Origin of the sequence: Halomicroarcula saliterrae (assembly GCF_031624395.1) — an archaeon.
Lineage (GTDB): Archaea > Halobacteriota > Halobacteria > Halobacteriales > Haloarculaceae > Haloarcula > Haloarcula saliterrae.
Genome location: NZ_JAMQON010000005.1, coordinates 57,542 through 172,884, shown reverse-complemented (window position 1 = coordinate 172,884; position 115,343 = coordinate 57,542). Strand labels below are relative to the sequence as shown.

The following is a 115,343-nucleotide window of genomic DNA, read 5'->3' as shown; positions in this document are numbered from 1 at the left end:
CGAATTCGTCGAACCGTATTTGATCGGTGTCCCTCGGTAGTCCATACAACGACTGAAACGCCCGTTCATACGAGCGATACGCGTCCTCCTCCCACGGAACGAGGTCGAGATATCCGTAGTCGATGGGCATCTTCGCGGGCCATATCTTCAGCTCGCCGTTTACGTTGGCTGTGAAGACACCGGGGTTACGGCCACTGGTTCCCTGATGAGCCTCGACGACGAGTTTGATTCTGGCGTTTTTCACGCCGGTCACGTCGACTGTGTCACCGATTTCTTTCGCGAATTCGTGAAGCTCGATGAACTGTCTGGCCGCTTCGTCAGTTATCTCGCCCGCGTCTCGCTTCCGGTCCACGTCGGCAAGCATCTCCGTTTCAGTAGTAATGTAGCCGGGTCCCTGTCTCGACATACTTGCTAGATACTTCCGGAGAGAGCACTAATAGACAGCGTATAGCTGTCCGCAGGAAATCGTCTCCGACGGACCGATTCTTCGAGCGGTTCGGGTTCGAGACGATCGGAGGCGAGCGGCCGGATACAGCCGGCTGGCGTCCGCGATGTCTCGTGCCCGGTAGCCGATGTATCGGTGCCGAACGGATTGACCGCATCGCCCTTCTAGCGCCCACCTGAACCCGACCAATCAAATCGTTGAAACTCGAACGTACCGGTATGGATTCCGGTGACGTAGACACAGTGTTTCTCGCGGGAGCAAGTGGTGACACGGGACAGAACGTGCTACGATTGCTCGCCCCCCGGGACGTGCGCGTCCGCGCGCTGACTCGCTCGCCGGCGAAGCGAGCCCGACTGCAGCGAGTTGGGGCGGACGAGGTCGTGGTCGACGACTTGCTCGACCCCGACGACCTGGACAGCGCCGTCGACGGCGCTGACGTGGTTATCAGCACTGTCGGGTCGGCACCGACGGACGTCCTCTCCGGCGGTCCGTACGTCGACGGGGTCGGCGCGCAGAACCTCCTCGATGCCGCACTCACGGCTGACGTCGACGCCTTCGCTATGGAATCGGCCATCGGCGTCGGTCCCGAGGACGCGAGCGTGCTTGCGACGGTCTTCGACATGGTTATCGGTCCGATCCAGCGAGCCAAAGCAGCCACCGAAGCAGCGCTCAGAGAGGCTCCGCTGCGACACACGATTCTCAGGCCAGGGATACTCACGAACGGCCCTCGGACCGACGACGTGACCGTCGCCGAACCCGGGGCGAAACTATGGGGAGCTGTCTCACGGGCCGATGTCGCCCGCCTCCTGATCGCCGCCCCAGTCACCGACGCTGCTGCCGACCGGACCTTCGAGGTCGTCTCGAAACCGGCCTTTCGCGACCGGAGGCTCCATATCGACTGGCAACTGCCGGGCTAACGCAGAGGCCGTGGGTACCGACCGAGAGCCGTCTGTCGTCATCCGCCACTGACGAACAGGTCGCCTCGGTCTTGTTGCGGAGGATCTCGTAGTCGTCGGGGAACGGTGGCGTGTTCATCGCTCGTCCCGAGCCGTGCAGGCCGACGTCGTGGACGAGAGCACCGATTCGAACACCTTCCGTTCGGCCTTCCGGAGATGCTGGTGGAACGTCGGCGGTGCAACGTCGAGTATCGATGCGACTCCTTCGCCCGAGGTATCGCGAGGCCACTCGAAAAATCCGGTGTGAAAGGCAGTTTCCAGCGCAGAACGCTGCCGTGGCGTGAGCTCAGTCATCAGTTCGGGAACCGTGGGTTCGTCCTGGTCGTGGATCGATCGCTGGCGGCGCTTCAGAAGGTTCACATCTGGATATACCTCGTGCATCTTCTCGATTACCTCCCGAACGTCCCCGCTCGGGGAGAGATGGACCGTCAGGTGATAGTCACCGTCTTCGATGACAGCCTCGGGAACGGAACCGCCCAGGGAGGCGATGGTGGACAGGACTGGCGGTTCGGAGACCCGAAGTTCGAACAAGGTCTCGTCACCGTGGTCACGGAAGGTGACGCTTTCGTAGAACGGAATCGCCTCGACCATCGCCTCCACGGTATCGATACCGCCCGGCGTCGTCCGCCCGAAGAAAATGTAGTCGTCGTCGGCGATCGGAACCGTCTGTTCGAGGTAGATGGGGTCCGTCTCCGAACCGTCGATGCCCAGCGACTCGAAGACGTTCTGGATCTGGAACTGCAGTTCGACGACTTCGTCGCTCAACAGGGCGCGTTTCCGTTCGAGGGCGGCGATCGCGTGACCGACGATTTCACCGAGTTGCACGACCACGTCGCGTTCGCGTCCTTCGAACGCGTTCGGGCGCTCGGCGTATACGTTCAACACCCCATAGGTAGTGCTCTCGTGGACGATCGGGATCGCGGCCGACGACCGGAAGTCACACGCTGCAGCAGCGCTGTGGCAGCGGTCGGAGCTCTCGTCGGGTGAGAGTTCCTGCGACGTCTGCACTTCGCCAGTGTAGAAGGCCCGTCCCGTCGGGTTCTTGCTCCGTGCATCGTCCGGGTCGATGGTGATAGTGATGTCGTCGAGGTACCCCTCGACGCCCGCCTCCGTCCGGAGATCGACGGTCTCCGTGGCGGCATCGATGTCGCCGATCCAGGCGAACGAGTACGAATCGGCGGCCGCGAAGCGCTCGCAGACGGTCGTTTCGATCTCATCGCGGGTCGACTGGTCGATGACCGCGTCGGCGATCCCCTGGACGACCTGGTTGACGTTGTTCAGTGCGGCGAGTTCCGCACGCTGCTGAACCAGTTCCCGTTCGTGACCGTGGCTCTCGATAGCGCTCGCGAGGATGTTGGCGACTGACTGGACGAAGTTGACGTCGTGATCGGAGAATCGCGCAGGCTCGGTGTCGTGGGTCCCCAGAATACCCCACGGGTAGTCGTAGGGGCCAATGAGCGTGCTAATCCCGCTTCGGATGTCGTGGCTCGTGAGCAGGTCCGGGCCGCTGAACCGCGGTTCCGTGTCGAGGTCCTCGACCCTGACAGGTGTCTCAGACGCCAGAGTGTACGCCGCCTGCGAGTCGCCCTCGACGACCGAGACGGTCGCCTCGCCGACGATGCCGTCGTCCCAGCCAACGCCCTGGCGGAGCAGCAGTTCCTCTGAGCCAGCGTCCAGTTCCAGAAGCTTACAGTAGTCGTTATCGAGTGTTTCCGCGACGAGTTCGGCCGCCTCGGTCATCAGCGCGTCGAGGTCTCGATTCTCCAGAGCGCGCTGCCCCAGGTCGGTTACGACTTCCTGTTGCCGGACACGGGTCTCGAGTTCCCGTTCGCGCGTTTTCAACTCCGTGATGTCCTGTGACATCGCCGTCGCGGCAAAGATATCGCCGTCGTCGTCGCGTACGGGAACGAAGTGGAACTGGTAGCTCCTGCCGTCGATTGTGGCCTCAAACTCGGAACGCTGACCCGCAAGGGCCGCCTCATACCGTGGGATGACGATATCTGCGATCTGGGGCGGCAGGACGTCACGGGCGAGCGCCCCCTCCAGATCCGCTCTCGTCACGTCTGTCCCTCCCTCTGGCGTGCCCGCGAACGTAGTGTACCGGAGTTGCTGGTCGACAAGGGCGACGGCCCCAGCAGGGAAATTATCGATAAGTGTCTGGAAGTGGCGCCTGTATTCCTCGAGTTGCCGCTCACGTTTCTTCCGTTCGGTCACGTCTCGGACGACACCGGCGGTTCCCTCGAACTCGGCACGGGACGGGAGTACTGCATAGCGGCTCTCAACGGTGAGCCGGTCACCGGCCGCCGTCTCGATTTCGAGTTCGACGCTTCCGGTGTCGTCATCGCCCTCGATGAGTGCTTTGCGGCGCTGCTCTCCGACTGCGAGCGTCTCTTCGTCGACCACGGTAGTGATGTGACTGCCGAGCAGTTCCCCGCGGTCGTAGCCGACCAGCTCCGTGTACCCCTCGTTGACTACCGTGAACCGGTAGTTCTCGTCGACCGCGTAGACGCCGTCGGTCACCGTCTCGACGATCGTCTTGTACTCTTCGAGTCGGCGTTCCCGCTCCTTGCGTCCGGTCACATCGCGGAAATAGACCGATAGACCCTCCTCGGAGGGATACACGTGATGTTCGAACCACGTCCCGATGTGTTCGTAGAACGCCTCGAACGAGGTGGACTGCTGGGTCTCGAGCGCTTCCTCGAGTGCCCTCGCCGCTTTCGGCCCCTTTTCCAGCGCGTCCCAGAGGTACGTCCCCTGAAGTTCGGCGGGCGACCGCTCCAGGAACTCGACCGCGTGATCGTTGGCGTACGTGAACCGGAGGTCGTCGTTGAGCGCGAAGAACCCGTCGTCGACGCGCTCGAAGATGGTTTCGAGTTCGCTCTCGAGGTCGTCGCGCTGGCGTTCGAGACGCTGGGCCTGTGATTTCAGCCGTGTGATGTCCTCGCCAGTGGTGATTACGCGTTCGATATCCCCGTTGGTATCGAACACTGGTGCCGCGTTCACGGACAGCCACCGATGCCCGCCGTCGGGGCGTTCGACCTTGGCTTCCCAATCGAAGACGGGGTCACCAGTCTCTAACGTCCAAGCGGCAGGGTGCTCGTCGGGTGAAACGAGGGCCCCATCCGCGTCGTATACCGTCCGATCGCCTGGTGAATAGGACTCGGTTTGACTGTCCGGGATTCCGAGGACGTCCTTCGCACGTTCGTTTATCCGGACGTGATTTCCGTCGCTGTCGAGGACCATGATGCCCACGGGACTCGTATCGACAATCCGGTCGGTGAGGTCTCGCTCGCGTCGCAGCTGTCGCTCCTGTTCGCGGCGGCCAGTCATGTCGCGGGTGACATTCACGTATCCATCGAGGGTCCCGTCATCATCTCGGATCGCCGAGGTAGTGACGTTCGCCCAGAACCGAGACCCGTCGGCGCACATACGCCATCCCTCGTCTTCGGTCCGCCCATCTTCGGCTGCTTTCGCCAAGTTGTCAGCCGGGACGCCCGCAGTGCGGTCCGCTTCGGTGTAAAACGTCGAGACGTGCTCCCCGACGATGGCCTCGGCGTCGTAGCCCTTGATATGCGCCGCGCCGGGATTCCACGTCTGAACGTGGCCGTCGGGGTCGAGCAGGAAGATGGCGTACTCCTCGACCGCGTCGACGAGGGACTCGAACTGTTTGTGGTCGGTCCGGTGGGCGCTCTCCTCCCGCTGTCGGTCGGTCACGTCGTAGTAGAGTTCGATCCGCCCGCCGGCGTACGCGCCCGATTCGATGGGCTTACTCCGGTGTTCGAGCCATCGCTCCGCGCTCCCGTCGTCAGGAGTGACATGACACTCGAATCGGTCGGTCTGCGTGTTGTCATCGTACGCCGACAGGACGACGTCGACAAACGTCGCCGAGTCTTCGACGACTGGCGCGATGCACTCGTCGACGAGTGTCCGCGTGTCCCGACCCACCATCCGCTCTCGTTCGACGCCGAAGTACCGCTCGGTGGCCTCGTTGATCCAGACCACCTCGAACTCCGGGTCGAGGACGAACACCCCGACGTCGGCGTTGTCGAGTACGTCGTCGATCAGGGACTCGGCTACTCCCTCCCATCCGGGCCCGGCGAAGTCGCGGTCCTCGGGCGGTCGCCACCACACGCGCCCGTTCCCACCTACTATCTTCGTATCGAGTCGGCCTTCGTCGACAAGACGCTCCAATCGTTCGTACGTGCTTCGTCGGCCAAGGTCGAGGCGGTCCGCTACCTCGGTCGTCGTCCGTGGGACTCCGGCTTCCTCGAAGAGGGCGAGTGTTTCCCGAAGCGCATCGGTTAACGAGCTACTGGCCATTGCCGCGTACTGGCGGCTGACCGTTATCAACCCTCCGCCGTTGGAGGGTGCATTGTTCGACAGAAGTTACCGGACTTGCAACGTGTTGTGTTTCTAAGTATTCGGAAACAAACTGAACTGGCACATATCTGGTTCAATCGACTCCCCGGCGCCGCACCTAACCACGTATAGTATGCCGTTACGGGTGACGGGCTCCGAGTAGAAGGTACACCGGCCGGCGCCGGCTGGATAGGAGAGCGCACATCATGAACCAGTCTACACAGCAAGGGACGAGAGCGTACGGAATTACCGAACCATTGAGTGACAGCGAGTACCATCAAATACTCTCGTCAGACCGCCGGAGAACGATGCTCGAGGTTCTCGCGGAACGGACTGCCCCGGTCGAGCTCAAGGTCCTGGCGGTAGCAGTCGCTACTCGGGAAAACGAGTCTGACGTATTCACCGGAGAGACCCTAAAGCGGGTCGCGTCCACGCTCCACCACGTTCACCTTCCAAAGATGGCTGATTTCGGTATGGTGGATTACGACACGAACACGAACCGTATCGAGTCCTGTCCGTGAACCCGTACTTCACCGAACACTGACAAAAAATCGAAGGTTTGTTTTGCGATTGTCGTATCAGCAAATGCGATTACTAGTAGTACGTCTCTCGATTCCGTGACGATGTCGCTCTCTTGTCCCCCGAGGTTGTCCTCGATGTACTCGCGAAACGACTCGGTGGAGCGGTCGATGTCGGACGCGGAGTCGTCGACCGGTAGCATCTATCGGTGCCTCCGGCCGACGGCGGCAACAAGAGTCGCTCTTATGCAAAGCTGCGGAAAGACCGTATAATTACACTGAGCCGGCGTTTATTTGGCGATATGGCTTCTGCTCAGCCAGCGGTCGGCGGGATGTTTCGGCAGCTGATTGAGCTGGGCGTCGTCGAAGTCACTACGGAGCCGCTCGATGTACGCGGTGCCATTGTCCTCTTCGACTCCGCAGCTACAGCTCTGCAGTATCACCGATTTCCTACGCAAGAGCGGAACATTAATTACTGACATATTTAACTGGATATAATATGGAAAAACATCCAGAGTCCACCCTCGAAAAGAGGGCCGGACTCGGCAAACGATTCGTCGCCCGCATTCTAGACTGGTTGCTTATCAGTACCCCGTTCACAATCATCTACGCTCTCGTCCAAGCTGTCTTACAGGGGTCTGACACCGCCTGGGTGGCGGTGGCGTACCTCTTCTTCGGCCTCAGCTTCCGGGTCGTCTACTGCCTCTATCACACAATCATGGAGGCGACGTACGGCTACACGCTGGGGAAACTGGCGTTAGGGATAGTCGTTGCCGGCAAGGACGGAGCCGAGATCGGCTGGGGCCAATCAATCGCTCGGAACCTGTTGCGGTTCCTCGGCGTTTGGGTCTTTCCGTTTTCAGCGATACTCGCGGTGATCCTCATCGCTGTGAGCGACGACAAACAGCGGCTCGGCGACATGGTCGGCAGCACCGTCGTCGTCAAGCAGGCCTGAAACAACGTACTCATTCGGTCAGTCAATCCAGCTGGTGAATCCGTCGAGTTACTCGTTGATTGTCTCGTTATCGGGGTTTTCCGCAATTCTACATAAGAGCGACAAGAGTTAACCAACGTGTAGACCGGAACGGGCAGAGTTGGTTACGAGCCGTCGCTCTTGTGCGCAGTTGTGGAAAGACACCTCTCGTTGAATCGCGCAATACGGACAACAGACTTGTTCTCACGGGTACAATCAGGCGTCGAATGACCGCCCTCCACACGTTCCGAAGCCGAATCCGCCCGGGAGCACTACTGATTGTGTCGCTACTTGTCGGCGCAGCCACGTACATCGAGTTCGTATACTACGGACCAGCAACGCTGTACGCGGTGATTCTCTGGATTGTCGTTGTCCCGATGCTGTTCGCTATGACAGTGCAGGGTGTTCGAGACCATCCGCTCTACCAGCCACTCGTGTATGTCGGGTTCATCGCGATCGGAGTGCTCCAGTTCCTCGCCGACAACTGGGCTGTCCTTGCGGGCGTGTTCGTTGTCGCCGGGCTCGCTGGCTTGGCCTCCCAACTTCGGTGAATCCCCACACCGTTTGAGGAGTTGATACAACGAGCGGTGTCCGGAAGCAATAACGTCGCTGTACTGCGTTGAACCGCTAAAACAGCGCGTCGATTCTGTCACCTGTCACGGATTCCACGAGACACGGGAGTTGGGTGGGAACCGAGCGCCCCGCCCATCGCGACGGCGCGTTCGTGATTGGCGTCTTCTTCCCTGTTCTCACAGTCTCCAAGGTGCTCGTCGGAGAGAGCATCGTACAGTCAATGTCGTCGTAAGTTCCCTCATCGGCTCGACCCCTACAGGAGTATGGACGTTTACACCGCTCATTCTGGCCACCTGCTCAGCGTCGACTGCTCGTGAACACGCCCGAGGCGCTCCCAGCTGGCCAGTGCGCTACAGAATCTGCTGTATCCGGATTTCGCTACAGTTGCCAGAGAACCGACTGAATACACGGGCATAGTCAGCGGTCCGGAGAGCCGATCAGAAGTGATGGCCAGTACTCAGTACAGTTTTCAGGCCTATCGAGATGTGGGCCGGAAGAGGCGCCGATCAATCTCCCACGCCACTGCGAGGCTCGATAGTACGGCTACTACGCCGATCAAGCCGAACGGTGAACGCTGTGTGAGTGAGAGCGGGATTCCGACTGCGAATAGCGCCCACCGTATCGACTCCCGGTTCTCTCCGGACCGGTAATGAGAGACGATAGATGGGACGAGGAGACTCCCGCTGATCAGACCGACTAACAAGGGCGTCTGAACGGTCAGGGTCCCGACCGACAGTGTCGGGAACTGAGTGACAACCAGCGCTCCGCCTGCGACGAGGAGGACGAGGACGACGGGGCCGAAGAGAGTTGACCGACTCAGGGACACGATTGGGTAGTAGAGCCTCCCGCGACATAGACATTTGCCCGGGCCGCCCCACGTGCTATGATGGTCGATTCCGATATTCAGCGACGCCTGTTTCATACGGCGTAGTCTCCATGCGGTTTTCCACTGTCTATCGACTCCCTGTCGAGTGGACTGCCAGTAGCTGCTGTCCGGCACCGGTATCACACCCCCCAGAAGAACGCGATGCCGCCGACTGTCACCAGTGAGAGAAGCAGTTGCAGTGGTGCACCGATGCGGAAGTAGTCGCCGAAGCGATATCCCCCTGGGCCGTAGACAAAGAGGTTCGTCTGGTAGCCGATGGGCCCGAGAAAGGCCGTACTCGCGGCGAAGGTGACTGCCAGCACGAACGCGAAGGGGTTGGCTCCGATTCGGGACGCGGAGGCTGCCGCCACCGGGATGAGCAGGACGACACTGGCGTTGTTGCTGATGACCTCCGTAACGAGTCCCGTGGCGATGTAGAACAGCCAGAGGACGACGACGACTGGCAGCGCCCCGCCGATGGCGACGACCTGATCGGCCAGGAAGGTCGCACCACCGGTGCGTTCGAGCGCCACTCCGAGCGGAATCACGCCGGCCAGCAGGAAGATGATATCCCACTCGACAGCGTCGTACAGCTCGTTCGGTTCGAGCACGCCACCCACTACCATCGCTACGACGCCGCCCAACGCCGTTATCAGGAGCGGCAGTACTTCGAGCGCGGCGAGGCCTACCACGCCGACCATGATGGCGACCGAGACGGGCGCTTTCTCCGTCCGGTAGTTCGGCTCGCTCGGTTCGCGGGCGACGATGACGTCGGGGTCGCGGCTGAGTCGGTCGATACCCTCTTCCGGCACATCGACCAGGAGCGTATCACCGACGCGGAGGCGACGGCCGACGATTCGGTTGACGACCCCTTCACTCCAGCTCCGAAGGCCGAGTACGGCCGCCCCGTAATCCGCTCGGAACTGTTCCGGGTCGAGGGGCTCGCCGATAAGTCGCGAATCCATGGAGACGACTAGTTCGACCAGTGTCCCGGTGTCGCCCGAGTCGAGCGCCGCCGTACCAGTCCCACTGACCACGTCAAATCCCGCCAGCTCTGGGCCCTGCCTGACGACTTCCCGATTGGTTCGCACGACGAGTACGTCGCCCTCGTCGAGTCGTTTCTCTTGTCTTGGCGCGACGGTCTCCTCCCGGTCACGGACCAGCTCCACGATGTCGATGTCGGGTCCCAGTGCCGCGGTCACCGATTCGACCGACTCCCCGACAAACTGCGAGTCGGGGCCGACAGCGAGCTCTGTGACGTATTCCCCGACGTCGTACTCCGCGAGATAATCGGCCTGTGGGGGAACTCGCGCCGGCAGTAACCGGTGCCCCACGAAGACCAGGTAGGCCCCGCCGACCAAGACAACTAGCAAGCCGAGTCCAGTGAACTCGAACATCGAGAAGGCGTGTAGCTCCGGATACCGACTAGACAGTCTCGCGCTGACGTTGCTGGCGAGGATATTCGTCGAAGTGCCGATGAGTGTCAACGTCCCCCCGAGCTGGGACGCATACGATAGCGGGATGAGCAGCTTCGACGGCGAGGTGTCGCCACGATTGGCCACGTCGGTAACGACCGGCACGAGCAAGGCGACCACTGGCGTGTTGTTGAGGAAGCCGGAGAACGAACTGGAGATACCGACGGTCGTGAGCAGTTGTCGACGGAGGTTCGTCCCGGCGAAGTTGGCCATCCGACGCCCCAGTCGCTGGACCAGCCCGGTCCGGCTGACACCCGAACTCAGGATGAGCATCGCGAGGACGGTGATAGTCGCCTCGTTGGCGAACCCGGAAATCGCTTCCGCTGGGGAGATGGTCGTCCACGGCTCCAGTAGCGTCAAGACGAGCAGTATGACGATGGCCGTTACGTCGACGGTCAGCGCCTCGGAGACGAACAGGACGAGAGCCAGCAGTACCACCCCGAGGACCACCAGGATGTCTGTGGAGACGCCCACTTGCAGCAACTGTCCGTGGGACCAGCCCATCGTCGACGAATTCGGTCCTCGGGGGCAAAGTTACGGTTCGATTATCGGCACATCCGACGTCTTCACTCGGCCGTCCCGGGAATCCGCCGTTCACCGAACCACCGCTGGAGCCACGCGCGGACGAACGGTCCAGAAGGGGTGGCTTGATGTGACCACTTCTCCGTCGACTCGGTCCCCGATTGTGTCGGGGACATCGCCGAAGACGGCGCGGCTCAGCAGTCCCTCCCGAGTGGTCCCATCGCTATCGTCTCGACCTCGTTCCCGGTGGCAGATCGGCCTCCGGGAAGCAGCGCTGTGGACAGATATCCCATCTGAGAACTGGCGGCACAGGCTTATACCGTTTCATCTGAGTGGGTCATATATGCGTGAGACGGCGGACGTTCGCGTGATCCACGTCGACGACGAGCCGGATTTCGCCGACACAGTAGCTGACCTCCTCGAACGCGAAGACGATGGATTCACCGTCGAGACCGCAACGAGCGCCAGCCAGGGGCTGAATCAGCTTGCCGACCACGACGTCGACTGCATCGTCTCCGACTACGACATGCCCGACCAGAACGGTATCGAATTCCTCGAAACCGTCCGTGAGACGGCCCCCGACCTACCGTTCATACTGTTCACCGGCAAAGGTTCGGAAGAAGTCGCCGGTGATGCCATCTCCGCCGGCGTCACTGACTACCTGCGAAAAGAGCGTGGCACTGACCAGTACACCGTGTTGGCAAACCGGGTGCGAAACGCCGTCGAACGATACCGTGCCGAACACGCCCGCGAGCGTCAGCGCAAAGCCAGCGAAACCACGCAGGAAGGCATCAGCATCCTCGACGAGGACGGCGATTTCATCTACGTCAATCAGGCGTACGCGGAGCTCTATGGCTATGACCCCGAAGAGCTACTCGGCGAACACTGGGAACTGATCTACCCCGACGACGAGGTAGAATTCGGACGGACCGAAATCTTGCCGACGGTCGCACAAGAGGGGGTCTGGAGCGGTGAAACAAACGGCCGCCGAGCCGACGGCACCACCTTTCCCGAAGACCACCGTGTCGTACAGACGGACTCGGGTGAGTTGATCTGCTCGGTACGGGACCTCTCTGCGGAGCAAGCGCTGCGGATCGAGCGCACCCGATTCGGGACGCTCGTGGAGACGCTCAGCGACCCCGTCTACGTTCTCGACGAGACGGGACGGTTCGAGTACGTGAACGACGCGCTCGTCGAGATGGTTGGCTACGACCGCGGGACGATTCTCGGGGAGACGCCGGCACTGATCAAATCGGACCAGGCGATCGAGCGGGCAGAGACTCACCTCGGGCGGCTCCTCTCTTCTGACGGGCCCGACACCGTGCAGTTCACGATCGAGATCCAGCCCGAGGATGGGCCGCCGATTCCCTGCGAGGACCACATGGGTATCTTGCCCTACAGAGGGGACTGCTTCGAGGGTTCGGTCGGGATTTTGCGGGACATCACCGAACGAGAAGAGCGCGAACGGGAACTGAAACAGCGGAACCAACGCCTCGACGAGTTCGCCAGCGTCGTCTCCCACGACCTCCGGAACCCGCTCAACGTGGCCGTGGGCGGCATCGATCTCGCACGGTCGGAGTGGGACAGCGAGCACTTAGAGCGCGCCGAGCGTGCTCTGGATCGAATGGAGGCCCTGATCGAAGACCTCCTGACGCTGGCCCGCGGGGACGAGACGGTAACTGAACTCGAACCGGTCGATCTCGCGGAGATAACCGAGCAGTGTTGGGCGAACGTCGAGACGATGGACGCCACGCTCGTCGCCGACAGTGACTGCAGAATCTACGCCGACGCGAATCGGCTGAAGCAGATGGGTGAAAACCTCGTCCACAATGCGATCGAACACGGCGGCGACGACGTGACCGTGACTGTCGGTGAGTTTGACGGGGGGTTCTACATCGAAGACGACGGTCCGGGAATCCCCGAGGACGAACACGACGACGTGTTCGCTGTGGGGTACTCGACGAGCGACGGGGGGACGGGATTCGGGCTGAGCATCGTCGAGCGGATTGTCGAGGCCCACAATTGGGAGCTCTGCATCACAGACGGCTCCGACGGGGGCGCACGATTCGAGGTCACCGGCGTCGAGTTCGTTTCCGAGTAGCTGCTCTGTATCGGCCATCTTGCCGGGGTCAGGCCCGAGTACCGAGACGTAGCCTGTCGGTCGTAAGCTAGTGATGGGTCGGTTCGATAGCGGGGCCGGCCGGTGGGTTCTTACGAGCGTGTCCAGATACTATCTGGATGGCGCATTCGGAGATACAGGCGTGTGATTTCTGTGGGGTCGAAGAGATGTCCAATACCGTGCTCACTGGCGCTGAAACGGTCGAATATCTGGATGGGGCGCCAAGAGCCTCCCTCCCGAGTACGGTGCTGTGCTACGATTGTGCCCGAGACGTACGTGATTATCTGGAGGCGCGGAAAGCCATCGAGAACGAAGATAGCGACGGACTCGCTCCCTTCGGCGAAGCGGATGCCGAAGCGGTGCTGGACCGGATGGTCGACAACGAGCATCTCGTGCTCGAACTCGGGCGGGAATCCGGATACGGTATCCGGTCACGCGACGGAGTATGGAAACACGCGGTCTTCCGAGCGCCGGGACCGAGCACGATAGAGAGGCTCACCCGCGCGGAAGTCCGGACGCGTATCCTGAACGCAAAGCGGCTGACACTCAAACAGTTCGACCCAGTCGCGTGGGACCGCTTCGACACACAGCGGTGAGTGGCGACTATCGCCGCGAGGAACACGAGGGCAGTGCGTGTGGCACGGACGTTCTCTCGGCGTGTTGGTTTCGCCAGCGGTCTCGGTAAACTAGCTGTACAGTCGGGTCGCATATACGCTGCGTCACGACGGAACGAAGCGTTATACCGCCGGTACGTCAATATCCTGTCTGAATGGACGTTCCCGCCACTCCGACTCGCCGCGACGCACTCCGCATCGGCGGAGCCCTCATTACGACGGCAGCTGCTGGCTGTAACTCCCTTTCAAAATCGGGTTCCACCGGACTCGTTCTCCACAACGCCCTCGATGTCGAGGTGCGGGTGATGGTGACGGTAACCAACGCCAATCGAGACGAACCGATCCTCGATTCAGAGGTCGTGACTGTGGCTCGCGGAGACCGACTGGTCGTAAGTGACGATATCCCACGAGAGAACGGCCATCTGGTCACTGTCTCTGTAGATATTGACGAGCAACCCTCCGCCGAGTTAGCGTGGAAGCAAGTCACGGAGCCGCTTCATGTCATCATTCATCGAGACGATATCGTATTCACCGTCGAACCGTCGGAGTAGCGACTACCAGTCCCAGCTCTCTTTACCCCCACAGATGGCTAACTGCGTAATCGTATGCCCTCTGTCAGCCCTATTTCGCCGATTACGTCCGGGAGGAAGCGTTGCAGCATCTCCTGTATCGCCATTTCGCCCGAGGCAGTGGGATACGCCAGTTATCCTCTCGACGATGGGGACACTCGGGAGACATATCTGTCAAACAAACGGGTCTACCGACAATCGAGACACGATTATTGAAACTGATTATTTGCCGATTAGATATAAATAATATAGTACTAAAGTCGGCGCATGGGACTATTCGACGGGGTAAAGGACAAAGTAGAGGGATTAAATCAGAAACGGAAAGAGGTCGAAGAGGAATCTGCGCTGCAGATGGAGTTGAAGCTACAGAAGTGGGTACTCAATGTCGAAGACTGTCTCGTAGCCGCCATCTACTACCCGCCGGAAGGGGGTGAACCGGGCTTCTTTCAGTATTACGTCAAATCGGACGGGAGCGCCGAACTCACTGATGAACTGCTCGATTCCGACTACGTCGAGGATATAGAACCAACGCGGAGTCTCGGGCCAGAGTACGAGGTTCTAACAGTCAATCTCACTCGGGAAGGTGACAATATCGCCGCTGACTGGGGGCAATTCGATGAACCCGTTTTCGGTCCGGACGACAGGTTCGAAGCCATGTACGTGGCCATCGAAAACGAGTTCTCGAAGTATGTCGACCAGCTCATCGAGGAGCCGGGCGTTGGATACATCAGGCCCCTTACTGAGGAGGAATCAGAAAATCCGCTACAGGTGTTTTTGCTCGAAGACAGAATGGACGTGGATAATCCTACAGAGGTTCTGTTGGCACCGTATCTAATCGACATCGAGATTACCGCTGCTGAACAGCAGGCAGTGCTCGCCATCGAGTTGCTACTCGATCCGTTAGTCGACTCCGTCGTCTCGTCGGATTTGGGAGCGTACGAACGGGAAGACCAATCTGAACGGCTGGAACTGCACAGACGATTGGATGGACTGTAAGCGAACGTTCGAATCTGTAGCTACACCGCGTGAGTTGTCAGCATCGATATGTCAGAAACTCTAGCTTCGGTAATTCCACTACACTCCACTGTTACTATTTCTGTCGGTAAGAAAAATTATATATATATATTCGTATCCACCATACCTTATTTGTAATGCTCTATCGGAACTGCATCGCACTCGATGGCACGTCTTTCTCAGAAGCATCCGTCTCGACTACCCGACTGGTCCGCCACTAGTCAACAATGGCGGTCGTTACCCCAGATGCTGACAAGTGCTATGCCAGCGTCCGAGCGGAGCCAACTGCATCGATGGGGACCGACGATCGGGACCGGCAAGCAGTACGAAATCACAGTCCCGAGCAGAACGACCACAACCTGAGTCGGGCCCGGTTTCGTCGGGTGATCGCTGTTCAGAATCATCTGACCACTCCCCGCTCGCAGGTATCGCTGGATCGAGCACCAGGTGACACAGACAACTCATGACAAAATCAACTGCACAAGACCGTGGGACGGCTGGCGACGACCCGAATCAGGCCCAATCCGCAAGGGCTGCCGTCAGGGAGTTCGGTGATAGCTGGAAGCGCCCGAACGATTTCACCGACCGGGCGACAGTTAGTGACGTAACTCCAGAGCGGTGTGAGAAACATATCGTCAAGGAAATCACGGCCGTCGAAAACCGAGAAACGATCAGAACACCTCCGAGCGAATACGACGCAGCAGTAAATAATCGAACGTCGTTCGAGGACAGATACGACCTTGCAAGGTCAGAATTTCCTGACACGACGGTCGAGTACGTCTGTAAACCGGACAGTGTCGATACGTGCCACGAATGTTCCGGTGCCGGAGAAACGCGGTGTTCGACCTGTTCAAACGGCAAAGTTAGCTGTGGGACGTGTAACGGCAACGGAATGGAGTCGTGTAGCAACTGCTCGGGGTACACGAGTACCGGACCGAAAGGGCAGATCGGCTGTCCGGACTGTGGCGCCTCTGGCACGCGTGGCCACGGGGACGAGAAGCGAACCTGTGCGACCTGTAACGGCGACCGCCACGTGATGTGTAACAGTTGCAGTGGTTCCGGTGAACATCGATGCACGAACTGTGGCGGAGGTGGGACTGTCACCTGCGGGACCTGTGGCGGGACGACGATCGTCGTCTGTGGGGTCTGTCAGGGGGAGTGTGAACTGGTTACAGCTGATGTGGGAAGCGTGGAATTTGAAACTGAAACCTCGGAGAAAGGACTGAGTGACATCGGTGTTCCGGAAAAATACATAACTCGCGAAAGGGGGACGAAATTCAAGACAGAAGAGACATGGAACGACGTCGCAGAACTGGACACCGAAACCGTCGTTCGGACGCAAACAGAGCGGCGCCACGTCGATGCTACCCGTATCGACTACAGCTACGGCGATGAAGAGTGGGAACTGTACGACGTAGAGGGGTCAGTTAGAGCCCAGTCGTATCCAAAATCCGGAGCCCGAAATCTGGTTCCGTGGGTGATAGGTGGAGCGCTATTGCTCCTTCTCGGAGTCGGTGTCTACCAGTTCCTCCTCTAGCGTCACCAGCCGTTTGACTCACACGTGAACCAACGAACCACGGACTAATACCGCCACATGAAAGCTATCAACACAGACACGTTCAACACGCAAATTCAGACCACCTTGGCCGGCAAACACCTCCTTTCGTTGCGGAGTTCAATCAGGGGGGTGGTCCAGAGATGGACCGGGGCCACCGGGAGGCAGGTATGATTTTCGGGCTCGGCGAAGCGGATAAGGACCCCGTTATTGGTGTCGATATCGGAAGCTCAGTAACGTACCTTGGAGGGCTCGAACCCGACAACTCTGGCATGATTACTATCACAGGGTCCGATGGGAAGTTACTGGTCCCAACGGAGGGGGCCATACTTGGCGAGGAGATCGCCGCTGGCACTCAGGCGGGAGAGCTCCTGGACCGGGGAGCCGACGTGGTCGATATACTGACCCCGTTTATGATCAGCAAGGAAACCCGGGACGGAAAGTTGCCACCGCTAGATCACGGGCAGCCAGGGGCCGTCCGACGGGAGTTCTTCGAGCACCTGTATACCCGCATCGAGACGGATGTCGACGGCTGGGAGGGGCGTATTGCGATCCCGTTTCGCCCGTGGATTGACGAGACAAACAGGGATTTACTGGAAGAGTTCCTCCGGGACGCTGGCTTCGATGTCGTCTGTCGTCTCAGTTCACCAGTCGCGACCGCAATCGGATACTGGGAACACCACCGAATCAAAGACCCACACTACTCGCAGAACCCGCGAGAGGGCGCAGTACTTCTTACCGTCGACATGGGTGCCACATTCATCGATGCTGCAGTAATCTCGGTCGACCACAGTCAGTATCGTCAGTTATCGCTGGAAGCTAGCGCGTTCAAACAAACGTGGGAACGCGGGTTTGTCAGCCAGTTATTGAAGACGAAAGATTTCGATGTTCCCTCACACGAACTGCAGGCTCTAGAGGTCGTTCTGGAGAGAGAACTGTCGAAGAGTATCGAGCAACTGCTCACAAAAGGGGACGAAACAGTTCAAATCAGGATTCCAGAAGTGTTTACCGGGGCAGGTGGTGAAGTGCTCACCATCTCTTCATCGACGTTCCAGCGGTACGCGTCGTTACGGATGGAGGGATACAACGATCGGATCCAGGAGGCCCTGTCATCTGCCGGGCTTGACTCGTTGGAAGATATCGATATAGTGATTACTGGCGGGTTTCCAGCCCGAACGGTTCCGGTGTTACACTGGTGGAGTACACAGGGAGCTGACTGGGGCACTATGAGTAACCCGAACGAAACTGTGGATTCAAATGCGAAAGTCAGAATCACCGGCGGATTCGGTGGAAAAACACTCCCCTCTCATGGCGCATCTGCGTTAGCGAATTCCGAGGTGGGCCATACGAAGTCAAATATCAAAATTCAGTAGCCCGTATCGGTTCAATTGCCGGTAGTTGGGTTACCGATACGTCCTGACACGAGTAGCTACGTACTGAGATACCAAAGAAGCATATTCATCGGAACGACGAAGACTGTGAGAACGGCAGGCAGCGACTGGACAATCAGATAAAACGGGGCCCAGCAAGCGGAAACCGTTCTAAAACTGCTATCGATGACAACCGAGACCGAAGTCGATGTATTCGCCGACCGCCTCCGGTTGAGGCAAAAAATCGAGCAGGCAGGTCGAAGTTTGGGTCGTCAGTCGACTGCCACGCTGAAATTTATAAGAGACCTTATATGCAAAGGGAGAAATCATCATATAGCTACTACTCACAGGCTATCTAGCCTGTTCTAAATATGATACTATGGACCGGATAGACGTCGAAGATGCCACACCGAACGCGGGAGATTACTATTCCCGGATAGCAGCCGCTCCAGATTTCAGCGCAGAGGAACTGCAAAACGCTGCAGATGCTGTCTACCGTGAGTACCAAATCCGCGCGAGAACAGGCGATGAGAGCGACATAAGTGCACAGATACAGCGAGTCAAAGATGCGAGAGAGGTACTCACAGACCCGGAGCTAAGAGAACAGTACGATATCTTCCACCGGGCAGTTCCCAGTTCCCGGGCCGATGCCTACGAAAATTGGCAAAAGAGTGAAACGACACTATCGCCGAACGCGTGGTTAAGAATCGAAGATGGGGACAGTTCAGCGTCGGAGTCGACCTCACAGACAGAGTCAGAAACGGACACGACGGACAGTTCCAGATACAAATACGACACATCGTCACCGGGGAAATCGAGTTCTTCGAACGACTCCTCGTCCGGTTCTACATCGGAGACTAACAGTGGAAAAAGTCGTGGCGGCTCGACACGCGAATCGGAGGCGTCGACAGACACGGGTTCTGAACGTTCTACTTCAGCTTCTAGTACCTCGTACTCGCAAGGTGGGACGTCCTCAACTTCTGGGACCGCGTATTCGCAGGGGGAGACATCCGGTCGAGATTCTACGGGTGGTTGGGAGAGTTCGACAACGCAGTCCGCGGGTTCGAATGAAGACAAAACGGCATCAGGATTCGACGAGAGCGAGGACAACGGGACAGATTCCGTCGAACTAACAGCTCAAACAGCGGTAACGAGTCATTTGATGGCACTCGTTTCTGATGGTGTCGGAGGAATCGGTATCGGTATCGGCGTCGTTATCGGCCAATTAGTGTGGGTTGTTTTGGCAGTTATTATGCTCATAGCTGGAGCGATCATCTCGTTCTTCTACGGAATATTGAACTGGTTCGTCGAATTACTAACACCGATATCTATCGCAGTGACCGGCGGGCTTGGAAGCGACATTTACAACGGCAGCTTGGTGCTGCTGGGTGTCGGAATTGTCTGGCTCACCGGCGCCATCGGGCTGTTCATCTACGAAGTCGGCCTGAGTGTATTTGATGGAGACGACACTGACGAGTTGGGCTCCCAGAGACATATCGCCCTCCGATGGTCCCTAGTTGCGGTACCACTCGTCCCTCTCCTCTATTTCTTTGGAGACCTCCGTACAATCGCCCCAGAAACGCTAGAGACGAGTGTGCTGGGAGGTCTGTTCGCTTTGTTCTTTTTAGCGCGTGTCGTCACAGTTTCGTTAGACCGGTTGTTCTTCACGTCAGTTGCTGTCTGGTTAGCAGCAACCACTACAGCAATCGGCAGCGCTCACGTGCTACTATTCAACATGTATTGGACCGAGATCGGTGAGGAATTTATCAGGATCTGGCAGAACACAGGCTTGCCTTCCACGCTCGAATTCACGATACAGATAATGCTGATAGCTGGAGCGGGGCTGTTCGTTCTCACAGAGGTGGTGCGAGGGGTCGATTACGTTCGAGATTGAGCCCTAATCAGAACACGTCGCGATCTTCGAGTGCCACGATGTCGTCCTCCCGAGCCGAGTGCGTTCTCGGTGCACCCATGCCTCTCGCTTACGTCTGGTACCGCAGGACCGGAGAAATAACATTTTTTATAGATGCATAGATAGGCTAGATTTTCATAGCGTTACTGCGGTGTATCTGGTAATTAGTGAGTTGCTCAGTGGGTTCAAGTAGGGGGATACCTAATAAATTAGAGAGATGTCTGATAGAAGCCGAACAGTCGGCATTGACCTCGGGACGACGAACAGTGCGATGGCAGTTCTAACGATGAACGAACCGGAGATTATTCCCAACAGCAGCGGCAACCGGACCACTCGATCTGTAGTTTCTTTTACCGACGAAGGAGCGGTAGTCGTTGGCAAAGAGGCGGTGAACAAACTCATAACAGACCCGGAGCAGACTGTCGAACAGGTCAAGCGTGAAATGGACAACGACGGCTGGGAAATCGAAGCGCACGGCGAGTCCTACGACCCACAGCAGGTATCAGCACTCATTATCGAAAAGTTAGTCGCAGATGCCGAAGATTATCTCGGTGAAGATGTCGACTCCGTCGTCATCACAGTCCCTGCATATTTTTCCGAAAAAGAGATCCAGGCAACCAAGAACGCTGGCGAAATCGCAGGAGTAACGGTCGAGGGTGTCAAAAAAGAACCCAGTGCCGCCTGCCTGGCTTACGGTGTCAAAGAGGGCCAGCAGGAAGTCGACGCAGAGGACGAAGAGCTCGCTTTCGTCTATGACCTCGGTGGGGGAACGTTCGATGCGACACTAGTGGATATCGCTAGCGACTATTCCAACCTCGAAACGAAGTCAACTGAGGGAGACCACGACCTCGGCGGTGAAGACTGGACCTCTCGAATCGTCGACTCGATTACGGACCAGATCGAAGAAGACACCGGTGTTGATGTCGCAGAAGATCGCGAGCAATATGGACGCGTCCGTGACGCTGCGGTGACTGCAAAACACTCCCTCTCGCAGTCTCAATCCACAAATATCACGATTCCTTTCGTCGTCCCGGAGCAGAGCTACAACTACGAGAACGAGTTTACCCGGGACCAGTTTGAAGAGCTGACGAGCGATCTCCTGGAAAACACGCTCGACTGCTGTGACCGACTCTTCGACCGGGTAGATTACTCACCTGATGATGTCGATACCGTCTTGCTGGTCGGCGGGAGCACTCGGATGACTCAGTGTGAAGACGCTACGCGAGAGTACTTCGGGAAGGATCCGGTCAAGAAGGTCAATCCCGACGAAGCAGTAGCCATCGGAGCAGCGATGTTCGCCGACATCAGTGAAACTGCCGGAGAGAATATCGCCGATATCCTGCCAGGAGATGCCTCGAACGTACTCATGACTGAAGTGGTGCCACAGTCCTTCGGTGTGGAGCTGGCCGACGGCTCTCTCGACGCGCTTATCGAACAGGACGAGGCTATTCCGGCCACCGCCGACGATGAATATACGAACGCTCACGACGGGCAGGAAACCATGAACGTGCGCATCCATCAGGGCGAAGTACACGATAACGCCAACGCTGAAGAGAACACCTATATCGGGAACCTTCGGCTCGAAATTCGCAACCCGAAACCGAGAGGCGGTGTCACAGCGACTGTCACCTTCGAGATCGACGTTGACGGCACTCTCGCTGTGGAAGCCAGAGACGAAGAAACCGGGGAAGAAGTTCAGGCCTCCTTCGAGAGTATCTTCCATCTCTCCGAGAAAGAACTAGAGGGGAAGCAGAAGGCGCTGCCAGACCAAGAAGGCGCAACGTGATTGGCGGGCGATGTCGACGAGCGATGGTGTGAACAACGTGCGGTGAATCTGGCAAAACTCGGCGGGAGAGAGTCGAAGTGACGACGGAACGCGTTAGACCACCACCCATCGACGCTGTCGTTCTGAGAGAACTCCCCTACGGGTAATCCCGAGGCTTCTACTGACACTCTCGATACAATCCCAGCGAGACGATACAACCGCTCATCATCCACAAACGGTTCGGCGATTCCCTTCTACTCCGGTACAGAGAGGACCAAGCGCGCCGTCCAGCGGCAGCAGTTGGGTTCCACAGCCATAATATCTTATCCGGCCGTCGGTCCCAAGCTGTGTACACGCTGGTCAGTGGCTTCGCAGTCGATCGGCAGCCCCGCGCTGGGACAAGACGCCGACGGTCTCGCTGGCCGGCTGGCCGACGGTGTGACTCTCCGACTGCCGACAACTGTCGCCTCGACTGTCTCTCTACAATCGAGTGGATCCTACTGTTGCCACTAGCAAGTACCCAGAACCCGGACCCGACGTGCTGCTCGGTTCAAATGGAACCGATACTATCGACACATCATGCCATGTTCTCGGCTTGGATGGTCTCGATGACGCTTTCTCCCTGCTCTGTCAGCCCGTACACACGCCCCTTGCGTCGGTTCTCGGAGACCAGTAACGTGACCAGCCCCTCCTCCTGGAGTTCCTGGAGCGCGCGAGAGACGTGAGCGATACTGAAGTCGGTGTCTGTGGCGATGAGTGACGGTGTGGCGGGGCCAGCTTGCAACCGTTCGAGCGTGGCAACACGGTACCGAGAGCTGATGACGAAACTCACATCGTCCCACTCATCCGTCATTCTCGACCCTCCAGTGGGGACAGCTACGTTCTGAAAGATGGGTTACAACAGTCATACGGTAGACTGAGACGGGAACGGTGGTTAAGTATAATTCACCTTCTGAGAATAACGGCTGCAATACGTGAGAAGGCGATGCTTACCGGGCAGAACGCAGGTTCTAAATCGCTCCGGACGATGCATCGTGAGCGACAATCCCGGGTGTACCACGGATACCAACACCCCACGAAGCACCGACGACACGAACCAGAGACCGAGTAGCTACTTTCGTGACATCGCTCGTCCGAGCACAGACAACGCAGTTATCCCGGTCCAGCGGCGCTCTGGAGGTGCCAGCAGCCGGAACTATTCGCGGCCCGGCGGCGGGCCGACGATATCGATTCCGTGCGCAGGAGCGGACTCGGTTACCCGGCCGATAGCGGTCTCGCTTGGCGGCTTCGTCGGAACGACCGCCGCGTCTGCCGGTTCACTGGGCGCGACGACGAACTCGTCGAATCCACCGGGCGACGTCGTCGTGAGAATCTCGGCCTGGGACTCGGCGACCAGGCTGTGTGGCTCACCACTGGGCAAGACCACCGACTGACCGGCCGTGATCGTGTGGGCATCGCTCGACGTGTGTGCCGTCACCTCCCCGTCGAGGACGTGTATCGTTTCGTCGGCGTGCTCGTGGATGTGCATCGGCGGCGCGTGTCCCGCACGCAGGTGCATTTCGACGACCGACTGCTGGCCATCAGTTGCAGCGCTCGGGACCCGCACGTACGCGAGCGTGTCCAGAAACCGATACGCCTGCCCATCCGACCCGCCGGCCGCCGGCTCTGAGAACCCAGTCACACGGCTGTTGTTAGTCGTATACATATTAGTAGTTCGTACAGCGGTGAAATTAGAGATAGAGAGAACCGGGGCTAACTGAGCCGTACTGACCGATGTGGCGGCGGTATCGCCCCGTTGGCCACCCGCCGTCACCGAACAGGAGACGTCACCGTCCACTGGTCGCCGACTGTAGTTGCTTCGAGGCCCTCGTCAATTGCCATACGGGCAGTAGAGGCGCACGTGTCGGGCCACACGTTATCAGTGGTCTCTGTGAGCCGGTCGGGGGTTCTGTCTGCATCGGCACCGACCTCCCGACGGAGTGGACCGAGTGATGGGAACCCTGTACCAGCCCCTATTCGGCCGTAAACTGGTGCTGCTGTACCCGTTCGGCGACAGCCGACTCGAAAGCAGTGAGTGATGCGACGAACTCACCGTCCGCGAAGAGCTCCGCGTACGCCTCCCGGACGACGTCTGCAACGAGCCGGTCACGAATCGCATCCACCGTCACCGAGGCGCCGTCGTCGTCCACCGCCGCACCTGTCTGTTCGATCCGCTCGACCGTTGCATACTCCGCCGCCAACTCCCCAGCGGACGGTTGCTCCGAAGGCGACGGGGCGTCGCTGGGCTGGACACGCCACGTCGCTGCACGACCGCCGGCCTTGTCACGAATCAGGACGCCGGCCGCCGGACCGTCACGCCACGCGGACGGCGGGAACCCGGCCGACTCTTCGAACCGAGCCAGATCAGTGTGTGGCGCCGGCCGCTCTTTCTCGATTGCCGGGAGCGTCGGTAGCCCCAACCGCTCGAAGACTCCGGTCGCCGCGTCCGGTGACAGAAACGACTCCGACCGCCCGGACCACACGTCGGTACCGACAAACGCCGGTACTGACTCCCAGTCGTACTCGATACCCTCGTTGCGGGTGGCGATGCCACAGAACGTGATCTCGCTCGGGGCATCCGTCGCAGCCTGTAACGCGTCCCGATCCAGCTCGTCGTCGATCAGGCGGGCCGCCCGTTGGAACGCCACCGGCACCGACGCCGCCACATCGAAGGACCCATCGGCCGTGGCGAACGTGACGAATCCCGAGGGAGCGACGGTGAATCGGAACGCCGCCCCGGTCGGGAGTTCCTGTACCCAGACGTGCCCGGAGAACGCCTCCGTGTCAGCGAGCGTCGGTGTCTCGGGACACTGCTTCACACTCCGAGCTACACGCCCAGTGGTGGTAAAGGTCGTGGGCGACACACAACGCCCCCGAGAGATGTCGTCGAACGCCGTGCCCGAAATAAAGCCAGTAGCGCCCAATCCGTCAGCGAGAGTGAGCGGTACCACGCCACGGTACCGCCTCGGCAGATATATACCGCTTACCCGAGACCCAGTAGCCATGCACGCAGCCCAGACAGAGTCCTCGAGCATCTGGCATCTCATCGGGAGCCGCGGCTGTGGCGCCGACCCGGATGGTGCCACCATCGAGGGGGCGTGGGCGACACTCCGCGATCACATCGACCGGGGCGAGGGGGACCGCTGTACCCGCTGTAACTGGCCGCCAAATCGCTAGTGCCGACGGGTCGGCACCCACTCGGCGATCGTTACCTACCTTCGCTCGGGCACGGCGACGTTCAACCCGTTGGAACAGCGGCGCGGGCGGTCGCTAGCGTCGAAACGCTCGTCGGGACCTTACTGATGGCACTCCTCATTGTCGGCCTGACTCGTCGGTTCCAGTGGTCGTCCGTACGTCTCCAGTGGGGTGTTCAGCGCTCGACGGTGTCTAAAATCTTAGGCGCTATGCACATTCACTCAGACAGGCTACAATTAGACATGCCAACTATTGTCGACGGGACGGTCCCAGCCGAGGAGTTCGCCTTGCACCATACCCTCTCGACCGTTCCGGGTCTCAGCGTGAAGTGTGAGCGGCTCGTTCAAAGCGGCGAGAGATCAGTGATGCCGCTGGTGTGGATGCGTGGGGCCGACCGAAGCGCAATCGACGACGCTCTCACTGATGACTCGACAGTGGAGTCGGTATCGTGTCTCTCGGCGTTCGACGGCACCAACCACCTGTTCCGAATAGAGTGGGTCGACCGTGTTCGCACTCTGCTGGAGATGATGACGAACAGCAAAGCGACGGTGCTCGACATCCACTGCCGGGACGACCGGTGGTATCTTACCGTGTTGTACCCGACCCGCAAGCACTTTTCCCAGACCCACAGGTTCGCCACGGAGCACGGACTCCCGTTCGACGTAACCTCGATACGGGAGACAGAGGGCAAACCTGACTGGCGGTCAGGACTGACCGAGGGACAGCGCGAGGTGCTCGTGCGGGCGGCCCAGCAGGGCTACTTCGACGTCCCGAGAAAGAGGAACCTGGAGGGGGTCGCGGACGACTGTGAGGTATCCCACCAGGCGCTGTCCGAGCGACTGCGACGAGGGATGGGCACGCTCATCGAAGAGACCCTACTCGGCGGACCTGAGCCGGAAAACCCCGATGGTCGGACCGATTGAGACAGTGCCTGCCCTATCTCCCACAAGTGTCAATACATCAATTATCCTAGTGGCGGTGATTTCGGTCAGTTACTCGAACTGTCGTACATCTCTCCGAACGCCTGCTCTCCCCCGATCAACGCATCGACGCCGTCGGTGAGTGTCACCTCGCCAAACACGGTCGCCCGATAATACGTGTATAGTCCGTCCTGACCCCGCTCCGTTCGCTGGCGTTTTTCGACGAGGCCGACGTCAACGAGTTCGTTGAGGTGATAGTGAAGCGTACTATCGTCGATTTCGAGTGCGTCCTCGAGCTCCTTCGGACTCATTGCACCGCTGTGGACGAGCCGATAGAGAATCTCGTAGCGGGTGCGGTGGCCGACAGCCGCGTGCATATCCAGATACTCGTCGAGACTGAGAACGCTCTCCTCGGGCAGCAAGTCTTCTGGGTCGTCTGGAGCGTCCCCGTTGACCGCCCCCGTTTGGTCCGTCGCCATCGTACCCCACGTTTCGAGCCGGGTACGCTTAGTCGTTGTCAAGCCAGTAATTATCAAAAACACCTCTTTTTATATAGTGGTGCTGAATACGCCCACCAATGACTGTCGAGATCACGCGCGACCGAATCGCTAGCCGGCTCGGGGATGTAACATACGACCGGTTTCTCTTCTACGTGATGGGGCCGTACAAGTCGTTCAACCTCAACTACGTACTCAGCGAAGAGGAACGTCGCAACATCACTACTAAAGATCTCCCCGGCCCCCTCCGACGACTCTTCCAGAACAAGGACGATATCAACGAGGCCCAGGCACTCTTGCGACGTATTCAGGGTGCCCTTCGAACTGACCCCGGAGTCAATGCATTTCTCGCGCTCGATGTCGACATCGATACTGAGGACGTGGATGCGGTGACTCAGAGCATCGAGTACGCACGGTGTAGCAACGCAACCGCGTTCGTGGTTCCGTTCCTCGGCCACAACTTCGGCGTTGGGGAAGAAGCAGGCAGCGTCCTCGCAAACATCGCCGATACCCACGGTGAACGGTTGATTTTCATGCACGAGGACGACGTAACGAGTGCGATGATTCGGTCGGCACCAGTGCGGTGGGATCTACGCGTCGAGACGTACGAGACTGAAGCCGAACTTGTGACCAAACTACGCCGGTTCGCCGGCGGGGTAATGCACCGCGAACGACGGGGAGATCTGGGTCATCTGGGGTGAAAGTTCGATGGTACTATTCGTCAGTCGACCCGCAAGCCATCTCTGAGGCCGCCGAACGGTCTTTCAGGAGCTTCCCTGTCGACTGACCTGTCGTGTCGGCCAGTTCTTCGGTCGATGGAATGTTTTCCAAGGGCGTTTGTCCGACAATAGTCGCCGGTCCCAATTGTCGCTTTGGTACGATGCGTGTCGGTCACGATGGTTCACCAGTGCTGTCCGTGGTGGGACTGAAAAAGGCACAGCGCTGGCGCTTGCTGGGGTCAACTCAGCGACCGCCAACGTCGTGAGGCTTTCATGCAGACAAGGAGGTATCCAGCAGTACCGTATCAACTCGTCGGGAGCCGTGCTATGCCACCGCTGTCACGGAGGGAAACGTACAGCGCGCTATCGGCCGCTGATACGCCGATCCGGTAGGATTCCGGGTCGTACTGCCACCGGCGGGTTCCGCTGGCAGGATCGTAGGCGGCGATCTTGTTTTCGCTGGCCGCAAAGAGAACGTCACCGACACGCCCAAGCGCTTCGACCGTCCCACCGATCGCGATGTCAGTCGTCGTCTGCCAGCGCCGGGTGCCACCGAGGGCGAAAGCATCCAGGCGGATGAGGATGCCACCGTCGGGGTCGTTGACCGAGCTTGCAACGAACACTGCCTGCGTGGTAGCGGTCACCGTCTCGAGTTCGGCCCCCACTCGCCGACGCCAGGCTACGGTCCCCTCGTCACGGTCGATGGCGACCAGCTCGTCCGGGCGATCGTCACGGTCGGCCCGGACGTAGACGTGCTCGCCCACCCAGATTGGCGGACCGGCGTGGCTGGTCACCTTGCCGGCGACTGAGGCCTCCCACAGGACGTGCCCATCACGGGCGTGGCGCATCCGCACGGTGGAATCGCGAACCGTCACGACCCGGTCACCGACAGCCACAATGTAGGGATAGCTGTCGCGAGGTGTCGACTCCCACAGTACTTCCCCAGTTGTCGGCGCGAGCGTCACTAATTTCCCGTCGCCGTCCGGGAGATCGACATGGAGGATGCAGGCTTCGTCACTGAGTATCGGGAAGGGGTACTCTCGGCCGGGCCGTCGAAACCGACGTGTGCCGGTTCGTGCATCGTACCCGACGACCGTCTCAGCGACCGAATCTGTGCCGACCAGCAGCGAGCCTCGGCGACCGAGCCATCCGTTCTTGGCTTGCCCCTCTACGTGCCACAGCTCCTCGCCCGAGAGCCCGACCGTGTAGAGGTCACCGTCGGTGCTGTGGGCGTGGACCGGACCCCCAGATGCCGGGACAGCCGGCCGTGCTTCGATGGGCCCACCAGTTTCGACGGTGAAGACCCGCTCTCCGTCGGCCGTGAATCCGTGGAGTCGTCTGTCCTGGCCACCGACGACGACGTGGTCATCGGTCGCAGCCGGTGGACCCGCCGCCGAGGCGGCGGTGAACTCACGCACCCAGAGGGGATCGGCGCCGGCTGTCACCGACGGTAGACTACACCCGGCCAGCCCGAGTGTCCCCACCGACCCAATTGCGGCGAGCGCCCGACGGCGCGACCAGCCGGTGCCACTCTGTTGCTCGGTCACGTTCCGTAACGGCGCCCGTTCGTCGGCGGCAGCGTCCGGTTCACGCATCGGTGATCGCCTCCGGCGCGACCCGTGTCAGCCCGAACGTCTGCCCCAGATAGACGGTTTCGTCAGCTGCCTGTGCCCATTCGACACCGCCCCCCTCGAAGTCGCCAGTGAACTTGACCTCTCGGAGACGCGTGCCGTCCTGCTCGTGGACGTAGAGGACGGTCGGGCTAAACGGGATGGCCCCGCTAGGGCCGCGGATCCGGTGTCGCCCGCCGACAAGTGTGACGAGCCGGTCGTCAATTTGCAACGGCCCGTGGGTCACGGCGTTCGCGAGGTCGTCGTGCCACAGTTGCTGCCCGGAGGCCGCGTCGAACGCCCGAAGGGCGTAGTCCGCACCACCGACGTATACCCGCTCGTCGGTCACCAGCGGGCGTGCGAACACGGTGTTATCGAGTGGGGCGCGCCAGGCGACAGTCCCAGTCGTAGTGTCCAGCGCCAGCAGTTCCTCGGTAGCGGCACCGAGGTATGCGGTCTCGTCGGTGGTTCCGACAGCGGACAGGGGGGCGCCAACCTCCCGCGTCCACCTGACCGCCCCGCTCCGGTCGAGAAAGAGCACGCGACCGTTGACCAGCGGTGCTACGACACCACTGGCGGTCGCGCCGGGAGCGCCCGACAGTGAAGCGGACAGAGCGTGAGTGAACAGCGTCGTCCCGTCCGCGCGGTCGACACCGACCAGCCGATCGGGCACGTCGTCCTCGGTGCCGGAGATCGGGACCACGATTCGATCACTCAGCGGAATGGGGGCGAACTCGACGACTCCAGGGTCGGCCTCGTCGATTGGCGCGAGCGGGCGCTGCCAGATGGTCTCACCCGAAGCCGCATCGACGGCGACCATCGTTTCAGCCTTCGAGATAGCGTAGGCCCGTCCGTCACTGACGCCGATGGGCGACTTCTCACCTTTGCCCACTGTCATAGTCCACGTGGTCTCACCGGTCTGGACATCCAGACCGGCGACAATCGGCCGGTCTCGGAACGGACTGTGTGAACCAGCAAGAAGGTGGCCAGAGCGGGTCATCGCGACGGATGACGGATCGCGAAACCCAGTATGCCACGACCGCTGAATGGGAGATGACCCATCGCCTGGAAGACCGGCACAGCCGGCGATGCTGCCAACGAGGCCGGCTACCACTCCCAGGGCAGTACGGCGTGTCAAGGAGGGCATTTAACAACTGTTACAGTGGCTTTGATATCAGTCTTGGCTTGGGGAGAACAAGAGGGCGAATCCGAGGGGAAGGCGCCGGATATGCGAATCAGGGAACCTAGTTTGGGACTTTGCTGTCCCTGCTATACTCCCGAACTGATTCATGCGTGGATTCGAACTCGGTACTAGCGGGCGAGGTTGCTGACCGTGTACGAACCATCGTACGCGAAGAACGCACTCAAACAGTACGTCCCGCAGTTGACGACGACGTACAACGCGGGCGAACTCCACGACAACCACCCTGTTCGATTCACCAACGAAGGGCGACGAATCGACCATAAGCCCGAGAACGCTATCGAGTGGTACGTCAAAATCCCGCATCACGAGGACTACCATCGCTGGATGCCAGCACAACCAAACCCCGAACAACGGGATTGGCTTGAAGCGTTGACCGCTGGTGACGCTGAGATGGGCGAGAGTCGGCTATTCGAGCGGGACGGAACGTGGTTCTCCACGTCACCGCCATCCGCGACGTAGAGGATGGTTCCGAGGTGTCCGCGAAAGAACGCACGCCCATCGGTGTCGTATTGCGGAAGCGTCACTCGTCACGGTGTGTCACCGCGACGACGGCGGTTGCCCGACCGCACCCGAACTGTGGGCCGACGAGGCGAAAGCCGTTCGGCGGCTCCACGAGACCTACTTCACCGCTAAGGCTCCAGAAGCGCGAGAGCGAGCGTATCGCAGAATCCTTTGGGGAGGACTTGTGGAACCAGATAGACGACGTGAACGGAGCAGTGAACATCGCAGACCGCTACCGCAGCGGAGAGAGTCGTTCCAGAGAACACGAGAACGACGAGGACTCGGCTGAGGATGGGGCGCGTTTGACCGCGCCACAAGACAGCCAAGCCGATGCTGACACCCAGCAAGAGGCGCTTGGAACGTATGCGTCTTGAAACCTTAGGGCCGAACTCGGTCTGAAATCCCATGGCGGGATTCCCGCGACTTCAGGCGCGGGAGGAGGTCAATCCATCTACTTGGCTAATCAGCGTGGCAACTCGGGTCATCGATTGGACACTCAGCGCTATTCGCATAAAGAGACGTTCTCTGGTCCTCTACTGTAGTTATGACACCAACACATCCGTCTCTATCTTCTGTACTGAAGCTATTCCATTCGCCATCTTCATGACGAGCCATTACTATCAATGGTGCATCTGGCCAGACACAATCGATGATAATCCAATCAGGATCTACCGTCAGCGCACGAGTCTCCGTATGAACTACTCCACCGGTATCAGTGCGTTCTATCCGTAACTCCACTGGGACCGCAGTAGATTCTGTATTTACGAAACTGAGTTCCTGCATCGTTGCATACTCCTTACTGCCAGTAGAGGAACAGCCCGCTAGTAGGCTGATTCCCCCACCCGCAGTACCACAAAGGAACTGTCGCCGCTTCACGACTGAACTCTCCGACGGCTCCAGTAAGTGCTTTGCCTGTATCGAACAATCCCATGTACTCGGCTAACAGGTGTGAGAAGCCTTTTGTAACGGACGTACAGTCGTGGTGTCCGTTCAGCGATTACGATGCCACCTTCCGGCCTCTCCAGATGCAGTGGCTCATACCCGCCGAAGTACAGCGTGTATCGCTCCGAAGCGTGCTGATACCCGCTGGACAGCGTCGAGAGAGGTCGAGAAAGCAGTCGGGCCGAGAACAGCGGGTTGTTCCAGTGGTTCGACAGCCACCCTGACTGCAGCGGGTCCCAGTCGTCGAAGCCGTAGTTCGCGGGGGGCGTGTACGTGGTCCGAGCGGTCGCGATGAGATACTCGGCGCCGTCGGCGACCTGCCCGGCACCTCGCGCTGCACTCAAGACGGATTATCCCGTTCCAGTCCACGCCGACGATGTTTGCCGGCTCCTCTCCGGTGACACGGGGTTGTGTGAGCTCCTCGATCAGCGGATACTGCTTCGGGGGACTCGCGCCCAACAGATGCACCCGCCGACCCCGCCAGTCGACGATGTTGGTGTGCTCCTCGGCGGTGATGTCCGAGTAGCCCATCGGGTAGCCCAGCACCATATCCTGGGCGATCACGTCGGTTGCCTCTCGGCACTTCGGGACGACGATGAGTTCCGTCTCGGGAAACTTCGAGCTGAGTTCCCGCGTTGTGCGGTTGTACTCCCGAGCCTCCTCGGGGTCCTACGCATCGCCCAGAACGCCGACCGACAGTTCATATCGCTCGAATCGTTCGATATACCGGTCGAGGTCGGGATTTCGAAAGTCGTTGTCCAGCATCTCGATTGGGAGATCAACGTTCCGCAGCGACGACTGGTACGTGTAGTCCTCGCGACCACCGACCGTGAATCCGAGCCGATAGGCGTCGACGACGAACGGCTCGCGAGGGAGGAATCCTACCCACTCGGCCCGCTGTGCGTCGTCGATGGCCGTTGCTGACCAAGAGTGAGTTGCCTCTGAAGACATGGAACACCGACTACGCCCACCGGCGCGCCCAGCTGGCCAGCGCGCCACAAAATCAATAAAGAGAGAACGTCACGGACAAGAGATTGCAGTCCGTAAACGACTTTGCAACTTGAACAACGATAATCAAGCCATAGTTGCATATAGAGAAGTTAGATTAAAATACTGCCCCGGTATAGTGTCCTTCATTGCATGTGGGTGGACGAATTGGAAGATGGGGCACCGGGTGAACTCGTACCGTACGGTCGCCAACCGTACTACAAACCAGATCCGTTGCCGCCGGCCCAAGAACTAGTGCTTGACAACGGGTTCTACGAAACGCTCTCAAATGCGACCTACTGGCTCGGGAAACTCAGCGGGCTGAGTCTTGAGGTTGACTTCCCGGCGGTGCTGTACACGTCGTTGCTCCGCAAGGAGGCGATCGAATCTGCTGAGATAGAAGGCGCTGACGTTGACTACAATGCGCTGTACAGTTTCGAGACGAGAGCTGAAGATTCGACCGGCGACCCGAAGTCTACAGCTCCTCGCCTGGACAGCACGAAGGATATTCAAGAGGTTCTCAACTACGAACAGGCGCTAGCGGACGGCATCGAGTCGCTCGACCAGGATGAGCCACTGTCTATCGATCTTCTCCATTCACTGCACGACCGCCTGTTGACTGGCGTTCCGGATGACCGCGTCGACACCGACACCATCGGCGCGTTCAAGACCACACCCAATTTCATCGGCGAGTTCCTCCCACCGGTACCGGATGTCGCAGCCGGCGCGATGGAGACGCTACTGACCTACTATCGGACTGGCGGGTCCTATCAGCCGCTCATCGATATCGCGCTCTTCCACTACCAATTCGAGACAATCCACCCATATGGCGATAGCAATGGTCGGCTCGGCCGACTCCTCATCACCCTGCAGCTATACGATCAGGACTATCTCGAACGACCGAATCTCTACCTGAGCGAATATTTCAATCGGAATAAGCAGACATACGTCGACCGTATGGAGCAAGTCCGGAAAGCCGGTGAGTGGGAAGCATGGCTCGAATTTTTCATCACGGGAGTCCGATACCAGGCCGAGGAGTCCGTAATCCGGACACTCGAACTCGAACAACTCCGTCGGAAGTACGACCAACAGTATGGCGGCGTCGCCTATACAGCCGACCAGCTCGCCTGCTGGCTCTTCGAGCAGCCGTACGTGACAGCACAAACTGTCGCTGAACAGTTCGATGTCGAACACTCCACCGCATACCGTGCTATCGCATCATTGCAGGACGACGGCGTGCTCGAAGAGGTCACAGGTCAGGCACGAAACCAGGAATATCGTGCCAAAGAAATCTTCGAGATTCTCGAGCGACCACCAGAGACCTATTGACATGGCGCCAGTAGCGCGACTCTTCGACCGAATCTATCAGCTTGGTTGCCGTCCGCGAAATTCGATCCGGTCCCGAACAGTCTCTGCTGCTTCTCCATCCCACGCGGCGAGATAATCCCAACGCCGGTGTGAGTACGGCCACAGCGCTCCACCTCTGTGCCGGCATCGCGAACCTCGAAGTCCTGGAGCACATGAGTCGCGATGTCCCGTGGGAAGACGAAATCCTCGACTACGAGTTCGAGGTCTCGGACGGGGCTATCGAGGTGCCGGATTCGCCCGGACTCGGCGTGGAGTTTGACCCCGAGGCGGCGCGGCAGTATCCCGGTGAACCCAAAGATAGTCACAGCCTTTTCGACGCAGAGGGGGCGTCCCTCGCTGATACTGCTCTGAGATGTGCCGTGTCGGATGCCCCAGTCTGCGGTAGGTTCGGGCGCCGCTCATAGGACTGGATACGGCCCACGCATCTACTCATGAATGAAATAGATCTTCCCTGTTCGGCTTGTGGCACAGAGCTCGCAAAAAAGACGGTCCACCCACGGAAACTTCCAGTTTCGATAAGCTGCCAGGGACATGTTCGTGTCGCCGAATGCCCAGTATGTACAGCTAGGTACTACCCCACACAGGCACTTGTCCAGTTGGCTGGCTCGACAGACTCATCACACCGTTCTGGAGATAGCTGAATCATGGATAGAGGCTCGGAACCGCACGGAAATAGAGATCTCTCGGAAAATGATCCGCTCCCTAAGAGTCTCAAGAGCGGTACCTCTGTTCTTGTAGCTAGTGCCGGTGCTCCAGCTGAATACGCGATTGGTTTACGGATTCTCTGTGACTAGGGAACTGCGAAGGATACCGGCCTCGTTGTCACGACAACGGAGAGTGCAAAGCAGACAATTGAGCGGTATAGTAGTCTAGAGACGGAGCGACCATCTCTCGGCCTCGTCGACACGACCTCCCAACAGTCTATTTCAGCCCTCTACTGCGAACCGCCCATCGTCTTCACTCCATCACCGGGCGGTCTAGAGCGACTGGTAGTGGGTCTATCAGAACTCGCCGAGAACACTGCGCCAGAGGGTGCTTGTCACTTGGTAATTCGATCGCTCACACCATTTCTCGACGCGGTGCCAGCTGGTCATGTGGCGACAGTGGTTGAGCGACTTGTTGGATTTCGTTCTGAGACAGGGCTTGGCATCTTCGGGATAGATTACACTGCTCACGATAGAGAGATAATGGCAGCGATTGCCGGTCTCTTCGATGGGATCCTCTGGGTTACCCAACTATCTGCCAACAGCCTCTCGTTCGATTACGAGACGAGAAAGGGACGCCACAACTGATTTGATTCGGTGCCGAGTGGAAGTCAGAGTTCTAGGGACCCATCAGCTTCGTCGACTCGTCTGAGTTGCGGTTCTGCATCGTCGTCCTGTCCGTCGTAAACTAATTCGTAACAGGCATTTTCATCGCCGTCTGTAATCTCGAGCCTGGTTCGTTTGACCCCATCCTCGAGTGTATGAGCGAGAGAGATAGCATCGGGGTGTCCGAACGACTGAACGATGGTATCTACCGCTTCCTGTAGTTGTGAACTGGTTCCTGACAGGTGCTGGAAATCGCTGCTCATGCGTGTAGCGCTACTCGGTATACGCCTCGATGATGTCGTCGAGTGATTTCTCCGCCTCTGCGGAACGGTCTGTCGCCCCGGAGTCGTCAGATGAGGTTTCGCTGGCCGACTTATCAGTCTCTTCGCGTATAATGCGGGATTGCATACGCGAAACCACTCTCGCGACTGATATAACGATACAGGGTCCTCGCATATCGGAGTGAGTTTCGAGTCTCAGCGGGGCGTCTCGAATCCACGAGTATTTACGTTGTGGCAGTCACCCTCTACACAACCGAAATACGCGTTGTCCCCGAGATGGTTGCGTACTCTGGCCACATTGACCAGCTGTTCCGGTTTAGACGGCTGGCGGCGCCATCTGCGTACCGGCTCTCCTTCATCAGGCGGACTTTGACGAGTTCTGGGATCACTCTGATCGGACCCAACCTATGGAAATCGAAATTGCAACTATCGGCGGGTATGAGGAAGTCGGCCGCCAGATGACAGCAGTCCGTGCCGGAGATGACATCGTCATCTTCGACATGGGGCTGAACCTCTCGAAGGTACTGATTCACGACAACCTCCAGACAGAGAGCATGCACTCGCTCGATCTCATCGACATGGGTGCGATTCCCGACGATCGGATTATGTCGGAGCTTTCGGGTGAGGTGAAAGCTATCGTCCCGACACACGGTCACCTCGACCACATCGGCGCAATCCCGAAACTCGCACACCGATACGATGCCCCGATTGTCGGGGCACCGTTCACCATCGCTCTGGTCGAGGATCAGATCCAGGACGAAAACAAATTCACCGTGAATAACGACCTCGTCACGATGGAGGCGGGGGAAACGATGTCTATCGGTGACCACACCGAACTCGAGTTCGTCAACGTCACACACTCGATCATCGACGCGATAAATCCCGTCCTCCATACGCCAGAGGGTGCAATCGTCTACGGCTTGGACAAGCGAATCGACCATACGCCGGTGATCGGCGACCCGATCGATATGGACCGCTTCCGCGAAATCGGTCGGGACGGCGTCCTCTGTTACATCGAGGACTGCACGAACGCCAATAAGAAGGGCCGGACACCATCCGAGGCTGTTGCACGAGAGCAGCTACAAGATGTGATGCACAGCCTCGAGGACTTCGACGGCGGTATCGTGGCGACGACATTTTCGAGCCACATCGCCCGAGTCTCCTCGATCGTGGAGTTCGCCCGTGATATCGGCCGTGAGCCAGTGCTGCTCGGTCGGTCGATGGAACAGTACTCCGGGACAGCAGAGCGAATGGGAGCGATTTCGATGCCCGATGTCGACATGTACGGCCATCGCCAGTCCGTCGACCGAGCCTTCGAGCGGATTATGAACGAGGGGAAAGAAAACTTCCTCCCCGTGGTCACTGGCCACCAGGGAGAGCCGCGAGCGATGCTCACCCGAATGGGCCGTGGCGAAACCTCTTATGACCTTGAGCAGGGTGACAAAGTCATCTTCTCCGCCCGAGTCATCCCGGAGCCCACCAACGTGGGCCAGCGATATCAGTCCGAGACCCTACTCGGAATGCAGGGCGCCCGAATCTACGACGACGTCCACGTCTCGGGGCACCTCAGCCAAGAGGGCCACTACGAGATGCTCGATGCTCTCCAGCCCGAGAACGTGATTCCAGCCCACCAAGACATGAAAGGGTTCTCCGGATACGTCGATCTCGCCGCCAGTCAGGGGTACAAAGTCGGCCGTGATCTGCACGTCACGACGAACGGGAACGTCATCCAGCTCGTCGAGTAACGGACCGTCCGAAGCAACAACTGTTTCACCATCGCTGGTAACCGAGATAGCATGCCCAGTGAGCAACTCGATGTCGAACTCGAATTCGGGGAAAACGGCCTGATTCCAGCTGTTGCACAGGATGCGGAAACTGGCAACGTGTTGATGCTCGCCTATGTCTCGGCCGATGCACTGGCAAAGACACGGAACACGGGCCTGGCTCATTACTACTCGCGGAGTCGGGACGAACTCTGGAAGAAAGGTGGGTCGAGTGGACACGTTCAACGAGTCGAAGAGATTCGTGTCGACTGTGACGGCGACGCACTCCTCTACCGCATCGAGCAGGAAGGTGGTGCCTGCCACACCGGCTATCATTCGTGCTTCTATCGGACACTCGGCGGTGAGACCGTAGGCGAGGAAGTTTTTGATCCGGACGACGTCTACGAGTAGTGTCGCTGCTGTCGACAACTGACGATCTGTGATGAATGGAGACGGCGAATCGACGTTCCCAGAGGCTCGCGCACTCCAGTACTCGCCGAAACGCTGGTGGGCTTATCGTCCGTGTTCGGGATGGGTACGGGAGGTACCCCACCGCTGTGGCCGTCGTTGAATTGCCACGGAACGTACCGTGATACCCACATCTACTGTGATGCCACGGATAAACCTCGCGATACAGCGCGTGTTCAGCATCACTCTCTGTCTTCCCGCCCGTGATAACGAGCCTTCGAACGACCAGTTCTAGTAGAGTTGTAGTCGAAGCGTGAAACCGTATTTATCCGCACGGACAGCGTTCCCGAAAGCTATTCCGTACTTTCCCCGATGGCATCACGATTCACCGTCGACGAGGGTATTCCACCCTCGTAGACAGTCCGAATGTTCGCTGTTGCTCGTTGACTCATCCGGGCTAAGGCTTCCTCGGTCACGCCACCGACGTGGGGGGTCAAGAGGACGTTATCTCGGGCGTACAGCGGATGGTCCTCTCCTGGCGGCTCGCTCTCGAACGTGTCTAGACCGGCACCACCCAACGTATTTGTCCGAAGTGCCTCGACTAGCGCTTCTTCGTCGACAATCGCTCCCCGGGCCGTGTTGATCAGGACGCCGCGCTCACCGAGTGCTCTCAGTTCTTCAGTCGAAATTGCGTGCCGGGTCTCCGGAGTGAGCGGTGCATGAACACTTACTGCATCCGATCGGGCGAACAGGTCCTGGAGGCTCGAAACTCGGCCCATTCGGGTTGGAATGTCGTCGTCGGAAACGTATGGGTCGTACACGATAACCTGTTGACCGATGCCGTGGGCCAGATCTGAGACTTCTCGGGCGATTGCACCGAATCCAAACAGGCCTATCGTATCTCCGGTCAGTTCTCGACCGGTATACGCCGACCGCTCCCAGCCACCGTCGCGGACGTGCTGATCGGCACTTCGATGATTTCGCCGGAGGGCGAACAGCAGTGAGAGGGCGTGTTCTGCGACCGACCGCGAGTTCGCGCCGGGCGTGTTACAGACGACGATTCCACGCTCCGAGGCCGCGTCGATGTCGACGTTGTCGAGGCCAGCGCCGTGTTTCGCGATAATCTGCAATCTATCCGCTCGCGCAAGCACATCCGCATCGAGTTCTGCGACTCTGACGACGACAGCATCGTACCGTCCGATATCTGCGAGCGCAGCCTCGACACTCCCGTACTCGTCCATACCCGTACACTCCGCAAAGTCGGCGACCGATTCCGGTCCGGACGGATCTATCTGTTCCGGAACCAGAATATCCCACGTTCTAGCCATATACTTCCCGTTCAGGCAGGAAGCGCAAAAGGGTGTAGATTGGCAGCTTGGATGTGTTCTGTCGTGCGCTACTCAGTATCTCGGCTCCCCGAGGAGAGCGCTGTTTTAGACGAGTCGTAATTGGAACCGAAACCATCGAATTGGTGGCCACTAAACGGCGATACGTGTGGATTACACCGAGCCGACGTCGGTCACTCTGGGTTATCGTTGCGGCTGCCACGCTGACGGTGATGGCGGGGGCGATTCTCGGTCCAATCGTCCCACAGATTCAGTCTGAGCTGGGCGTCTCGGGGACCGCAGCTGGACTCATCATAACGACCCACGGCGGTGTGATTGTTCTTGCAAGCCCGCTGATGGGGACGCTAATCGACCGGGTAGGGCCACGGCGACCGTTCGTGGGCGGGCTCATCATCTACGGTCTCGGTGGCGGTGCAGGCCTGTTCGTCGATACATTCACCACGTTACTACTGTCACGGGTGGTCCTCGGGATTGGGACGGCAGCGGTCTACACCTCGATAACCGTGCTCATCTACAACCTATACGAGGGGCAGGCGATGGAACGTGCACTGGGGTATCGAAGCAGCGCCAACAGCGCCGGTGCCGCTGTCTGGCCCCTGGTCGGCGGTGCAGCAGGCACCATCGCCTGGAACCTGCCGTTCGGTGTCTATCTCGTTGCGCTTCCACTCGGGCTGGTAGCAGTCCTGACGATTCCGAAACCGGCCGAGAGTTCAGATTCGCTCGACGATTCGAAACCTGGGGAGAACACACCAGCGGGTCTGGGTGACCGCGTACGAGCGACGCTGGCCGTGTTCCAGCGTCAGCCACCGCTCGCACTCGTGTACGTGCTGTACTTCGGGGCCAACGTCTTTCTCTACGCAGTCGTCGTGTTCTATCCACAGTTGCTCTCGACAGTCGGGGTGACATCGTCGTTCGCAATCAGTCTCTATCTGGCCGCCAACGGCGCAGCAGGCGGTGTCTCAGCCGCTCTCTACGACCGTCTCCTCACCCGCGCCACCCGCACGTCACTGATCACTATCGCGTTCTTGTTCTGGCTACTTGGATTCGGTCTCGCGGTCGTCATGGAAACACCCATCGGCGCACTGCTCCCCGTCATCCTGCTCGGACTGGGAATCGGACTCGTGTTCCCCTCGACGTTTGCGCTGGTCGAACGGTTCGCACCAGCCGACAGACAAGGGCAGTTTAGCTCGTACATAGCCTCCTTCGGATACACTGGCCAGTTTGTCTCTCCACTGCTTTTCGGGCCGCTCGTCCCGCTGGTCGGGATTGCCGGCGTGTTCGGCGTCGCTGGCGGGATAGCTGGCCTCGCCGCGACTGGACTACTACTCTGGAAAGTTGGACAGATTCGGTGAGCAATCCAGGGGACAGCGCTGGATTTGAGAACTTACAGAACTATTCAATTTCCTGATATAAAGTTCTCTCTCGTATATGACGATATCGCGGAACAGGAGGCCGACTTTCTGGTGAGTGCAGCCGAGACAAACCTCCAGATGAGGGGCGCTGTCGCTGAAGCCCTTCGGAGTGCGGGTGGTGAATCGCACGCATCTGCGGCCCAATCGGAGAGCCCAGTTCCGCTTGGCGAGGTAGCGGTGACCGATGCCTGCGACCTCGATGCGGAGTACGTTATCCACGCAGCGGCTACACCGAGCCTCAGTAGTCAACAAGCCTCTGCAGCAAGCATACGAGGCGCGACGCGATCGACGTTATCCGCTGCTGACGAACTCGATGGGGCGTCACTCGTCATCCCAGTCATCGGTACTGAAACCGCTGGATTCGAATTCAAGGAAGGGACACATATTGTCTGTGAGGTCGTGAGGGAACACGATACGACTACCCTCGACGATGTCCGCATTATCACTAATAGTGAAAAGGAATTCAGCGGCCTCACACGGATTGCAGCGATGTTCTACCGGACTTGTCAAGACACAGATTTTTGAAAGTGTATAGTCGAAGCTAGCGTATGGAGTTCTCGGTTATCCAAGGTGATATCGCACAACAGGAGGCTGATGCGTTGGTCAACGCGGCCGGGACAAGTCTCAGAATGGGCAGTGGTGTCGCCGGCGCACTGCGACGCGCAACGAATGGGCCGATCAACGATGAAGCGATGTCGAAAGGGCCAGTAGAATTGGGAGAGGTCGCGGCCACTGATGCGTACGACCTGGCTGCCGACTATGTCATCCACGCGGCTGCGATGCCCCACTACGGGGACGGCCGAGCAACACCAGAGAGCATTCGGACCGCTACTCGGAACACGCTAGAACGGGCCGACGAACTGGAGTGTCGCTCGCTGGTCCTCCCAATTCTTGGGACTGGCGCCGCCGGGTTCGATTTCGAAACAGGGGCACGGCTCATCTGTGAGGAACTCTGGCAGTACGAGTCGACGTCGGTGACCGATATAGACGTGATTGCGTATTCTGCTGAAGAGTACGAGATAGTCACAGAAATCGCTGACCGGTTGCATTCGTAACAAGGCTATCAAGGAGAGGGTTCTCTATTCAGGAGGCTGAAAGTGATTCACCAGGGGTCGAGCAGCACGAGCGACGCTGGCCTCGATTATGCACTCACGACGTAGGGGGCCGAACAGGTCCACGAGGGATTTCTTTTCAGTTCCTCGACTGACCTCTACGTCCGGGAAGATAATATCCCGACGTGGCTCGACATCATCGAAGAGAACGGCTTGAACGGCGGTGGAAACCGGAGTTTCGAGCAACTGACGAACACGTCTTCTATAATGCACAGACAATCAACGATGTCACGACTGTCTCAGTCCCACAGCTGATCGTCGATCTCCTCGACGAGGATGGTCCTGCAGTTGAAGCCGCGAACCGGCTCATAGAGACTCATCATGGTGTGAACCATGAGTAACGCGGATTAGAGCCAATACGCCGAAGCCGTCGCGACACTCTCGGAGACAGAGCTTCAGGATGTTATTGCAGTAGCTGAACCTCCAACGTGTCTACTCGGTGGATTGGCCGTCCATCTACACGTCACCGACGGATTCCAGGAGGCACATGGCCGTCCATACATCGGTTCGCGAGATATTGACCTCGGCGTCCATATTGACTCGGAATGGTCGGAAGCAGAACTTGCAACAGCCCCAGTCGCGAGGGTTCTGCGGTGCTGTCCGTGGCGGGACTGAAAGGGGTCCGGCGCTGGCGCACGCTGTGGTCCCTGCAGCGACCCCGCTCCGAACGCAGCGAGGAGATGTCACTGAGCGGCTGCCAGCGCCGTGGGGCGTTCAGGATATAGTGGGCCAATACTAACATCGTCGTCGCACACCCCATCATCGAAGTGTAACTACTACTCTGGTCTGTTGTACTGGCTCTCACAGCTCTCCGACTGCCGATATCACACGGGACACCTACGGCGGAATAGGTCACTGAAAGAACTACCACACGGGCGTCAGTCGCGGTAGTAGAGTACGGCACCGACGCCGGCGAGGCAGACTCCAACGATAGCTATCGGGAGAAGCGGCAGGGACCCACCTTCGGTCGACTCACTCGCGGTCGTGGTCGGTGAGGACTGCCCAGTCGCAGTCGACGGGGCACCGGTGACCGTGTCGGTGCCCTCGACGGATTCAGTCGACTGCTGTTCGGTCTGAGTGTCGATGGGGGTCTGAGTGTCGACGGGGGTGGCAGTCGGCGTGGCTGTGGATGTCGGCGTCGAGGTTGTCCCATCGTCGCCGCCATCGCCACCATCGCTATCGTCCCCGTCGCCGCCATCGTCACCGCCGCCGCCATCGCCACCGTCGCCGCCATCGCCACCGCCGCCACCATTACCTTCATCCGTGGAGTCGGATTCGACCGTCAGCGTCCGCCCTTGGGTCTCCGTGACCGAGTATGAACTGCCGTTCTCGTCGCCCAGCGCCGAAACGGTGATCGACACGGCCACAGTCCCGGCAGTTTCCGACCGTACCGTCACGGTGGCGACTTGGACCCGTCCGCTGTCCAGCGTATCCATTCCCGTGGCCGAGAGGTCGGCCGACTTACCGCCCGCAGGCTGGTTCGCGTAGCTCGGGTTACCGCGGTACGTGATATTCTCGATAGTCGCCACGCTGCTATCGTTGACAGCTACCGTCGCATCGACCGACCCCACGCCACGACTAGCGTTGGCCACGACGACTTCGTAGTCCACTGTCGTCCCCGCCGAGACTCTTTCGTCGGTCGGCCCGAGGTCGACTGCCGTCGGCCCGGCGGCCGAGACGACACCGGCGCTCACCATCACCACTGTACACACCATCACGGCACCCATCAAATCTGTAACTGACCCTGACATGTCATCACGTCCATTTTGGACAGTATTAAATATCATGAAATAATCGTAAAATATAATACTAGCTAATGCCTAAGGATTCTACGCGGCAGCTTGACGGTATCGAACTCGTTGGCGACCAGGCCAGACCACTCTTGGCCGTGATTCTGACCGTGCTGCTCGTGACGAGTCCGGTCGCCGCGGCGATCCCGGTTGGCGCGTTCGCACAGGCCGGGAACACTGGCACCGGCGCTGGGAACTCAGGCACCGAGATGGCCGCCGGGAACAAGGCTGTGACGCCTGAACCTGTTGTGGGATCGGCGACACCGACGGACCCAAACGGTGACGGTCGCTTCGAGGACGTCAACGGCGACGGTCGCTTCGATGTCGTCGACAGCCAGGCGTTGCTCTCGCATTTCAACGATTCCACGGTCACTAACTACTCCTCTCTCTACGATTTCACCGGTGACGGCCGACTCGATATCAGCGACGTCCAGTGGCTCTACGTTAACGCCGTCGAACCGTCCGGCGACGACAGCGACGGTGACGGGCTGAATAACACCCGTGAAATTGCGCTGGGAACCAATGCCTTCGACAACGACACCGACAGCGACGGGATCGGCGACTGGAACGAGACCAATGGCGGCCAGCCCATCGACACTGACGGCGATGGCGTTATCGACGCCCGGGATGCCGACAGTGACGGCGACCGCATCCCAGATATCCGCGAAGGCGACATCGACACGGACGGCGACGGCACGCCGGACTACCGTGATTCGGACGACGACGGCGACACCATCCCCACCCAGACAGAGGCTCTAGACGGCCAGAACTACTCCCACGACGTCGACTTCGACGGCACACCGAACTGGCTCGACACCGACGCCGACGGCGACGGGACGCCCGACGGCGTCGAGGGAACGAACGACAGCGACGACGACGGGATGCCCGACTACCTCGACAACGACGCCGACAACGACGGGCTCCCCGACTTCTACGAGCGCAACGTCACCGGGACCGACCCGTACGACAACGACAGCGCCTCCAACGAGACGAACGTCATCGCCGCGGACAACGGCATCATCGACGGCATGGAGGACTTCGACGGGGACACGCTCGGGAACTACCGGGAGTATGCACTCGGGACAGATCCGCTGGCCAACGACACGGACGGCGACGGACTCGATGATGGGTTCGAGGCGCGCAACGAGCAGTTCGACCCGCTGTCGGCCGACACCGACGCTGATGGCACAGCTGACGGCGCCGGGGACCTCGACGGCGACGGACTGACTAACGCCGAGGAAGCCCGACGTGGCACCCTCGCCGACCGGCCTGACACCGACCTGGATTCGCTGACCGACAGCCGCGAGCTCGAACTGGGGACGGACCCGACCCTGCCTGACACGGACGCCGACGGGCTGGATGACGACGAAGAACTCGAACTCGGGACCGACCCCCTGGACAACGATACTGACGGTGACGGCGTTCTCGACGGCAACGAGACCTTCGAGACGACGATGGACAACGAGACGACTGGGGCTACCGTGACGCTCCGAACGAACGGATCGGCCGGCAACGTCACCATGGAAGCCAAGCCCGAGTTCTTCGAGAACACCACAGCGAGTGCCGGCCCGACCATACGGCTGGAGAACCGGACGGCATTCGAGAACGCAACGGTCGAACTGCCTGTCGACGCGTCGGTCCCCGAGTCCGAGTACCAGAATCACTCTATCTACACCTGGAACGGCTCCTCAAAGGATACCTGGAGCAAAGTCGAGACCACTATCGAAAACGGCACCGCGACAGCCACTGTCGAGCACTTCTCGTATTTCACCGTGCTGGACACCGACGAGTGGGTCAGCGCGACCAGCCTCGGCATCGGTGACCCTATCGACCTCAACGCCAGCGACTCGTTCCGGTGTCGCAACGCCTGTAACCTGACTACCAACGAGACGGTCGTGCTGGGCGGGGAACCGACCACGCGGAAAATCACCATCGAACAGGGCGATGATTCCTACGAGGTCGTCCCGCTGAGCAACGGCCAGACCATCGAGGATTTCTATAATTATGGGAATAACAGAGTGAATTCGGTGCTCCCGGTTTTCGAGGAGGACAAGAGTCAGTTGTTCTTCTGGTCGGGCCCGGAGGGATTGAGTCTCGTCCTGTTGCATGACCATCCGGATACTGACTCCGTTGGCGCAGTCACCATGGCGTTCGATGGGCTGCCGATAGATCAAGGACGATGGGTGGTCCGTGACGACCCGCCGGACTACGTCAACAGCACCTACATCAACTGGCACTGGAACCCCAAGCGCACCGACGGTGGTGCCTTCCGTGGCGGCCTCACGAACGAGAGTATCACTATCGAGCCGGCGTTCAACGACGCCTCTGACGTACCAGCGGGCGGCCCCGGCACCGTCGATGCCTGGCAAGCTCTCTCCGGCCGTGCGACCGACCCGAACAACGAGTCGCTGGTGATGGATGAGAAAATCACCATCCATGTTCCAGGCGATCCCGAAGAGAACGCGACGAACGCGACAACCGGTGACTCGGGTACGGCGAACGTCACGCACGACCTAGCCGCCGGCACTGACGACCTCGTAGTCGTCTACCAGACAGAGCAGACCGACGTCAACCCACAGGCGAGTGTGGACGTGACCGGCGCCGACGGCGGGACGGTCTCGAAAGACCTCGCCATCGGCACTGTCGGCACCGTTCAGACGGTTGTCAACGTCTCGACGCTCGCCCACGGCCCGGCCAACGTCAGCTTCTCGGCCGACGGCACCAATATGCGGGCCCAGGCTATCCCGCGGGAGACGTTCGACAGCGATGGGGACGGTATCCGCGACGTCGTCGAGAATCAGACCTGGACACTGCCGACAGGGCCCGGAACGACGTTTTCGACGGACCCGTACGACGCCGACACGGACGGTGACGGCATCCCAGATGGCCGGGAGGTCGTCTACAAGACGGAGGTCGTCAACGGCTCGCTGGAGACGAGTATCGCCGTCGCCAACTCGAACCCGGATGCGGTCAACAGCGACGGTGACGAACTCACCGACCCCGAGGAGTACCGCGGGTGGAACACTTATCTCGCGCGGTCGCCCTCAAGGGCCGAACGGTTCGTCAGCGCCCGTCAGAACGGTGGGAACGCCCTCGGCGTACTCAGGAAACTGAACGTCAGTTCGGACCCGCTGTCGGCCGACACCGACGGGGACGGACTCGAGGACCACGAGGAGCGCCGACTCGGGACTAGTCCGACCGCCGCCGACTCCGACCGCGACGGGAGCGACGACTACGACGAGGTCTCGAACGACTACGACCCGACCATCCACGACCACACGGCGCCGACTATCGAGCCGCTGGAGGTCTGGTCGGATGGGCGTGGGACGGAGTACAAGGTGACACTCAGCGTCTGGGACCAGAGCGGCGTCGACGACGTCGGTATCTACAAGAACGGTAGCTCGCAGCGCAGCGTCGACGGTGAGGGAAGAGGCGCGATGACGTTCACGCGGGACTTCAGTATCGAACGGACACCGGGCGGAACACTCGGCCAGGTCTTTTCGGGCCTCATATCGCCGACGACAGTCGACGTCGAAGTCGAAGACACCCACGGCAACGAGCGTCGGCAGGAAGTCAGCGGCCCGGATTCGTTCGGGAAGATGGCCGACGTCTACTCGCAAATCGGCATCAGGACCACCAAACAGAAATATATTTCTCGGCTGGGCTTTGCCTCGGGCGCCGGGACAGTGGCAGGTGAGACGGTCACCGGTATCGTCGAGCTGGCGACCGATCCTACGGGGTACGCCAACGAGATGAAAGAGCTCGGCATCATGATTGCGAACAACCCGGTCATCCTGACGAAGCTGCCCGAGATGATGTCCCGTCAGATACGGGACCAACACGAGACCCGCAACCCCTTCGACCGAGGTGAGCAGTACTACACGTCCTTCGGTGGGGGCTGGTCGCTGGGCTACGCCGCCGGGACGGTCGGGCCCGGGGCAGTTACGGGCGGTTCATCGAGCGTGCTCCAGCAAGGGTTGAGCAAATTCCCGAAACTGAAGCGGGTGCTGAGCACGCTCGATGGGGCTGACGTGCCCTCGGGAACGAGCCTGAGTACCGTCCGCCGGGCCGGGCAAATCGAGCGACGACTTCCCGACACTAACGTCAAGACAGGCCGGGTCGCGGACAAACTCGACGACATGCCGGGCGCGCGGCGGGAGCGCGTCTCCAATCAGTTCGACCAACTCGACAGCTCGACGAAAAACCACTTCGACTCGGTTGACGGAGAGTATAATCCCGCCAGCGAAGCGACCGACCTCTTCGAGAACACCGGCCCCAGTGGCCGGAGAGCGCTGAACGACCTCACCGACAGCGACGGCGAGGCCGCCGACGTGCTGCTGCAGATGGACGACGCCGCGACCCAGTGGCGCTTTACCAGAGCGTACGACAGCGGCGAGGTCGACAGTGACGAACTGGGGACGGCACTCAACCGGTACGATGAGTTGGATGCTGACGGGAAGCAGTTCGCCGACGAGGTCATTGAGCAGACCGGCACTGACGGGCCGGAGCTGATGTCGACCGATGTATGTAACAGCCCGTGCCACGGGACGATACGAGCGGTCTACGAGTACACGGACGAGGCCGATGGATTGAGTGACTCCCAAGCGCAGGACGTCCTGAAAGCGTATGACCAAGCTGACGAGGTATCGTACGGTCCGGCAACCAAAGGCGCCGGAAGCGTTCAGGAAACAGTTGACTCACTCAACAAAAACGGTGTAACGGGGGTCAAAGATATGCTCCGCCATGCACAGGGGAACACCAAGGGATACAAAGAGATAGCTGGTGAAACAGATGTCGCAAAGAAGGTGCTTGACGACAACAACGGTATCCAAGCTGACAATATTCATATGCAAAAGTCACTCCGAGATATTGAAAACGCACCAAACAGTAATACAGATATTGACGTTAAAGTAGATGGTGAGCTAGAGGTCAATGGAAAAAATCTGGATTCACCAGCTATTGAGTCTAAACATCTCAAAGTTGGAGATAAAAGTGATTTCATTATCAATAGGCGAGAAGTAAACCCACTTAAAAAGAAACTCAAATCACAGGTCTCAGAAGGAGAAGATACGCTCGTGGTTGTGACGACTGATGAGTATCGCGACCGACTTCGCGATATGGGTAAAATAAGCGAAATAAAAGACGAAGTGAAGTCGTCAAGTTCCGACAGCGAAGTGACGGTAGATTTTACTAGCTACAATGATTTAGAGGGATAGTATGTCCGATGGAGAGGTGATTCTCGGATTATACGAGCCGGCCCCATCCGAGCATCTCGTCGATTCGACAATCAATGCGTTCGAAATAGCAGGATTCGATGTCACCGAAGTGGAGGAGACAGTATCCGAAGGGTACGTTACTTTTGAGGTACCGTATGAAAATTGGACCATTTTGGTTGATATAAAAATGGATGGGACTACCGGGCCCGACGAACCAGCGGTTCATATGGGCCTCGGAGAGAAAATTTATCCGAGTGTATGGAACGACGCTGCGGCATATCACCGCGCGATGAGTGTATTGTTCGAACTTGTCTGCAGACTTGCGACGAAGCTTGACGCGGCGTATACGCCAGTTTTCGATTCTGAGGGACGTTCTATGTCTGTCGTTCCACGCGACCGTCCAATCGGTGATGCTGTTGAGTCCCCGCCGATACTCGGCGTGTATTCAGACGACGTCCTGGCCCAGTTCGGCGGTCTCAACGCGATGTTCGACTCGCCGCCGTGGTACACGGCGGAGCTTTCCGGTGGGAAGACCGTCGTCGTCGAATCCGAGGAACCGTGGGGCGGCTGGCGACCTCCGACGGATGCCGAATTCATCGAGAGCGCGTCGTTTCACCATGGGAGGGATACGTCGGAGTCGGGGCGACACGGACTGTCCGACCCGTTCGCAGCCTTCGATGTCGGTGATATCGGGGCCGACGTGTGTGTTCCCCGCGATGACATCTCCCAGGCGTTCCCGAACGAAGATATCGAACTCATCCACGTTCGTGTCGACGAGAACCGTGACCTCCGACGGATCGGCTCAGACCGGTTCGTCCGGAACATCGTCGACGAGGACCCGGGTAACGATATGACGTTCATCAAAGCGATGCTCGCGGACATTCCGGCCGACGCGACCGAGCACGACCCGATGGTGAGTGCGCTCCTCGACGGACGGATTCCACCGTCGTTCGTCCGACTCGACGACGCGGACGCTCAAAACGTCGTGACGAGAGTTATGGACCTCGGCACGACGGTGAGCAAGTTCGAACTCCTGCTTAGTCTCGGCCGCGTGACCCAGCAGGACGACTTTACGGCCGAGGACCTCGAATCGATGGAGGGCACACTGGACACACTCAACGAACTCGACGACGAAAATGTCGATCAGTACATCGAACAGAAGCTTCTGTGACGGCATAGACTCTGCAAGCGACTCGTAGTCGGCTCTGTACAACGGAACTGCCGCACTGACGATTCCTAGACGGGTCCTCGGGTCTCCTCTAGAGTGGGCTCAGCAAGTTCCTGAAGCGCATGCTGAACGCTCGCAAGGGAGCCGACGTTCCGACCGGAACAAGTCCGAGCACCGTCCGGCGGGCTGGAAAAATCGACCGACGACTCCCTGACACCAACGTCAAGACCGGCCAGATTGCTGGCAAACTTGACGAGATGCCCGGTGCACGACGGGAGCGCGTCTCGAACCAGTTCGACCAACTCGACGGCTCGACGAAAAACCATTTCAAGAACGTCGACGGGCGCTACAATCCCGCCAGCGAAGCGACCGATCTCTTCGAGAACACTGGCCCCAGTGGCCGGAGAGCGCTGAACGAACCCACCGACAGCGACGGCGAGGCCGCCGACGTGCTGTTGCGGATGGACGACGCCGCTACCCAGTGGCGGTTCACCAAAGCGTACGAGAGTGATGCGGTCGACAGTGACGAACTGGGGACGGCGCTGCGACGATACGACGGACTGGACAGCGATGGCAAAGCGGAGTATCGTCGATTCACCGAAACAACCGGTAATGACGGCGTTGGATTTGTCACCGATCTGAATTCCGACCAGGTGAGCGATTTCTTCGGATCGGCGTGTCGTCGAGCACCGTCGGTAGCCGCCCCGCCGAGATTCCGGAGTGATCGGCTACACTCCGTGGCACAGCACGACACACTGGCGCTGACCGCCGGTGGCTGTGCGGATGACCTTTCTGCACTAGCGAAACAGCGGTACTACAACAACATCGCCGACGCAGCGAGCGAAAACAGCGACATCAGTGCGAGTGAGATATTCGATCAAGTCGAGGATGTCAGCGATGCCGACCGACGAAGAACGCTGAAGCAACTGTTCGCTGACTCTGGCGAGGACGGGATTCGACTCGCCCGGGATATGGATTCGGGTACCAAGGAGGCGTTCCTCGATCTCGGAACAGACAACCAATTCGGTACATTCAATCGATTTGACGATTGGCGGAGTAACGTCGCAAAGTCAGGTGTTGATACCGCCGAAGCACGGAGATACACTGAACGAGTCGATCGCGCAGGCGACCACGAGAATATCGACGGTGCAGAGGAACTAGTGAAAGAAGTTGCGGACAATCCGACTCAGGTGCCTGGACAGAGCGGTGAAGCGGCCAGTGCACTTCGTTACGCAGATAATACGAACCGCGTCAAGATGGAACCGGGGAACGGCGAATACGACCTCGCTGTTACTCGTGGTGGCGACACCGAGTATGTTGAAGTGAAAACACGAACGCGTGACGATGTGACCGAAAACTGGGTCAGGGGAAAAATAACTGATATCAATGAGAAGTTCGAGAGTGCACAAGAAAACGGTCTTGATATCGGTGACCGCCCCAGTGACGGTGATAGTGTATTGGAACTGCGTGTCCCGGGTGACAGTAGCGACCTTGACGATGTGCGCTCAACTGTTCAAAATGCGATAGAGGACCGTAATACAGTGCATGCCGACGAGATACGCATCGTGACCGAAAGCGGAGCTACAGAGATAATCACCAATCCGAACCAATGACTCGAGAACGAGCCGTCCGTGTCTCTTCCGACAGCTGTGCCTGCTGGGAGTTGCAGGCACCGTCTGAAGCGAACACGATATCGGATAAGACAGCGGATATCGTCGAGACATGCCAACAGTTGTTTGGTGTCTTTGGAGAGTTCGTGACACCAATCGAACTGACCTACGAGAAACGCGTATACAAAACGGATCGTCCACTGGAATCGATAGAGTACGGAAGTGAGCCATCATCGAGTCACGAATTCAACATTGGTAACGAGCAGGGGCTCACCGCCGCCGACTTCCTCGAATCGACGGAAACCGACGGATCCGGTGTAGTGCTAATTCCGCAGATACGATTTGACAACAATAGATACGTTATTCGAATTGACGAAGATGATGTGTTGGTTAAGCGGACTAACTGTGTGAGGTATCACAAGGGGAAACCACGTGGTGAACCCAAGACACTGGACCCGCTCTCGATTGTGGTTAGCCTTCGGGAAGTGCCAGATGGTTCTGATGTCGATACAGACTATGCCCGGAGCGTCGCGATCCATCTCAGAAGTGATGTTTGGGTGAAGAACACAGAGGCTGGAAAGGTTAACAGAGCCTACCTCGGCGAGTTCCTCGAACAGGTTGCATCAGCGATCTCCGCAGAGGCCGTCTCTCGTGAAAGATACGACTATTCTGATTTCTGGTACGATCTTTCGCTCGGTACACCGGATGAGATTGGTTTTGACATGGAGTCCATCTACTGATTTAGTGGGCCAATCAAGACGCCGCCGACGTGCTGTTGCAGATGGACGACGCCACAACCCAGTGGCGCTTTACCAGAGCGTACGAGAGTAATGCGGTCGACAGTGAGGAACTGGGGACGGCGCTCAATCGGTACGATGAGTTGGACGCTCAAGAGCGGGCGTTCTTCAAGCAGTCACTGGCGCGCTCGGACGACGATGCTGTCGAACTGCTCAACGTCGATGTCTGTAACAGTCCGTGTGACGATCCGGTCGATGCTGTCTTCGAGATCAGTCGCGACCGGAGCGAACTAGACAATACAGATGTGAAACGGCTCCTCCAGGCGACCAGAAACGGAGAGAGCATCGACACTGGGCCGGGAAGCGACCGCGGGGAATTTATCGAGGGACTCCGCAACCTCGACGACAAGAATGAGCTTGAGGGACTCGAAGACGCGATGACTGTGCAAGGTAATCTCAAGGGCTACAAGGCTGTGACCGGCGAAGTCCGGACGGCCGACAAACTCATCGCTCGGAGTGATGTCAGTGTAAATCAAGTCACCATGAGTAAGGACGTGCCGCGCAGCCGCGTTCCATCACGATATCAGGACGATCCCAACTTGAATCTAAAGGATGGCTCCGAGATTGACACCAAACTGGAAACGAGTATCGAGATCGACGGAGAGACTTTCGAATCGCCGGCAATCGAATCGAAAAACTACGGCGACCTCGCTGACGATAGTGGATTTGTCCAGGGACAGCGGGCCAGGGACCTCCGTCGGAAACTTGAGACCCAGGCCGCAGCCGGAGAGGACGAGATCATAGTGGCTACGAACGATCCAGACTTCGAGTTCAGCAACGAGGCCCGCGAGAAGTTCCGAGACAATGTCAACGATTACGACAAGCTCTCTGACATCGGGGATGTTGTTGAGTCGAAGTTTGACGATAGAGATATTACGGTCAAGTTCGTCTCGTACGATGAGCTGAGTGATTGACATGACCGATGGGATCATACTGGTGGATTTTTTCACCTCTGAACTTCGGGATGATATCCTCAACGAAGTTATTCGCGCCGGGGACGATGCAGGATTCGAGACGCCAGAACTGGAATCGATCGACGCCAGTGATCAGGGAAAACCTGGTGTCACTCTCAGCTGGCCATTCAAAGAAGTCGACGTGGCGATACACTACGACAACGACTGGGACGAACTGGAGCGAGCGCTCACCGTGACCTTATTCTCCGGGGCGCTCCAGTCCTCAGGGTTGGAACATCCTGACGAGTTCGTGGACAGTGTTATCGATCTCGTCTGTTCGTTAGCCGAATCAAATGACCCTGAGTACGTCGCTGCACACAACGCCGTGTCGACCGACAGTGATCCCGTCATTCCGACGACGCGCCCGATCCTCGACGACATCGACCGGCTCCCAACTCTCGGGATCTACTCGCGGGATATGGTAGATGTGTTGGGCGGCAGGGACCGGGTCTTGGAAACTCCAGCCTGGCGGGTTGAGGAGTTGGATAACGGTCAGATTTTGATCATCACCGAAGAGCCGCCATGGTATCACGGTGGAGGTACCGCGAACGCAACCAGATTCCTCCTCAGCGACGATGAATGAGAACGACAGTGGTAGTCTGGGTGAGCCTGACCTCTCGGACCCATTTGCCGCCCTCGAACCCGGCGACTACGGTACCGATGTATGTGTCCGTCGCGATGACATTGCCGCCGAGTTCCACAACGAGGATATCGAACTCGTTCGAGCTTATGTCGACGAACATCAAGATTTACGGCGTGTGTCCGACGATTCGTTCGTCCGGAACGTGGTAGTCGACGCCCCTGACGACGCTGCATTCATCAAGCGGATGCTCGTCGACATCCCTTCGGACGCTACCGAAGACACCCTTATGGCGTCGGCACTTTTCCACGGTGCGATTCCCTCGTCATTCGTGCGACTTGACGGACCCAGCGGCAAGAACGTTGTCACACGAATTATGACTCTCGATATCGAGACAAATAAGATCGATATGCTGGTGTCGCTGGGAAAAGCCGTTCAGAATCAAGAAGGGATCGACATCGCGATGATCGAGTCCGCACTCGACAATCTGGCCGGTCTCGAAGATGTCGAGGGTATCGAACAATATATCCAACAGAACCTGCTTTGACCTCAGCTAGGTTCATCGGACCGTGTAATCCCGAGCGGTGAGAGATCGAGGGTTCTAATCAGTAGCTCATTCTCAGTCAGTGTGATGGTCGAATAGCCAGCTTGCTGGGTCATATCGCTGTTCCCCTTTCACGGGCTCAGTCACCCAAATTGAGATTCAAAGCTACCGTCAACTGCACGTTGTAGTCACGCTCGCGTACATCTCGGGTTGAGTACGCTCCAGAAGGGGCTGAGTCCCTCCTCGAAGCTCAGGCGGCTGGTCGACGCGGCGGACTCGGGGGTGCCCGACCGGGTGCCAAACGGCGTCAAACCGACGGCGCTGCGCCGGGCCGGTCGTCACCGTTTGCGATGTACCGCCGGACCCAGTCCATCGCTCGCGAGACGATGGGTTCGGAAAACTTGAGCGGCGACGCAATCTCGTCCATCCGTCGTCGATGGCGACATTGACGGGCGGTGTCTCGACATTGGTATCTTCGACAGTCAACTCGTCATATACCCGTTCAGGGAGGACGAAGGTGATGTGGTTCTGGCGAGCGAATCGGCGAACGGTCTGGTAGCGACTGTTCGACGGCTGACCCATCGCGACGAACAGGCCAGTGTCGGCGATTTGAAATCGGCTCACGCGTCGTCAGCGGCGCCACTGCCGACGTCCAACTCCTCAAGCCCCGCTCCTGTGTCCTCGATATCGTAGTACTCGTGGACGACGGGGCGGAGCGCTTGGAGAATCATCTCCGCAGCCAGCGGCGAGATATCGAGGTCCTCAGCCATCAGTCGGTGGGTCACCTCGCCGCGTTCACGAGCGACGGCGTAGGTGAGCGCCGTCGCGAGCTCGGCGACGCCGTGACGGTCGATGTAGGTATCGATGTCAGCGTTTGTCTGGCGTCGGCCCACCGCGTCGATTAGCGCCGGCGTGATAGTGTACTCGCGGTCCCCGGCTGCCGTCGACACGGTCAGATCGATTTCTTGGGCGGCGTACCGTCGTGGTTGCTCATCGTGGGTAACTGTAACGACGCCGGCGTCGATGAGCCGGTTAACATAGTTGTAGGCCGTTCCCTGGGCAAGACCGAGTTCATCCATCACATGCTGAACGGTCGCCTCGTCTGCACGAGCGAGGTAGGCATACAGCTGGGCCAGCTGTGGCTCCTCGAGGAGATCCGCTATCGAGAGGAAGTCGCGGACAATGTCGCCGTCGGTATGGTTTGAGGTACGTGACACGATTCGTTCTTGATTACAGTTTACAACGAAACAGTAAAGAGTGTTTGAACTGCTCCGACGCTGCCGCGACGAGGTGCTTACCGAAGTCGTGCATCCAGCAGGTGGCTAGACGACCTGGGCAACAGTGGAAGACCAGCTGGAATCCGACAACAAAACACCGTTCTACTCGTCAGTCGAACCGCACGCCATCTCTGACGCTGCCGCACGGTCTTTCAGGAGCTGCTCAGTCGACTGGCCGGTCGTTTCGACCAGTTCTTCGACCGATGGGATGTTCTCCAGCGGCATTTTCGTACTCGGGAGTAGCTACCTGTCACAGGTATAGCTTTCGTACGATGCAATACCAGGCAAGAGGGTTATGCAGCGCATGGGGTTGTGACGCTGTGTTGGTCCGCCAACCGTCGTTACCGCCTTCCGTATCGGCGACCCTCGAAGTTCTCCCCAGATTCCTGGGCGTGCCGGTGTTTAGCATCGACATCGCGGTTGTCAGTCGGTGCTGGCACGAATCGCTCGTCGACGGGCTGTGGTTCTGCACTCATGTTCGTGTCCCCGCACCCGTCCGGGGGATCACAAAATCGCCGCTGGCGGCGACGTCAAGCTTGCTTGTCGGACTCGACTACGTCGATGTGAAGGTGGAAGCCACCGCCGGCCGTCACCAGTGTCCCGACTTCGATGAATGCCGGTGAGTTGCGTGTCACGGCGGGTTTGATGCGCTATTCAGCTGGTCGACATCATCGCCCTCGTACGCTGCTCGCCACATCGCGTGGACTGCACGAGTCACAAGTGAGACCTCCGTCACGTCGATACAGGACGGTTCGGCCGCTGTCGTGGCGGCCTCGGGCGGGGGATGAAAATGTGTCTCGGGAGAGTGTGTATTCGGGTGCCGGTCGAATCGCCAATTGACGTCGTCGCTATCGACGTAATGAAACGAATACATCCCCAGTTCGCTCCATTGTATATCGAACCGAGCGCTCTCAGCGTCTCCAAGCCCGTCGCTGAGACTGACCTGCAGTTCCGTGGGTGCGACGACATCATCGTACGAGGTTGCTTCGACGATCGGCTCAAGTTCGAGCCAGAGATCGCGAATCCGCTGGAGTGCCGGAAGATATATCGGCCCGAACTCGCCGGCACGGTCGTCCTCATTCATACCGCAAACTGGTGGCTGGCCTCGTCATAGGCGAGTGCAGCTTGAGCGACGGCGAGATTCTGCCGCGTCGTTCGCCACGCGGTGAGGTCGTCCCAACCCTCCGTCTCGTCGGCATCAAGTTGCTGGCTGAGCTCTTCGGGTGAGACGACGTCGTAGCGGTCCTCATAACGCCGTATCTCAGTCTTCATTTCCTTTATGCTGTCGAGCAGTTCTGGCCGAGTGACTTCCTCACGAAGCTCGCGGATCCGGGACATCAGAACCCGGTCGCTGTGTCGCTTGTACAGCGTTGTTTGGCCGTCCTGTTCCGTCTCGGCGAAACCCGTGTTCACGAGCGACTTGCAGTGTTGACGGGCCGTCGGCTCGCTCACGAGCGCCCGGTCGGCTATCTCGGCTGCCGACTGCCCATCGTGGGTTTGCTCAACGATTTCGTACACCCGCTCGAACGGCGTGGTATCTTCTTTCCAGTCCGTTTTGACTTGCTCGTTGACGTCGTCCCATGTCTCAGTCATAGGGGAGGGTACGCATTGGAAACAGAAATAACTTCCTCAAATAATTATTCTTTTCCGGCCTCGCACATCGATTAGAGCATTTGTTCCGCGCCAGCCTCGTGACGCTGTTACACTGTGCGGGGCCGGTAGTTCTCGTTACCGCCCTCCGTATCGGCGACCCTCGAAGTTTTCACCGGATTCCTGGACGTGCCGGTGTTCGGCGTCGATATCGCGGTTATCGGTCGGTTCTGGCACGAATCGCTCGCCGACGGGCTGTGAATCGGAGCTCATGTTCGGGATTCCCCGCACCTCTCACGGGGCACACAAAATCGCCGGTCGCAGCCAGTGGAGAGTGTCCGACTCGTCTCGGTCGGGTCAGTGCTACAATCGGAAAGTATCCCCTCGTCGTCCGTCGGGCTTTGCCTTGGCTGCACAGTCCGCACAGAACCCCATCTCGCCGTCATAGTGGAGCCGACAGACGGCTGTTCCACAGCGCCCGCAGTCACGGTGTGTCGGGCGGGACTCACACAGCTGACAGAGCGTGTCGGCCTCCATACAGACCCTACACACAGGACCGGCACAACTGTTGTGCTGGACTCGCCCGCTGCAATGCCTCCCCTCGCCCGGCCGCCTCCATCGTCCTATGCCCGACACCGACACCGCCGATAAGACGGACCGCATCGAATCGATCACCGAACAACTCGAAGCCGGTGAAGTCTCCCTGGAACGGGCGACCGAGCTGAAAGCAGAAGGGGACGAACTGCTTGAAAAGTTGGTGGCCGTACTCGGCCTCGGTGACGGTGAGGGCCACTCGCAGATAGCGTATTGATAATATTAACACCTGCGCAGAAAGTGGTAAATGACTCCCGTTACTTTTTCTATTCGTCCATAATATGGCGAAGAAATTTAAACAAATCGCAATAATTCTGACGATTCGTAACTTTAAGTCGAGGCCAGTAACCAATGAGTGACGAGGCTTCCCGATGTGGCTGCCGTCGGGTCCATGGTAGGAATCTCGATGAGGACATGCAGCGGCGTTTGCAGCGAGTGTATGCCCCTGAGGAGCTCCCGGATAGGCGACAGTTTCTCAAAGCACTGGGCGGAGTCGCGGCTGCCGGAGCGTTTGCCGGCTGTTCCGGACCGTCGGATACGAGTTCACCCACTGCGGTGTCGACCGCAACTGAACCCGGAACGGAGACGGCGTCAGTCGATCAGTCTCAAGCTGATCAACCGACGACGGTGTCAGGGACCATCGCTGTCGGTCCATCGATGGAAACTATTGAAGGCACTCTCGAAATCGTCGATGGACGAATCGAGTCGATTACCGAGGAGGGTGTCGAGTCCAACGACATCATCGTTCCGGCGTTCGTCAATCCCCACACGCACATCACCGACGCGACCGCAAAGGACGGCGAGCGCGCTCGCAACTACTCGTGGTACGAACTGTTCATCGATCCGGGGTTGAAAAGCGAGATCAACAGTTCGGCCACTCGCGAAGAGAAGCGAGCCGCGATGGCAGCAACGATGGAGTTCATGGCCGCCTCTGGAACCGGAACGTTCGTCGATTTCAAAGAGGAGGGGATTCAGGGAATCGACGATCTCAATACCGTCGATCAACAGGAGCCAGTCGATGCGGTGGGACTTCTCACCGGCCCAATCGATGAGGAGGCTGATCTCGAAGCCGAAATAGAGAACGCAGATGGTTACAACACCTACGCACCATACGGTGAACAAGCTGAACGGGCACGTGACATCTGCGCCGACCTCGGAAAGGTGTTCGCGCTCCACTCAGGCGAACCCAGCCCTGATGATATCGATGCGAGCCTCGCGTTGAATCCTGACTACACCTCTCACATGGTCCAAGCCAGAGAACAGGACTACCAGACCCTCGCGGACAATGATATCGGTGTGGCCGCGCTTCCCCGCTCGAACCTCGTCATTCTCGATGAACTGCCCCCGCTCGAACGGCTCCATGAAGCTACCACTGTCGCACTTGGGACTGACAACGTGATGCTCAACGCTGCATCTATGCTGCGCGAGATGGAGTTCACGAGCAAACTATTCGACTTTACCCCGACGGAGGTGCTGCAGATGGCGACGATCAATGGTGCTCGTCTCTCGAAACGCGGCGATGAGATCGGCTCACTCGATGAGGGAAAGCGGGCCCGGCTCACGGTCTTCCGAACCGACCGTGAATTACAGAACGTCGTCGATCCAATTGCTGGAATCGTCCGCCGGGCAACAGCGCGAGATGTCAGACGTACTATCCTACGCTGAGAGAGTGGAGTAGACCTCAATATCAACGTGACTGTCGCTGAACCTAGCGCGAACCTATGGGGGGGCTGTTGCACGTGCCCACGTTGCTTGGCTACTGATTGTGAGCCCGGCACCGACGCAGCGGCCAACCGGACGTTCGAAGTCGCCTCAAAACCTACCTTTCGTGACCAAGGCCTTGCTATCGACTTTCAATTGCCGGGCTAAGGCTCGCGACTGGTAATACTGATGCAGGCTGTGTCAGGCGGTGTGAGTCACGCGATTAACTCCTGGACGACAGCATGGCCCACGCGAACTGCGTTCTCGGTCCCCAACTCGAAAACGTCGCGCTCGATACTCTCGCTGGGATCACCACCCGATGGTTCGCGGTCGAAGTTCGCCGCCGCTCTGATGGAGACGTACTGATCGAGGAGTCCGAACCGCTCCAGTGCGGTCACCGTTCCAGCGTCTTCCATCTCTGTCGTGGCGAACTCGGTGATGCCATACCAGTCACACAGTTGCGAAACCTGTGTGGCTGCGGTTGTCCCGTGGTAGACCTCGTCCCCACAAACAGTCACTCCCGTGTCGACACTCGGTGACCGGCTGTCGTCGTAGTCGTCGCGGATCGCTTGGGCACGTTCACTATCGGCCAGGGCCACGTCTTGGGCGGCCCCAATCGCCCGGTCGACGAGGTCGGTGTCGAGGTCCCAGACGTACTCATCGACAAGCCACTGCATCCGACGCGTCGTGTCGCCGATACGGAGTTTGATATCACCGTCGATAACCCGGTCTGTGATGAAGACACTGCCCAGTGTCCCGGCAGCCGGATTACAGCCGGCAATCCCGACGGTCAGTGTCGTCGCCTCGTTGAGTGCGACCCTGTCGCTAGCTGCAAGCGCGGCGACCGTCGTGGCAGCTTCACTTTTGCCGATTCCAGTCGGGACGAGGGCGATGTCGGACTCGCTGGCATACAGTAGTTCGTGCTTGCAACCCGGAATCTCTACCTCCCGGTCGAAGTCGTATCGATCGTGCCAGTGGGCGACCTCCGATGCGTCGCCAGTGTACTCCGCATTCGTGAATGCTGGCAGAATGACCACAGCCGGAGCGAGTGTCATATCGCTACTCACAGTGGGTGGCACAAAGAATTCAGTGACGTCTCGCTGGTACGGGCTACCGAGCTGGAAGAGGAGGGAGACGAACTGCTCGAAATGCTCGAAGCCAAACTCGACCGGGGTAACTGTGAGGTTCGCCAGCAGGAACCGGTTATACTAGTTCGACAGTGTCGCCGTCGCGCTGCAAAATTCGCTTGTCGGCCAGGCGGTCGATAGCAGCGTCGACTGCAGCTGTCTGGTCGGCTGACACTGTTCGTACATCTGTAGCGACTCGGTCTCGAATCGCCTGCACGTCTCGGAGGCCATCGTCGGCAGCGGCGAGGACAGTATACTCGATTTCGAATTCTGTGCCGAACTCTTCGATTTGGGACGTGAATGATTTCGGCAGGCCCGAGAGCGATTCCACCGCAATCTCGATAGTGAACAGCGGATGAGATCGGTCACGGATCTGTCGTGCTTCAGTAGCGCCGGTGTTGAAGGGGCGCTGCTCACCGATCTCGCTCAGAATTACCTCGAAGTCGGGTCCACGCTGCGCATACGTCCGCATATCCTCAAGGTCACGTAGTCGACCGCTCGCCAGATCACCACCAGACACGGCTTTCAATAGGAATAGATCCTCATCAGCAGGAAGCAACGCTGTCGCGTGTGTCCCAGTCCAGAACACGTCGGCCCGGTTGCGCATCCGATCGGTGAACCACACTTTGCCGACGATTTGCCGCTCGAAGAGATCGATCTGGATGCCGCGCTCGGTGTGTTCTAACTCGACGGTGGTCCCGACGTCGTTGAAGGCTGTTATCGGCTCGCCCACCACGGTGAACCCCTGTACTTGGAGTGTCTCACACATGCTCGAACTCCGAGACAATACCCAGTGCCAGGTCGATATCTTCGGTCTGGTCTTTCAGCCCCTACACTGTCATCGCTGACCCGCCGATGAGGGACACCGTCAGTGGCTGGGCAAGCCAACTGTCGAACTTCTCGAGGAAGGCTTTAATCGCCTCACTCCCTGTGAACGTAGTCATGGGACCCCGTACTGCTGCTTGAGTCGCATAAATTCAATCTCGCTCGGCAGCGAGACGGCGGCGTCGGCCGTGCTGGCGGTCTCGCCATCAAGCGTCTGATACAGGACTTCGACCGTCGCTACAAGATCGTACCACGACGCAGTAGCTGTGAGTAACTCCTAGTCGATGCCGAGCTGTTCGATAAGCAACATCGCGTAGCTGACGCGACGGCTATCACTGCCGAGGACGAGTGTATGGCACACCACCTCCGCTGGCGTGAGTGTTGCCTCAGGCCCGTACCAGAAGGCAGGTTCGTCGGCGAGGAAGAACTGCAGGCCGTGATTCTGCATCCTCGCCAGACCGGTCACCTGCCAGTCCGGGTGTGACTGTTGTGGCGAAGGATCGGGATGAGTTCATTAATAGTGATACCGGTGACCCGAACAAAGTGGGTCAGCTAATTGAAGACACTCGAGGCGCAAGTTGGGACATACAGAACTGAGAGCGTGTGACTGAAGATAGTATCCAGATTGAGTTTATCTATCGGGACGCAGGTCTTGAATCGATACGCGGTGAGCTACAGGAGGCACTGAATGGGATCGCTGATATCGAGTGCAGTCTGGGTCGTCACCGGCGGCACCAGAGATTTCGATCAGCATATCACAAACCGAGTGGATGTGAAGTGCTGCCCAAAGGCGTCACTGGAAAGGCCGTATTCCTCGTAGACGGCACTAACGACGTCAGTGTTGGTCTCAGCCATCTGTGCCTGGAGTCGCCCAAACGCCGTTGCGAAGAGTCAATGGAGCGCTCCCCCTGACCTCGATCCATATCGGCTGGTTCGCAGTAGTCGTCGATGATCCCCAAGCACGGCTCGTCCTGACGCTGCAATGCGAACAACATCAGGTCTACCCAGTCGCTGAATACAGTGTGAGCACTATGTCCTCGCTGGCGAATCTGTTCAAGTAGCGATACGATATCGTCGACGTCGTGGTGAATACACAGCGCATAGTCAGCAAAGCCCGGCCACGGTTAGAGAACGGTAGTAATCTCTAGTACAAGATCCTCCCCTCGGTACAGAATACAGCCGTCACTGCAGGGTCAACTACTGGATGCTGAACTTACTCTTTTGAAGGGGTGCGTTTCGATATCCGTGACAGGTGTGGTAATTGGATATTCCGGTACCGCGTTGTCGAGACCAGACTCAGTAAGCTGACCGACACCACGATAAATTTTATTGAACGATCTACACGCCTTATGTTGGTTTACCGCCTCTAGGACTTAGTGATTCTAATGGTACAAGAAACACAGCAGGAGGCGCGGGGCCTCCAACGAACTCAGGCGGTACGAGACGGCCAGTCGTGGCAATATGGCGTGGAAGCGGGACTCATCGGCGGGCTCGTAATGGGCGTATTGTTCTCACTGCTGATGCCGCCTCTCCTCGAGAGCGCAATCCCGGCACTGGTCGGCCTATCCGGTGGGCTCGCCGGTTGGGTCGTCCACATGTCGATCAGCGCTGTGTTCGGCGTCGTCTTCGTCGCGGCGTTGACACAACCCAGGCTAGCAGCCGTCGCGGAGTCGGCGGGCGGCGTCGTCGGCCTTGGTCTCGCGTACGGCGTGATCCTCTCGGTCGTCGCCGCTGGTGTCGTCATGCCGCTGTGGCTGTCGGTCGTCGGATTCCCCAGCCCACCGCCGCTCCCGAACCTCGGCCTGATGGGCCTGCTCACGCACCTCGTGTTCGGGCTGGTCCTCGGCGCGAGCTACCACTACCTGCGCTGAGTCATCGTGGCATCCCCCATCAAGACGGGGCGAACGTGTCGTATGTGGTCTCCACTTCAAGTCGTTTCTCTAGAGCTGACTACGCGCTCCAGTCGGAATATTAAACGATAAAGAGATTCATCCCACTAAGGAAACTAATGGACTCCGGAATGCGCAAGCATTTGGTGTTAATAGAATTCCTATTGATAGTAATCTTAGCAACTGGGGTCTTTATTTACGCTCAAATTGTCCCACAGTCTGGCAGCATAGGTTTAGGGGTTCTCGGTATCGTCAGTCTGCTATTTCTGTATGTTTATGACTCTACCACGTGATTCTGGTCGCGGAATCAAAGATACATTGGCACAGACGCTAAATGCTCAACCCAAGGAGAAGTGTCTGAAAGAAATGAGACCACGTGTTGACTACACACTCTGTACTGGCGGAGCGTTTACTCTCTGTATCTTCCGACTAGGGCTACAGCAATCCCGAGAGCAATGATAGAAACAGACGGAAATACCGCTACGGAGAACGACTGAGTTGTCGCTACTGAGCCGCCAATACCTCCAACTCCGATAAGAAGGGCACCAACGGATTCCAACTTATTCATCTATTCAACCGCTTGGTTCGTCACGGTAAATAGCTACACTGTACTGACCGTTGGTCTGCTCGGTCAAGCATGAGGCGAGCAGCACGACCAGCTTCTTGGAGAGCCACGAGCTTTCTCGCTAACGACCGGTCCGAAGGACCTGGTAGTGAGGACGATCTCCCGGTTAAACGGAGTGGGACCGGCTTTCTGTATGAACGGATTTTCGTCGAGTGATATACGCAGCGCGCCCGAGATCAAAAGAGGTTCATCTACTTACACTGTTCTGGGAAGAACATCGGGAAGATTGATAATAGCGCGGACAGATGCGTATTTGACGCCAGTCGTGAGAGCCAAGCTCTGTACTGACCGTTGGGGTTGTCAATATCGATGTTCTTGTAGGCCTCCACAGGCATCCCTCTTCTTCCTCATTCTGCGAGAGGAGCGCCCGATATATCTCTAGGAGACGTGCGACAATCGTCCCGTTGTCCTCAGTCATGTCCCCAAGAGCGTCACTGAGGTCAAGTTCGATCTCGCTCACTGCACCGCCGCCGATCCGAGATGTGTAGACACCGTAGAACTCTGTGTCCAGCTCGTATTCCGTGACTTTCACGGCTACATTCCCGTCGTAGTCAACCAGTTGTGACACAAGATTTTCGGGGTCTGGATTGACGAAATCGAGAGAGAATTGCTTGTCTGCAGGGTGGTGGTAGTAGACGTGCCCCATCTTGCTATCGGACAATTCTCTGAGAGCACATTAAATGACTTCGTGGACAGATGCAGGTTGGAGGGCGTCCCCGATTGCAGCAAGAAGCACGACCAGTCAAGCAGAATCGGCTCGTTGGTTCACGCCCGAGCACTATGGGAAATCCGCACCGTACCAAGCGTCGCAACGGGCGACCGATTGTTTTTAACATCTGCCCGAGTCCGAATGCAAGTATGTCTCTCGACATCCGTAGGGCCCTCCAGGCCGGCTACGACGGCCTCACGAGTACGGCCGGGTACAACGTATTCTCGGTGCTACTGGTCTTCTACGTCGCCTACGACGCCGTGAGTCAGTCGTTTCGCCAGCAGTTACTGGCGACGGTCCCGGGCATCCAGCCCTCTCCGGGTTTCACGCCGCCGTTCGACATCGACATGCTCGCGTTCGAGTTGCCGTTGTCGGTGCTCGTCGCGCTGACTGTGGCCGCCGTCGTCTCCCACGAGGCGGTTCGGTTCTGGGCCATCCAGCAGTTCGCCGAGAGCCCGGCCCCGACACTACAAAAACGGGCGCGTGTCCTCCTGGCAGTCGGGGGCGGGGTCGCGCTGTTCGTCTACGGTGTCAGGCAGGCCCTCCTGATGTTCTGGTACGGTCCGGGGTTCGAGATGGGGATACGGTCCCCGCTGTTCGTCTCGGTCGCGGTCGCGCCGATACTCCTCGTTACCGTCTATCTTCGGCAGGAGGTCGCACTGACGGCGGCCGGACCCACCGAAACGGTCCGGAACAGCCTCGCCCGGTTCCGCAAGGCCCCCGTTCCGATTTTCGGACTCCTCCTGTTGCTTACCGTACTGGCCCTGCTTACGTCACTCCCGAGCGTACTGCTCTCCCCGCTACAGGTCGGCGCCACGCTCTGGCTGCTCAACGAACTGCTCAGCCGTGTCCTGTTTGCGGCCCTGAGCACGTTCACCATCGCGACGATTACCGAGGCGTATCTTCAGGTCTGCGACGGAGACCCGGAAGCCGACTGAGCGACCTGACCCGCGGCGTTTGACCACCGGACAGTCCACTCTCTGTACTGATCGTTAGACAACTCGATTGAGCATGCGGCGATAATCACGACCAGTTTCCTGGAGAGAGCTGCCACCGTGAATACGGGAGTCACACGAGGGCAAATCGAATACACAGAGACGGAGTCAATAGACCGTTCTCATAGAGTTGATTTCAGCACTTCTGGGACGAGACAGCTGCTCAGTAGGTGTGCGAACTTAACGCCGAAGAAGCCTTACTGCTGGTAGCCGTTTGATGGGTATGGGGAAGTGGTTCCGGCGATACACTAAGATACATACCTATCACTATGCGGTTATTGGAATCGCCGGCATTGTGGCAACAGTCATCTACGCCAGCCCGGGAGAACATTTCATTTCCATCGGTCCACTACAGTTGGACATATTTTACGCCTCGATCGTTTTGTTCGGACTGCTATTCGTCCTATCAGTAACCGATGAGTATGATCCGGAAGACTATGGGCTTACTTCGTCGGAATCTGAAAAGTAGAATCTCTGTACTGATTGTTGGATACCTCGGTCGGACATCCGGCGATAATCCCGACCAGTTTCCTGTAGAGACCTGCCACCTCTGATTATCGGTCTTCTCTGGAGGTGTCACCACTCCATTGGTGGCCGGCGCCAGGGGGCTTTGATGATGACCCGCAACGTCGAACTGGGAATGTGGCTCACAGCGTTGAGACACTCGATCAGAGACACGTAACCGACAGTCTGAACGGTAGTCTCACCGGCTGTATAGACACGCGATGACACGATAGAGGACGTTGAAGACGACCACAGTTTCGCGGACTGTCGTGATGAGGACGACAGTAGAAGAGTTGTGCTATATCTGTCACGGCGAATCAGGGAATATTTCGCTCGGATCTCGCCGGTCGAACGGACCCACACGGTGGTCTTTGGTCGCGTATTCATAGAGGGCAACGCGAGCAACCATCCCGAGAACCTGGCTCGCGACGATTCCGGCGACGACAGCGAGCAGGCCGATAGTACCCAAGAGCCACGCGGTCGGGCCGTTGGTGGTAAAATAAGCGCCGGCGAGACAGGCGACACCGACGAGCACGACTGGAAGCGTGACCAGAGAGACACTGAGAGATGCGGTGACACTCTCGCCCCACGTCTCTTTGAACGTGGCACCGCTCTCTTGAAGGATCGACCGGATGTTCGTCGTGTCTTCGACGATGATAACAGGCACGACGAAGAAGGTCAGCAGCGACCACGCGAGGTCAAAGACGAGGCGGGCCGCGCTTCCAAGGAAGCCGAATTTGTCGTCGAGGATGTACAGGACGGTACCCAGCGTCGCGGAGGTGAGCGCCCAGACAGCGATAGCACGGCGCGCCTCCCAGGCCGCTCGCAGACCCTCCTCAACTGTCGGGTCCTCACCGTCGAAGTACCGGAACGCACAGTGAGCCACGGCGGCGTTGAAGAACGTCCCGAGACTTGAGGTGAGCGCGATGCTGACGAACAGGGCGGTGTACTGCAGGAAGTCGTTTGTGAGCAGCGATGCGACCAGACCGTAATGGAAGGCAATCCCAGCGGCAACCGCGAAGCCACTCCCGACGAGCAGGAGGCTGCACAGCGGGAGGACTGCGAGGTGGGGATTCGCCCGGAACATGTCGAGGCTCCCGTCAGCAACGGCGAGTCCACGACTGAACTTCCCGGACATATTTGATTTAGCGTAGTCGCCCCGGATAATACTTGCTCTGACCGCGCTGGCCCCGTGGTCTTGCGCTGTTCTGGAACCGACGGAAAGTGTGGCGCTCGGCTATCATCAGGATTGTCTTTCGGCGAATCAAACCAGCCGCCGCCGTTTCTCTCCGATACTATTGCTAACCTATTGTTCCAGTCGTCGCCAGTCGCACACTGTGACGCTTGTCTCTCGAATCGTTCGACGAGACAGTACATGCTCCTCTCTGGAACTGCGTCACCGCTGTGTTCGTATCGCCTGTTGCCTATCTCAGCAGGCTCGAGCGTCCGTGTTATCGGGGAACTCTCCATCGACATCGACGACCCGCTTCTGTCTACTTCGACGCGGTCGGTTCGCTCTCCGGACGGAGAGAATAGCGTTGTCTTCCACGTGTCTTTGCTTGGTATCGCCAACGACACCGTCTCAGTCCCCTCGTCTGTAGAGCACCCCAGCAGTGATGCTACTGCATACGGTTTCGATCGGTTCTGTCGGTATCCGATTTATTAGATGCTGATTGAGACGAAACCGGCGCTAGATGGCTCGTGCATAGTGACCGAATCTGAGAGTATCCACCTCACAACGTGTTTCGACAGTGAATCAGCTATTTTGGATCCGGCTGTGGTCACACATTACCGGTAGAACAGCGATACACTCCCGATTCAAATCTGTGACCGTCACAGAGACTGATCGTGGTGTTTCGTTGACCACAGACTCGAATGCAACAGCCGGATACGTAATGACATCACCGTCACCTGAATAGTGGTGCTGATGGAATACGATGGGGCTACGTTTCGTCGCTCGATGGAATTCGGTCTCCGTGGACTGATCTGTGTCTGTCATGTCTATCTCCGCAAGATTGCCGACGCCTTGTCCAACAGAAATTCCCTCCCCAGTGAGTGATTCCTGTTCCAAAATCTCTGCCACACGAGAGACAGCTGCCTCAACTGGGTGGTAAGCGACACTGTGTCGTCGTCAAACAGCGTCATCGTCCGGGTGTCGTATTTCACCGTGGGCGCGGTGAAGGTGGGCTTGCTAACCTTCGTGCCGTTAGACCGGCGTTCGATACAACCGGTGATTGCTTGTGCGGCTTGGTGAGTGGCGAGAATCGCGTGCTGACTACCGAGGCCGGTTTGCTCGCGCACGTCGTCGTAGGCCAGGGGCTGTACGTCGCTCTTAACGTTGCATTTGCCCCACGCCATGTCGGTGGCGATTTGACAACCACGCTTCCACTCGGAGATCGTCTCTTCAAGCAACTTGCGTTGCTCACTGTCTACCGAGAGGCGGGTGATTGCTGTCCGACGCACGTAGTCGTCTGCTACATCTTCAATGTAGATATGTGGCTATTTATAAGATGATGGTCGCACTCTTTCCGAACGCGCTCTTCCCCTCCCTACTCGCTCCCTGCGGTCGCTCCTTGAGGAAGGGGACTCCGCGCTACCCCTTCAGTTGAATACTGACCACGATCTGTGCCGACTAGTCAATACTAACCCCACCTGACTGACTAAATACCCTATTTTCAACTCACTAATCTTCTTTAATGCTTTTCAACAGATTAAGGTGAGTCAGGCACAGTTGCTTAGTCAAATGGATCCGGAAGATTTCGAGGAGGGACCGGGATGGATCGACCCTTACGAGGACATTCCGTGCTACCAGCCTGCCGGACTCCCACCAGAGCTCACATACAGCGATGATATCCTCCGTGCCTACGGGGATGCGCGCTATGCCCTCGGACAGCTCTCGACACTCCACGACGACATCGAGAACGAGAATCTTCTTATCGCACCGTTTGTCGTTCGAGAAGCGGCGATGAGCTCGCAAATCGAAGGAACTGACGTCACTGTCTCAGATATCGTTCTTCATAATCTCGAGGACGATCCAGAGCGCTCAGCCGCCAATCTGAGGGACATCCGGGAGGCGTATAACTACGTCGAGGCGATCCGGACAGGCTTCCATGCCTTGGATGATGGCAGACAGATCGATCAAGAACTCCTCTGTGATCTCCATGCATCATTACTAGTTGATGTCCGTGGCGAGAACAAACGTCCGGGACACATTCGCGATGATATTCCGGTCATGATCGGCCCAGACAACCACATTGAAAACGCGCGATTCGTTCCGGCAAATCCAAACAGCGTCGCACTCCTCCTCGATCAGTTGGTGTCGTACATCAGAAACGGAAGCTACCCTCCGCTAATCGATATCGCGATTACACACTATCAGTTCGAGACGATTCACCCGTTCCGCGATGGGAATGGCCGACTAGGACGCCTCCTCATCATGCTACAACTGTACCAGGCGAACCTGCTCTCAGAACCGTATCTCTACTTGTCGGCGTACTTCAACCATTATCGGACAGAGTATTTCGATCGCCTTCTCGCCGTGAGCCAGCACGGCGAGTGGGAATCATGGATTACGTTCGTCCTGAACGCGATTGCCGAACAGGCTATCGATGCCTACCAGTGTGGCATCGAGCTCGTAGCGCTCCGTACGGACTACCGAGGCCGTTTCCCGAACAGTCCGGCAGTCCGCGATGTCATCGACCACCTGTTCGAGGAGCCGTATCTGCAGGCCCCACGGGCCATCGACGCGACCGGGCGCTCACGACAGGGAGTCTACGACGCGATTGAGAAGCTCAGCGACGAAGGAATCATTGTGGAATTGACTGACAAAGAGCGCAACAGAGTATACAGAGCGCCAGATATCCTTGCTCTCGTCGAATCTCCATGAATGCCGGTAGAGAAATGGACAGCCCTACTGATGTCCTGCTTACAAGATCCATTTCACGCACTGGCTGGTGTCGTATCGATACTAGCGATGAACGGGTAATCGATGTGCATCTCGATGCGGTCAAAGGGAACAACGGGCTGCATCGCTCCGCTGGGGCCGCCGTCTTCGAGCTGGAGGATCCCGAGGGCCTCCAGATGCTTGAGATCTGAGTGGACATCGGAGACATCTCGGTCGACGAGGCGGGCAGCCTCGCGCATACTTTCTGGGTTCCCTTCGGCAATTGCTTGGATGAGTTCCAAGCGCAGTGGTGTGAGACTGTCGACGAGGTCGTTGTAGCTCCCGAACTGGATCACAGGCTTCTCGTCGTGGGCACTTTGTTCACCGGCCTCAGCATCCTGCACGAACTGTACCGTCTCTGCTCGTAGCTGTTCCCGGTCGTCGACGGTGATGTGGAGTGTGGTCGTGATTGTCAGTATGGTCGTTCAGGCCCGCCGTCTACGGCTTCCCAATATTCGTCCGCGCTTGCCCAGAACTCGAAGAGGCGTTCCTCCATTCCCGGGAATTCGATCCCGTCAACATCACCAGCGGCGATGTGGTGTTCGTGGCCTTTCGTATCTTCGTGTGTGTTGGTGTATCTGACGAGCGTCAGATCTTCCAGCGTGCCCGGATGGAGCGTGTACTTCCACCCTGATGGGTAGGTCTCGATATCGTCAGTCCGTCGTACAACGACGTTCTCAACAAGTCGGGATTCAACATGGGTATACTGGAAGGGTTGCTCTGTGAGCATCCACTACCTGTTGGTCTGTTTCCCAACAGCCCAAGTCTGTTGGGCTATCTCCCAACACGGGCACTACCCTTTTTACTCCAGTGGACATGCGACTCAGTGGAGATGAAGATAGTATACAACCTTGCAACACCTGAGGTTTTTGTGGGTACTGCTAACTCATAGCCGCGACAAGTGACTTACCTGCAATTATCGCAACCACTGCGCGGCCTATAATAACTTTTAATATTTGAGCGGCCCTGTGTTGTTACATGAGTGTTGTAAGCGTCTCGATGCCGGAGGAACTGCTCAACCGCATCGACCAGTTCGCCGAGGACCACGGATACACGGGCCGCAGTGAAGTCCTTCGGGAGGCGAGCCGTAATCTGCTCGGGGAGTTCGAGGACAAAAAACTCGAAGACAGAGACCTCATGGGTGTCGTCACTGTCGTCTTCGACTACGAGACGACGAGCGTCGAAGAGAAGATGATGCATCTTCGCCACGAACACGAGGGCATCGTCGCTTCGAACTTCCACAGTCACGTCGGTGGCCACCACTGCATGGAGCTGTTCGTCCTCGAAGGCTCGCTCGAAGAGATATCCACGTTTGTCGGGAAGATCCGCGCGACCAAAGATACGCTGACTATCGACTACTCGGTGCTGCCCGTCGACGACTTCGGCCCGCTCGCCGACATGAACTGATTTTCCGGCCGCAGCTACTGACCGTTTACAGTTGCCCTTATATCTAAGCGGTAGCTTCGCTGCCAGCTACAGGTGAACGAGTCCCGTAGTGAACGGCAAAGCGGCTGTCCTCTCCGCATCGTGTGCCGTCCATATAGAGAGAAAACGAGCGAGCCATCTATGACACCCATTGTATTAAACATAGAGTTTAGAATCACAGGTATTATTAGAATGAGTGTTAGAGTTAACAACACTGATGGCACCTATCACGCGGCGACGACTACTGCAGACGGCCGGCGCTAGTACGATTGCGACGATAGTTTCCGGCTGTCTCGGGCGGGGTGCGAGCTCGCTCGATTCGCTGACTGTCGCGTACGTCCCGATTTACCCGAACATGCAACACTACGTGATGGAACGGGAGGGCTACTACGACGACGTCCCGGCGGACGTCACTGTCGAGCGATTCAGTTCCGGCCCGAGCGTCGTCACGGCATTTGCCAGTGGTGACGTCGATGTCGCGCTCTTTGGTATTACTCCAGCGATGGTACTCGCCGACAGAGGGACCCAGGCAGGTGTTCTCGCTGCGAATTCACGAAACGGGTTCAGGATCATGGGGACGGACGAAGTCGTCGACCTGTACGAACAAGAAGGCGCGGGCGTCTTCGAGGGCTTCGAGGAAGAGAACGGTCGGAAAATCCGATTCGGTACACCTCCTGACGGGAGCGTCCCCGATATCGTCCTCCGTTATTGGATTCAGGAAGCCCTCGATGCAGGGGAGATGGACACCGTCATCGACAAGTCGACGGTCCCACCGGCCAATGCGGTCCAGACGATACAATCGGGCGATATCGACGCGACGATAATTCAGGAACCGTTCGCGACGATAATCGGCCGCGAAGATGGCTACGGCGAACTCGCATGGTCGGGGAACGTTCTAGAGAACCATCCGGTGACGGTGCTCTTTGCGAACCAGCAGGTCATCGACGCGAGCGATATCGCACAAGCACTGGTCGAACAACACACCGCGGCCACCGAGTTCACAGCGAACTCGCCGGACGCGGCCGCAAGTCACGCCGCATCGGTCATCGGGTCGGGCGTGAGCGAGGACCTCGCCGAAGCCGCCATGGAGTCACAGGCCTCCGATTTCATCTCGGACCCGTATACTATCACCGACCAGACCGCGACGATGGGTGAGTTCGTTGCGAACGTCGGAAACATCGACGAACCGGTTCCGACTGAGGAGCTGTTCGCCTTCGAGCCCTACGACGCCATCAACGCATGAGCACGCCGACCGACACCGGTTTCGAGAGGCTGCTGGACGCGGGCGTCGAGGGAGACGTGCGGCGGTATCTCCGTGGTCTTGGCGGCCTCACGATTTTCCTGCTCGTCTGGTGGGTCGGAGCGCTGACGACGCAGCCGTCGTACCTGGTCCCGGGACCTGTCGACTCCGCACGCGCCTTCGTCGAGTTGTTCACGACCTCGACACGAATCGTCGCCCCGCTCGCCGGAGCAGAACTCGTCTTGCCGACGGGACTCGCACATCTCACACAGACACTGTTTCATTACATCCCGGGCCTGCTGCTGGGTGCCGTCTGTGGTAGTAGCCTCGGGCTGGCGATGGGCTGGCACGGCGTGCTGGACGACTGGCTTCGCCCACTCGTCCGGGTACTGCGGCCGATTCCGCCGCTGGCCTGGGTCGTCTTCGCTATCGTCTGGTTCGGTATCCACCACACCGGAGCAGCCTTCATCGTCTTCGTCGGCGCGTTCTGGATCAACTTCTACGCCGCCTACGGCGGTGTCGAGGGCGTCTCCGACGAACTGACCGACGCTGCCTCGACGCTGGGCGTCGAACGGGACCTCTCGATGCTGAAGCTGGTCGCGTTACCGAGCGCCGCTCCACAGTTGCTGACGGGCTTCCGGACTAGTATCGGCCGCTGCTGGATGATCGTCGTCGGGGCCGAACTGTTCGGGGCACCGGGTGTCGGCTACGAGATAATCAACGCCGCCAACAACCTCGCGATGGCGACCAGCGTCGCGTATATGTTCCTCATCAGCCTCGCCTTCCTCACGATGGACGTTGGTTTTCGGCTATTCGAACGGAGGGCTCTCGCGTGGCGCTGAGTGACCAGTCACCGAACGCCGCCGATTCCGGTCGGAAAATCGTCGTCGACGGCGTCAGTAAGGCCTACGACTCCGTCCAGGCACTCTCAGACGTCTCGCTCTCCGTTCGGGAGGGCGAGTTCTGCTGTATCGTCGGCCCGTCGGGCTGTGGCAAGACGACGCTGTTGCGGACGATAGCGGGCCTCGAAGACGCCGATAGCGGCTCGATTCTGGTCGACGGAGACCGGATCACAGAGCCGGGACTGGACCGGGGGATGGTCTTCCAAGAGTATGCGTTGTTCCCGTGGCGGACGGTCCGGGGAAACATCCGCTTTGGCCTCGACCGGCCCGCGTGTGACTGTCCCGATTGCGAACAGCGGATACAGGAGCTGGTCGACCTCGTCGGCCTGTCGGAGTCCGAGGACGCCTATCCCAAGGAGCTCTCCGGTGGGATGAAACAGCGCGTCGGTATCGCTCGCGCGCTCGCTGTCGACCCGGAGATACTGTTGCTGGACGAGCCATTCGGCAGTGTGGACGCCCGAACCCGGGACAGACTGCACGAGGAACTGCTCGATATCTGGGCTGAAACCCAACAAACGGTCGTCTTCGTCACTCACGACATCGACGAGGCGGTGAAACTAGCCGACAGAATCGTGGTGTTGGACGACGACCCTGGAACGGTCCAATCGACGCTCACCGTCGATGTGGACCGCCCCCGCGAGCGTACGTCCCACGAGTTCGTCGACCACGTCGCACGCATCCGGTCCGAACTCGGTCAGCCAACCGATACTAGCTAAGGCAGCACGAAAGACAGATATTGTTAACTTCTTGCTTTGAAACCACTATGACTATTATCCTCGAGTTATATTTTAATATATGCCCATCGTCAGCTCCTCGATGACGGAGCTCCTCCGGGATGACCTCGACAGATTCGCGGACGAACACGGCTACACGGGCCGTAGCGAGGTCATTCGTGAGGCGTGTCAGTCACTGCTCGAAGAGTACCGGGAGACAGAGGAGGCCGAACGCCGTGTGGTCGGGACTGTCACGGCGGTGTTCGGGTACGACGAACCGGCAATCGAGCGGCGGATGATGGATATCCGCCACGAGTTCGAAGGCTCGATTCGGTCGAATTCGCACAACTGTCTGGCCGACAACGAGGGCTGTGTCGAGTCGTTCGTCGTCGAGGCTTCCTACGCCGAAGTCCTGCGATTCATCGGCACAGTCCGCGGTGCAGACGAATCCGTTTCAGTCGAGTACACCGCTGTCCCGGTTGACCTGATACGCGAGGAAATCGCTGAGGCGTAACCGTATTTCCGGGGATATCGCGGCACCGAATAACAATACACCAGCTACTGTTAGCCCATATTTGTTATCTCCCACGAGCTAGCAAGGCAAGATTATTATATACGAAGTATAGATTAACAACCAGCTATGGCACACATTCACCTCGGAGAAGGCACGTTCCCGGTGTGGGCGCTGGTCCTCTGGACACTGCTGGGGACAGGGCTCATTAGCGCTGTCGTCTATCGGGTCCGAAAAGGCGGTATCGAGACACATCAGATCGCGCTCGCCGGCATCGGTGCGGCGGCGAGTTTCGCAGTCTTCCAGTTGAACATCCCCATCTGGGGCGGTATCCACATGAACCTCACCGGTCTCGTCGGTATCCTTGCCGGGCCGCTGCTTGGTGCGCTCATCGCGCTGGTGGTGAACATCTTCTCGGCGGCGCTCGGTCACGGCGCCGTCGGCCTGCTCGGCGCGAACACGATCGTCAACGCGAGCGAAGCTATCGTCGCCTACTACGCGTTCAAAGCGCTGCAAGGGATGGACTGGGACGTCTTCCCGTCCGCTTCGAGCGCCGCGACGCTCGGGCTCTCCGCAGGGGCCTTCATCATGGGCGCGATTATCGTCGTCAGCGGCGTCAACGGGAGTGCACTCCCGCGTGGTGACCTGACCATCGCCGTCGCCGGCCTCGTCGGGCTCAACCTCGGGGTCGCCGTCGTCGAAGGTCTGCTGACCGGCCTCATCGTCCAGTTCCTCGCGTCTGTCCGCCCCGACCTCGTGGGTCTCGTCGACCGCGACGGCCGCGAGGACGCCGCAGGGGTGACCGCCTGATGCAGCGCTGGAAGCAGTACGGCAGCATGGCCGGCCTGCTCGCGGTGTGTTTCGCGGCAGGACTCTGGGGTTTTCGCTCCACTGGCGGCGCACTGCCATGGGCCAAGCGGTCCGCGCAAGCGCTTCAGCGCGGTGTCCAACAGAGCGGCGGTGACCTCGTCAACTTCGGCCGCGGTATCGTCGTCGCCGGTCCCATCCGAAAGGGCGGGCTGATGCTCGAATTCGGTGGACTCGTCGCCCTGCTCGCTATCGTCGCTGTCGGGCTATACGTCTATGCCGACCGTCTCGGTGACGGGGACCAGACGGCCCGCTAACCGTGACGACGCTCTCGAATCACGTCCCAGACCCACGGCTCATCACGGCTTTCGCCGAGCGTCGTGAGGGGCCACTGCACAGGGTCAACCCGTGGACGAAAGTCGGCATCGTCGGCGCGCTCGTACTCGCCGTCACGGTGGCTGACCGACTTGTATTGCTGGCCGGCCTCTACGGCGCCGTTCTCCTCGTCTACGGGATTTCGGGACTACCCTTCGGCCGACTGGTCGGCTGGTACACCCTGCCGCTGCTGTTCATCGTCTCCGTCGCGGGGCCACTGGCCTTTCTCGAACCGGGCACACCGGTCGGCGGTGCGCTCGCGACCCCGGTCAGCGAACTCTCGGTGACGTGGGCCGGGCTCGCGCTGTTCGGGGAGCTCACCTTCCGGTCGCTCACCGTCGTCACGTTCACGCTGACGGCGTCGATGACGACGAAGTACACCGACGTGGCGTACATGCTCGGACGGCTGCTTCCCCGACCTATCGACCAGATCGCACTGCTGACCTACCGGTTCACGTTCGTCATGATCGAGACGCTCGAAGACCTGGTGAAAGCCGCCCTCTCCCGCGGGGCGAACCTCTCTGAGTTCTGGTCGAACAAACGGCTATACGGGCGCATCCTCGGCATGACGATGCTGTCAGCCATCGAGGGCTCCGAACGGCTCGTCAAGTCGATGGAATCCCGGGGATACAACGGTGACATCACGCTGTACGGCGACGTGCCGCGGCCGCCGTTGTCGGAACTCGCGGTCGTCGTCGGGGCCTACGTCGCCGTAGTCGGATACGGTGCAGTCGCCGTCTACGGGGTGACAGTGTGAGCCGAGAGGACACCCCGCTCGTGGACCTCCAGTGTGAGGCCCACACCTACCCCGACGGAACCGTCGGGATGCACGATGTCGAGTTCAGCGTCTATGCCGACGAAGTCGTTGCGCTGGTCGGCGGCAACGGCGCAGGGAAGTCCACGCTGCTCGAACATTTGAACGCGACGCTGGTCCCCGACGACGGCGAACTGGTCGTCGACGGCACGCCGATTACCGAGGACAACAAGGGACACGCCCGCAAGGAAGTCGGCTTCGTCTTTCAGGACGCCGACACCCAACTCGTCGCGCCCACCGTGCTCGACGACGTCATGTTCGGCCTGCAGAACTACGGTGTTTCCGGTGACGAAGCGAAACAGCGCGCCCGTGAGGCACTGGCCACTGTCGACGCGACACACCTCGAAGAGCGCATCCCACACTACCTGAGCGGCGGCGAGAAACGACTCATCGGCCTCGCCGGCGTGCTCGTCCTCGAACCCAGCGTCATCGTGCTGGACGAGCCACTCGCCGGACTCGACCCCGAACGGTCGCGACTGGTCGCCGACCGTGTTCGACAAATCCACCAGGACGGTATCAGCGTCGTCCTGTCGACCCACGACCTCGACTTCGCCGCCGAAGTCGCCGACCGTGTCTGTGTGATGGCCGACGGCAACGTCGTCGGGAGCGGCACACCTCAGGAGGTGTTCTACGACGACGCGCTGTTGACGAGCGCGAACCTCCACCCGCCGAGTCCAGTCCGTGTCGCTCGGGATGTCGGGCTCGACGGGAGCGCCCGGCCAGTGACCGAATCGGAACTCGTCGCACTGCTCACGGACGGCACTGCTGATTCGGAACCGATACAATCTATCGATGGCAGCGGAGACGACTAAGGGACTGCCGCGCTATCTCGCACCGCTTCCCGAGCGGGTCGAGACGGTCGCACTTCGGTACGCGTGGGTAATCGTCGCGATCAATCTCGTGGGGACGGCGTTTGGCTTCTGGTACTATCTCCCGCAGTTCCGACTCGAACCAGTCGTCGCATGGCCCGTCGTCCCCGATAGCCCCACAGCGACGTTGTTCATCGCCTGCTCTCTGGCATTGTACAAACTCGGGCGGCCGAACGAATATCTGAACGTGCTGGCGTTTTTGGGCTGCATCAAACTCGGCCTCTGGACGCCGTACGTTCTCACGGTGTTTCACGACGCGTTTCTGGCGACAGTCGCAGCACCACCGCCGGTAGCACTGCTACTCGGGCCACAGCTCGCCTCGGGCGCGATGTACGCCTTCCTGTTCGTCTCGCATCTGGGCATGGCCGTCCAGGCGTTCGTTATCTATCGCTACAGCGACTTTCCCGGTCGGGCGATTCTCGTTGCCCTGCTGTGGTACGGGTTCAACGACCTCGTCGACTACTTCGTCCCGATTGTCGGGACCCCACATCACACCCTGTTGCCAGTCGAACCGATTGTGAACGGAACGGTGCGACACGTCTCGCCTGAACACGAGATCGCCGCCGCCGGCGCGGTGACGCTCACGATTGTCGCAACAGCGCTGACAGTGGCTATTAGCCGACAGAAGGGCCGTGCTAACGGCTAACTGAGTTTCTAATCGACGACGGACCGCCCCGTCGACCGCCAGACGTGGATTCTGTGGGACAGTAGTTACGCTCTATGAAACAAATTATTTGATGTGATTACCAATGATTCACATATCTACAAAACATATTAGCATCTGATGCGCACTAGTCTCAACATCCCCGATGGGCTTCTCGACGAATTCGACGACACGTGGCAGTCCGAAGGGCTCGACTCCCGCTCACGTGGCGTTCGTGAAGCGATGCAGGAATACATCGAGGCCCACACACGACTCGAAGATATCGAGGGCGACGTCGTGGTCGTCATCGCGTTCGATTACACCCACGAGGCCGTCATCGAGGACGTCCACGACGTGCAACACCAGTTCCAGGACGTCATCACGACGACTAACCACATTCACGAGGGCGAGTGGTGCCTCGAGACGGTGTTCTGTCGTGGTCCAGCCGAGCGTGTTCGGCGGCTCACCTATCGTCTCCGCGATTTCGATGCCGTGAGTCGGGTCAAACTGATGCTGCTCGCCGAACACTGACGCCGTACACCGTATCGTAGGCTCACGGGATTCTTTCGTCGATAGCTGATTGAGTTGGTTGCTCGATAGGCCTACGTATTGACCAACAGAGTTTCTACCAATTCAGAGGGATGTTTCGATATCCGTCCAAGATACACAGCGCGTATCTCGCACAGAACCCGTGAAACGGAGGCAGCCTATCATAGAACCGTTCGCGCGCTCTGTGGCAGCCAGTCTGAACAGTCAACGCGGTATCGCGTACTAATCGCCCTGGAAAAATGGGATTGCTATATGGATGAGAACGAACAGCGCTAATCCGGCTAGTATAAATACAAACCCAACCACCGGTTGTTCCCCCCAGGGTAGTTCGAGCGGTGCCCTGTCCACCAGACCCACTTTATCTGGGTTACGTATTTGTCCCCAACTTAGTGCAGCGCCGATCGAGACGAGTATCCAAGAGCCGTAATTGCCTACCGTAGCCAGATATCCAGTCGTTTGAGCAGGAGATGTGGTGTCATCCCCAATCGTGTCTGACTCGGCGTCGAACCTGTATGTGGTTTCATCCGCACTCGTGTCTGGTTCGATGTCGAACCTGTCGTACCAACCGGCGTACAACAGCACCCCACCGAGTGCAAACAGGGCCATTCCGAGGGTGCTTGTTTCTATGGGTAGTTCGACCCAGGTGGCTGGAACGAAGTACAGTATCGCCCCACCAAGCATGAGTACAATGGGAATGTATCCGAGCACTGTCTCGCGGATTCTCATCGTGTGGCCGGTACATGACGGAAGTTTAAATCACCCGTCATATGAGATATAAATCTCCGGTGCTGACTCCACTCGTCTGTATCGGGCACGCCAGTATTGACCCGTTTGGCCGTAAGGTTCAGGATTCGGAACCTCTCTATGGCACGCTGACCGTACTCTACTGAAGGGCTTGCTCGGAGAGCTCGACACCGAGCGGGAGTATCGAGTACTCGACCGTCCGCACGTCGGGCACCGCGCGAACCGAATTGACGAACCCGGCTATCTCCTCAGTAGTTCCCCTGAGCACGAACAACTCGACACAGTACTCGTCACTGACGTGCGCGTGCGTCGTTCCAGAGACGATGTCGCCGTTCTCGTGTCGTATCCCAGTCAGCTGCTGTTGCACTGCTGACTGGCCGTAGTCGAACACTGCTGTCACCGTGCAGGAGTGGGTACTGCCGTCGGTAGCTCCCTGCTGAAACTCTCCGAGCAGTGTCCGTGAGGCTTCTCGGAAGACTTCACTGCGACCGCTGTATCCGTGCTCGTCGGCGAACGTGTCGAGGCGGTCAAGTAGCGCCTCGGGCATCGAGATGCTCACAATGCTCATACACTAAATAAGAACCCTATTTTGATAATTGCTATTATGTCTGAAACGGGTTTAGCATAATAATTAGTATTTTAGTCTAGTAGATTCATAACTCGGATATGGCTTCGAGCAACACCCCGATTCCGGTGACGATTCTGAGCGGCAGTCTCGGTGCTGGCAAGACGACGACGCTCAACCACGTACTCACCACCGAACAGGAACTGAACGCCGCCGTCCTGGTCAACGATATGGGTGAGGTGAACGTCGACGCGGAGTTCGTCGAGCGCGAGTCCGAACTCTCTCAGAGCGACGAGGAGATAATCGAGATGTCGAACGGCTGCATCTGCTGTCGCCTGCGGGGCGACATGCTGGACGAGGTGGGCCGGCTGGCCGACCAGCGGGACTTCGACTATCTGCTCGTCGAGTCTTCGGGTATCAGCGAACCCATCCCGGTGGCCCAGACGTTCGCTCGCGGGTTCGAGGACGCGGAGTTCGACCCAACGGGCGTCTACGAACTCGACACGATGGTCAGCGTCGTCGACGCACACAGTTTCTGGCAGGGCTTCGACTCGGGCCAGGCGCTCACCGACGACGACATCGAACCGCAGGGCAATCGTGTCCCCGAGGAGGCGTTGATGGACCAGATCGAGTTCTGTGACGTTCTCCTGCTCAACAAGTGCGACCTCGTTCCCGACGAGGAACTGGACGAGATGGAGGCAGTCCTACAGGCGCTCCAGCCCCGGGCGAAGATACTCCGGACGAAACACGGCGCAGTCGACCCGACGGAGATACTGGCCACGGGTCGGTTCGATTTCGACGAGGCCAGTCAGTCGGCCGGCTGGAAGCGAGAACTCCAGCACGGTCACCACCACGAGTCGGCCGCCGACGAACACGGCGTCACCTCGTTCATTTTCGACGCCGACCGACCGTTCCACCCGGAGCGAATCGCCCGATTGTTCGCCGACCTCCCGGACGGTGTCGTTCGCGCCAAAGGCTTCTTCTGGTCGGCTGGTCGCGAGGACGTCGCGATGGGCCTCGACAAAGCGGGCCAGTCCGTCCGTGCCGGGCCGAAGGGAACGTGGCTCGCGACGCTTCCGGAAGCCGAGCAGGAGCGATACTTCGCTGCTCGACCCGGAATCAAAGAGGACTGGGACGACCAGTGGGGCGACCGCGGGACCGAACTCGTCTTCATCGGCCGTGAGTTCGACCAGGAGACGCTGACCGACCGGCTGGACGACTGTGTCCTGTCGGAGGCGGAGATGGACGAGGACTGGGACGCGTATCCCGACCCGTTCAGCCCGGACGACCAGCGCGAACTGGCCCTGGCCGACGACTGATGAGCATCGACGACCAGCCGCCGGTCACCATCCTGAGCGGTGGGCTCGGTGCCGGCAAGACGACACTGTTGAACCACCTCCTGACTGTGGGCGGCGACAGATACGATATCGCGGTGCTCGTCAACGACGTCGGCGAGATGAACGTCGACGCCGAGCTCATCGAGAACGGCTCCGAACTCTCGATGGACGACGACGGCATCACGGAGCTCTCGAACGGCTGCATCTGCTGTGGGCTCCAGAACGAGCTCGACCAGGAGCTGCGCCGGCTCGCCTTCGACGCCGAGTTCGACCACCTGGTCATCGAAGCGTCGGGAATCAGCGACCCCGTCCCGATCGCACAGCGGTTCCTCGAACCGGCGCGTGCCTCCACGCTGTACGACCTCGACACGACCGTCACCGTCGTCGATGCCGCGCAGTTCCACCGGGCGTTCGTCCGCGGCGACCCGATAAAGTCGACTGACGACGACGCACGTCCACTCTCCGATCTCCTCGCCGAACAGGTCGAGTTCTGTGACGTGCTCGTGCTCAACAAGTGTGACCTCGTCTCCGATGAGGAACGACGGGCCGTCGAACGCGTCCTCCGGACGCTGCATCCCGACATCGACATCGTCGGCACTGCCAACAGCGCTGTCGACCCGGAGCGGGTCCTCGGAACCGGTCTGTTCGACCGGAACGAGGCAAGCTACGCCTCCCGATGGAAGCAGGCCCTCTCGCCCGACCACGAGACTGGTGGGGACCATGAGTCACATCAGCATGACGCCGACAGTCACGGTCACGACCACGACGAACACGGCCACGACCACGACGACGAACACGACCATCTACACCCGCCCGAGGAGTTCGGTGTCGATTCGTTCATCTACGAGCGCCGGCGACCGCTCCATCCCGAGCGGTTTCGCGCTTGGCTCGACTCGTTCCCCGAGACCGTCGTCCGGTCGAAAGGCCACATGTGGGTCGCCGGTCGCGAGCGGTTCGCACTGGACATGAGCCAGGCCGGGACGGAGATTCACGTCGACGTCAACGGCCGATGGGCAGCGACGCTCCCGGAGCCTCGACAGGCCTCCTACCGCGAATCGCGGTCCGATATCCAGTGGGACGACGAGTGGGGCGACCGCGAAACGAAACTCGTCTTCATCGGTGCCGGAATGGACGAATCCGCCATTGTCGACGGGCTCGACGACTGTCTCGTCGACGCTGACGCGATGGACGAGGACTGGGAGGTGTTCGACAATCCGTTCCCGGGGACGATGGACTGGTCGAAACCCCCCATGCAACAGCGGCTCGTGGTTGGTGATGCCCAATGATTGCAAACCGTCGGGAACTGCCGCCGCTCGAGGACCGACGCGCGAGCGATGCCGACGGGCACGACGTGCTGGACCCGCTCGGTGTCGCCATCGTAACCGTCTCCTCCTCTCGTGGTGGGACAGTCGAAATGGCACCGCCGGACCCCAGCGGCGACGCTATTGCCCGTATCCTCGTCGAGGCGGGCCACGTCGTTACGGCTCGGACGCTGGTCCCAGACGACTACGTCGGCATCAAGACCGCCGTTAGCGATTGTCTGGACCGGCCGGACGTGGACGTCGTCGTGACAACCGGCGGGACGGGCGTGACCGCCGACGACGTAACCCCCGACGCGGTTGGGGAACTCTTCGACCGGGAACTACCCGGCTTTGGCGAAGCCTTTCGCTGGCTTTCCTGGGACGAAGTGGGGAGTCGGATTGTCTCGACGCGTGCGACGGCAGGCATTGCCCGTGACATTCCGGTGTTCGTCCTGCCAGGGAGTGAGAACGCCGTGTCACTCGCGACAACCGAGCTGATAACCGAGGAGGCACCCCACCTCGCTGGACTTGCAACGCGACACGAGGTGGCGTAGATGCAGGGTTCCAGTATGTACCAGGAGGTAATCCTGGATCACTACCGCAATCCTCGAAGGTGGGGCCGTCTCTCGTCGGTTACCTTCTCGCACACTGGCGAGAACAGTTCCTGTGGCGACGAACTCACGTTCGACCTCAGACTCGCCGAGGACGGTGAAACGATCGACGAGGTCGCATTTACCGGAGAGGGCTGTGCTATCAGCATTGCGAGCGCGAGCCTGCTTGCGGAGGAACTCCCGGGAATGACGCTCTCGAAGGTTCGTGACCTCGACCGGGAGGACGCCCTCGACCTTCTGGGAATCGAGCCGACGCCGATGCGCGTCCCGTGTGCCGTGCTCGCGGAAAAAGTGGTTCAGGACGGCGTCGAGAGCTACGAGGACGACGAATGACACTCTACGGAATCGGGCTGGGACCGGGTGCGACCGACCTGCTCACGGTTCGCGGTCGGCGCCGGCTCGAATCGGTCGACGTCGTCTACTCGCCGGGTCGGCTCTCGCGGCGCGTCGCCGCCGAGTACGTCCCCGAATCGAAGCTGGGTGATCTGGACTTCCCGATGACGACTGACCCGGAAGAACTGAAAGCGGCCTGGAAGACGGCCGCTGCGGAGGTGGCGCCACGAGCGCGTGACGGCGACGTGGCCTTCGTCACGCTCGGTGACCCCTGCATCTACTCGACGTTCGGCCACCTGCGCCGGACCCTTCGCAACAACCATCCCGGCGTCGACATCGAGGTTGTCCCCGGCGTCAGCAGCGTGACGGCGTTCGCCGCTGTCCTCGGTGTCGATATCGAGGCCGGCGCGGAACTGACGCTGCGGGAAGCGACGGACGGCGCGGCGCCAGTCGGGCCCGACCGGTTGATTCTGTTCAAAGTCACCGACGCGCCCACGACTCACGAGAAACTAACGACAGCAGGATACGACGTGACGTTCGGTCGGCGCCTGTTCATGGACGAAGAAGCGCCGCTCGTCACCAGTGACCCCGAGGACGTAGCTGATCGGGACTACTACACGCTGGCGTACGCCGAGAAACGGTCCGTATCGAAATCCGAGTGAGGAACAGTCCGTCTCAGGCAGTGACACCCAGCGTCTCTAGTTCTTCAGGGGAGTACTCCGCTCGAAGTTCGTCCGTCGAGTGTTCCTCGACTAGTTCGGTTCGCTCTGCCTCGCTCATCTCGCTCAGGTCGCTGAAACAGTGACACATTGCAACCGTATCTCGGGGCCATAGCTACTAAACACCTGTTAGCACCCTTCTCGCGCTTATGTAATACGGATCCGGTGATAGCAACGTTTGGCAATTTAGGGGGCCGGATTAGTTACTCTCGTCTGATTTGGTTCAGTGAACGCGAAGCCGTCCTGCTCGCAATCGACGAACCACCGGTCGGTACCTTCATCCGGAACATCGTCTGCGCGTTATATTGCCGACCGGTTATTGGGCCCGCCGGAGCAGACCGATTCCGGACGAGCCATCCCGCGCTCTAGCCGGGACATCGTGACACGCCGCTGTCGAGGTAAGAGACCTTAACAGAGAAATTACGGTGTCGAAAAGATACAGTTCAGTGGTTCTCGTGGATGTGGTTGCGCAGCGCGTCGGTCTCCTCGAACTCTTCGTTACACTCCGCACACGTGTTGTGGTGGAGCGCGACGTGCTGGGTGACGCCGGCGGCGCTCTGGAACTGTGCATCGCAGGTGGAGCAGGGGTATGCCATTACATTAGCAACTCAAGAGAGATAGCATAAAAAGAGTTATTAAAAATCGGGTGGCCACAGTTAGTTCAATCTAGTAATCTGGTCCGCGGCGTAACTAAGCAAGCCGACCGACGCAGTAGCGATGCGAACTCCCGAAGAGTTACCCACTCACTTTTTTCGGTCACAACCTGGATGTTTGGATGTCCGGTTACCGTCCGCGACAGCGTCGGCAAAGTGACAGCGTGTCTCTGCCCGTCCGACAGCTCTCGATTCAGGAACCGTGTTTACACACTCCGGTTCGGCCTTCGGGCAGCGCGTATGAAACGCACAGCCACTTGGCGGGTCAACGGCGCTGGGCACCTCCCCTTCGAGCGGCATGGTACCGTCCAGCGGTGGTATCGATTCAACGAGCGCCGCCGTGTAGGGGTGACTCGGTCGGTCGAACAACAGTTCCGCGGGCCCACGCTCCACGACACGACCCAGATACATCACGAGTACCCTGTCGGCGAGATGGCGGACGACGTCGAGGTCGTGTGAGATAACGACGTAGGTCAAATCGAGCCGTCGCTGGAGGGAGTCGAGGACGTCAAGTAGTCGACTACGGGTCGATGCATCCAGTCCGGTGGTCGGCTCGTCCAGTATCAGTACCCGCGGTTCCAGTGCGAGAGCTCTGGCGAGCGCGACACGCTGGCGCTGTCCCCCGGAAAGCTGATGTGATCGACGGGACGCGACCGCCGTCGGCAGGTCGAGGCGGTCGAGGAGCGTTTGTACTCGAGCCTCGCGACGCTCTTTCTCCCATCCCTGTTCGAGTAGCGGTTCGGCGATAGTCTCACGCACCGTCTGTCGTGGGTTGATACTCTCTCCGGCGTCCTGGAACACGAACCCGATGTCAGAACGGCAGTCGTCGGTGCGCTCTGTGACGGTTCCAACGCTGTCGCCATCGAATCGCACTGCGCCATCGGTCGGCCGAGAGAGTCCAGCGAGCAGTTTCGCCACCGTCGATTTTCCGCTCCCGCTCTCGCCGACGATTCCCAGTGTCTCACCCTGGTAGACAGCGAGGTCGATGTTGTCGACTGCTCGGAGCGTCCGACGGCCGCTACGCAGTCGTTCGAGTAGTGACTCGGAGAGGTCGAACGCCTTCGAGAGACCGGCAGTCTCGATGACTGGTGTTCGATCCGCACATCTGTCCGTCGCGTCTCGGTATCGGGGCGTGCACGGAGAGTCACTGCTGGTACCCCCGTCAGCAGCGGCTTCACGAGTCGTCGGTGACGGCTGGCTCTCGACGTTCCCGAGACGACACGACAGCAGTTCCGCAGTGTAGGGGTGGTCGGGAGCTTGCAAGACACGCTCGGTGGGGCCCGCTTCCACCGTTTCCCCGTCGTTCATCACGACGGTACGGTCACATATCTCTGCGACGACGTTCAGATCGTGTGTGATGACCAACAACGAGGTGTCCCGCTCGTCGGCCAGCGTCCGGAGGCGGTCGAGGATGTTGGCCTGGGTCGTCGTGTCCAGTCCAGTCGTCGGCTCGTCGGCGATCAGGAGAGCCGGATCGCCCGCCAGGGCCATCGCGAGGAGCACCCGTTGTCGCATCCCGCCGGACAGTTCGTGCGGATAGGCGTCGACCCGCTCCGCCGGGTCGGAAATACCGACCTGTGCGAGTAGGTCGACTGCTCGCCGACGGTAGCCTCGCCACGCTTTGCCTCTGAACGGCGAGAGCTGAAGAAAGTCCGTAAGCCGCTGGCGGTCGCCCACCTCGTCGACCCGGAGCGCCTCGGCTATCTGTTCTCCCACGTCGTAGGCCGGGTTGAGCGTCGACATCACGTCCTGTGGCACCAACCCTATCTCGGTGCCTCGGTAGTCCCTGTGAGCGGCTTCGGATATCGCCGTGAGGTCGGTGCCCCTGTAGACGATTCGCCCGTCCCGTATCTTCCCGGGGGACTGCAACCCGAGAACGGACGCTGCGGTGACTGATTTTCCGGAACCACTCTCACCGACCAGCCCGACGACCTGGCCATCACTGACCGAAAAAGACGCACCGTCGACCGCGTCGACGACGCCGTCGGCTGTGTCGAACTGGACGCGGAGGTCGGAGAGAGTGAGCAGTTCCGTCATCTCACACCTCCTCGATTCGCGTTTCCTGGCGTGGATCCAGCCTGTCACGGAGGCCATCCCCGAGCAGATTGAATCCGAGGACCGTCACCGCGATGGCACCGCCCGGCGCGTTCACGACCCACCACGCCTGTCTGAGGTGTTCCCGGCCGCTTTCGAGCATCGTTCCCCACTCGGCTGTCGGCGGCTGCGCACCCAATCCGATAAAAGAGAGACCGGCGGTGGCGACCACGACGGTCCCGAGATTGAGTGTCGCGATGACGACAACCGGACTGACGACGGCCGGCAAGAGGTGCCGGCGAACGATGCGTCGCCGCGGTGCGCCAGCGAGCCTGGCAGCGTCGACATACCGGCGCTGTTTGACCGAGAGCACACTCCCGCGGACGACACGGGCGTACGTCCCCCACCCGACGGCAGCCAGTGCGACCATCACGTTTCCCAGACTGGGACCGAGGATGCCAGCGACCACGAGGGCCAGGACCAGTCCCGGGAAGGCTAACTGAAGGTCGACGAGTCGCATCAGGAACTCGTCTACCCACCCGTCCGCATAGCCCGCGACCAGCCCGACAGCGGTCCCGATGAGGACACGGACCGCGGTAACTGTCACAGCGATACCAAGCGATATTCGCGCCCCATAGACGAGGCGGGTCAGGATATCTCGACCGAACTGATCGGTCCCCAGCGGATGGACCAACGATGGCGGCTGGAGCCGCTTCGCTAGATTCTGTGCCGCCGGATCGTACGGCGTCAGGATAGGGCCGAAGACGGCGACACAGCCCAACGAGACGACGATAAGCGCCCCGACAGACGTGATCGGTTGCCCGCGCATTCCACGGACGAGATAGCTACGGGAACGTCTCGCCCACGACCGCAACTCGTGGCTACAGTCGTTCATGGTCGGACCCCCTGTGAGCGAATCCGTGGGTCGAGATAGTGGTACGTCAGGTCGACGGCGAGGTTGGTCAACACGAACAGGACAGCGATGACAAGGACGACACCCTGGACGACGGGGTAGTCACGGGCGAACACTGAGTCGACGAGGAGTGTTCCAAGCCCAGGTCGCTGGAAGACGACCTCGACGACTACGGCGCCGTTCATGACAAACCCGAACTGGAGTCCGACGACGGTCACCACCGGGATGAGCGCGTTTCGCAAGGCGTGCTTGTAGATTACGACGCGCTCACGCAACCCTTTGGACCGAGCCACGTCCACGTACTCGTCGTCGAGTACGTCCAGCATCGATGTCCGAACGACGCGTGTGATAATCGCAGTCATCCCGCTGCCAAGGGTCACGGCTGGCAGCACCAGATGCGAGAAATCGCCCGTGCCTGCGACCGGAAACAGCCCGAATCTCAGCGAGAAGACGAGTATGAGTACGTACCCCAGCCAGAAGTTCGGTATCGACACCCCCAGTAACGCACCGAGCTGGCCGACCATATCGACCCACTCGCCCTGATGGACGGCACTGAGGACCCCGACCGGGATAGAGACGAGTAGCGCGACGAGTATCGACGCGACGGCGAGTTCGACGGTGGTCGGGAGATGAGCTAGCAACAGTTCTGTGACGGCCCTGTCGCTGTAGTAAGACGTGCTCAGGTCACCCTGGAGGACATCGAGTAACCAGTGTCCGTACTGGACGTGCAGTGGTTCGTCAAGGCCATGTTGCCGCCGGAAAGACTGTACAACGTGGTCCGGTGGGGTTCGGCCCGAACGAGCCCGGAGTATCGTCGCCGCCGCGTCGCCCGGTGTCAGGTGAACGAAGACGAACGTCAGTACCGAGACGCCCGCGAGGACCACGAGCGTGGTCAGGGTACGATAGATCGCGTACCCGCTAGATACCACGGCACCACCACCTCATCTGTCCGATAGCTTGGATAGCTCTGGTCGCCACCCGGTCCTGGCGTCGACGGTTAACAGAGGGCTGCAATCTCCGGGATTCGGTTAGAACGCACCGGAGCACGTACTGCGACATATTGACTACTACCTCGCGAAATATGTTAAAACTGCCGCTCTAGTTAGCAACTTTTATTATACTCGTTAGTAGTTTTGTTAACACTGATGCGACCGACAATACGACGACGCGACCTGCTACGAGGCGTTGCTGCAGGTGGTATAGCCGGTGTCGCCGGCTGTCTCGGAGGCAGCGAGGACAGCGGGGACGCGTTCAGATTGAGCGTTCCGTTCTTTCCACCCTCACTCGATCCGATCGACCTGGACGGTGGGTGGCGTCTACGTGAAGTGGGTGTCCTCGAAGGCCTGTTCGGTGTCGATAGTAACGGTGCGGTCCAACCGAAACTTGTCAGCGACTGGTCACGGTCGGACGGTGACACGCGCTGGGAGTTTACGCTCCGCGACGATGTCACGCTCCACGACGGGAGTGCCTTGGGAGCAGACGCAGTCGTGTTCTCACTGGAACGAGCGTTCTCGACGAGCGGGTCGAGACTCTCCGGGCTTCCGATAGACGCTGTCGAGGCTGCCGACGACAGAACTGTCGCCGTCACGACTAGCGAGCCACTGGCCTCGCTGCCCGGACAGTTGACGCGTCCACCCGCGGGGATTATCAGCCCGGACTCGGCCAACGGCGACGGAGAAGTCGAGTCGGCCATCGCCACAGGACCGTTCCAGGTTGACTCTTGGCAGCCGGACTCCCAGCTCGCAGTTACGAAGCACGACGGCTACCACGGCACGGTTCCGACTCTCGAACGTGCCGTCCTCGAACGGGTCCAAGACCCACAGACTCGGATGCTAAAACTGCAGAACGACGAACTCGCGCTTGCGACCAATCTCCCGAGTTCAGAAGCCAGTACGCTTGGGCATGAGTCCGGTCTCACGCTCCACCGCAACGAGGGCCCCGGTACGCAGATTCTGGTGTTCAATACGGACCGGCAACCGCTCTCCGACCGGCGCGTCCGACAGGCGATGCTGTACGCAATCGACAGAAACGCCATAGTCGACTCCGTTCTCGAAGGAATCGGGTCGCCCGCACACGCGCCATGGGACTCCGAACGCATCGACTGGTCAGCTGATGACTTGCAGACCTACGAGCACGACGCCGAACAAGCGGCCACGCTTCTCTCCGAAGCTGGCTGGGAGCAAGACGGTGACGTTCGTCGGAAAGACGGACAGGACCTCCAGATCACGCTCTGGACGTACAACGACCGGCCGACACTCTCCGACGTCGTCACCGTGCTACAGTCACAGCTCGGTACTGTCGGATTCGATATCGAGGTCCGGGTTACGGAGTGGGGCGCGCTCAACGAAGCGAAACAGAACGGCGACTTCGACGTCTTCGCTGGTTTCTGGACGTTCTACAGGAGCCCACCCGACCCGGACACGCTGACGAACTTCTATCACTCCGAACAGAACATCCTGGACAGCCCGTACCAGAACGCGGAGGTCGACGAACTCCTCGAATCTGGACGCACGACGTTCGACGAGTCCGAACGAGCCGAGATGTACAACGAGGTCCAGGAAATCGTCATGACCGATGTCCCAGTCGGCTTTCTCACGCGCCAGACCAAAGTCAACGGGACCCAGTCGTCCGTGACGGGATACGACCCGAACCCGATAACCTTCGATCAGGGTCTGCAGGACATCTCGCGATAAGGGACATCTGTTTCGGTTGTACTCAGTGGATTTTTCGGCACGATGGTTGCGGTCGACGCTGAACGCCGAGCCTGCATCATCGATGAGTAGAGCGAATCGGCACCGCTGAACTGCGATGGAAGTTCGAATCCAGCGACGCGACCGTACGAGGAAGACATTGAGAGCTCGACCGACAGTGCAGACGACCGGCGAGTCTATCGGATGACCGGCCGCGAAGACGGGCTGGTGGGAAAATACGACATCTGACTCTGCCGCCAGTCGCTCCGTGAGCTTTCGCGGAAAACGAGGTTCGAGAAGTATGACTGACCGACTCGCCTCGCTCCGCAGACGCCCAGCGTCACACCAACGCGACGTAGTCAGCTTCAGAACTGCCAGTAACCGACTGGGACTACCCCTGAAACGCGTTGATCATCCATGCGTCTGCCCCCGTACCATCGGAATCGAACTCGGGGGCGCTAATGAGGACGAACGCGCTTTCGTCCTCACCGTTCCGAATCTGGCGCGTCGCATCAGGGGCGATCCAGACAGCATCGCCCGTCTCCATGCCTACTGACTCGTCATCAATTCGGACCTCAGCACTCCCCTGTACCAAGACGTAGACTTCCTCGTGTTCGTCGTCGGCGTGGTCGTGTGGTTTACTGTTCCAGTCCGGGGGACACCGCGAGAACGTCACGCCCACCTGTCGACAGCCCAGTGGCTCACTCAGGAAGTGCATCGCGTCTGAAACCTGTTCGACGTCTTCATAATTTACAGTGCGATAGCTCATACGGACAGTTCCCGGCGAAGAGTAATAATAATCTAGGTTTAGTTAACTAGCCTTAGCAATATCTACCACTCTAATAATGATTCAGTTTTGAGTGTTCTGTTTCTGACTCCACAATCTCGGAGAATGGAATCGATGCGTGCCATCTGTTCTTACGTCTCCAACGGAAAGTTTCTAAAACTAGATTAGCCGAAGTCGCTTTCTGAATATTCTATTCAATCACTTGACATTTTAAGTCGCACAGTTCAGTCGTCTAGAACGGTGGACTGTAATCCTCGTACTCGTCCATATCTTCCATCTCGTCAGTCTTCGATGGCATCACCGCCGCACGTGGGCCGCTCGACCGGACGACTTCGACGTCGTCGAGCCCGTCCACGCTCTCCGGGAGTTGGCGTTCGATGGCCTTCATCGTCATCGGTGCAATGCCACACCCGGAACAGGCACCGCCGATGGCGACGGTAGCAGTACCGGCCGCCTCATCGACATCCCGGACCTCGAAGTTGCCTCCGTGTTGCTGAATCTGCGGGACGTTGTTGCTCATGTAGTTACGCGTCTGTCGTTCGAGTCCTTCTGCGCTCATGACAACTACCTATCTCACCCATAGTATCATAAATCTTAGCTTTTGGGGATGTCTAAATATTCGCTTCTAGAGGCCCCTATTACGATAATCTTCACTTATGGCAGACAATATCTACTGAATCTGGTAATTTTTCGCACCGCCTAAAAATCACCCAGCCGCTGGTTGATACTGCCATCTATCACGTCGGGTCGTTATCGGTGGGTGCGTCGTCTGTCCCGTCGATTTCGAGCCTGGCACCTGAGTCTGGGTGTGGCAGCGTGTCTGCGAGCCGCTCGGCGACCGCTGGGCTGACTAGCCCAGCCACTTCCATCGCTTCTGACTCGTAGTCATCTAGTTCGAGCACACCGCGAAAGAACCACGAGACGGTCACGTACGTTTCGTGTAGCGTCATGGCTCGTTCACGTCCCGATTCGGTCAGGGTCACGCCCTCGTATGGTTCGTAGGTGACGAGACCCTTCTCCCCGAGTCGCTGGCACATCTCCGTCACTGCCGCCGGAGACCGGTCTAGCATCTCCGCGATGGCGCCGGACGGGATGGGCGGGTCCTGGCGGTGCTGTGTGATATAGATGGCCAACAGATACTGTGGCGCCCCTCTCATTGTGGCTCGACGTGTCGTCTCTCCCGTCCATGTCGCCCGGTGTGTCCGATTCGTCGCTCTCCGATTGGTTCTCCATCGCTTCCTGAAGACGCGTGTCGTCAACATCGAATATCGCCGCGTACACCCGCACCCACAGATGAGCGCGTTTTCGCCGAGGACCATCTGCCATCGTTCAGACCCTCCGGACCAGATGCTGTCGGACGATTCGCTGACACTCGTCGCAGGTCTCGTCGAGTCTTGTAATCGTGGTCAACACGGGCCGATCGACCGGGAAGTCCTGATACGCGTAGTCGACTAAATTACGATGGCTGACGTCGATCGTTTCGCCGTGGCTCGTGGCCCCATCTAGGAAATCCTGCCGGTGACTGGCAAGCTCTTCACACCGTGACCGATATACCGCCAGTGTCTCGTGTCTGGTTCTTAGCTCGTTGAAACCAAGCTGGGTCAACGCCGTCTCGTCGGCCGTGCTAATCCACTCGGTAATCTCGTCGACAGTGTCACGGGCATCACCCAGTTCCGAGACTTCTCGGTCGAGAGCTCGACGGAGGGTGTCCGTCGCTGCTCGACGAACGTGGCTCTTCGAGAGCACTGCCTGTTTCAGCTCGGGTGAAAACGTCGCTTCCGTCGTCGGAGCCAGTGCGATTGCGATGGATTCCGACAGCTCGGCCTGGATGGTCTCGTGTAGTGACTCCGAGTCATCGACATCGTCGAGACTGTGTGGTCGGATCGTCTCCGCGAAGGCCTGCCGAACGGCCTGGCACTTGTCGGCGCTCCCCTGACTCCGCTGTGGCGTGAGGCCCACCGTCGCGGTGGCACCCGTTGCAGCCGCCGGACTCGGCGCTGGTGAGCAGGCTTCGACGCGTTCGGTGAACTGGTCGATAGCGTCGCGTTTTGCGTCGACTGCGTCCTGTTCTGTCTGGACGCGTGTGAGCGCGTCGTGAATACGGGTGTGTGAGGGCATCGTTATGATTCGATTCGTACAGTTGCGAGCCCGCTCGGCGTCGCCTCCGTCGCCATCGTGAGCGTGAGTTGCCAGCCGTCGTCGACATCGCCGACTCGAACCGACATCGGTTGCCACTCAGCTCGGTGCCGATACAGTTCGAGCGCAATCGGTAACACCGGGAGCCGACCGTCCTGTGGGGACAGCGCGTACGCCGATAGCTGTGCGACAATCGACCGTGTCCCATCCCGAAGTGCAACTGACCACGGAGACTGCGAATAACCTCCTAGAAGACCGTTCTCTTCGAGCACCGACAGCGTGGCTGCAACTGGTCGGTTCGTCGTCTCTACGGGCGACTGCCGGGTAGCGGCCGATTCGAGAACCGCCGCCTGCTCCTCCGGGTGTAACCGGCTATCGAGTTCCATCGCCATACTCTCCAGTAAGCGGAGACAGAGGTCGTCGGGGTCAGCGATTGTCTCTGCGTGGTCGAAGTACGTGTCCATGACTGCGGTCTCGGTTTCGTCGTACCCGTCGTCGGATAGTGTCTCGAAGACGGCTGCCGCTGTGCTGTGACAGAACTCGACGAGCCGTCGTTGCGCTGGCTCGCCCCTGTCGGCAATGGGGTCGAGGCGACGCTCGGTGGAAGGTTCCCGCGAAGTGGGCACTGAGTGCACTTCCGATTTGGCGGCCGAACCCAGCTCACTCGTGTTTTCACACACGATCAGGTCGTAATACGGCACCTGTGGGTCGTATCGGCGGAGGGCCGCTCGATACTGGGCCGTGGCTCTGGCAGCGCTGTGGGCGGTCGTTCGGCTGTCGAAACGGAGTCCCGATACCGGCACCGGCCGCTCCCCTGTGCGACCACAGCGGACGATGTACGCACCGTCATCGCTGGCTAACGCCTCGATGTGCGTTCTGATCTCGACCAACGTCGTGCCTACCATAGTTTAGTTCCCGGACTGACCGCCCGACCAAGCCTGCCGATGTGTTCTCGCGCTTTTCCTCGCGTGTAAGTCGGTCATGGGGTCCGAAATCATTCCATCGGTGCCTCGATCACTCCGAGTTGTCGAAGCAGGCCAAATGCATCTAGCTGGCCCCACAACTCGACGATCTCGTCGTCCGCGAACCGGACGAAGATTGCGTGTTCGATTTCGAAGGACTCTTCGGTCGGGTTGATGCCCATGAACGGCCCTCGATGCGTGCCAGAGAGGGTCACATGCATCGCTACGTGGTCGCCCTCCGCGACTATCTGGTCGACCGTCGCCTGAAGATTTGGGAACGCGGCGCGCATCCGCTGTGGCAACTCTTGGAACTCGTCCCGACCTTCTACCCCACCGAGCGGATTGATATGGGCGACGACATCCTCGGCAAATAACTCGTCCACGACGTCAATCGCACCTTCGCTGGCTATCTCTTCGGGAATGCGCTGAGCGAGTCGTTTGTCGGTGGAGGATTCATCCGCGACCATGTTTTTAGGTTGGCCTAAAACATCTTAGTCTTTGTCCTCACGGCGGCCGACGAGGACTACGAAGACAGATCTTCGAAACGAATCGGTGACTAAACAGTTAGCCAAGGATCAGTCGTCTCGGAGGCTCGGATGCGTGACCTGCTCGTCGGGATGTGGCTCGGCAAACTGCTCTTGCACCCGTTCGAGTGAGCGGCGTTCACGCTTGCGACGCTCTTCGTCGCCGATTTCCTCACACCCCGGTGGAAGGTCTCGATCACGGTCGGTGAAGTAGCCCTCGGGCGCGACCCAGTCGTGGTAGAACGGCCGGTCGTCGTCTTCCAGAATCGTCACCGCGACCTCCGCGCCGTGGCCGGCACAGACGGCGGCCTGGTGGGGTTTCTCGGCGAGACGGCCGGCGGCGTACAGGCCATCCACGCTGGTGCGTCCGCGTTCGTCGGTGTCGACGAACGCCTTCCCGCGGTCGATGATACCCACGCCGTCGATACCCCTGAGGTAGTCGGTAGTGTTCTTCGTCGCCGCGACGACGTACTCCGACCGGTAGCGCTCTTCGTCGTCAGTCTCGACGGCGAACCCGTCGGCAGTCTGCTCGACGTGGCTGACCATCTCGGTCACCTGCTCGCAGCCGGCTTCGGCTGCCTGGTCTTCGAGCAAATCCAGCAGTTGCCGGCCGTTAACGCCCGCTGGGAAGCCGGGGAAGTTCTCCAGGTGGGCGTTCCGCCGGAGAATCGACTCGCCCGAATCGACCACGAGCGTGTCCAGCCCGTGGCGAGCCGTGAAGACGGCCGCCGAAAGGCCGGCGACGCCCCCACCGACCACGACGACCTCGTACGGGGCGGTCGTACTCATCGTTAGATGTCTCCGTTGACGATGTCCGCGACCCGCCCGCGGTCGAATAGCTCCTCGTCGCCGGTCACCGCCCCGAACTCGTCGGGATACAACTGTTTCGCCCCTCGCTCGGTCAGGAAGAGGTTGTGAATCGGCCCCTGGCGCAGGTAGCCGCCCCGATACACGCGCTCGTTCTGGACGGCGGTCAGCTCGCTCCCGACGGGGTGTTCCTGCATGTAGCCAAGCACCGTGTCGCGGAACTCCGAGGCGGACTTGTCCTCGTGACCGCGAACGAGCAACACGTCCGGGTCGACCTCCAGCAGGTTCTCGTAGTCCAGTTCAGTTCGGTTCTCCGTGCTCAGGTTCTCGACGCCGGTGCCGGCCAGCGCGTCGCTCACACCCAGGTCGTTCCACTGTTTCTTGCTCGTCCCTTGGTCGTTGAGTCGGTACGGCGAAAACGTCTCGGGCTCGTTCGTCCCCTCGTAGGTGAGCATGACTGTCGGTCGCTCCGTCGCCGGCGGCAGCCGCGACTGGATGTCGGCGATGTACTCCTCGTGGAGGTCACGGAACGCCTCGTAGCGCTCGCGTTCGTCGAACAGCGTGGCCATCTTCTCGAAGGCCTGATACAGCGTGTAGTACCGGTAGTCGTGCCAGCTGTCCGACCGCCGGAATATCATGTTCCCGACGAAGGGTGCGACGTTGTCCCGTATTTCCGTGACGTCTTCGTCCGTCCAGTCGAACCAGTTGCGGAGCATCCAGGTGTCGATGACGTGGACGTCGTTCTCCATCTCGTAGAACAGCTCCTTGTCCATCTCCGCCTCGACGAGGTCGTTTTGCTCGATGCGGTCCTCGTCAACGCTCACGCCGGGGATCTCGTCGTAGACGTAGGTGTAGTACTCGCCGGGTTGCCCGATACCTGGCCGAGTGCGACGCCCATGTCGGCGTAGTCACCGCCGTAGGGAACCCAGCGCACGGGGACGGCGTCGAAGCTGACCCGCCCCTCCGGCGCCATCTCGACCGAGTAACCGGTCGGCGTCTCCGTGGGTGTCCTCTCGGGGTCGTCGGTGAGATTGGAACAGCCAGCGAGCCCCAGGCTCGCGGCGATTGCGCTGCCGTACTTCAGTGTCTCTCTGCGCGTTGTGTCGGTCGTACCGCTGTCGTTGTTACTCATCGTTAGATGTCTCCGTTGACGATATCGGTGACTCGCTGTCGGTCGAACAGTCGCTGCGCCGCTGGCACCTCTGGGAACGACTCGGGGTCGAAGGCACCGAACTCCTCGGGGAAGAACTGCTGGGCGACCATCTCGGTCTGGAGCAGGTTCACGAGCGGCCCCTGCGAGCCGAACGCGCCCGGATAGACGTTGCCCTCCTGGACGGCCGTGAGCTGGCTGCCCACGGAGTCTTGCTCCATCGGCTCGACGTACTGCTCGCGGAACGCCGCTCGCGAGAAACTATCACTGTCGCCGGTCGTAGCGATACCCCAGTGGATGACGATGATTTCGGGGTCGACGTCCAGCAGCTGCTCGTAGTCGATGGTCCCTTCTACGACCATCTCGTCCGGGAACGCGCTCCCGATTTGCAGGTCCCGGTAAGGCTTCATCTCGACGCCTTCGGCCTCGGTGTCCGTCGGGTAGAACGTCCCCTCGCCGGGCGCCGACGCGCTGTTGAGCAGGGCGATGTCGGGACGTTCCTCTGCCGGCGGGAGCCGGGATTGGAGTTCGGACTGGAGCCCGTCGTGGACTGAGGCGAGTGCCTCGTATCGCTCCCGTTCTTGGAAGAGGTCGGCGAGCCTATCGAGTGCCTCGTACAGCGAGTAGAGCGTGTAGTCGTGGAACTCGCGCCGACGGAGGATGTTGTTCCCGAAGAACGGTGCGACGTTCTCGGATATCTCCCCGGTGTCGGATTCGTCCCAGGACTCGTCCCATCCCGTCTCGTGCATGTAGTTGGGGTCCATCAGGATGATGTCGGGGTCGAGTTCGTAGAACAGCTCCTTGTCCCAGTCCCCGGCCGACAGCGACTCGGTCTCCGAGCGGGTCCCCACGTCGAGGCCGAACGGCTCGAAGAGGAACCCCGGAATCATGTTGGTCGCGGTCAAGAACCCGTCGCGCTGGCCCAGCGCGAAGGCCATGTCCGCCCACTCCCCGTTGTTGACCATGTACGTCTCGGGCACCGTCTGGAAGGTCTGGCAGCCGACGGGCTCGATGCAGGCTTCGTATGACCTGGCCGTTGGTGTGCCGGATGTGCGGCCCTGTCCAGCGAAGTCCGAACAGCCGGCGAGTCCAAGTGTCGCAGCAGCCGCGCCGCCGTACTTGAGCGTCTCTCTGCGTGTTGACGTCGTGCTGTCGTCACTCATTGTCGATGTCTCCGTTGACGATGTCCGCCAGCCGCCCGCGGTCGAACAGCTGCTCGTCCGCCGAGAGCTCACCGTAGCCCGGGTAGGCGCCAAACTCCGAGGGGTAGAGCTGTTTGGCGGCCATCTCTGTCTGGAACATGTTGATGATGGGGCCCTGGTACGGCGTCCCACCGACGTAGAGATCGTCGTTCTGGACGGCCGTTACCTGGCTGCCGACCGGGTCGTCCTTGAGGTGCTCCCGCTGTTGGTCGATATAGTTTTCACCTTCGAAATCGCGGTAGGTGATTCCGAAGTTGAAGATAATCACGTCGGGATCGTACTCCAGCAGCCCCTCGTAATCAACTTTGACCGACGATTCGCCGCCGTAGGCGCCTTCGAAAGCGTCGACGACATCCAGGTCCCGGTACTGTTTTTTCCCCCAGGTCTTCTCGATTTCCGACTTCGGATTGTAGACGACCCAGCCATCGCGGTTCTCCGGATTGTACCGGCCGTTTACCAGCGCCATCGACCTGCGCTCGCTCTCTTCGGGCACACGTGACCGAACGTCCTCGATGAACGGCTCGTAGAGGTCGAGCAGCGCGTCTGCACGGGACATCTCACCGAACAGCGCCCCGTACTCCGTGACGTACTCCGGGACAGAGAGGTAGGCGTACTCCTCACCGTCGGGCCAGTAGGTCCACCCGTCGAACCGTTTCCGGCGGCTCTCGTTCCCGAACCACGGTGCCACGGTGTCCTGTATCTCCTGGGCCTCGTCTTCGTCGAGCCCGTAGATACTGAGCAGGATGTTCGGGTCGATGGCCATCAGATCGGGGTCCAGCTCGTAGACCACTTCGGGGTCTGTGTCGCGTTCCTCGGTCGTAATCTGGGTCAGTTCGTCACTCGTTGGGGCCGAGACCCCGTCGAGGAATTCGTAGAAACCGGTGTACCAGAATTGGGGATCAGCCATGCCCACGGCGCCGTCGGCCTGGCCGAGCGCCGTCAACACGTCGGCGGTGAACCCGAGCCCGCCGACCCACGAGGACGGCGGTTCTTCGAGCGATAGTTCGCCCACGGGCGCCATCGTCGCCGTGTAGCTCCCGCTGTCGGTCGGTGTACCGTTGCCGCTGGACTGCTCGGCGAGATTCGAACAGCCCGCTAGTCCGAGGGCGGCTGCTGCCGTGGTGCCGTACTTGAGGGTGTCTCTGCGAGTCGGCACGTCGTGTCGTACGTCGTTGTCGTTGCTCATGGCTAGCTATCTCCGTTGATGATATCTGCAACCCGCTGTCGGTCGAACAGTGTGAGTGAGTCCTCCCGCAGTGTCTCTGTCCCGTTCCACTCGCCGAATGCCTCGGGATAGAACTGCCTCGCTGCCGCCTCCGTCTGGAAGAGGTTGATGACCGGCCCCTGGTAGGAGGTGCCACCGCGGTACAACCGGTCGTTCTGGACGGCCGAAAGCTGGCTGCCGACCGAATCTTCACGCATCGTCTCCATCCGGGACTCGAACTCCTCGGTCGAGACGTGCGAGAAGCCGTACTGGAACACGATGGCGTCGGGGTCGACCTCAAGCAGTTGCTCGTAGTCGAACTCCCCGTAGTTTCCCTCGATGTGGTCGTCGAAGGCCCCTCGCATCCCGAGGTTACGGTACTGTTTGTGATTGTTCCCGTTCTGGACAGGATACACGTAGAACGCAGCCTCCTCGAATTTGGAATTGACAGATACGAGGCCGACAGTCGGTCGGTCCGCTGACGGCGGCAACCGCTCCTCGATGGTCGCCTGCATATCCTCGTGGACTTCGACGAGCGCCTCGTATCGCTCTCGTTCATCGAAGGCGTCTGCGACGATTTCGAAGGCTTCGTACAGTGAGTAGTACTGGTAGTCGTGCCAGTCGTCGCCACGTCGCCGGATGTAGTTACCGAGGAACGGAGCGACCCCGGTGGTAATCTCCTCGATGTCGGCGTCACCCCAGTCGTCGGCCAGCACGCCGAGCCAGTTGGGATCGAACAGGTGGACGTCAGCGTCTAGTTCGTAGAATATCTCCTTGTCGAACTCGTTGTCACCGGATATCGGCGAGACATCCTCGAAGGAAACATCGACGTCCGGCAGCGCGTCGTAGAACACGTTCGGCATGCCGTCGGGGTCCCACAGGCCCTGGAGCCTATCGGCCTTGCCCAGGGCGATACCCATGTCGCCGTACGTGCTGAGGTAGCTCACCCAGTCCTCGGGTGGCTTCTCGAACTCCACCTCGCCCATCGGTGCCATCGTCACCGAGTACTCTCCCGGGCCTGTCGGTGTGCTGTTCTGTCCCGCGAGGTCCGAACAGCCCGCCAGTCCGAGTGCGGCCGCCGTGGCGCCGTATTTCAGCGTGTCTCTGCGCGTCCGTGCTGTGTTCTCGTTAGACATCTGATTTTAGGCTAGCCTAAAATGCACAAAAAGACTTCGATTCTTAGGTGGGCCTAAATCATGGCTCACTGCCGACGGTGCCGCTCGCGGTGCGTTCGAGGAACGTCTCGGGGAGGTCCTCGATTTCACCCGCCTGGACGCCCCAGAGTTTGGCGTAGAGCCCGTCCGCGGCCAGTAATTCCTCGTGGGTGCCCCGTTCGGCGACCCGGCCGTCGTCGAGGACGACTATCCGGTCGGCGTCTTTTACCGTCGAGAGTCGGTGAGCGATGACCAGCGTCGTCCGGTCGGCCGCCAGCCGGTCGAGCGAGCGCTGAATCAGGTACTCCGTCTCCGTGTCTACCGCCGACGTGGCCTCGTCCAGCAGGAGGATTTCGGGGTCTTGCAGGACGGTGCGGGCGATGGCGATGCGCTGGCGCTGGCCACCCGACAGCTTGACGCCGCGCTCGCCGACGCGGGTGTCGTACCCCTCCGACAGCCCCTCGATGAAGCCGTGGGCTTCGGCGGCTTCGGCGGCGGCGACCACGGCGTCGCGGTCGGCGTCGAAACAGCCGTAGCGGATGTTCTCGGCGATTGTTCCGTCGAAGAGGAACGTATCCTGGCTGACGTAGCCGATAGACGAGCGGAGGTCGGAAAGTCGGACGTCTCGAACGTCGTGGCCGTCGACGCTGAGTGCGCCCTCGGAGACGTCGTACAGCCTGAGAAGTAGCTTCGCGACAGTCGATTTACCCGCGCCGGTCGGCCCGACTATCGCGACGGTCTCGCCCGGCGAAACGTCGATGTCGACGGCTTCGAGGACAGTCCCGTCTCCCGAGTCACGGTGTTCCCTGGTCGACTCTTCCGAGGTGCTTCCGAGCTCGCCGCCGTCGTAGGCGAAGGTCACGTCGTCGTACTCGACGTGGCCATCGACATCGTCCAGCGCGATGGGATTCGCGGCATCCCCGATGCGGACGGGGACGTCGATGAGCCCACAGATACGCTTGCCAGACGCTTTCGCGTTCTCGTACCAGTCGACGATGTTCGAGAGCTGTGCCATCGGCCCGGTCAGTCGCTGGGTCAGCAGCATGAACACGACGAACTGACCGGTCGTGAGTTCGCCGGTGAAAAACAGCGGCGGGCCCGAAAAGACCCACAGTCCACCCAGAACGAACGTCGCCAGCAGCGCCGCCCCGGTGATGAGCTGCATCCCCGGCCGGTAAAAGTAACTCAGCTTCAGCACGTCCATGTTGGCGTCGTAGACATCCCTGGACACCCGACGAACGCGGTCGTCCTCGTACGTCTCGGTACTGCTGGTCTTGACGAGCTCGATGCCGCTCAGTCCGTTCTCGATGCGCGTGTTCAGGTCGCCGATCGTTTCACGCTGGCGGGTGTACCTGGGTTCGATGACGCGCATGAACCACCACGTGAACGCGACCAGCAGCGGCACCGCGCCGAGCGTGACCAGCGCGAGCTGCCAGTTCGTGTACAGCAACGCCGTGGTGATGCCGACGACGATGACGCAGATGCGTACACTGTCGCCGACGGCGTTGTCGAAAAAGGTCTCCAAGTTCGAGGTGTCGTTGTTGAGGATGGACATGACCTCGCCGGTCTCTTTGTTGTCGAAAAAGGTCATGTCGAGACGCTGCATCTTCTCGTAGGCGTCGACGCGGACTTCGTACATCACGCCGTGGGCGAAAACGTTGATAGCGACCCCGCGGACGTACTGGAACACTGCGCCGCCCAGCAGGGCCCCGCCGACGACTGCCGCGGAGAACCAGAACTGCATCGCCGGCTCGGCGGGGAGCCACGCGCCGGGAACGAACGGCAGCGCGTACGCGCTCTCGCCGGTAAACACCGCGTCGATAGTCGTCCCCAGCACGATTGGGGTCACGAGCAAGCTTCCGTACGCGAGGATGCTCGTCAGTAGCGCCACCGTGAGCCAGCCCACTTTTCCCGGTGCGTACGCTCGGAAAAGCCGCCACAGCGGTCGCTCGACTCGCTCGCGATAGGCGTCCAGTTCGGTTTCGAACCCCTCCGAGCTGCTCATCCCCCGCCTCCGCCGTCGCTCCGGGCGACGGGTGTCTCCGAGCGCGTCTCGTCGTCCCCGCTGTGGCGCGGTCGGAGTGGCTCGATTCGCGGGCCACGGGCTGTCTGGTCCACCTCGGCTTCTATCTCGAAGACCTCAGCGAGCAGTCCTTCCGTGACGACTTCCTCGGGCGTCCCCCGGGATTGAATCTCGCCGTCTTCGAGCGCGACCATCTCGTCGGCCAGTCGGGCCGCCTGCTGGATGTCGTGCAGAACGACGACGACCGTAATCTCGCTGTCCCGCTGGAGCGTTTCGATGATCTCCATCACTTCGAGCTGATGATGGAGGTCGAGGAAGGTGGTCGGTTCGTCCAGCAACAACACGTCGGTCTCCTGGGCCAGCACCATCGCGATCCACGCCAGCTGTTTCTGGACGCCCGAAAGCTGGCCGACCTCGCTGTCACGGAGATGGTCACACCCCGCAAGCTCGATGGCCCTGTCGACGGCGCGTTCGTCCTCGTCGGTGACGCTGTCGAAGAATCCCCGATGCGGATAGCGACCGTGGTAGACGAGGTCCTCGACAGTGATGCTGTCCGGCGAGGTACTCTCCTGTGAGAGCAGCCCCATCTTGCGGGCCAGCTCCTTGCTCCCGTAGGACTGAATCGCCTCCCCGTCTACGAGGACCGACCCGTCGTCGGGCGAGAGCTGATTGGCAAGTCCCTTTAGAAGCGTGCTTTTGCCCGAGCCGTTCGGGCCAACGAGGGCCGTTACAGCGCCGGGACGGACACTGATCGACTCGCCACCGATGACCGGCCCGTCGGTGCTCGGATACGACAGGACGAGCTCCTCACCGACCAGCGTGGCGTCGTCGCGATGGTGTTCGTACGCCATATTCCCGTTGGTCCGTGCACTTTCGTGTTGTTTTTCCGTCATTATATCTCACCCAGTTGTTCCTGTCTGCGCATCAGGTAGAGGAAGTCCGGTCCACCGATCAGGCCGGTGACGATGCCGACCGGAATCTGTGTGTCCGAGGACGAACCCGATATCGCAGTAGTCTGTCGACCACGCCATCCAGCGCTCCGGAACGCTGTCGAACTCGGCGGTTCCGATCGGGTCCATGGTCACGGAGTAGGAGCCCCGTCGTGCCGTCTCAGTTCCCGGCCCGTCACCCAGTATCTTCGAACAGCCCGCAAGCCCTGCCCCGGCGACCGGCGTCCCGCCGTATTTGATTGTGTCTCGACGCATCGGAGCGTCGCTGTTCTGTGCCATGCTTTAGGCTCACCTAAAAAGTTAATAAGTACTTTGATTGGCGTATTTTGTTCCGGAACGAGACAGCTATCAGTCGATTTATCCTCTGGCTGTGCTCGGCCCGATTGCGGCTGAACGGCGGACATCTACACGAACACCAGTGGAATCATGATGGAGAACCCGGATGTGACACCGATTGCCAGTTCCCGATATCCGCGTCCGGCGAGTTCGGACCCGTGTTCCAGCGCCTCCGGGATGAACTCCGAGACGACCAGGAATATCATCGCTCCCGCGGCGAACCCGAAGCCGGCGGGCAGGAACTCTCTGGCGACCCGGACGAAGGCGAAAGCGAGTACCGCTCCGATGGGCTGGGGTAGACTCGAGAAGACGGCCCACCAGACCATCCGCCAGTTCGAGACGCCCATCGACCGTAGCGGGATGGAGATGGCGAGTCCCTCCGGAACGTTGTGAATCGATATCGCGACGGTCATGAATATCGCGAGTACGGGGACGACGAACGGGCCGAACTCGATGCCGCCCGCGAGATTCAACTCGGCGAAGGAGACGCCCACGGCGACCCCCTCGGGGAAGCTATGAACCGTGAGAATTCCGAGTACGAGCACGAGCTTCCTGAAATCCGCCTCCTCGTAGGTGCCCGGGTCGAACTCGTGGTCCGAGATGATTCGGTCGGCGACGACGACGAGAATCGCGCCTGCTATCAGCCCACCGAGCATCAGGTAGATATCGGTTTGTCCATCGGCCTCGGCGAGGCCTTCGCCGACCAACCCGAAAACCGAGGCCGATACCATGATGCCCGACGCGAGGCCCCAGAGGGCGACCTGCAGCCGTTCGCTGACGGTCCCTATCACGAAAAACGGGAGGACTCCGATACCTGTCGCCAGCGCTGTTACCAAGCCCGCGACGAACACCAACACTACGTTAGCGAGTAACGACATGGGTATAGGTAATATACAACTATAAAAAATCACATGTCCTAACCAGTTAGATTAAACTAATATTTTTATTGTAATAATATCCGGGTGCTATGGTATGCACGCGAAGCCGTTGGATTAGCGGTGAGCCGGACGGTTCCCCCTATCGTCGGTCCGGTCGGGCGAACCCAGAGAAGCCCAGAAACGACTGCGGGACGCCATCCGGTGACGGACTGGGAGCCGACCGAACGTTTTCGTGAGACAATCCCCGCGGGTCCCGAGCTATCAGGGAGTTCGTCGATCGTGTCCGCCGACCATCAGGCGAGACGCGGTCAGCGTAGTCAGCCCCACTCCCGCCTCCGGAAAGACGAGCAGGAGGGCATACACGCTCGACAGGCCGACAACACTCGCCGCCGTCCCGGCGAGTACTGACCCCGCTCCGACACCAACTCCCATGCCGACAAGCAGCGTGGCGGTGACGTTGCCGGTCTAGGTAGCCGCCCCATCGAGAGCGCTACGTCCCGGAGAAGCGGGAAACCCAGGGCGAATCCAGACCCGAACAGCGCCGCTCCGTTCAACAGTCCCATCGGGAGGGTAAACGCGACCACTGCTCCGGGATACACAGCCAGCAGGAACAGGCCACAGCCCTGGCACCCGAAGGAGGACAGCAGTATCGATGGGAGCGACCTGCGCCGAACGGGGCGTCCCGCTTGTGGACGTGCACAACAGTAATTTTGCAGGCCCGGACGGACTGGCGGACTGTGGCGCAGGGGTATCAGCTGGTGAGCCTCGGTGACGAGTTCGAGTTTATCACCGAGACGATACGGGAGCGAACTGACTGGTTGGACTGACGTGGCCGAGGGATGACCGAGCCGTCCCGACCACCACGTCACCCCCCGCCGTCGTCCCCGAGCCGCTCTCCCGTGGTACCGGGCGGCAGCCCTGCCACTCCGCGGGAGATTCGACTACGCAGGGACGGAGCAACAGGACCAGACTCACTGAGTTTCGTTCAAAACTATTGGGGCGGACCAGCTGTTCAGCAGGGTCGCGGATTGGCCGAGAGATAGTCTCATGAGCCTCGTACGAGTTGTAACTGCGGAGCCACTCTAGTATCGGTTATCGAACCAGAAAACGAGACCCAGTAGACCCAGCATCGCTGCTAACAGTAGATACCGAGAGGCAAGGGCTTGGATAGGCGCCTCGCCAACTTCGGTGGCCAAGCTGAGTCCGGTGAAGACGATGACACACAACGCAACGACATACCGTGCTTTCTGAAACCAATGCACCAGTTGTATATTACGTAGAGACGACATGAGCTTTTGGCCCTACCGCCGCGGTTTCAGATAAGCACCCGTATTGACATCCTCCCCGCGCTAAAGGGCGAGGATTCCTCGAAGGGGATATTCAGGTTGCGCGTTTCCTTGGTTCTCACGTACGCTTTCGCGTGGAACGTCGAAGGTCGCTACCGAGTTGTGACCAACGGTGTGCGTTACAGCGCGTATAGCCCTGTCAATGGGGCCTTCCTCCTTGCATACAGCAGGCGTCAACGACGGCGGGTTGTTCAGTCCGCGAGGTAGCACTGTTCGACACGCCCGAAACGTTAGCCCGTGCATGGTTCACCCTCCCGTTGTGCGATATTCTCCGACGCGTTCAGGTCTGCGTGGCGTCCACGACCACAGTCTGAACTCTCAGCGTTTGTACCTCTCCGGGACATAGGACGATACCGACTACGGAACTTGTTCGAAGATGGTTGGTGCCAGCTCCGCCAACCGCTGGCGCAGTAGTCCATACGTGCCTCCGACGAGGAGGGCCACCAAGACGACCCATTGGAATGGGCCGTTCAGAACCGCTGCCACTGGCGTGCTGACGACAACCAGCAAAACGATATCTTGGGGCGAGCCGTCGTACCGTATCCACCGTTTCGGTGTCCGCCAGCGCCCTCGGACGTGGTCGTAGACGGCTCTCTCGGATGTCTCCTCCCACGGGCGGAGTTCGAGCCCGCCACCATATCGGTCCATCCGACAGTGGGCCGCCGCACCAACAAGCAGGAACGCCAGCGCGACGAGCAGTTGCGTTTGCAGGAGCAAAGCGCCGAGACCCACGAAAATGGCCGCAAGCGTGTATCCAGTCGGGTAGTGTAATGACCGCCTGTGGCCGGCATAGAGATCCAAATCCGGAAGCACACCACCGACGAATCCACCGGTCAGAGCTGCCGTCGCGAACTCCGGTGCCAGGAGGGCAAGCGGCGTCGCGAGAGCCAGCCCTACAACTGCGTGCGTCGGCAGCATCATATCTGACCGGTGTCGCTGAAACAGTTCGAGTACGGTTCTTTGGTGAAGAGACGTAGGTGAACGCGCCAAGAACACGGGTTCCTGTCTCCACTCTCGATTTCAGACTTGGGGGACAACTCTGAGACGGACTGCTTAATGTCGTTCGCTAACGACCCGTTGTAGATGCCCACTGACCAGACAAACGTCGCTATCGCCTGTCAGGGGGGCGGTAGTCACACTGCCTTCACCGCAGGTGTCCTTCGAGAGCTCCTTCGAGATATCCCCGAGGAGTACAATATCGTTGGTTTTAGTGGCACGTCTGGGGGCGCTGCCTGTGCAACACTGGCCTGGTACGGCCACATCCATCCCGAAAAGAATCCGGGAGACCTACTGACTGGGTTCTGGAAGGACCTCTCGGCTTCCTCACCGCTCCATCGGGCTGTGAACAATATCATCCGATGGAGTATCGGACTCCAGCGGGCCGGCGTCCCGTTCCCTGATATAAGTCCAGCCGACTCGCCGGGTTCGAAGTGGGGCAAAAACGAGTTCCGTGACCTCCTCGAATCGTACGTCGATTTCGACGCAGTTCCGGAGCTGCTCGATGGTACTGAGCCCGGTCTGTTTCTCAGTGCAATCGACGTCTGCGGTGGCACCTTCGAGCTCTTCCGTGAGGAGGACCTCTCCAGCGACGCGATTCTCGCGTCGGCCGCCGAACCCCATCTGTTCGAAGCGGTCGAAATCGACGGCAAACACTACTGGGACGGGCTGTTCTCGAAGAATCCGCCGCTGAAGGACTTCATGGAGGCCACGGACAATCCGGACCCCGACGAAATCTGGCTCGTCAAAATCAACCCACAGGAACGGGCGGAAGTCCCACGGAGCATGGAAGCAATCCACAACCGTCGGAACGAACTCTCCGGAAACCTCTCGATGACCGCCGAGATACGGTTTATCGAGCGCATCAACGACTTCATCGACAAGGGATATCTCCCCGAGCGGTACACGCACACCGAGATTCGACGAATCCGATTCCCGAAGAGTCGGAAGCTCGACTGGCGGACGAAACTCGACCGCGACCCCGAATTTCTCGACCGGCTCGTCAGCGACGGCGAGAAGCAGGCACAGACGTTCCTCGAAGCACTGTAGCTACTCAGGTAGCTACGGTGGCCCCGCCCATCTGTGCCCCGTCATCGATAGGACAGTCACTGGAGGAGCCGTTTTCTTCGGCGTACATATCACTCTCGTGAGCGCCGTGTTCGGGCACCGTCGTGTTCGATTCGAGGCCCGAACAGTCGGCCTCACCGGCGCTGTGCACTGCGGTCGAATTCGCTATCCCACCGAGCAGCACCACGCCGATGACGACCGCGCCCACAAACAACCATCTTCTCATAGTTCCTCCCTCGTCGAACAGCGGCAAAAACCGTTCGCTCGGAATTAGAGGACGACCAGAAACACCGTCAGCCAGCCACAGACCACGATTAGCCCGACCAGCATCGCCACGGTAGTGTACCCGATGATGTCACGGGCTCGCAGGTTTGCAATCGCCAACAGTGGAATCGCCCAGAACGGCTGTATCATGTTCGTCAACTGGTCACCCAGCATCTCGATGAGCAAGGCGTCGCGCGGTTCCATTCCCATCTGAGCCGTTATTTCGAGCATTATCGGCCCCATCGCGACCCATTGCCCGCCACCCGAGGGGATGAAGATGTTGACGAAACCGGCGACGAGCACTCCGATGACTGGCCACGTAGCCGGCGTCGCGAACGCACCGACGAACTCGACGATGAGCGTCGCGAGTCCCGTCCCCGTGAGGATACCGGCGATACCGGCATAGAACGGAAACTGGAAGATGACCCCCGAGATATTGCTGACGCTCTGTTTCATCTGGTCGACTAACGCCATCGGTCGGACCCACAGGAGGACTGCAACAGTGATGAACAGCGCGTTGATGCTGTTAAGCGTCAAGTTGGAGACACCACCCGGCGTCAGAACCCACGCATTGATGACGAAGTACGCGGGAAAGAGCGCGATAGAGAGGCCGATGAGCCGAGAATCGTTCAGCCGGTCGGCGACCCGTTCCCGACCGCCGTCGGCCGTCACTGCGGCTGCTGGCTTCTCGGCTGTCGCGTGGACGATTTGGTCTATCTCTTTGAAATCCGGTCGGGGTAGCTGTGTGATCCCATCCTTGGGATGAAGCAGTCCCATCACGACAGGAATAATCGCAAGCAGTGTCCCTGTCGTAACGATGTTAGCCGTCGAGCCGATGGTCTCCGAGAGGGGAATCGTCTGCCGGAACTCCGGTGCCCACGCCGTCGGAACGAGCGTCGAGTCAGCCATCATCAGGCTCACCGACGACGTGAGTCCACCGTGGTAAATCATCAGACTCGTGTATCCTGCCGCGGCCAACAGGGGGTAGTGGACTGCGATTCCCTTCTCTCGACACTCGTAGGCGACACGCTTGGCCATAATCGCCCCAACGATGAGGCCGATAGCCCACGAAACGAGCGCCGCGGCCATCGCCACGAACCCGACGAACCAGACGGCTGTAAACTGGGAGTTCGGGAGACGCGCCAATTTTTCGAGTTGGCTGGTGAACTTCGGTGACTTCGCGATGGCGTCCCCGGCCATCAGCAACACGGCGATAGAGGCCATGAAGGGAAGTAACGTCCAGACACCCCTGTTCCACGCGACCAGCGTCTCCTGTGGCCCAGCGCCGGTCAGCAGCGCCGCTGCCGAGGCGATGAACGTCAGCAGAATCGCAATAACGTACGGGTCGGGGATGTACTCCTCCGAGAGGTCGGAACACAGTTCTCCGAACCGTCGGAGTAGAGCGAGCATGCAGGTGAAACAGTATCACTACGTATCAAGACACCGACTCCCTCCACTGGTTTTAGGGCAGCGAGAAGGGAGCAGGGATCATTGTGCGTTTCGACTGCCATCGAAGCAGTTTCCCGGCCGCAGGACAGTGTTCCCAGTAACTATTCCCCGGTATGGCCCGACGGTCGGAGTATGGCTGACATGACTGGCGACGAGGCGATGGCAAAGTACGGTCCCAGTGAGTTGACACGCGATGACCTGTTGACGATAGACGACCCGAACTTCACCGACGAAAACGTCGTCATCGTTACGGGTGGCGGCGCGGGTATCGGCCGTGCAACGGCACTGGCGTTCGCCGCCAACGGCCTCACAGTCGTTGCAACTGACCGCGACGAGGACGGGCTCGATGCCGTCCAGGCTGAGGCTACGGAGCTATCACTCCCTGGAGAGATCGTCACTGTTACCGCGAATCTGACCGACGACGATGACCTCGAGCGAATCGTCGAAACCGCTACGGAACAGGGCTCACTCCGCTACCTAATCAACAACGCCGGCATCCAGACTGTCGCTCCCATCGAATCATTCCCCATCGAGAAGTACGACCTGATGCACGACATCATGCAGCGAGCGCCACTGGTGCTCACCAAACACTGCCTCCCGCACATGCGGGACAACGACGACGGCCGTGGCGCTATCGGTAACATGTGCTCGGTTCACGGCCATATCGTGACGAAGGACAAAGTTGCGTACAACACGACGAAGTTCGGATTACGCGGGCTGACACAGTCGACCGCCGCTGAAGGCGACGGCAAAGTCCGAGCCTTCACCGTCAGTACCGCTTACGTCAAGACCGCGCTGGTTGCCAAACAGCTTCCCGATACCGCCGACCGCCGTGGGATGACGGTCGACGAGGTCGTCGAGAAGGTGATGCTCGAACGCACCCGCGTCAAGGAGATGATGGAGCCCTACGAGGTGGCAAATCTGTTCGTCATGGGCTGTTCTCATCACAGCAGGCATCTCAACGGCGGCGATATGACTCACGAAGGTGGGATGAGCCTTACCTACTGACCGGCAGTGTGTGGGAGCTAAGTGCATCGGCTGTCTGGTCAGGGGTATGCCAGTGGTTTTCACTCCGTATCTGCAGAAAGCGAAGGAACGACTACCACCGACTACCCACGCCAAGACGGATACTGACACCAACGAAGAGACTGCATCAGCTGCCGGTCAACCGGGGCGCCGGCTCGTCGTTGGGGCGACCCTCACCGCCATTGTCGGTGTCGCTGCCGTAGCTATCGCTCGCCGACTCCGCATCCGACGACGCGACGACACAGCAATGCCACCGTCGGATGATAGCAACTAACTCTGAAGAGTCTGTGGACGCGCCACGGCTTCTGTAATGCTGTCGGTAGCCCGTCACTATAGCTCGCCGAGAGAAGGAAGAGCAAAGTCACACTCAATCTTAAGCTATCATCCTCCAAGACGTACCCATGTCCGATACCGAGGCCCGTTCTTTCAAATACGACGGCGAGGTCAAACCCGGTGAGAAGCGGCAGTTTCGCTACGAAGTGAGCGAGACGTATCTCGGCGACTCGGTCGAGATACCGATTACAATCATCAACGGGGACAATCCCGGTCCACGCCTGTTCATGACTGCGGCTATCCACGGCGACGAACTGAACGGGGTCAAGGTCCTTCAGGAAGTGGCCGACCGGTACACGCCGAAGGACCTCCACGGAACACTGGTGCTACTCCACGTGGTGAACGTCCCCGGCTACCAGGCCCAGCAGCGGTATCTCCCCATCTACGACCAGGACCTGAACCGGTCGTTCCCGGGGAAATCGTCATCCAATACGGCTGGACGAATCGCCAACCAGGTGTACGAACGGTTCATCAGTCAGTGTGACCTCGGTATCGACTTCCACACGTCGACCCGGAACCGAACCACGATGTATCACGCTCGTGCCGACGTAGACAACCCTGCCGTCGAACGCCTCGCCGATGCCTTTGGCACCAACGTCATCCTGTCAGGTGAAGGCGAATCGGACTCGCTCCGAGCGGTCGCTTCACAGGACGGGATTCCGACGATCACTGTCGAGATGGGGAAAGCACACCGATTCCAGCCGGCACTCATCGAGAAGGCACTCGACGGTGTCGAGAGTGTCCTCGCTTCCTACGACATCGTTCCGGAGGCGACCCGAGTAGACCCCCTGTGGCGGAAAGTGATGGGTGCGAGCGAAGAGAAACGGTGGCTCCGGGCGGACACGGGCGGTCTCGTCGAGATGGAGTGGGGACCCAGCCCGCTCGTCCACGACGGTGAGACCATCTGTACCATCACAGACCAGTTCAAGACCGAAGAACACCGTATCGAGGCGCCCTTTACCGGACTGATCGTCGGGGTACTGGAGAATCCCGTGGCGTTGCCGGGCCACCCAGTCTGTCACCTCGTCAGTATTAGTGCGGAGACACGCGACGAAATCGAACGGGAGATCAAGAACGGGGAGTTCGATGGGTACCGGTCCTACGGTCAGCGATGGATGTCCCAGAACGGCCCTGACGACTCGTAATCATCTCTCGATGGTCAACTCGTCTGTCTAGGGAACCTGCGTCACAGATATGTTAGTACGGTTCTGTTGAGTTCCTATTCTTCAGATATTTTCTCGTGTGAAGCAACCGGTCGGTAGATGTGCATACCGAGAAGTTGGTTCAGTACGCCCCGAAGAAAGACAAACCAAGTGGACTGTTCTGTCCCCCTAGCTATTTTTCAGTCTAAACTGTATCGATTCTATGCCGCCCTCCACCGCGTCGACCCGTCGCACCTTCCTCCGAACGACAATCGCCGCCGGAACGCTGGGGCTGGCCGGGTGCGACGCGACAGACGATATCTGTGGCGACGACGCTGTCGAGTTCGAATCGACGGTTACAGACGTGACCGATCGTTCACTGGAATCTCGGCCAGAGGGAGCCGGCTGGCCACTCCAGAACCAGAGCGGTGATTACCGCCGTGTCACAGATGCGAGCGGCCCCCGGACGAACGTCGGCCGGTTCTGGCGAGCTGATTCGATTAGCCCCCAGGCTGCCATCGACGACGGACGGCTGTATCTGATATCCGACGACGGGCGTGTACTCGTCGCCGACCCAGCGACTGGAGAGATCATGGCGGAGTACGACCAACTCCGGCGGCCCAGAGACGTCGGCGTGGTCGGCCCACCAGATAACCGGACGCTAATCGTCACCGGTCAGGATGGACTACACGCCCTCACTCCGGACACCTCACGGCGCCAGTTTCGGCTGTCTGGCGGCGACTTCTTCAGTATCGCCGGGGACGACGAATCCGTGTACACGACCGGCAACAGGAGTATTCAGGCCATTGACCTGGCCAGCGGGAGTAGACGATGGCGTCTTGACGGCCTTCACGACGATGGGCCCATCGCCAACGGGATCGTGCTGGCCGACACCGATAGTGGACTGCGGGCCTACGACACAGAGACCGGAGAAGTGGTGTGGACGCGGCGGAACATCTACGTCTACAGTTCTCTCTGTATCGCAGATGAGACAGTATACGCCGGGGTACTGGGTAATGTTCTAGCGTTGAGCCTGGCCGATGGCACCACCGACTGGAAGTTCGGCGGCGAAGCGGAGTCCTTCGAGGTGCCCGCCGTGACCGACGATACGATTATCGCGGCCTCCTCCACGACCGAAGGCGGCGGTGGCAACGTCTACGCCCTCGACCGGGCGACCGGTGAACATCGCTGGTGTGCAGCGCTAGGGTATCGAGATCTGGGCTCGGCTGCCGTTGCCGATGGCGTCGCGTACGTCGCCGGTGACGATCTGGTCCAAGCACGGAACATCTCTGACGGATCGATACTGTGGACCCATCACGCCGAAGAGGGGTATTACAGAGCACCGCTCGTCTCGGGCGACGCACTGTACGTTCCTAACGAGAACGGATGGGTCGATGCGTTCGGAGAACTCTGACTCGTTCCGGGAATTACACGCTCGCTACAGAACACTTTCTACGCAGGAAAACGACACGGAACTATGCGCAGGTTTCGTCGTCCTATCGTATACGGTCTCGCAGTTGCAGTCGGGTCACTCATCGGATTCGTTGTCTTGGGCGGCTCCTCGATAGAATCCGGCCTGCCGATTACAGTAAGCGCGTTCGTTGTAATGTTTCTAGTCAACTACCCCACCCTACTTCGCTCAGTCTGACGACTTCGCTCGTTGAGGGTTGGGCTTGTCCGTGTCCTCGACCTCGAACCCGTTCGGGTGGGCGGTAAATCCGCCACTCGGCGTCACCGTTCCGGACTTCAGGGCAAGCTGACTGTTGCCCGTCCGCCGAGACGACTGTTGGCCTCGGCGGACGTACCGCATACCGATGTTCTTGGCCGCGTTGTAGTCAGCGTTCGCTTCCGACTCGCACTCCTGACAGCAGAAATCGGTTCGATTCGGGCGATTCTCGCCGGCTGTGAAGCCACACTCGGCGCACCGTTTCGACGTGTACGCCGAACCCACCTGCTGCACCGAGATACCTTCCGCTTCGGCTTTGTACTCTACTTGTTCGTACAGCGTTCGGAACGCCCACTTGTGGCCCCATGACGCACCCGTGCGGTCGCGGATGTTCGTCAAGTCCTCGAACGCGATCACATCACACTCGTATCGGAGTGCTTCGTCTACGATGGCGTTCGACGCCCGGTGGAGTACGTCACGTACGTACCGAAGTTCGCGGCCACTCGACTGTTCTAGCGTTCGGTGGGCGCTTCGAGTGCCTGTCTGTTGGAGTCCGCCGCGTACTTTCTCGAACTCTCGGAGGTTGTGGGCCAACTCTCGCCCGCTGAAAAAGAAGGCAGGGCTGGTGACGGCGAGGTTTTCGATGCCAAGGTCTACCCCGAGAACCGTTCCGTCCTCGGCGGTGTTCCGTTCGGTGTCGGTCTTCGGTCGTCGGAAGCCGATGTGCAAGAAGTAGTCGCCGTCACGGGCGGTGAGCGTACTTTCCGTAACGCTCCATTCGTCAGCGTTGAGGTACTGCCGTTGGTAGCCGTCGTCAGCATCGGGAAGGACGAGCGAACACCGGACGCGACTCTCCGTGGTGGAGAGAGAAACTGCGTCGTCATCGAACAGCGTCATCGTCCGGGTGTCGTACTTCACCGTGGGTGCGGTGAACGTCGGCTTGCTGACCTTCTTTCCGTTGGCCCGCCGTTCGATACAGCCGGTGATGGCTTGTGCGGCTTGGTGGGTGGCGAGAATCGCGTGCTGACTCCCGAGGTCGGTTTGCTCACGCACGTCGTCGTAGGCGAGGGGCTGTACGTCGCTCTTGGCGTTGCACTTGCCCCACGCCATGTCCGTGGCGAGCTGGCAACCACGCTTCCACTCAGAGATGGGTTCCTCAAGCAACTCGCGTTGTTTACCATCTACAGAGAGTCTGGTGATTGCTGTCCGGCGTACGTAATCGTCTGCCACAGTTTCAATGTAGTATTGTGGCTACTCATAGGTTAGTTTCTGCGAGCTATACGAACGCGCTCTCCCCTCCCTATTCGCTCCCTACGGTCGCTCCTTGAGGAAGGGGACTCCACGCTACCGCTTCAGTTGAAAGGGCATCTCTGATCGAATCGCTACTCGCTCAGCGGGATACACCAGCATCGCTGTTCCTTTATAACGAGGGCCCAGTCGCGACCGAAGCAATCAACGAGATAGATCCCATCTGAAGAGGCCGAGACCGCAGCTGATTGCCGGCCAATGGTGCTAAGCCGGTTGAAGCCACCTGCAG

103 protein-coding genes, 1 rRNA gene and 11 pseudogenes (1 of these 115 cut by a window edge) are annotated in these 115,343 nt (G+C 59.4%); 58 read left to right on the top strand and 57 right to left on the bottom strand.

Annotated features, from left to right (window positions below):
- Positions 1-406 carry the 5' portion of a hypothetical protein gene (locus NDI56_RS16955; RefSeq protein ID WP_310920860.1) on the bottom strand. Its footprint begins 77 nt before the window's first position, so 406 of the gene's 483 nt are visible here — the first part of the coding sequence; the start codon lies at positions 404-406; its stop codon lies beyond the left edge, outside the window.
- A gap of 257 nt (positions 407-663) precedes the next feature.
- On the opposite strand from NDI56_RS16955, the gene NDI56_RS16950 reads away from it, so the two are divergent.
- Positions 664-1,362: an NAD(P)H-binding protein gene (locus NDI56_RS16950; RefSeq protein ID WP_310920859.1), complete on the top strand. Its 699-nt coding sequence runs from the start codon at positions 664-666 to the stop codon at positions 1,360-1,362.
- 114 nt (positions 1,363-1,476) lie between these two features.
- Here NDI56_RS16950 and NDI56_RS16945 read toward each other — a convergent pair whose 3' ends face one another.
- Positions 1,477-5,721, bottom strand: a complete 4,245-nt coding sequence (locus NDI56_RS16945; RefSeq protein WP_310920858.1) for a PAS domain-containing protein — start codon at positions 5,719-5,721, stop codon at positions 1,477-1,479.
- A 245-nt stretch (positions 5,722-5,966) separates the two neighbouring features.
- Between NDI56_RS16945 and NDI56_RS16940 the strand changes: the two genes are divergently transcribed.
- The 3 genes from NDI56_RS16940 (at position 5,967) to NDI56_RS16930 (ending at position 7,802) form a co-directional block, all read left to right on the top strand.
- Positions 5,967-6,281, top strand: a complete 315-nt coding sequence (locus tag NDI56_RS16940) for a DUF7344 domain-containing protein (protein ID WP_470303421.1) — start codon at positions 5,967-5,969, stop codon at positions 6,279-6,281.
- Between the two features lie 496 nt (positions 6,282-6,777).
- Positions 6,778-7,233, top strand: coding sequence for an RDD family protein (locus tag NDI56_RS16935; protein ID WP_310920856.1), 456 nt, complete (start codon positions 6,778-6,780; stop codon positions 7,231-7,233).
- A 245-nt stretch (positions 7,234-7,478) separates the two neighbouring features.
- Positions 7,479-7,802 (top strand): hypothetical protein, encoded by a 324-nt coding sequence (locus NDI56_RS16930; RefSeq protein ID WP_310920855.1) that lies wholly within the window; start codon positions 7,479-7,481, stop codon positions 7,800-7,802.
- Between the two features lie 1,027 nt (positions 7,803-8,829).
- Here the strand turns inward: NDI56_RS16930 and NDI56_RS16925 are convergent.
- Both NDI56_RS16925 and NDI56_RS16920 read right to left on the bottom strand, forming a co-directional pair.
- Complete coding sequence (locus tag NDI56_RS16925) at positions 8,830-10,668, bottom strand: SLC13 family permease (protein WP_310920854.1); 1,839 nt, start codon at positions 10,666-10,668, stop codon at positions 8,830-8,832.
- Positions 10,669-10,730: 62 nt separating this feature from the next.
- On the bottom strand, positions 10,731-10,862 hold the full coding sequence (locus tag NDI56_RS16920) for a hypothetical protein (RefSeq protein WP_310920853.1): 132 nt from the start codon (positions 10,860-10,862) through the stop codon (positions 10,731-10,733).
- A 167-nt stretch (positions 10,863-11,029) separates the two neighbouring features.
- Here NDI56_RS16920 and NDI56_RS16915 point away from each other — a divergent pair, with 167 nt between their 5' ends.
- From NDI56_RS16915 to NDI56_RS16880, 8 genes are all read left to right on the top strand, one after another.
- Complete coding sequence (locus NDI56_RS16915; protein ID WP_310920852.1) at positions 11,030-12,787, top strand: hybrid sensor histidine kinase/response regulator; 1,758 nt, start codon at positions 11,030-11,032, stop codon at positions 12,785-12,787.
- A gap of 137 nt (positions 12,788-12,924) precedes the next feature.
- On the top strand, positions 12,925-13,401 hold the full coding sequence (locus tag NDI56_RS16910; RefSeq protein ID WP_310920851.1) for a hypothetical protein: 477 nt from the start codon (positions 12,925-12,927) through the stop codon (positions 13,399-13,401).
- Between the two features lie 173 nt (positions 13,402-13,574).
- The gene (locus NDI56_RS16905; protein WP_310920850.1) at positions 13,575-13,970 is read left to right on the top strand and encodes a hypothetical protein; all 396 of its coding nucleotides are present in this window, start codon (positions 13,575-13,577) and stop codon (positions 13,968-13,970) included.
- A gap of 285 nt (positions 13,971-14,255) precedes the next feature.
- Complete coding sequence (locus tag NDI56_RS16900) at positions 14,256-14,984, top strand: hypothetical protein (RefSeq protein ID WP_310920849.1); 729 nt, start codon at positions 14,256-14,258, stop codon at positions 14,982-14,984.
- Positions 14,985-15,465: 481 nt separating this feature from the next.
- On the top strand, positions 15,466-16,539 hold the full coding sequence (locus NDI56_RS16895; RefSeq protein ID WP_310920848.1) for a hypothetical protein: 1,074 nt from the start codon (positions 15,466-15,468) through the stop codon (positions 16,537-16,539).
- A gap of 161 nt (positions 16,540-16,700) precedes the next feature.
- Positions 16,701-17,930 (top strand): hypothetical protein, encoded by a 1,230-nt coding sequence (locus NDI56_RS16890; RefSeq protein WP_310920847.1) that lies wholly within the window; start codon positions 16,701-16,703, stop codon positions 17,928-17,930.
- A 376-nt stretch (positions 17,931-18,306) separates the two neighbouring features.
- Complete coding sequence (locus NDI56_RS16885) at positions 18,307-19,821, top strand: J domain-containing protein (protein ID WP_310920846.1); 1,515 nt, start codon at positions 18,307-18,309, stop codon at positions 19,819-19,821.
- Between the two features lie 235 nt (positions 19,822-20,056).
- Entirely contained in the window at positions 20,057-21,625 is a 1,569-nt protein-coding gene (locus NDI56_RS16880; protein WP_310920844.1) for an Hsp70 family protein, read from the top strand.
- Between the two features lie 556 nt (positions 21,626-22,181).
- Here NDI56_RS16880 and NDI56_RS16875 read toward each other — a convergent pair.
- The 3 genes from NDI56_RS16875 to NDI56_RS16865 form a co-directional block, all read right to left on the bottom strand.
- Complete coding sequence (locus tag NDI56_RS16875; protein WP_310920843.1) at positions 22,182-22,457, bottom strand: winged helix-turn-helix domain-containing protein; 276 nt, start codon at positions 22,455-22,457, stop codon at positions 22,182-22,184.
- Positions 22,458-22,799: 342 nt separating this feature from the next.
- On the bottom strand, positions 22,800-23,285 hold the full coding sequence (locus NDI56_RS16870; RefSeq protein ID WP_310920842.1) for a cupin domain-containing protein: 486 nt from the start codon (positions 23,283-23,285) through the stop codon (positions 22,800-22,802).
- Positions 23,286-23,616: 331 nt separating this feature from the next.
- Positions 23,617-24,462, bottom strand: coding sequence for a hypothetical protein (locus NDI56_RS16865; RefSeq protein ID WP_310920841.1), 846 nt, complete (start codon positions 24,460-24,462; stop codon positions 23,617-23,619).
- A 184-nt stretch (positions 24,463-24,646) separates the two neighbouring features.
- Here NDI56_RS16865 and NDI56_RS16860 point away from each other — a divergent pair, with 184 nt between their 5' ends.
- Positions 24,647-24,820, top strand: coding sequence for a hypothetical protein (locus NDI56_RS16860; RefSeq protein ID WP_310920840.1), 174 nt, complete (start codon positions 24,647-24,649; stop codon positions 24,818-24,820).
- 125 nt (positions 24,821-24,945) lie between these two features.
- On the top strand, positions 24,946-25,761 hold the full coding sequence (locus tag NDI56_RS16855) for a helix-turn-helix domain-containing protein (protein WP_310920839.1): 816 nt from the start codon (positions 24,946-24,948) through the stop codon (positions 25,759-25,761).
- A 65-nt stretch (positions 25,762-25,826) separates the two neighbouring features.
- Here the strand turns inward: NDI56_RS16855 and NDI56_RS16850 are convergent, their stop codons facing one another.
- Positions 25,827-26,237, bottom strand: coding sequence for an ArsR/SmtB family transcription factor (locus NDI56_RS16850; RefSeq protein ID WP_310920838.1), 411 nt, complete (start codon positions 26,235-26,237; stop codon positions 25,827-25,829).
- A gap of 98 nt (positions 26,238-26,335) precedes the next feature.
- On the opposite strand from NDI56_RS16850, the gene NDI56_RS16845 reads away from it, so the two are divergent.
- Positions 26,336-26,956: a DUF7509 family protein gene (locus NDI56_RS16845; RefSeq protein ID WP_310920836.1), complete on the top strand. Its 621-nt coding sequence runs from the start codon at positions 26,336-26,338 to the stop codon at positions 26,954-26,956.
- Between the two features lie 323 nt (positions 26,957-27,279).
- Here NDI56_RS16845 and NDI56_RS16840 read toward each other — a convergent pair whose 3' ends face one another.
- Together NDI56_RS16840 and NDI56_RS16835 are read right to left on the bottom strand one after the other, a co-directional pair.
- Complete coding sequence (locus NDI56_RS16840; RefSeq protein ID WP_310920835.1) at positions 27,280-28,569, bottom strand: outer membrane protein assembly factor BamB family protein; 1,290 nt, start codon at positions 28,567-28,569, stop codon at positions 27,280-27,282.
- Entirely contained in the window at positions 28,562-29,584 is a 1,023-nt protein-coding gene (locus tag NDI56_RS16835; protein WP_310920834.1) for an outer membrane protein assembly factor BamB family protein, read from the bottom strand. Before NDI56_RS16835 ends, NDI56_RS16840 begins: the two co-directional genes overlap by 8 nt.
- Before the next feature lie 348 nt (positions 29,585-29,932).
- Between NDI56_RS16835 and NDI56_RS16830 the strand changes: the two are divergent.
- Positions 29,933-30,663, top strand: a pseudogene (locus NDI56_RS16830) (hypothetical protein); the annotation flags it as partial.
- A 919-nt stretch (positions 30,664-31,582) separates the two neighbouring features.
- On the opposite strand, the pseudogene NDI56_RS16825 reads toward NDI56_RS16830, so the two are convergent.
- A pseudogene (locus tag NDI56_RS16825) lies at positions 31,583-32,182 on the bottom strand (DUF6610 family protein); the annotation flags it as partial.
- 189 nt (positions 32,183-32,371) lie between these two features.
- Here NDI56_RS16825 and NDI56_RS16820 point away from each other — a divergent pair.
- The 3 genes and pseudogenes from NDI56_RS16820 to NDI56_RS21905 all read left to right on the top strand — a co-directional run.
- Positions 32,372-33,547 carry a Fic family protein gene (locus NDI56_RS16820; RefSeq protein ID WP_417936030.1) on the top strand — a complete coding sequence of 392 codons (1,176 nt, stop codon included), beginning with the start codon at positions 32,372-32,374 and terminating at the stop codon, positions 33,545-33,547.
- 128 nt (positions 33,548-33,675) lie between these two features.
- Complete coding sequence (locus NDI56_RS16815; protein ID WP_310920832.1) at positions 33,676-33,990, top strand: enolase C-terminal domain-like protein; 315 nt, start codon at positions 33,676-33,678, stop codon at positions 33,988-33,990.
- A 411-nt stretch (positions 33,991-34,401) separates the two neighbouring features.
- A pseudogene (locus tag NDI56_RS21905) lies at positions 34,402-34,878 on the top strand (DUF7504 family protein); the annotation flags it as partial.
- A gap of 291 nt (positions 34,879-35,169) precedes the next feature.
- Here the strand turns inward: NDI56_RS21905 and NDI56_RS16810 are convergent.
- The gene (locus NDI56_RS16810; RefSeq protein WP_310920831.1) at positions 35,170-35,304 is read right to left on the bottom strand and encodes a hypothetical protein; all 135 of its coding nucleotides are present in this window, start codon (positions 35,302-35,304) and stop codon (positions 35,170-35,172) included.
- A gap of 280 nt (positions 35,305-35,584) precedes the next feature.
- Here NDI56_RS16810 and NDI56_RS16805 point away from each other — a divergent pair, with 280 nt between their 5' ends.
- A complete protein-coding gene (locus tag NDI56_RS16805; RefSeq protein WP_310920830.1) occupies positions 35,585-36,922 on the top strand; it encodes an RNase J family beta-CASP ribonuclease in 1,338 nt (445 codons plus the stop codon).
- A 51-nt stretch (positions 36,923-36,973) separates the two neighbouring features.
- Entirely contained in the window at positions 36,974-37,351 is a 378-nt protein-coding gene (hisI, locus tag NDI56_RS16800) for a phosphoribosyl-AMP cyclohydrolase (RefSeq protein ID WP_310920829.1), read from the top strand.
- 36 nt (positions 37,352-37,387) lie between these two features.
- Here hisI and rrf read toward each other — a convergent pair.
- A 5S ribosomal RNA gene (rrf, locus tag NDI56_RS16795) occupies positions 37,388-37,509 on the bottom strand.
- Positions 37,510-37,701: 192 nt separating this feature from the next.
- On the bottom strand, positions 37,702-38,676 hold the full coding sequence (locus NDI56_RS16790; RefSeq protein ID WP_310920828.1) for a hydroxyacid dehydrogenase: 975 nt from the start codon (positions 38,674-38,676) through the stop codon (positions 37,702-37,704).
- A gap of 230 nt (positions 38,677-38,906) precedes the next feature.
- On the opposite strand from NDI56_RS16790, the gene NDI56_RS16785 reads away from it, so the two are divergent.
- The 3 genes from NDI56_RS16785 to NDI56_RS16775 are packed head-to-tail and all read left to right on the top strand — an operon-like array spanning position 38,907 to position 41,161.
- Positions 38,907-40,046 carry an MFS transporter gene (locus NDI56_RS16785; protein WP_417936029.1) on the top strand — a complete coding sequence of 380 codons (1,140 nt, stop codon included), beginning with the start codon at positions 38,907-38,909 and terminating at the stop codon, positions 40,044-40,046.
- Positions 40,047-40,070: 24 nt separating this feature from the next.
- Positions 40,071-40,631, top strand: coding sequence for a macro domain-containing protein (locus tag NDI56_RS16780; RefSeq protein WP_310920825.1), 561 nt, complete (start codon positions 40,071-40,073; stop codon positions 40,629-40,631).
- Between the two features lie 23 nt (positions 40,632-40,654).
- Positions 40,655-41,161, top strand: a complete 507-nt coding sequence (locus tag NDI56_RS16775) for a macro domain-containing protein (RefSeq protein ID WP_310920824.1) — start codon at positions 40,655-40,657, stop codon at positions 41,159-41,161.
- Between the two features lie 935 nt (positions 41,162-42,096).
- On the opposite strand, the gene NDI56_RS16770 is transcribed toward NDI56_RS16775, so the two are convergent.
- Entirely contained in the window at positions 42,097-42,969 is an 873-nt protein-coding gene (locus tag NDI56_RS16770; RefSeq protein ID WP_310920823.1) for a hypothetical protein, read from the bottom strand.
- Between the two features lie 65 nt (positions 42,970-43,034).
- On the opposite strand from NDI56_RS16770, the gene NDI56_RS16765 reads away from it, so the two are divergent.
- From NDI56_RS16765 to NDI56_RS16735, 7 genes are all read left to right on the top strand, one after another.
- Positions 43,035-48,224, top strand: a complete 5,190-nt coding sequence (locus NDI56_RS16765; protein WP_310920822.1) for a hypothetical protein — start codon at positions 43,035-43,037, stop codon at positions 48,222-48,224.
- A 1-nt stretch (position 48,225) separates the two neighbouring features.
- Positions 48,226-49,395 carry a hypothetical protein gene (locus tag NDI56_RS16760; protein ID WP_310920821.1) on the top strand — a complete coding sequence of 390 codons (1,170 nt, stop codon included), beginning with the start codon at positions 48,226-48,228 and terminating at the stop codon, positions 49,393-49,395.
- 119 nt (positions 49,396-49,514) lie between these two features.
- Positions 49,515-51,005: a hypothetical protein gene (locus tag NDI56_RS16755; protein WP_310920820.1), complete on the top strand. Its 1,491-nt coding sequence runs from the start codon at positions 49,515-49,517 to the stop codon at positions 51,003-51,005.
- A gap of 143 nt (positions 51,006-51,148) precedes the next feature.
- Positions 51,149-51,742: a hypothetical protein gene (locus tag NDI56_RS16750; RefSeq protein WP_310920819.1), complete on the top strand. Its 594-nt coding sequence runs from the start codon at positions 51,149-51,151 to the stop codon at positions 51,740-51,742.
- Between the two features lie 41 nt (positions 51,743-51,783).
- The gene (locus NDI56_RS16745) at positions 51,784-52,713 is read left to right on the top strand and encodes a hypothetical protein (protein ID WP_310920818.1); all 930 of its coding nucleotides are present in this window, start codon (positions 51,784-51,786) and stop codon (positions 52,711-52,713) included.
- 1 nt (position 52,714) lies between these two features.
- Complete coding sequence (locus NDI56_RS16740; protein ID WP_310920817.1) at positions 52,715-53,335, top strand: hypothetical protein; 621 nt, start codon at positions 52,715-52,717, stop codon at positions 53,333-53,335.
- Complete coding sequence (locus tag NDI56_RS16735) at positions 53,328-53,879, top strand: hypothetical protein (protein ID WP_310920816.1); 552 nt, start codon at positions 53,328-53,330, stop codon at positions 53,877-53,879. The genes NDI56_RS16740 and NDI56_RS16735 overlap by 8 nt, the downstream gene beginning before the upstream one ends.
- A 325-nt stretch (positions 53,880-54,204) precedes the next feature.
- Here NDI56_RS16735 and NDI56_RS16730 read toward each other — a convergent pair.
- From NDI56_RS16730 to NDI56_RS16710, 5 genes and pseudogenes are all read right to left on the bottom strand, one after another.
- Positions 54,205-54,500 (bottom strand): annotated as a pseudogene (locus NDI56_RS16730) (PIN domain-containing protein); the annotation flags it as partial.
- Positions 54,497-55,093 (bottom strand): DUF7437 domain-containing protein, encoded by a 597-nt coding sequence (locus NDI56_RS16725; protein WP_310920815.1) that lies wholly within the window; start codon positions 55,091-55,093, stop codon positions 54,497-54,499. The gene NDI56_RS16725 and the pseudogene NDI56_RS16730, both read right to left, overlap by 4 nt.
- A gap of 691 nt (positions 55,094-55,784) precedes the next feature.
- Positions 55,785-56,237 (bottom strand): toxin-antitoxin system TumE family protein, encoded by a 453-nt coding sequence (locus NDI56_RS16720; RefSeq protein WP_310920814.1) that lies wholly within the window; start codon positions 56,235-56,237, stop codon positions 55,785-55,787.
- Positions 56,234-56,746 (bottom strand): winged helix-turn-helix domain-containing protein, encoded by a 513-nt coding sequence (locus NDI56_RS16715; RefSeq protein ID WP_310920813.1) that lies wholly within the window; start codon positions 56,744-56,746, stop codon positions 56,234-56,236. Before NDI56_RS16715 ends, NDI56_RS16720 begins: the two co-directional genes overlap by 4 nt.
- 135 nt (positions 56,747-56,881) lie before the next feature.
- The gene (locus tag NDI56_RS16710; protein WP_310920812.1) at positions 56,882-57,016 is read right to left on the bottom strand and encodes a hypothetical protein; all 135 of its coding nucleotides are present in this window, start codon (positions 57,014-57,016) and stop codon (positions 56,882-56,884) included.
- Between the two features lie 352 nt (positions 57,017-57,368).
- Here NDI56_RS16710 and NDI56_RS16705 point away from each other — a divergent pair, with 352 nt between their 5' ends.
- Together NDI56_RS16705 and NDI56_RS16700 are read left to right on the top strand one after the other, a co-directional pair.
- Positions 57,369-57,554 (top strand): exodeoxyribonuclease VII small subunit, encoded by a 186-nt coding sequence (locus tag NDI56_RS16705; RefSeq protein WP_310920811.1) that lies wholly within the window; start codon positions 57,369-57,371, stop codon positions 57,552-57,554.
- A 134-nt stretch (positions 57,555-57,688) separates the two neighbouring features.
- Positions 57,689-59,002, top strand: coding sequence for an amidohydrolase family protein (locus tag NDI56_RS16700; RefSeq protein ID WP_310920810.1), 1,314 nt, complete (start codon positions 57,689-57,691; stop codon positions 59,000-59,002).
- A gap of 251 nt (positions 59,003-59,253) precedes the next feature.
- Here the strand turns inward: NDI56_RS16700 and NDI56_RS16695 are convergent, their stop codons facing one another.
- From NDI56_RS16695 to NDI56_RS16680, 4 genes and pseudogenes are all read right to left on the bottom strand, one after another.
- Positions 59,254-60,093 carry a phosphorylase family protein gene (locus NDI56_RS16695; RefSeq protein WP_310920809.1) on the bottom strand — a complete coding sequence of 280 codons (840 nt, stop codon included), beginning with the start codon at positions 60,091-60,093 and terminating at the stop codon, positions 59,254-59,256.
- A 148-nt stretch (positions 60,094-60,241) separates the two neighbouring features.
- Complete coding sequence (locus tag NDI56_RS16690; protein WP_310920808.1) at positions 60,242-60,934, bottom strand: hypothetical protein; 693 nt, start codon at positions 60,932-60,934, stop codon at positions 60,242-60,244.
- A gap of 171 nt (positions 60,935-61,105) precedes the next feature.
- A pseudogene (locus NDI56_RS21900) lies at positions 61,106-61,456 on the bottom strand (hypothetical protein).
- A 246-nt stretch (positions 61,457-61,702) separates the two neighbouring features.
- Positions 61,703-61,985, bottom strand: a pseudogene (locus NDI56_RS16680) (N-6 DNA methylase); the annotation flags it as partial.
- 525 nt (positions 61,986-62,510) lie between these two features.
- On the opposite strand from NDI56_RS16680, the gene NDI56_RS16675 reads away from it, so the two are divergent.
- Positions 62,511-62,861 (top strand): histidine kinase, encoded by a 351-nt coding sequence (locus NDI56_RS16675; protein WP_310920806.1) that lies wholly within the window; start codon positions 62,511-62,513, stop codon positions 62,859-62,861.
- 830 nt (positions 62,862-63,691) lie between these two features.
- On the opposite strand, the gene NDI56_RS16670 is transcribed toward NDI56_RS16675, so the two are convergent.
- The gene (locus NDI56_RS16670) at positions 63,692-64,150 is read right to left on the bottom strand and encodes a DUF8172 family protein (RefSeq protein WP_310920805.1); all 459 of its coding nucleotides are present in this window, start codon (positions 64,148-64,150) and stop codon (positions 63,692-63,694) included.
- Between the two features lie 212 nt (positions 64,151-64,362).
- Here NDI56_RS16670 and NDI56_RS16665 point away from each other — a divergent pair, with 212 nt between their 5' ends.
- Positions 64,363-65,151, top strand: coding sequence for a hypothetical protein (locus tag NDI56_RS16665; RefSeq protein WP_310920803.1), 789 nt, complete (start codon positions 64,363-64,365; stop codon positions 65,149-65,151).
- Positions 65,152-66,019: 868 nt separating this feature from the next.
- Here the strand turns inward: NDI56_RS16665 and NDI56_RS16660 are convergent.
- From NDI56_RS16660 to NDI56_RS16655, 3 genes and pseudogenes are all read right to left on the bottom strand, one after another.
- Complete coding sequence (locus tag NDI56_RS16660; RefSeq protein ID WP_310920802.1) at positions 66,020-66,850, bottom strand: DUF6159 family protein; 831 nt, start codon at positions 66,848-66,850, stop codon at positions 66,020-66,022.
- Positions 66,851-67,032: 182 nt separating this feature from the next.
- Positions 67,033-67,290 (bottom strand): annotated as a pseudogene (locus NDI56_RS21895) (DUF8130 domain-containing protein); the annotation flags it as partial.
- A gap of 528 nt (positions 67,291-67,818) precedes the next feature.
- Positions 67,819-68,199: pseudogene (locus tag NDI56_RS16655) on the bottom strand (RNA-guided endonuclease InsQ/TnpB family protein); the annotation flags it as partial.
- Positions 68,200-68,455: 256 nt separating this feature from the next.
- On the opposite strand from NDI56_RS16655, the gene NDI56_RS16650 reads away from it, so the two are divergent.
- Positions 68,456-69,598 (top strand): Fic family protein, encoded by a 1,143-nt coding sequence (locus NDI56_RS16650; RefSeq protein WP_310920801.1) that lies wholly within the window; start codon positions 68,456-68,458, stop codon positions 69,596-69,598.
- 53 nt (positions 69,599-69,651) lie between these two features.
- Here the strand turns inward: NDI56_RS16650 and NDI56_RS16645 are convergent, their stop codons facing one another.
- Together NDI56_RS16645 and NDI56_RS16640 are read right to left on the bottom strand one after the other, a co-directional pair.
- Positions 69,652-70,065 carry an HVO_A0114 family putative DNA-binding protein gene (locus NDI56_RS16645; protein ID WP_417936038.1) on the bottom strand — a complete coding sequence of 138 codons (414 nt, stop codon included), beginning with the start codon at positions 70,063-70,065 and terminating at the stop codon, positions 69,652-69,654.
- 2 nt (positions 70,066-70,067) lie between these two features.
- Positions 70,068-70,385, bottom strand: coding sequence for a toxin-antitoxin system TumE family protein (locus NDI56_RS16640; RefSeq protein ID WP_310920799.1), 318 nt, complete (start codon positions 70,383-70,385; stop codon positions 70,068-70,070).
- A gap of 248 nt (positions 70,386-70,633) precedes the next feature.
- On the opposite strand from NDI56_RS16640, the gene NDI56_RS16635 reads away from it, so the two are divergent.
- From NDI56_RS16635 to NDI56_RS16585, 11 genes are all read left to right on the top strand, one after another.
- Positions 70,634-71,062 (top strand): CopG family ribbon-helix-helix protein, encoded by a 429-nt coding sequence (locus NDI56_RS16635; RefSeq protein ID WP_276252404.1) that lies wholly within the window; start codon positions 70,634-70,636, stop codon positions 71,060-71,062.
- Between the two features lie 235 nt (positions 71,063-71,297).
- The gene (locus tag NDI56_RS16630; RefSeq protein WP_310920797.1) at positions 71,298-72,323 is read left to right on the top strand and encodes an ABC transporter substrate-binding protein; all 1,026 of its coding nucleotides are present in this window, start codon (positions 71,298-71,300) and stop codon (positions 72,321-72,323) included.
- Positions 72,320-73,162, top strand: coding sequence for an ABC transporter permease (locus NDI56_RS16625; protein ID WP_310920796.1), 843 nt, complete (start codon positions 72,320-72,322; stop codon positions 73,160-73,162). Before NDI56_RS16630 ends, NDI56_RS16625 begins: the two co-directional genes overlap by 4 nt.
- Positions 73,153-73,938 (top strand): ABC transporter ATP-binding protein, encoded by a 786-nt coding sequence (locus NDI56_RS16620; RefSeq protein ID WP_310920795.1) that lies wholly within the window; start codon positions 73,153-73,155, stop codon positions 73,936-73,938. The genes NDI56_RS16625 and NDI56_RS16620 overlap by 10 nt, the downstream gene beginning before the upstream one ends.
- A gap of 100 nt (positions 73,939-74,038) precedes the next feature.
- Positions 74,039-74,449, top strand: coding sequence for a CopG family ribbon-helix-helix protein (locus NDI56_RS16615; RefSeq protein WP_417936037.1), 411 nt, complete (start codon positions 74,039-74,041; stop codon positions 74,447-74,449).
- Positions 74,450-74,575: 126 nt separating this feature from the next.
- Complete coding sequence (locus tag NDI56_RS16610; RefSeq protein WP_310920793.1) at positions 74,576-75,256, top strand: energy-coupling factor ABC transporter permease; 681 nt, start codon at positions 74,576-74,578, stop codon at positions 75,254-75,256.
- Complete coding sequence (locus tag NDI56_RS16605; protein WP_310920791.1) at positions 75,256-75,570, top strand: cobalamin transport operon protein; 315 nt, start codon at positions 75,256-75,258, stop codon at positions 75,568-75,570. The genes NDI56_RS16610 and NDI56_RS16605 overlap by 1 nt, the downstream gene beginning before the upstream one ends.
- 2 nt (positions 75,571-75,572) lie before the next feature.
- A complete protein-coding gene (locus NDI56_RS16600) occupies positions 75,573-76,385 on the top strand; it encodes an energy-coupling factor transporter transmembrane component T family protein (RefSeq protein ID WP_310920790.1) in 813 nt (270 codons plus the stop codon).
- 68 nt (positions 76,386-76,453) lie between these two features.
- Entirely contained in the window at positions 76,454-77,254 is an 801-nt protein-coding gene (locus tag NDI56_RS16595) for an energy-coupling factor ABC transporter ATP-binding protein (protein ID WP_417936036.1), read from the top strand.
- A complete protein-coding gene (locus NDI56_RS16590; protein WP_310920788.1) occupies positions 77,235-77,957 on the top strand; it encodes a DUF1405 domain-containing protein in 723 nt (240 codons plus the stop codon). Before NDI56_RS16595 ends, NDI56_RS16590 begins: the two co-directional genes overlap by 20 nt.
- Before the next feature lie 138 nt (positions 77,958-78,095).
- The gene (locus tag NDI56_RS16585) at positions 78,096-78,485 is read left to right on the top strand and encodes a CopG family ribbon-helix-helix protein (protein ID WP_310920787.1); all 390 of its coding nucleotides are present in this window, start codon (positions 78,096-78,098) and stop codon (positions 78,483-78,485) included.
- Positions 78,486-78,725: 240 nt separating this feature from the next.
- Here NDI56_RS16585 and NDI56_RS16580 read toward each other — a convergent pair whose 3' ends face one another.
- Together NDI56_RS16580 and NDI56_RS16575 are read right to left on the bottom strand one after the other, a co-directional pair.
- Positions 78,726-79,229 carry a hypothetical protein gene (locus NDI56_RS16580; RefSeq protein ID WP_310920786.1) on the bottom strand — a complete coding sequence of 168 codons (504 nt, stop codon included), beginning with the start codon at positions 79,227-79,229 and terminating at the stop codon, positions 78,726-78,728.
- A gap of 157 nt (positions 79,230-79,386) precedes the next feature.
- A complete protein-coding gene (locus NDI56_RS16575) occupies positions 79,387-79,815 on the bottom strand; it encodes a CopG family ribbon-helix-helix protein (protein WP_417936028.1) in 429 nt (142 codons plus the stop codon).
- 98 nt (positions 79,816-79,913) lie between these two features.
- On the opposite strand from NDI56_RS16575, the gene NDI56_RS16570 reads away from it, so the two are divergent.
- Genes NDI56_RS16570 through NDI56_RS16550 form a run of 5 tightly spaced genes read left to right on the top strand, consistent with a single transcriptional unit; the run spans position 79,914 to position 84,056 of the window.
- Positions 79,914-81,131, top strand: coding sequence for a GTP-binding protein (locus NDI56_RS16570; RefSeq protein ID WP_310920784.1), 1,218 nt, complete (start codon positions 79,914-79,916; stop codon positions 81,129-81,131).
- The gene (locus NDI56_RS16565; RefSeq protein ID WP_310920783.1) at positions 81,131-82,435 is read left to right on the top strand and encodes a GTP-binding protein; all 1,305 of its coding nucleotides are present in this window, start codon (positions 81,131-81,133) and stop codon (positions 82,433-82,435) included. Before NDI56_RS16570 ends, NDI56_RS16565 begins: the two co-directional genes overlap by 1 nt.
- On the top strand, positions 82,432-83,004 hold the full coding sequence (locus NDI56_RS16560) for a MogA/MoaB family molybdenum cofactor biosynthesis protein (RefSeq protein WP_310920782.1): 573 nt from the start codon (positions 82,432-82,434) through the stop codon (positions 83,002-83,004). The genes NDI56_RS16565 and NDI56_RS16560 overlap by 4 nt, the downstream gene beginning before the upstream one ends.
- Complete coding sequence (locus NDI56_RS16555; protein WP_310920781.1) at positions 83,005-83,394, top strand: iron-sulfur cluster assembly scaffold protein; 390 nt, start codon at positions 83,005-83,007, stop codon at positions 83,392-83,394.
- Entirely contained in the window at positions 83,391-84,056 is a 666-nt protein-coding gene (locus NDI56_RS16550) for a cobalt-factor II C(20)-methyltransferase (protein ID WP_310920780.1), read from the top strand. The genes NDI56_RS16555 and NDI56_RS16550 overlap by 4 nt, the downstream gene beginning before the upstream one ends.
- Before the next feature lie 13 nt (positions 84,057-84,069).
- On the opposite strand, the gene NDI56_RS16545 is transcribed toward NDI56_RS16550, so the two are convergent.
- From NDI56_RS16545 to nikB, 5 genes are all read right to left on the bottom strand, one after another.
- Positions 84,070-84,204, bottom strand: coding sequence for a hypothetical protein (locus NDI56_RS16545; RefSeq protein ID WP_310920779.1), 135 nt, complete (start codon positions 84,202-84,204; stop codon positions 84,070-84,072).
- A gap of 352 nt (positions 84,205-84,556) precedes the next feature.
- A complete protein-coding gene (locus NDI56_RS16540) occupies positions 84,557-84,709 on the bottom strand; it encodes a C2H2-type zinc finger protein (protein WP_310920778.1) in 153 nt (50 codons plus the stop codon).
- 147 nt (positions 84,710-84,856) lie between these two features.
- Positions 84,857-86,803 (bottom strand): dipeptide ABC transporter ATP-binding protein, encoded by a 1,947-nt coding sequence (locus NDI56_RS16535; RefSeq protein WP_310920777.1) that lies wholly within the window; start codon positions 86,801-86,803, stop codon positions 84,857-84,859.
- A gap of 1 nt (position 86,804) precedes the next feature.
- Positions 86,805-87,695, bottom strand: coding sequence for a nickel transporter permease (gene nikC, locus NDI56_RS16530; RefSeq protein ID WP_310920776.1), 891 nt, complete (start codon positions 87,693-87,695; stop codon positions 86,805-86,807).
- The gene (nikB, locus tag NDI56_RS16525) at positions 87,692-88,642 is read right to left on the bottom strand and encodes a nickel ABC transporter permease (protein ID WP_310920775.1); all 951 of its coding nucleotides are present in this window, start codon (positions 88,640-88,642) and stop codon (positions 87,692-87,694) included. Before nikB ends, nikC begins: the two co-directional genes overlap by 4 nt.
- 396 nt (positions 88,643-89,038) lie before the next feature.
- Here nikB and NDI56_RS16520 point away from each other — a divergent pair, with 396 nt between their 5' ends.
- Positions 89,039-90,406, top strand: coding sequence for an ABC transporter substrate-binding protein (locus NDI56_RS16520; RefSeq protein WP_310920774.1), 1,368 nt, complete (start codon positions 89,039-89,041; stop codon positions 90,404-90,406).
- Positions 90,407-90,562: 156 nt separating this feature from the next.
- A pseudogene (locus NDI56_RS21775) lies at positions 90,563-90,649 on the top strand (30S ribosomal protein S14); the annotation flags it as partial.
- Positions 90,650-90,794: 145 nt separating this feature from the next.
- Here the strand turns inward: NDI56_RS21775 and NDI56_RS16515 are convergent.
- The 17 genes and pseudogenes from NDI56_RS16515 to NDI56_RS16440 all read right to left on the bottom strand — a co-directional run bounded on the left by NDI56_RS16515 (position 90,795) and on the right by NDI56_RS16440 (position 106,783).
- A complete protein-coding gene (locus tag NDI56_RS16515; protein ID WP_310920772.1) occupies positions 90,795-91,172 on the bottom strand; it encodes a cupin domain-containing protein in 378 nt (125 codons plus the stop codon).
- Between the two features lie 250 nt (positions 91,173-91,422).
- Positions 91,423-91,749 carry a NifU family protein gene (locus NDI56_RS16510; RefSeq protein WP_310920771.1) on the bottom strand — a complete coding sequence of 109 codons (327 nt, stop codon included), beginning with the start codon at positions 91,747-91,749 and terminating at the stop codon, positions 91,423-91,425.
- A gap of 178 nt (positions 91,750-91,927) precedes the next feature.
- Entirely contained in the window at positions 91,928-92,347 is a 420-nt protein-coding gene (locus tag NDI56_RS16505) for a metal-dependent transcriptional regulator (protein ID WP_310920769.1), read from the bottom strand.
- 172 nt (positions 92,348-92,519) lie between these two features.
- On the bottom strand, positions 92,520-93,308 hold the full coding sequence (locus tag NDI56_RS16500; protein WP_310920768.1) for a DUF7260 family protein: 789 nt from the start codon (positions 93,306-93,308) through the stop codon (positions 92,520-92,522).
- A gap of 2 nt (positions 93,309-93,310) precedes the next feature.
- Positions 93,311-93,952: a DUF7551 domain-containing protein gene (locus NDI56_RS16495; RefSeq protein ID WP_310920767.1), complete on the bottom strand. Its 642-nt coding sequence runs from the start codon at positions 93,950-93,952 to the stop codon at positions 93,311-93,313.
- A gap of 54 nt (positions 93,953-94,006) precedes the next feature.
- A pseudogene (locus NDI56_RS21890) lies at positions 94,007-94,231 on the bottom strand (DUF7552 domain-containing protein); the annotation flags it as partial.
- Positions 94,232-94,320: 89 nt separating this feature from the next.
- The gene (locus NDI56_RS16490) at positions 94,321-94,755 is read right to left on the bottom strand and encodes an ester cyclase (protein WP_310920766.1); all 435 of its coding nucleotides are present in this window, start codon (positions 94,753-94,755) and stop codon (positions 94,321-94,323) included.
- 108 nt (positions 94,756-94,863) lie between these two features.
- The gene (locus tag NDI56_RS16485) at positions 94,864-95,601 is read right to left on the bottom strand and encodes an NAD(P)/FAD-dependent oxidoreductase (RefSeq protein ID WP_310920765.1); all 738 of its coding nucleotides are present in this window, start codon (positions 95,599-95,601) and stop codon (positions 94,864-94,866) included.
- 2 nt (positions 95,602-95,603) lie between these two features.
- Positions 95,604-96,751: pseudogene (locus NDI56_RS16480) on the bottom strand (ABC transporter substrate-binding protein).
- A gap of 2 nt (positions 96,752-96,753) precedes the next feature.
- Positions 96,754-97,932, bottom strand: a complete 1,179-nt coding sequence (locus tag NDI56_RS16475; protein ID WP_310920763.1) for an ABC transporter substrate-binding protein — start codon at positions 97,930-97,932, stop codon at positions 96,754-96,756.
- Positions 97,925-99,157 (bottom strand): ABC transporter substrate-binding protein, encoded by a 1,233-nt coding sequence (locus tag NDI56_RS16470; protein WP_310920761.1) that lies wholly within the window; start codon positions 99,155-99,157, stop codon positions 97,925-97,927. Before NDI56_RS16470 ends, NDI56_RS16475 begins: the two co-directional genes overlap by 8 nt.
- Positions 99,158-99,159: 2 nt before the next feature.
- Complete coding sequence (locus NDI56_RS16465) at positions 99,160-100,311, bottom strand: ABC transporter substrate-binding protein (protein WP_310920760.1); 1,152 nt, start codon at positions 100,309-100,311, stop codon at positions 99,160-99,162.
- Between the two features lie 58 nt (positions 100,312-100,369).
- Entirely contained in the window at positions 100,370-102,334 is a 1,965-nt protein-coding gene (locus tag NDI56_RS16460; protein ID WP_310920759.1) for an ABC transporter ATP-binding protein, read from the bottom strand.
- Positions 102,331-103,203, bottom strand: a complete 873-nt coding sequence (locus NDI56_RS16455) for an ABC transporter ATP-binding protein (protein ID WP_310920758.1) — start codon at positions 103,201-103,203, stop codon at positions 102,331-102,333. Before NDI56_RS16455 ends, NDI56_RS16460 begins: the two co-directional genes overlap by 4 nt.
- 48 nt (positions 103,204-103,251) lie before the next feature.
- Positions 103,252-103,581 carry a hypothetical protein gene (locus NDI56_RS16450; protein ID WP_310920757.1) on the bottom strand — a complete coding sequence of 110 codons (330 nt, stop codon included), beginning with the start codon at positions 103,579-103,581 and terminating at the stop codon, positions 103,252-103,254.
- Positions 103,582-103,706: 125 nt separating this feature from the next.
- Positions 103,707-104,516, bottom strand: a complete 810-nt coding sequence (locus NDI56_RS16445) for a ZIP family metal transporter (RefSeq protein ID WP_310920755.1) — start codon at positions 104,514-104,516, stop codon at positions 103,707-103,709.
- 1,703 nt (positions 104,517-106,219) lie between these two features.
- Positions 106,220-106,783 (bottom strand): metal-dependent hydrolase, encoded by a 564-nt coding sequence (locus tag NDI56_RS16440; RefSeq protein ID WP_310920752.1) that lies wholly within the window; start codon positions 106,781-106,783, stop codon positions 106,220-106,222.
- A gap of 162 nt (positions 106,784-106,945) precedes the next feature.
- Here NDI56_RS16440 and NDI56_RS16435 point away from each other — a divergent pair, with 162 nt between their 5' ends.
- Positions 106,946-107,908 carry a patatin-like phospholipase family protein gene (locus tag NDI56_RS16435; protein WP_310920751.1) on the top strand — a complete coding sequence of 321 codons (963 nt, stop codon included), beginning with the start codon at positions 106,946-106,948 and terminating at the stop codon, positions 107,906-107,908.
- A gap of 4 nt (positions 107,909-107,912) precedes the next feature.
- On the opposite strand, the gene NDI56_RS16430 is transcribed toward NDI56_RS16435, so the two are convergent.
- Positions 107,913-108,152 (bottom strand): hypothetical protein, encoded by a 240-nt coding sequence (locus NDI56_RS16430; RefSeq protein WP_310920750.1) that lies wholly within the window; start codon positions 108,150-108,152, stop codon positions 107,913-107,915.
- Between the two features lie 44 nt (positions 108,153-108,196).
- The gene (locus tag NDI56_RS16425) at positions 108,197-109,600 is read right to left on the bottom strand and encodes a TIGR00366 family protein (RefSeq protein WP_310920749.1); all 1,404 of its coding nucleotides are present in this window, start codon (positions 109,598-109,600) and stop codon (positions 108,197-108,199) included.
- Between the two features lie 180 nt (positions 109,601-109,780).
- Between NDI56_RS16425 and NDI56_RS16420 the strand changes: the two genes are divergently transcribed.
- The 3 genes from NDI56_RS16420 (at position 109,781) to NDI56_RS16410 (ending at position 113,554) form a co-directional block, all read left to right on the top strand.
- A complete protein-coding gene (locus NDI56_RS16420) occupies positions 109,781-110,647 on the top strand; it encodes an SDR family NAD(P)-dependent oxidoreductase (RefSeq protein WP_310921073.1) in 867 nt (288 codons plus the stop codon).
- A 419-nt stretch (positions 110,648-111,066) separates the two neighbouring features.
- Entirely contained in the window at positions 111,067-112,143 is a 1,077-nt protein-coding gene (locus NDI56_RS16415; protein ID WP_310920748.1) for a succinylglutamate desuccinylase/aspartoacylase family protein, read from the top strand.
- A 220-nt stretch (positions 112,144-112,363) separates the two neighbouring features.
- Complete coding sequence (locus NDI56_RS16410; protein WP_310920747.1) at positions 112,364-113,554, top strand: outer membrane protein assembly factor BamB family protein; 1,191 nt, start codon at positions 112,364-112,366, stop codon at positions 113,552-113,554.
- Between the two features lie 225 nt (positions 113,555-113,779).
- Here NDI56_RS16410 and NDI56_RS16405 read toward each other — a convergent pair whose 3' ends face one another.
- Complete coding sequence (locus NDI56_RS16405; protein WP_310920746.1) at positions 113,780-115,036, bottom strand: RNA-guided endonuclease InsQ/TnpB family protein; 1,257 nt, start codon at positions 115,034-115,036, stop codon at positions 113,780-113,782.
- Between the last annotated feature and the right edge of the window lie 307 nt (positions 115,037-115,343).

Excerpts from the sequence above, each read along its gene's own strand:
- NDI56_RS16515 (WP_310920772.1), bottom strand. The coding sequence starts at position 91,172 with ATGAGCTATCGCACTGTAAATTATGAAGACGTCGAACAGGTTTCAGAC.
- NDI56_RS16505 (WP_310920769.1), bottom strand. The coding sequence starts at position 92,347 with ATGAGAGGGGCGCCACAGTATCTGTTGGCCATCTATATCACACAGCAC.
- NDI56_RS16510 (WP_310920771.1), bottom strand. The coding sequence starts at position 91,749 with ATGAGCGCAGAAGGACTCGAACGACAGACGCGTAACTACATGAGCAAC.
- NDI56_RS16660 (WP_310920802.1), bottom strand. The coding sequence starts at position 66,850 with ATGTCCGGGAAGTTCAGTCGTGGACTCGCCGTTGCTGACGGGAGCCTC.
- NDI56_RS16455 (WP_310920758.1), bottom strand. The coding sequence starts at position 103,203 with ATGGCGTACGAACACCATCGCGACGACGCCACGCTGGTCGGTGAGGAG.
- NDI56_RS16775 (WP_310920824.1), top strand. The coding sequence starts at position 40,655 with ATGGAGTTCTCGGTTATCCAAGGTGATATCGCACAACAGGAGGCTGAT.
- NDI56_RS16695 (WP_310920809.1), bottom strand. The coding sequence starts at position 60,093 with ATGACACTCGCTCCGGCTGTGGTCATTCTGCCAGCATTCACGAATGCG.
- NDI56_RS16810 (WP_310920831.1), bottom strand. The coding sequence starts at position 35,304 with ATGCAATCCCGCATTATACGCGAAGAGACTGATAAGTCGGCCAGCGAA.
- NDI56_RS16545 (WP_310920779.1), bottom strand. The coding sequence starts at position 84,204 with ATGTGTCACTGTTTCAGCGACCTGAGCGAGATGAGCGAGGCAGAGCGA.
- NDI56_RS16765 (WP_310920822.1), top strand. The coding sequence starts at position 43,035 with ATGCCTAAGGATTCTACGCGGCAGCTTGACGGTATCGAACTCGTTGGC.
- NDI56_RS16485 (WP_310920765.1), bottom strand. The coding sequence starts at position 95,601 with ATGAGTACGACCGCCCCGTACGAGGTCGTCGTGGTCGGTGGGGGCGTC.
- NDI56_RS16440 (WP_310920752.1), bottom strand. The coding sequence starts at position 106,783 with ATGATGCTGCCGACGCACGCAGTTGTAGGGCTGGCTCTCGCGACGCCG.
- NDI56_RS16805 (WP_310920830.1), top strand. The coding sequence starts at position 35,585 with ATGGAAATCGAAATTGCAACTATCGGCGGGTATGAGGAAGTCGGCCGC.
- NDI56_RS16790 (WP_310920828.1), bottom strand. The coding sequence starts at position 38,676 with ATGGCTAGAACGTGGGATATTCTGGTTCCGGAACAGATAGATCCGTCC.
- hisI (WP_310920829.1), top strand. The coding sequence starts at position 36,974 with ATGCCCAGTGAGCAACTCGATGTCGAACTCGAATTCGGGGAAAACGGC.
- NDI56_RS16855 (WP_310920839.1), top strand. The coding sequence starts at position 24,946 with ATGGCACTCCTCATTGTCGGCCTGACTCGTCGGTTCCAGTGGTCGTCC.
- NDI56_RS16570 (WP_310920784.1), top strand. The coding sequence starts at position 79,914 with ATGGCTTCGAGCAACACCCCGATTCCGGTGACGATTCTGAGCGGCAGT.
- NDI56_RS16635 (WP_276252404.1), top strand. The coding sequence starts at position 70,634 with ATGAGTGTTGTAAGCGTCTCGATGCCGGAGGAACTGCTCAACCGCATC.
- NDI56_RS16670 (WP_310920805.1), bottom strand. The coding sequence starts at position 64,150 with ATGGGGCACGTCTACTACCACCACCCTGCAGACAAGCAATTCTCTCTC.
- NDI56_RS16650 (WP_310920801.1), top strand. The coding sequence starts at position 68,456 with ATGGATCCGGAAGATTTCGAGGAGGGACCGGGATGGATCGACCCTTAC.
- NDI56_RS16675 (WP_310920806.1), top strand. The coding sequence starts at position 62,511 with ATGCCGCCTCTCCTCGAGAGCGCAATCCCGGCACTGGTCGGCCTATCC.
- NDI56_RS16860 (WP_310920840.1), top strand. The coding sequence starts at position 24,647 with ATGCACGCAGCCCAGACAGAGTCCTCGAGCATCTGGCATCTCATCGGG.
- NDI56_RS16595 (WP_417936036.1), top strand. The coding sequence starts at position 76,454 with ATGCACGATGTCGAGTTCAGCGTCTATGCCGACGAAGTCGTTGCGCTG.
- NDI56_RS16740 (WP_310920817.1), top strand. The coding sequence starts at position 52,715 with ATGACCGATGGGATCATACTGGTGGATTTTTTCACCTCTGAACTTCGG.
- NDI56_RS16905 (WP_310920850.1), top strand. The coding sequence starts at position 13,575 with ATGGACGTTCCCGCCACTCCGACTCGCCGCGACGCACTCCGCATCGGC.
- NDI56_RS16920 (WP_310920853.1), bottom strand. The coding sequence starts at position 10,862 with ATGTCCCCGACACAATCGGGGACCGAGTCGACGGAGAAGTGGTCACAT.
- NDI56_RS16465 (WP_310920760.1), bottom strand. The coding sequence starts at position 100,311 with ATGTCTAACGAGAACACAGCACGGACGCGCAGAGACACGCTGAAATAC.
- NDI56_RS16940 (WP_470303421.1), top strand. The coding sequence starts at position 5,967 with ATGAACCAGTCTACACAGCAAGGGACGAGAGCGTACGGAATTACCGAA.
- NDI56_RS16895 (WP_310920848.1), top strand. The coding sequence starts at position 15,466 with ATGACAAAATCAACTGCACAAGACCGTGGGACGGCTGGCGACGACCCG.
- NDI56_RS16615 (WP_417936037.1), top strand. The coding sequence starts at position 74,039 with ATGACGGAGCTCCTCCGGGATGACCTCGACAGATTCGCGGACGAACAC.
- NDI56_RS16710 (WP_310920812.1), bottom strand. The coding sequence starts at position 57,016 with ATGAGCTCCGATTCACAGCCCGTCGGCGAGCGATTCGTGCCAGAACCG.
- NDI56_RS16430 (WP_310920750.1), bottom strand. The coding sequence starts at position 108,152 with ATGAGAAGATGGTTGTTTGTGGGCGCGGTCGTCATCGGCGTGGTGCTG.
- NDI56_RS16720 (WP_310920814.1), bottom strand. The coding sequence starts at position 56,237 with ATGAATGAGGACGACCGTGCCGGCGAGTTCGGGCCGATATATCTTCCG.
- NDI56_RS16900 (WP_310920849.1), top strand. The coding sequence starts at position 14,256 with ATGGGACTATTCGACGGGGTAAAGGACAAAGTAGAGGGATTAAATCAG.
- NDI56_RS16450 (WP_310920757.1), bottom strand. The coding sequence starts at position 103,581 with ATGGCACAGAACAGCGACGCTCCGATGCGTCGAGACACAATCAAATAC.
- NDI56_RS16610 (WP_310920793.1), top strand. The coding sequence starts at position 74,576 with ATGGCACACATTCACCTCGGAGAAGGCACGTTCCCGGTGTGGGCGCTG.
- NDI56_RS16500 (WP_310920768.1), bottom strand. The coding sequence starts at position 93,308 with ATGCCCTCACACACCCGTATTCACGACGCGCTCACACGCGTCCAGACA.
- NDI56_RS16910 (WP_310920851.1), top strand. The coding sequence starts at position 12,925 with ATGGCGCATTCGGAGATACAGGCGTGTGATTTCTGTGGGGTCGAAGAG.
- NDI56_RS16460 (WP_310920759.1), bottom strand. The coding sequence starts at position 102,334 with ATGAGCAGCTCGGAGGGGTTCGAAACCGAACTGGACGCCTATCGCGAG.
- NDI56_RS16665 (WP_310920803.1), top strand. The coding sequence starts at position 64,363 with ATGTCTCTCGACATCCGTAGGGCCCTCCAGGCCGGCTACGACGGCCTC.
- NDI56_RS16625 (WP_310920796.1), top strand. The coding sequence starts at position 72,320 with ATGAGCACGCCGACCGACACCGGTTTCGAGAGGCTGCTGGACGCGGGC.
- NDI56_RS16755 (WP_310920820.1), top strand. The coding sequence starts at position 49,515 with ATGCTGAACGCTCGCAAGGGAGCCGACGTTCCGACCGGAACAAGTCCG.
- NDI56_RS16770 (WP_310920823.1), bottom strand. The coding sequence starts at position 42,969 with ATGTCAGGGTCAGTTACAGATTTGATGGGTGCCGTGATGGTGTGTACA.
- NDI56_RS16840 (WP_310920835.1), bottom strand. The coding sequence starts at position 28,569 with ATGCGTGAACCGGACGCTGCCGCCGACGAACGGGCGCCGTTACGGAAC.
- NDI56_RS16580 (WP_310920786.1), bottom strand. The coding sequence starts at position 79,229 with ATGAGAATCCGCGAGACAGTGCTCGGATACATTCCCATTGTACTCATG.
- NDI56_RS16930 (WP_310920855.1), top strand. The coding sequence starts at position 7,479 with ATGACCGCCCTCCACACGTTCCGAAGCCGAATCCGCCCGGGAGCACTA.
- NDI56_RS16715 (WP_310920813.1), bottom strand. The coding sequence starts at position 56,746 with ATGACTGAGACATGGGACGACGTCAACGAGCAAGTCAAAACGGACTGG.
- NDI56_RS16835 (WP_310920834.1), bottom strand. The coding sequence starts at position 29,584 with ATGACCCGCTCTGGCCACCTTCTTGCTGGTTCACACAGTCCGTTCCGA.
- NDI56_RS16880 (WP_310920844.1), top strand. The coding sequence starts at position 20,057 with ATGTCTGATAGAAGCCGAACAGTCGGCATTGACCTCGGGACGACGAAC.
- NDI56_RS16535 (WP_310920777.1), bottom strand. The coding sequence starts at position 86,803 with ATGACGGAACTGCTCACTCTCTCCGACCTCCGCGTCCAGTTCGACACA.
- NDI56_RS16470 (WP_310920761.1), bottom strand. The coding sequence starts at position 99,157 with ATGAGCAACGACAACGACGTACGACACGACGTGCCGACTCGCAGAGAC.
- NDI56_RS16555 (WP_310920781.1), top strand. The coding sequence starts at position 83,005 with ATGCAGGGTTCCAGTATGTACCAGGAGGTAATCCTGGATCACTACCGC.
- NDI56_RS16850 (WP_310920838.1), bottom strand. The coding sequence starts at position 26,237 with ATGGCGACGGACCAAACGGGGGCGGTCAACGGGGACGCTCCAGACGAC.
- NDI56_RS16760 (WP_310920821.1), top strand. The coding sequence starts at position 48,226 with ATGTCCGATGGAGAGGTGATTCTCGGATTATACGAGCCGGCCCCATCC.
- NDI56_RS16640 (WP_310920799.1), bottom strand. The coding sequence starts at position 70,385 with ATGCTCACAGAGCAACCCTTCCAGTATACCCATGTTGAATCCCGACTT.
- NDI56_RS16540 (WP_310920778.1), bottom strand. The coding sequence starts at position 84,709 with ATGGCATACCCCTGCTCCACCTGCGATGCACAGTTCCAGAGCGCCGCC.
- NDI56_RS16885 (WP_310920846.1), top strand. The coding sequence starts at position 18,307 with ATGGACCGGATAGACGTCGAAGATGCCACACCGAACGCGGGAGATTAC.
- NDI56_RS16820 (WP_417936030.1), top strand. The coding sequence starts at position 32,372 with ATGTGGGTGGACGAATTGGAAGATGGGGCACCGGGTGAACTCGTACCG.
- NDI56_RS16700 (WP_310920810.1), top strand. The coding sequence starts at position 57,689 with ATGAGTGACGAGGCTTCCCGATGTGGCTGCCGTCGGGTCCATGGTAGG.
- NDI56_RS16690 (WP_310920808.1), bottom strand. The coding sequence starts at position 60,934 with ATGTGTGAGACACTCCAAGTACAGGGGTTCACCGTGGTGGGCGAGCCG.
- NDI56_RS16875 (WP_310920843.1), bottom strand. The coding sequence starts at position 22,457 with ATGACGGATGAGTGGGACGATGTGAGTTTCGTCATCAGCTCTCGGTAC.
- NDI56_RS16890 (WP_310920847.1), top strand. The coding sequence starts at position 16,701 with ATGGACCGGGGCCACCGGGAGGCAGGTATGATTTTCGGGCTCGGCGAA.
- NDI56_RS16630 (WP_310920797.1), top strand. The coding sequence starts at position 71,298 with ATGGCACCTATCACGCGGCGACGACTACTGCAGACGGCCGGCGCTAGT.
- NDI56_RS16575 (WP_417936028.1), bottom strand. The coding sequence starts at position 79,815 with ATGAGCATTGTGAGCATCTCGATGCCCGAGGCGCTACTTGACCGCCTC.
- NDI56_RS16425 (WP_310920749.1), bottom strand. The coding sequence starts at position 109,600 with ATGCTCGCTCTACTCCGACGGTTCGGAGAACTGTGTTCCGACCTCTCG.
- NDI56_RS16735 (WP_310920816.1), top strand. The coding sequence starts at position 53,328 with ATGAATGAGAACGACAGTGGTAGTCTGGGTGAGCCTGACCTCTCGGAC.
- NDI56_RS16445 (WP_310920755.1), bottom strand. The coding sequence starts at position 104,516 with ATGTCGTTACTCGCTAACGTAGTGTTGGTGTTCGTCGCGGGCTTGGTA.
- NDI56_RS16435 (WP_310920751.1), top strand. The coding sequence starts at position 106,946 with ATGCCCACTGACCAGACAAACGTCGCTATCGCCTGTCAGGGGGGCGGT.
- NDI56_RS16950 (WP_310920859.1), top strand. The coding sequence starts at position 664 with ATGGATTCCGGTGACGTAGACACAGTGTTTCTCGCGGGAGCAAGTGGT.
- NDI56_RS16560 (WP_310920782.1), top strand. The coding sequence starts at position 82,432 with ATGATTGCAAACCGTCGGGAACTGCCGCCGCTCGAGGACCGACGCGCG.
- NDI56_RS16420 (WP_310921073.1), top strand. The coding sequence starts at position 109,781 with ATGACTGGCGACGAGGCGATGGCAAAGTACGGTCCCAGTGAGTTGACA.
- NDI56_RS16915 (WP_310920852.1), top strand. The coding sequence starts at position 11,030 with ATGCGTGAGACGGCGGACGTTCGCGTGATCCACGTCGACGACGAGCCG.
- NDI56_RS16550 (WP_310920780.1), top strand. The coding sequence starts at position 83,391 with ATGACACTCTACGGAATCGGGCTGGGACCGGGTGCGACCGACCTGCTC.
- NDI56_RS16410 (WP_310920747.1), top strand. The coding sequence starts at position 112,364 with ATGCCGCCCTCCACCGCGTCGACCCGTCGCACCTTCCTCCGAACGACA.
- NDI56_RS16745 (WP_310920818.1), top strand. The coding sequence starts at position 51,784 with ATGGACGACGCCACAACCCAGTGGCGCTTTACCAGAGCGTACGAGAGT.
- NDI56_RS16705 (WP_310920811.1), top strand. The coding sequence starts at position 57,369 with ATGCCCGACACCGACACCGCCGATAAGACGGACCGCATCGAATCGATC.
- nikC (WP_310920776.1), bottom strand. The coding sequence starts at position 87,695 with ATGAACGACTGTAGCCACGAGTTGCGGTCGTGGGCGAGACGTTCCCGT.
- NDI56_RS16605 (WP_310920791.1), top strand. The coding sequence starts at position 75,256 with ATGCAGCGCTGGAAGCAGTACGGCAGCATGGCCGGCCTGCTCGCGGTG.
- NDI56_RS16490 (WP_310920766.1), bottom strand. The coding sequence starts at position 94,755 with ATGGTCGCGGATGAATCCTCCACCGACAAACGACTCGCTCAGCGCATT.
- NDI56_RS16945 (WP_310920858.1), bottom strand. The coding sequence starts at position 5,721 with ATGGCCAGTAGCTCGTTAACCGATGCGCTTCGGGAAACACTCGCCCTC.
- NDI56_RS16585 (WP_310920787.1), top strand. The coding sequence starts at position 78,096 with ATGCGCACTAGTCTCAACATCCCCGATGGGCTTCTCGACGAATTCGAC.
- NDI56_RS16785 (WP_417936029.1), top strand. The coding sequence starts at position 38,907 with ATGGCGGGGGCGATTCTCGGTCCAATCGTCCCACAGATTCAGTCTGAG.
- NDI56_RS16590 (WP_310920788.1), top strand. The coding sequence starts at position 77,235 with ATGGCAGCGGAGACGACTAAGGGACTGCCGCGCTATCTCGCACCGCTT.
- NDI56_RS16565 (WP_310920783.1), top strand. The coding sequence starts at position 81,131 with ATGAGCATCGACGACCAGCCGCCGGTCACCATCCTGAGCGGTGGGCTC.
- NDI56_RS16415 (WP_310920748.1), top strand. The coding sequence starts at position 111,067 with ATGTCCGATACCGAGGCCCGTTCTTTCAAATACGACGGCGAGGTCAAA.
- NDI56_RS16925 (WP_310920854.1), bottom strand. The coding sequence starts at position 10,668 with ATGGGCTGGTCCCACGGACAGTTGCTGCAAGTGGGCGTCTCCACAGAC.
- NDI56_RS16845 (WP_310920836.1), top strand. The coding sequence starts at position 26,336 with ATGACTGTCGAGATCACGCGCGACCGAATCGCTAGCCGGCTCGGGGAT.
- NDI56_RS16935 (WP_310920856.1), top strand. The coding sequence starts at position 6,778 with ATGGAAAAACATCCAGAGTCCACCCTCGAAAAGAGGGCCGGACTCGGC.
- NDI56_RS16475 (WP_310920763.1), bottom strand. The coding sequence starts at position 97,932 with ATGAGTGACGACAGCACGACGTCAACACGCAGAGAGACGCTCAAGTAC.